Raw genomic sequence first — 115343 nt, forward strand, 5'->3', positions numbered from 1 at the left:
CCGCACCCCATCGACGGACTCGAGCTTGTTCGTTCATTCCATTACCTCTTTAATCGTTGCTTCAAAGCGGGGATATGGCTGTGCACCTTGAATGGACGAAGGCATACCGTTCGATGTAGAGTTGTCAAAAATAAACGTCGGTGTTACATTCACGCCCTGGTTCTTTCCGGCTTGTTTGTCCATAGCAACGCTTGCTGCCAAAGACTGGTTGTTTTTTTCCAAATATGACTCGACTGCGCTAGCATCAACGCCTTTCACGCCTGCTGTGATCTCGAGCAGATTTTGCTTTGTTGCCCACCCCGAGTTTGGTTTCTTTTGCGCGTCGAATATCGAGGCATGCCAGCGTTTGAATGCGTCTGGATCCTTTTCCTGTACCTGTCGCCACACACATTTCGACATTCGAGCCGCTGTCTTTGAGGCGTCTCCAATGGTTACGTATTCGAGAATGACAAGACGTACTTTTCCTGGTTTAATATACTCTTCAAGGAGTTTTGGGAAGGTATCTTGCTCGAATCGATTGCAAAATGGGCACTGATAGTCACTCCAGTAGTAGAGATCTACGGGCGCATCGGGTGAGCCCATAAGAGGGTTATCCTTCAGGTTGATCCCAAAGTCGGTTGTTTCAGTGCTCGCATACACCAACGATTGCGGTTTAGAGACGCTAGTGCTAGTTGTATCCTCTTGCGTACTGGTTTCGGTTGTCGTCTGTGTCTCAGTCGTTTCAGAGTACGTATTGGTTGTAGTCCTCGTGCTATCCGTGGTAGTGTTTCGCTTTGTTGTATTTTCCTCGTCATTACCGGTATTGGTACTCGTACAGCCTGCTAGTCCCGTGAGCAATATCCCAGCAGCCCCAAGGAATGCTCTGCGGCCATTTTCATCGGTACTGTCAGACATGATCGTTATCTCAAGCGAGACCCGGAGAGGTCATAACCTACCTGCTCATTTTCTGGGTTGGAAAACACTGGACATTCTTTAAATAACGTCCATCCCAAATCCGTGTGTGAGTGAGGACCTGAATCCAGCCGACTTGTTTAGTTTGCTGGATGATGATTACGCCCGTGCGATCCTCACCAAAACAAGTAAACAACCGATGTCAGCCCAGACTCTTAGCACTGAATGCGATGCGTCGCTCCCGACCATATACCGCCGGTTAAATGATCTTGAAAAAGAGAATTTAGTCGAAAAACGGACGCAGTTGGAGGCAGATGGTAATCATCGGGCAGTTTACGAAGCCACCGTCGAGCATGTCGAGGTTGATATCGTTGACGGTGATCTTACTGTACGCGTCACCGAGCGTGATACTGCCGACCGATTTACGCAGGTGTGGGAAGAAATGAGGGGGGATCGATAATGCGCATTGAACTGTTCGTGGGGAAGCTACTTGTAATGGCACTTGGACTCCTCATTGCCTACCAAGGCTTTCGGGGCTACCGTCGTAATCAAAGTGAGCCAATGCTCTTCGTCGCGATTGGCTTTATTTTTCTTACCGTAGGTGGGACGATGGGTTGTTCGCTAATACAGTCACTACATATTTCGCCCGCTACGTTCGGCGCTGCCCAAACTGTATTGGTCGCGGTCGGGATGGTCTGTGTACTATACTCACTATACCGATGACGGTTTTCGCACAATCAACTAAAACCTATAGTTACCCCAATTTGTGAAGTAAACAGTCCGTTGCTTAATACACAGTGCTTTTGAAGAACCAGTAAAGGATGTGCGTGTACTCAAGAACACGAACGAGAGAGGTGCTACATTACTTGTGAAGGAAAACGTGTGTTATTTTGTATAGTAAAATGTGAATTTTTGGTAGATCATGAACTGGGGAGTCGGGTACGTGTTTACCAGCCTTACACGCTTGGTAGACTCCCTGAGTTCCCCTAGTAAGCACTTCTTGGATAGGTCTTGGCCATTATACCGATTCAGTAAATAATGGCTCAGGGATCGATGGCCTGTGACACGTCCGATTGAATCCAGGCATTGGGATTCTCCGGATCCGAGATCATGGACACAGTCGTTGCTCCGAGCTGAAATTCCTCGTACAGTTCACGGATGGTGGAGGTTCTCTTTGACCACGACATCGGACTAATCGCCTCCTCCCGGTTCAACGACGGTACCGTCGACCGCGACAGTCTTATCTGAGCGGATTTCCACGTCGCGGCCATCGTAATCGAAGGACACGGAAATTTCGTCGGTCGATGACTCGAACAAAACGATGAGCGCATCGGGGTCGAGTGCGTCATACAGCGGCATTGGGAGGTCGTCCCAGTCTACACCGTATACTATCCCGAGAGCTTTCAGGACTGCATGAAACGGCCAACTCCTGTCCTGTTGTTCGCTTGTTTGATTCATACTGCCCTTAGTACCTCTGACGGCCTGGGATCATCTTCTATATACTTAGAGTACCGCGTGACAGGGCTATAACTGGATATATACGATTACGTGGGTACCTCGAACCAGCGCCGAGTGTCGAGCATTTTTTCCCGTCGCTAAGGAGTAAATATTGACTTTTGAAAACATATCCGACGGTTCTTTTACGTCGTCATAGAGAAGATATACGCTACCACCGCACATACTAGGAAGGGCGATGAGCGATTCAATACACCAATTAGTAGAAATTCCCGTGGACGGAGTCGAACTCGAGGGGGAACTCATCGTTCCGGAGGGTGCAACCGGACTCGTCGTATTCTCCCATGGGAGCGGAAGCAGCAGGAAGAGCCCACGGAACAACTACGTCGCTTCAGTCATCCGTGAACGAGGGGTAGGAACGCTACTCTTTGATTTGCTCACAGAGGAAGAGGATATGACCTACGAGACTCGATTCGACATCCCATTGCTGACTGAACGCCTGACTAAGGTGACCGAGTGGCTTGAACAGGAGAATGCAACCAAGAACCTCCAGTACGGGTACTTCGGATCGAGTACGGGTGCAGCTTCCGCACTTCGAGCGGCAGGACAAATCGGCCCGACTGCAGATGCGGTCGTCTCGCGTGGCGGGCGCGTCGACTTGGCAACAGACGTTTTAGATCAGGTAGCGGCTCCCACGCTGTTTCTCATAGGGGGACGGGATTATCAGGTACTCGATCTCAATCGCGAGGCATACGAGAGGCTTCAATGTGAGAAGAATCTCGAAATCATCGAAGGGGCAGGGCACCTATTCGCAGAACCGGGTGCGCTCGAACATGTCGCGGAATTGGCCGCCGACTGGTTCGAGATCCACCTTAGCTAACGAATTCTACAACCAATTAACTGAACACGAACATCCGGTCACTCATCGAGCCCATCGGAAGATTTTTGTGAGTGTCAAGGTGACACAACTTTCTCCAAATGCGGAGCATCCGACCTACTCTCAGTAGGGCGGCGACTCCCACTCGATGACGCCGACGAGGTTGTCCATTTCGTCGGTGAGGAGTACCATGAGATCGTCGAGTGTGACGATTCCGACGATCTCACCATCGTCATCCACGATAGGCAACCGTCGAACCCCTTTTTCGTACATCGCCGCAGTCGCTTCGAGAATTCCTTCGTCAGTTCGCACTGTCGTCGGTGTCTCAGTCATGACATCTGCAGCGGTCACTTCTGACGGGTCACGACGCGGTTCGAGAACCTCTAACACGAGATCGCGATCCGTGACGATTCCGACCGGGCGATGGTCGTCTTCAATGATGACGCTGCCAACGTCCTCTTCCTTCATGACGGTGGCGAGATTCCCCACTGACTGATTTTGATGGGACGTCATTACATCCGTTCGTGCAACATCCTGTACTGTCATTTTCTCCCCCAAGCTAGAATGAAGACGACCGAGGGGGATAATGGTATCGGAGAATGAATTTCTAACTGTTAGTTTCGGTTCACTCACCCAGCGACGAATATGGGAACATCACGGTCGTCGGTTATTTGCGACCCTTCTTTGATTATACTGGCGAACAGTGATCTCATAGCTACCATGACGAGAATCCTGCTCGACCTACAACATTCTCTCGCCAGTACGGAGGTGAATGGAAAACGATACTACCAGAAGTCGTTCTGAGAATCCCTTCGCGCCGAATTCCGGTACACAAATCGAGATTTGGAGTCGGTTCTCGAAGCGAATCTGCGTCATTCTTCACAATCGTTTATTATGGTGCCTCACTAGTTGCTGTTCGGGGGGCATAATGTCCGAAAACGAGTCTGACACTATCGAGGCACGGCTACCAGAGCAAGAGTACTACAGACCACCACCTGCATTCGTCGGTCAAGCAAACGTCAGTGACCCAGCGATCTACGAGCGATTCGGCGAGTATCCGGAGGGGTTCGAAGAATACGCACAACTCTTGGACTGGGATGACCATTGGGACACGGTGCTTGACGCGAGCGATCCACCCTTCTACCATTGGTTCAACGGCGGTCGACTTAATGCGTCTTACAACTGCGTGGATCGACACCTGGATTCGTACGCTGATAAAACAGCCCTTCTCTGGGAGGGTGAACCAGGTGAGACGCAGCGAATCGCGTACCAGGATCTTTATCGACGGGTCAACGAGTTCGCTGCGGTGCTACGGAGTGTCGGTGTGACTGAGGACGACATCGTCACGCTTCATCTCCCGATGGTACCTGAACTACCGATAGCAATGCTTGCATGCGCTCGGCTCGGTGCGCCACACAGTGAAGTGTTCGCCGGATTTACCGCACCGGCGCTCGCCGACCGGCTCGCGGATGCAAACAGCCAATACCTCGTCACGATCGATGGCTACCATCGCCGGGGGGAGTTCCTCGACCACAAACGGAAAGCTGATTCGGCACTCGAAGACGGCTCTGTCGATATCGACACAGTCCTCGTTTTTACGCGTGAAGACGAACTCCATCCCGATACAAAGATGGAAGATGGCCGAGACGTCCTTGTTGCCGACCGATTAGACGAACATCGTGGCGACCGTCTCGACCCGATCTCCCGTGACGCCGAAGACGTCCTCTTTCTCATGTATACCAGCGGAACAACTGGGAGGCCAAAAGGCGCACAACACGGTACTGGTGGCTACCTAAGCTACGTTGCGGGAACCTCGAAGTACCTCTTTGACATCCATCCGACGGACACGTACTGGTGTTTTGCCGATATCGGGTGGATTACCGGACATTCCTATATCGTGTACGGGCCATTGGCGATCGGGGCAACATCGGTTCTGTACGAAGGGGCGCCAGATCACCCACACAGAGGACGAGTCTGGGAAATCGCCGAAAAGTATAATGTCGATATCTTCCACACATCACCGACCGCTGTCCGTATGTTCATGAAGTGGGGTGAGGAACATCTCCAGCCCTACGACTTCAATTTCAAACACCTCACGACCGTCGGCGAGCCGATGCAACCGGAAGCGTGGCGCTGGTACTACGAACACGTCGGAAATGAATCTGCAGTGATTGTCGATACGTGGTGGCAGACCGAAACAGGTGGTGTAGTGATCAGCAATCTCCCGGCGCTGGCCGATATGAAACCTGGCAGCGTGGGCCAGGCGATGCCGGGGATTTCTCCGGCAATCCTTGATGGGGCGGGGAACGAGATTGAACCGGGTAGTGGAACGGCAGGCTATCTCGTGCTTGAACGACCATGGCCCGGGATACTTCAGACGCTCTACGAAGACGATGACCGATATTTGAGCGAGTACTGGAAGAAGTTTTCCGACACGGACAGTGACGACTGGCGGGATTGGGTATACAGGGCAAGTGATAGTGCGGTTCAGGCCGCAGACGGCTATTACCGCGTTCTCGGGCGGATCGACGACGTGATGAACGTCGCTGGACACCGCTTAGGAAGTATGGAACTCGAGAGCGCCATCGTCGAAGTTCCAGAGGTGGCCGAGGCGGCCGTCGCCCCACGCGACCATCCTGAAAAAGGACAGGTGCCGGACGCGTATGTCGTCCTGAAGGAAGGGGTTGAGTCGAGTGAGGAGATTCGCAGTGAGGTAATCGACGTTGTCAGTGAGGATATCGGGAAGTTCGCACGTCCAGGTAACGTCGAATTCGTCACCGTTCTCCCCTACACCCGAAGTGGAAAGATAATGCGTCGACTCCTCGAAGAGATCAGCAACGACCGGGAACTCAGCGACACGACTACACTCGAAGACTCGAGCGTCCCCGAAGAGATTCGGAAACAGGTTCAGGGGAGCTGAGATACCACACCGAATTTCCACGATACGAATATCGATTGTTCGTTTTTCGCACGTCGATACTCGATCGAGAGTTCGAAAGCGTTTGTGAAGTTCGTCTACAAGTAGGACGACAGATCCTACAACTAGGGCCACCAGTACTCCAGCAGCCGGCGGCAGTGCCTGCCGAAAAATGCTTGTAAGCGGCTCAAAATTGCAACCTAAAAATATCTACTCAATTTTCTCCTGCAAATATTGGTGAGTGTACGTGGAAGTTTGAAATCGGGGACGTTCGTACCAGCAATTATGCAGACAATCGGACGGCCATCGAGCAGGAGTCGGCGTGTGACGTCCTCTCAAAACATGGAGACATCCAAAATTTGGTATCGTTTGATAAACGTTGCTGTCGATAGGTAGGTGATGGAGGGACTACTCTGGTCCACGCTGATTGCCATCGTCGCCACCGCCGTCATCTGGAAAGGGAGCGGGTGGCTCGAGGACGCAAGCGAACAGTTAGCCGCGTACTACGGTTTACCCGCCATCGTACAGGGGGCAATCATCACCGCCGTCGGTTCGAGTTTCCCGGAGCTATCGAGTACCGTTCTTTCGACGCTACTACACGGAGAGTTCGATCTCGGAGTCGGTGCCATCGTCGGATCAGCAATATTCAACATTCTCGTAATACCGGGGGTGAGCGGATTGGTTACCGACCGGTACACCTCGAGCCGAGATGTCGTCTACAAGGAGGCGCTATTTTACATGCTCGCCGTGGCGGCGCTCCTCCTGACCTTCGCGCTGGCGGTTATCTACAATCCACTCGGTGGTGCCGACCTTACTGGAGAAGTGACACGACTACTCGTTCTTCCGTTGGTCGGTCTCTACGGGCTCTACGTCTTCATCCAGTATCTCGATTCTCGAGAGTACGGCATTCCCCAGGTGACGAGCATCCGGGTGGGTCGAGAGTGGATCCGTCTCATCACGAGTCTCGTCGTCATTGTCGTCGCCGTGGAGGGGCTCGTCCGGGCCGCACTCACCTTTGGCGAGGCGTTTGGAACACCACCGTTCCTGTGGGGATTGACGATACTCGCCGCGGCGACGAGTCTCCCGGACGCATTCGTCAGCGTACAGGCCGCCCGTAGGGACGAGGACGTCACCAGCCTCGCGAATGTGCTCGGTAGCAATACATTCGACCTGCTGGTGGCAATTCCGGCAGGTGTGCTTATCGCCGGGGCAGCACCGGTCGATTTCGCGCTCGCCGTTCCGATGATGGGGGTGCTGGTCGTCGCGACCGTACTACTGTTTTCGTTCCTCCGAACGGAGATGGAATTGACCACGTCAGAGGCGTACAGCTTGGTCGTCGGCTACGCCCTCTTTCTCTGCTGGATGATACTCGAAACCACCGGCGTCGTTCGGACGCTCCCCGGGGGCTAACCGCTCGACACTCCGTCGTGATAGAAGACGATAGCGGTGGGTTAGATCCAGTCGTTGAATTACATCGGAGCTCCCCGTAGAAGAATAGGATCGTAAGTAGGTAAGAATATGCTTTGCTGAGCCGCCCTCTGCCGTGCGCTGCCACGCATCGTTCCCATTGGGACTACCGTGGGCGTTCCACTTCCGCTTATAATTTCAGGCGACAGTAAATTTGACCGACTAACTCATGAAGAGTGAATTGGCTAGAATCCAGCTGTCTCATTGTCCCATGTTGCACTAAGCAGATGTGGACACATCCAACCTCGAGTGAACGACGCATGAATGCTGGCGACCGGTGATGCAGACAGCGATAAACCGTAGCGAAAACTTCGAAAGTCGCCCGTTTGAACCTTGATCTGCTCGTAGACCAGCGAGTAGACGATCTGCATTAACAACAGTTATACAGGAAAAAGAGACTTTCTGTGAGATCCACTACCGCTTAAAATACAGTAGCAGTGCAAACAATCACGGCTCACGCTATCGATTTGTTAAGGATGGGGTGCCAGGCGGTTCGAAATAGTGATTCCACCTTTTGAATGGTTCAGGGTGTGCGTTTTACAACGGATATTGTTAACATAATTGATAATTTTTATCAGCGGCCGGCATCAACACAGAGTTGATGAGCTATCGAACAGAGAAATTAAAGACAGCACTAGGATTGCTCGGGGCGAATACCGCTACAGCTGGGCGATCAAATCAAACAGAAACTCGATTCGGCACCGCATCCAACGAACGATGAGCGATGACTCTCGACGTGCTCGCTTTGCCGATTCAATTATTTTTGTGATTCTTGGGACAGTGTTTGCAACGTGGGCAGTCCGTATTCCCGCAGTGAGTTCTACGTATGGGCTTTCTTCCGGTGATATTGGCATCGCGTTGTTGGGATTAGCCGGTGGAAGTATCATTGGTCTCATGACCAGTGGGGGACTTGTCTCACGCTATGGGGGACAGCACGTCATCCGGGCAGGGTTGTTTGTCTACTGTCTCACACTCCCGTTGATCACGTTCGGTGACGGGTTCACGACCCTGATTGCCATTCTTGTCGTTTTCGGGTTCGGCAAGGGATTGATTGACGTCGCAGCAAATGCACAGGGTGTCCGCATTGAGCGCAAATATTCGGGCCAGATCATGGGCAGCTTCCATGGCCTCTTCAGCGGTGGTGGACTGCTTGGTGCAGGAGTGGGCGCCATCGCAACTGGTCTCGGGCTTTCGATCCGAACACACTTCATGCTCGTCGGCATTTCGCTGCTAATCGTCGGCATTGTAATTAGCTTGGGGCTGCTCGCTGGCACCAGTAGTTCGGCATCGGGACCGGCCTTTGCACTCCCATCTCGGAACCTTCTGGGATTCTGTGCAATTGGGTTTTGTGCACTCTTCATCGAGGGTGTCGGCAACGACTGGAGCGCAGTGTTCCTTGAGAATGCTGCTGGCGCTAGCCCGACGGTTGCAGCCCTCGGCTTTGCGGTCTTCTCTCTCATGATGATGATCGGTCGCTTCTTCTCCGACCGGATTGTCGGTCGCCTCGGAGCACGACAGTTTATCCGTGTGGTTGCAGGAATCGCGATTGCTGGGATTGTCCTGACGCTCGTCGGCGAAACAATCATCTCGCTCATTGGCTTTGGCCTACTTGGAATTGGCCTCGCAGGGATCATGCCGGTTACACTGAGTTTAGTTGGAAATCATGATTCGACAACCTCAACCGAGACAGCGGTCGCTTCCGTCTCAACGGCCGGTTATGGTGTATTTGCTGTTGGACCAGTGGCGATTGGGCTGATTACCGAGGCAACATCACTACGCGTAGCGTTTGTTCCGGCATTGATGCTTGCTGTTTTCATCATGCTGCTCACCGTTACACTCCCAACAATTACACGCACTGCCCACGAGGAAGCAGCAGCATAAACATTGTCTGTACTTTCCAAATAGGCTATGAATCAGTTGAGTCAGCGATCTGCTCAATGATGAACCGCTTGGCAGCAATGTCTTCCTTGGTCGCTCCGCGTCCGCCAATTGCGTAGCTGCGATCATCGGTTGCAAACCAAATACGCGCTTCCGCAGCGAGTTCGATGAGTGATGCGGGACTTTCATCTTCTCGGGATCCGGTATACTCAACGTCGACGAATTGCCCCGTGAGATCACATTCTTGACCGGTATGAATGAACGTTCCTTTCACTCGACCGGTAATCGATGCCCCTCGATCGAGTGCCGGCTCTACCTCGCGAATACAATCCGTGATCTCGACAAATGAGTAGGGCGGCTCCTCACTCCGATCGTCATAGATCACTTCGTAGACTTCCCAGAGGCGAGTGAGGTAGTACCAGTGAAATACGTATGCAGTCGTATAATCATCGACGATAACACCGTACTCATTGGAGAGCGTGTTTTGAGTAGCGTAGCAAGCGCGCTGACGATCGATCAAGAGAACAAACGGGTCTGGAAGATCGCGTCGGCGCACTTCGGTGCAGACGTTCGCAAACTTGGAATGATCGAACGGCAACGCCTCATCGGGAGGGACATGAAGTGAAAGCTGGATACAGACACCACGTTTGTGAGCATCCTCTAATTCCGTTCGAAGTCTCTGGAATTGCTTGGGTGTGGCCGCCAGTTGGATGTGATCTTCGGCCATCTCGATATTCTCACGGGCATGTTTAAACACCGTTCTGAATTGTCGCACGAGGCTTACACTCCCCTCTTCGATCTCTGGTGCTTGATATCTCGTTTCGATCTCGTCAATTGCTGTTTCGTATTGTTGGACGGTCTCTCTCAGTCCCGAGAGTGCTTGTGCTGGATCGTTTACCCGGGCATAGAGGCGATCGCGGTCATAGGTAGTCACGTACCCCTCATCATCCAGTGCTCAGAGCACGTCATAGATGCGCGGTTGGGGGACACCACTGGTACTCGCGATTTCACTCGCAGGTGCCGAGCCGAGTTCAAGTAGTGTTGTATAGGCGTCGGCTTGATATGGTGAGAATCCAGCATCTTCAAGGATAGTATGAAATTCGTTGGGATCCATCTGTACCGGAGTATTTGGGACTCCTCAACTTATATATCGGCCATCGAGACACCATGCTGGAGCAAATTTTCTCTAACTAATTTACATATGCCGATAACGTACCACTACCTGTACATAGGCTTAATTAGGAACCCTGGGATTGTTCCACTTCTGCTTATACTGCCCACAGGAAGTCAACCACCCAAAATCACCGATTTTGGAAAATCGACCTTACCGCTGTCGCACGTTCTACTTCGGTTATCAAATCAATCACTCATCTTGAAACAGGGCGAAGTTCTAGAAATCAGACTGACTTGTATCCAATTGTTCGCCAGTGTCGAACAGAACGACAGTTTCACCGACGTTTAGCGCCCTGACTTGAACAGATATTCTGGATCGAACACCCACCGATAGCGCGGATGAACCACGTCTGCCACGGCGACCCAAATGCGAGCGGCGGAACCACAGCGGTGAGAATCGCCAATGCGACTACTACAGGCGTGTAGTAGCCCGCGAACCGACCGACGAACTGCTCTTTTTCGGTCTTCTTCTCTTGGGCGCCCTGAACCATCTCGATGATTCGCGACAGCGTTGAGTCACCTGCAGCGGAGACGACGTCTATCTCCAGATATCCCTCCTCGTTGATACTCCCGGCATACACCTCATCTCCCATCGTTTTATCGACAGGGACACTCTCACCAGTGATCGGAGATTCATCAACAGCACTTTCACCGTCGATGACTTCGCCGTCAAGTGGAATCTTCTCTCCGGGACGGACAATAACAGTCTCGCCGACCTCTACATCGTCGGCTGGTACGGTCACCTCTTCGCCATCCCGGCGGACAGTCGCCTCGTCCGGCGAGAGTTCCATCAACTCGCGAAGCGAGTTCCGTGCCCGATCCATCGAATAGTCTTCAAGCAGCTCAGCAATGCTGAAGAGAACAGCCAGCGTCGCGGCTTCAACGAAGTAGCCGATGCCCGTCGCAGCGAGAATCGCCGTCCCCATCAGAAGATCGATATCGAGACTCCGATTCCGTGCCGAGTAATACCCACCGCGCATGACCGGATAGCCGCTGACTGCGATTGCTACAAGGAATGCCCCATCAGCGAGCGTAAGTGGGTAATTAAGGACGCTTGCAATGGGGAGATTCTGGCTCGTGAGGACGAATTCGAAGAGAAGCCCAAATGTGACGAACACTGCACCAATCCACGTTTTGATCGCCCGTGAACTCGTCCAGATCTCTGATGGAGGCGCGATCGCCATCTCGCCGCCAGTCGCTTCCGTGGAGTCACCCTGGTCGTCAACAACCTCGTAGCCTGCGTTCTCGATGGCCGCAACGACGTCAGCTTTCGCGACATAGTCAGGGTCGTAGGTGACCGTGGCCGTCCCTGTGGTCGGTTGTAAGGTGGTCTCGATGATGCCCTCCACACGCTGGAGACTATTGTCGACCTTCTGTGCACAGGACGGACAGTCCATTTCCGGGACCTTGAGACGGACAGAAAGCTCTCGTGATTGCCCGTTACCTATCTGCTCAGTCGTCGCGTTATCTGTCATTACATAGAGATAGGGCAGTCAGTTCGATAAGCCTTAGTTGGAATATTCCAAACGCAAAGAAACGGTGTCAAACCGGAGTCGACGGCCCATCTGCCATCTGTTCACGAGAAACGTGCTGTTTTGCTAAATGTTCCTCTGCACGTCGAAGCCGGTAGGTAAGCGTCGATCGTGGCACATCAAGATGCTCCGCGAGTTCGCCGACGTCGATGGCCCGTGGTGATTGGTAGTAGCCATGCTCAACGGCAGCTCGAAGTGCAGCCTCTTGTTCTGGCGAGAGTTCGCTCGCCTCGTCGTCTGCACCGTGTGTCGAGACAGAGGTGTCCGCCGTCCGAAGCATTTCCATGTGTGCACAGTCGCCGACAGCATCATCAAGCTCAGCGAAGAACGTAGCGACGTCTCCGTCCCCCGAATGGATGATGCGCCATGTATAATGACGGCTCTCGTGGCGTGTATCGAACAACAAGCCGTCTCCAAGGTGTTCACGTGCGATATGGGGAACGGATGAGCAGTCAGGAGTGCGTTCCCAATACGAGTAAAGGACGAGTGTATCATCGGTGTGATCGAGAACCTGTGTAGATTGAGTAGCACCGTAATATTCGGTTGCAAGACAATCCGCATAGTAGTCAGCGGTGAGAAATGCGTCCTCGATGTCAGTGAGGGCGTCTGGCGTTCCAGTGGCATAGTCAACTCGCCAGAGGCGCTCCGTCGTAGCGTGTAACGAGAGTGAGCGAATCCGAGCGTCGTGGTGGGTAGCGAGCGTATCTGCTACTTTGTTGCACCCAGGCTCATACTCAAGGGCGAAGACGAGTTCACGCATACTGGTAATGTAGGGATCGTCGAAGTATAACAGGTGGGTTCCACTACTCTTGGTGCCGTTAATGTAGTCAGATGCTGTCGTCAGGATCGTGAGCGTCCTTCATCCGTTGAGCTTCGGCAGCATATTGTTCCCGCAAGTCAGGGTCATCAACACTGCCGAGATTGTCGGAGTTGGCATCAACAGCTGCCGTCGTATCACGGGTATCGGTGAAGGAGGTAAGGGCTCGTTCCTTTCGGAAATACTGTGTACCGTCTGTTGTGGCGTAGGTGAGGATGATAAGATTCTGCTCGTCGTCTGAGTACGTTCGTTCCACTAACCAGACACGGATACTGTCGGCCATCTCATTTGACATGGTTCAGTGTTCTTGGTGGTAGACGTTAAACACTGGCGGCTCTCAACAATACGACGTTAGCGCGAACAATCTCGTCGCGTGTTCCACGACCACTGCGAACCAGTACCTCTACGACGGTCGGGAGTTGTTCGGACAGTTCTGCGAGACGACCGACGAAATTGCCCGCCTACAGTCGAAACTCCGAGAAGGGCGCTACAGTTCCAATCGGATTCGACGGCTGTACCAACAGCGGACGAAGCGCCGTGACCACGCACAGAACGCGCTGGTGTGTGACCTCGTTGAACGGTTGTACGACGAGGACGTGGCGACGGTGTACGTGGGCGATTTGACCGACGTGTTGGAAACGCACTGGTCGATCAGGGTGAACGAGAAGACGCACAACTTCTGGGCGTTCAAGAAGTTTATCCACCGTCCCGCGTGTGTCTGTGAGGAGTACGGTATCTCTCTCAAAGCCGAGTCAGAAGCGTGGACGAGTAGACGTGTCCCGAGTGTGGTGACCACGAGGAGACGGTTCGCCACGAGGATACGCTGACGTGTCCGTGTGGAATTGAGGGTCACGCCGACCTCACAGCGTCAGAGACGTTCCTTCGAGAAAACATCGATTGCAAGCGGTAGTTTTCTTAGTTCACGTATCTCTCTTCGTGAGGATGAAGCGGTATGGTTGGGGTTAGTATAATATACTAATCAACTGCTGTTCACTTCGTTACACCTCTCTGGCCGACTACTTGTGTCGAAATTTCTCGCTAGCGCCACTACGTGCTCCAAGCGGTTCGTAGATGAGGACGGTATTGTTACTCCGGACGGTGACGAGATAGCCCTTGACCGTGAATCGCACCTCAACGTCGCTCTGTTTCGATGCACTTGCTTCGATGATGTCTTCGAGCGCATCTGGATTTACGTATTCGTACAGCGAGAGCGTGGTCTGGCCGGCTGCTGGCTCGATCACGTCAATGAGTGCCCTAACGAGACCAGTAACAAGCCCGAACTCGATGATTCGAGATCGATCGTCTCAGAGGCGATCAATGCATATTGTGGTGGTGGACTCGGTTCAGAGTGATCTGGGGTGGAACCGAACCAGCTGGTCGTTTGCGTCGTCAGTGATTCAATGTTCACACTTTCCTTTAGTTCTTCAAATAGTTGAGTAACGGCCCCTTACCCCAGAATTTACTGGATTGAAAGAAAACAGCACCAGAAATCGAGTGTGATGAACGCAGTCCGGTTATTTGACCAAGCTATATAATAAAATCAATCTATGTCTGACGAACTTATTTCATCTTTCGGCTCATTGGTGAAGATAGGCTCTCACGGCAACCCACACGACGCCATACTCTGATGCCATCACCTGACAGTATCGCCGTGGGTGACCGTGAGAGCTGACGTTCCCTCCCAAGATTCCTTTCCGACGGATTGAGTAGATTCTGGCACCGAGCGATCGTTGATGCCGACGTTTCACCGGAGATGAGCGCGAATGGGGCGTACTAACGCGACGTATCGTGATTTGCTCCAAGCGATGGAGTCTCGATGGCAGGAGTATTGGCAGGCACTCCGCCACGCTGACCAAGCTGTGTTTGATCAGCTGTTCGAGTATGCTCGTGCCCATGCTGACGCGAGACCGGACGCATTAGAGTGAGTGTCTTACTACCGCTTTCGAGCGCGGAACTAATAAGGCTCTGCCGTGCAGTGAACGTACCCAAGACGGCGGGTGTATCCGTGCTACTCGCTCCCGTCGGTCGCTCCTTGAGAAAGGGGGCTTACCCGCCTGCAGTTCAGATAATTTATATGATATTTTTCAATCTTTTTGCCAAAATCCTTTAGCCACCCTGTGTTATTGCTATTGGTGAGTGCTAGGTAGTTTGGTTTTGACCAGAACAATGGTCGATATCATATCGTAGGACACCGAGCTACCGTGCACTCTTGAGAAAGAGAGATAGCGAACTGATAACTCTCCACATTTCTCTCTTTCACTCCTTCGTTGGTTAGCTCGGCATCTCTTCTCCATCGATGCTGGTCAGTTTCGTTTCGACAGCGGTACGCAGAACCAGGCCTCAAGCTTCGACTTTCTGGGCGCAAGAGTGGCAAGGCAGTCCTCTCACGATCCGTCTTTAGTGACTGGATATCTGCTGTACCATGATTTTCTCCCTGGCTGCTGAACAGTGACTGCTGAGATATGCTGTTTGTTTAATACTATCTATGGCAACAAGAGCTAAATTCACCCACGACGTAAGTTAGCAATTACCATGATTGATAGAGTCGAGAACGAAGTTGAGATGGTAACGCGACACCTCCGAATCATGCAGATGGTCATCGAAGACGAGCCAATTGGTATCGTAAAAGTCTCAGATGAAACTGAGTATCCTCGTCATAAAGTGCGCTACTCATTCCGAACGCTTGAAAATGCCAATTTAATCGAGCCAACCAAACAGGGGGCCATCACTACTGCTCAGACCCCCGATTTCGTTGATGATCTCGAAGACAGAGTTGACGATATTGAAGACACCTTAGACGGCATGGTGATCAAGGTATGAGAAAATAAACTGGACTATTATTCACTCCACAGTAGCCGTACAACCATTCCCACTATGCGTCACCGGCGATCCAATATGAATATCGTGTGGTAGTACCGCTGATGGATGCTTTCCAGCACACGTTTTAGCATCAATGATTTCCTCTAACCTTCTTTGGGATCGGTATCGTATGCGATTGAGACCAATGAACCCAGTGCTAATCGGGTATGGTGAAACGAGCGTCGGAGAGTCACTCGACTGCAGATACGAAGAGCTGAACATGTGGGCGACACGCGAAGCATTGCGTGACGTCGATCTCGAACCAGACGATATTGACGGACTTATTGCGACTGCACCCTTTCGAACGGAACGGTTTCCACTCCCTCGACTGATCGAGTATCTTGGAATCGCTCCACTCAATTTTGCAGAACTCACCGGCGTAGGTGGTGCATCCCACGTGAACTCGATTCACCGAGCGACTAATGCGATTGAAAATGGACAGGCTGAAACGATCCTCGTTGTCGCCGCAGACGCTCTTCATTCTGATATCGGACCACGAACTGTTATCGAAGAACTATCAGACAGTGTCAGCGAGTTCGAGGAACCCGCAAATATTGTCCCGTCGCTCTACGCCCATGTTGCAAACTGGCACCTCGATACGTTTGGGACAACCCGGAAACAGCTCGCCGAAATCGCAGCCATCGCTCACGAGCACGCGTCGCTGCAGCCTGCGGAACGTGCACACCGACAGGAAGCGAAATCAGCTGATGAGATTCTCGACGCTCCGATGGTTGCAACTCCGTTGACTGCAGATCAGTGCGCTCTAATCTCCGATGGCGGAGCGGCATTCATCGTAACCACTGAAGAAAATGCCGCCGAGCTCGATCAAGTACCAGTTCAATTGACAGGGTTCGGCGCACGACATACCCACGACCACATCTCTCAGATGCCATCGTTCGAAGAGACGGGAGCGGTAGAAGCAGGACAGCGAGCAATGGCCGAAGCAGCCGTCGATCATGCTGATATCGACGTCCTTCAAATATACGACTGCTTTACGATTACCGTCCTTCGGATCCTCGAGGATCTTGGGTTCTGTGAACGTGGAGACGGTGGCGACCTCGTTGACAGTGGTGCTCTTCGATTAACTGGAAAGTGGCCACTCAACACTCACGGCGGGGCGCTCGCCCAAGCACATCCAGGAATGCCCTGTGGGATTTTTCATATTACCGAAGCAATCCGTCAGCTACAAGGCCGAGCCGAAGCGACGCAAGTCGAAGACGCATCGACGGCGCTCGTCCATGGAAACGGGGGAATCTTCTCAACGCAAGCAGTAGCGATCCTCGAACGAGGTGAGTGTCATGCCGACTAACAAGCCGATTCCGACATCGACGACCGAATACGAACACCAATACTGGCAGCGCGTGGCTAACGGTGATGTCTGCATTGCCCACTGTCAGGCATGCGACCACGTCTATCATCCTCCACGCCGATACTGTCCAGACTGTTACTCCGACGAGTGGGAGTTCGAGTCAATTGCAGGCACTGGAACGGTGTACGGTTATACTAGTATTCACCGTCCAACGCAGCGATTCGCATCAGACGCTCCGATCGTGTCGGCTATCATTACGTTAGACGAGGGTCCACGACTCATGGGACGTGTTGCGTGTGATTCTGAAGCAATTGCGGCCGGACGCCGGGTTCGTCTTGATACGTCGAGACTCTCCTCGGACAATGTTCGTCTCACCTTCAAACTACTACCGAAGTAAGCAACTCAGCAAATCAATTTCTGCAAAGTGGATCAGTGAGTCTGAATCCGCGATCGCAATAACGGCTTTTCGAGAGTTCGTGGATCGCGGCCATCGTCTGGCGAGCGAGTTCTTGCTCACGTCAGGAACCCGTTCGGCCATCTCCTCCATCACCCGATAGCCGTCGTTCATGTACGCACAGCCATAGTGCGTTGCAACCTCTCGATAACCCAATCGTGCGACCATCACGTCATTTGTCTTGGCAACATTCTTCGCGTGTTCGAGGACGTTGAGGTACTTGTCCTCGACTTGTTGGCTCTCTGCTCGCTTTTCCCGGAAGTTCACGAGTTCGGTGTTTTATTCTGAGCGCTGGACTGTCTCGAAGAGCTGACGGCCTGCATTTGCTGCTTCTGCAACGCAATTCAGAGAACTACCGTTCTCGGCGAAGTTGTCAGGCCGAAAAGGGTACAGTAGTTCACTCTGAGTAGTCGCGACCAGCTTCTTCAACACGGCGGCGCTGTTCAGCGTCAATGTCCGACTGTCGGGCAGATTCAAGCTGCGAATTGATTAGACGGTTCTGTTGTTCTCCCCAGTCGTCCGGCGAATGTGTGTGTGGATGTATTCTACCCAGCGTTTGATGCTGGTGACGCGCTGCTCCCGGTTGCGTTCGTGTTTCGCATTGAGTGTATCACGCGCGTTTGAGTTGCTCATGTTAGATTACGTACTCATTGTTTTTCTCGCACAACCTCCTGACACCGTCGTCAGAACCACTTCACGCTTTACGTTAAGATGAAGCAAACGCTGGTGCTTACCGGTTCGATAACATCGTCTATGAATCGTCGGTGATCTCTTCCGGTGAGCGCGCTCCTGCTTCAATGAGCTCTTTGTCGAACGAGACTAATGCCGTGTCTTGACTCTCGGCACACGCCAAAATAAGACAATCCATGGGATAGATCAACGTCTCTTGATGGCGTTTGTTGGCAGCAAGCATATCGGATGCATCCGGGACGACAATTTCAACTTGAGAGGTAACTCGCCGCTCTAATTCGGCCACACGCCCATGTTTGAGTTGCTTCTTTTTGCCAAGAACACTCCGCAACTCCATTACATTCAGGAGCGAGGTGTAGAAGTTTGCCTCGAGGTTCAAGAAGTCGACTGCAACATCTCCCCGGTTCGGTTCGTCTGTGAGTGCTGCAATAAAAATATTCGTATCGATAAAATACCTCATTCGCGTTCCCGGAGCTCCCGAACCGCAGCAACAGAATCTACGTCCAGCTCGCTTGCCTCGCCAGCAAGCGCGTCACCCAATCGCTCTTTTTCATCGGTGGTCTTCGTCAGATCCGTGAAGTCGCTCGCTAAGATACTCATTACATAGCCATTTGTGTGCCAGGCTAAGAAACCTTCCCCCGTATTTGCGAACCCGACGTGGCTCTCAAACAGTCACGGGGCCTCGGTGTCCCGCTCCGACCACAAACGCGGTGGCCGGTACAACCTCTCCCCCTCCCGCTGGCTTGTAGCCGATAGATGCCGAAACAACTGCCGTACTTACAAGTGGCCGTACGGCGTCAGTCCCGAACTGTGTCAATTCGGGGCGTCCACAACCGCGTTTGTGTTGGCGTTCGTGTTAGATGTGTGTCCCTCTCGGGCGTGATGTGGTCCCGACCACGCTACTCTCCGGCAACCCCGTCTGTGGCCGGACTATCGTCTGTGTCTTTGTTTGTCACCTCACCAGGGAGCTCGATATCGGTTTTCAGGACGAGACGCGTCTCTTGGTAGCTCAATCCGTCCTTGAATCGCTGGCGCTTGATCTTCCCGAGCCGGCCATTCGAGAGTTCGTGCATCGCGTCCATCGTCCGGGGAGCAAGTTCCTGGCTGTACTTCTTGCTCACGCCGGACTCTTTCAGCCGAATCTACTCGGCGGGGTCTGAGGCATCTAAGTAGGAATGTATCTCGCCACTCCCTTTTGATCAGAGTGAGTAGCGACCGGCCTCATCACGCTCACACCACGCTTTCCCCGCGAATTCGTCGGGTTTGCGATTCGGTACCGACGCGAGCATTTCATCGTCATAGCGAGCAAGTCGAGACTCCGCCGAAAGTTCTGAGCGCCTAATATCACTCCTCGAAAATCCTTGGTTAGTATTCAATACTAACACTGACGAGCTTCAAGTGGAGATTCGGCTCGAACACGAAACGCAGTATGACTGGATATCGTTTGTGTCGTTACATTATTTGGATGCTGGTGCCTTGATGAAGTACTTCGGGAGAGTCGCTGGTGAAGACGAGTACAAGTATGGGGCATCGAGTGTCGCCAGTGAATTTCACCGTCGTATATCGACGATGCGCAGAAAGCGTTGATTCGAGCGGTGGATGAGTACCGTGATCACGGAGGCAGTTTGTGAGGAATTACGGTCGTGGGTTTATCGCCTCGAACGTGGGGCGGTTGATCCGAACGAATTGGTGACTACGATTGGCAGCCCAAAATGCTGTCAACGATCTCGGCAATCTTTCCCTTAATACGTTCACATAATATCTTGGGTCTCATCCGGGAATGTATGAGCGACGATCCTACTGATAGTTCATTCGCTACTGACTCACTACACGCCGGTCAAGATCCCGATCCTGTGACTGGGGCACGAGCGCCACCGCTCTATCAAACCACTTCATACGTCTTTGAGGATGCTGAAGATGCAGCAACCCAGTTTGGGCTCGAGAAGCCTGGCTATATTTATTCTCGGTTGATGAACCCGACTCTTGAAACACTCCAAGACCGACTTGCCGCTCTTGAAGGAGGAGTAGGTGGCGTTGCCACCGCATCTGGGATGGCTGCTCTGAATCTCGCAACGTTCCTACTGGCAGAGGCTGGCGATAATATCGTCACGGCCTCCTCATTATATGGAGGCACCTACACGTACTTCACCCATTCAATCGAACGCCGAGGTGTCACAGCCAAATTCGTTGACACACTCGACTATCAGGAATACGACGAAGCCATCGACGACAATACTGCCTACGTCCATCTTGAGACGATCGGGAATCCAGCCCTCGATACACCCGATATCCAGCAAATTTCCGACATCGCTCACGACCACGGCGTTCCCTTACTCGTCGATAATACCTTTGCGACACCCTACCTCTGTCGTCCACTCGAACATGGCGCGGATCTCGTCTGGAACTCGACCACAAAATGGCTTCACGGCTCCGGTACCACCATTGGTGGCGTGATTGTTGATGGTGGCTCGTTCCCTTGGAGCGATTATCCAGAAAAATATAGTGAGATTGCTCAAGATAATCCCGCCTATCACGGTGTCAACTTCGCAGAAACATTCGGCGACGAGGCGTTCACATACGCTGCGATCGCCCGTGGACTTCGTGATCTTGGAAACCAGCAAGCGCCCTTCGACGCTTGGCAAACCCTACAGGGGCTCGAAACACTCCCCCTTCGGATGGACCGTCACTGCGAGAACGCAATGGCAGTCGCCGAATATCTCCAGAACCATGAGGATGTTGCGTGGGTGAACTATCCCGGCCTATCCTCCCACGAAACCCATGATACGGCCACCGAATACCTCGAAGGTGGCTATGGCGGCATGATCACTTTTGGCCTCGCCGACGGATATGATGCTGCGCGAAAAACCGTTGAATCGACAGAGTTGGCGAGTTTGCTCGCTAATGTTGGTGATGCAAAGACACTCATCATTCATCCAGCTAGTACAACCCATCAACAGCTTACAGACGCTGAACAGGCTGCTTCCGGCGTCACTGATGATCTTGTTCGCCTTTCTGTGGGTATTGAAGATCCTGGCCAGATCATTGCTGATCTCGAGAACGCTATTGACGCCGCCACATAGACGGCTCTTGTCGTTCCGATACCGAGCCGATAATCAGAAAGAATCGACAAGTGGTTTAATATCGATGATACACAGAAAGCGTTGATTCAAGCGGTGGATGAGTATCGAGATCCAGCGGCGGTTTGTGAGGAATTGCGGTCGTGGGGCGATCGATCCGAGCGAGTTGGTAATCACGAATCGTGTTTCGAAGCAACGGAGGACTACACGCAATCGACGCGGAGTGTGGCGGCACTCGAGCGAGCGGCTGAGTTGGGGTTGGCGCGGTCGCCTGGTCAGAGTGTGTCGTATGTGGTGGTGGATGATGCGAAGAAATCGCGAGAGCGGGTGCTGTTGGCGAGTGAGGAGTTAGACGAGTATGATGTCGGGTTCTATCGGGAGTTATTGGTTCGTGCCGCGGCGAGTGTGCTGTCGCCACTTGGGTGGCGTGAGAAACGCATTGAGCAATTCCTATCGAGTCATGACGAAATAAGCCTCAAATCGTTCCTCTAACGATTGCAAGCTGAACCGCATCGAGGTCACGCTCGAGGCACCCGGCCTGTAGAGGCTGTATCTGTCGCATACCTTCTCTTCCATGGAAACTCTCAATCGTTTATCGATTTCGGCGGTTGTGCTGATCGTAGAACACGAATCAAGCCAGCCCCGAGCGTAAACAGATGATGGGTAGGTTGTTCAGTGCACATACAACAGATCTCAGATCAGAACTGAGCAGGTGGCCAACCAGTTCTCACCGCTATTATGTCTGGAATTTATGTTATTTTAGAGACATTACTTTGTAGGAGTCTATCGTATGGAGTGCGAGTCGAGTGAGGCAGTACTGTTGGGCACCGCACTAGAGAAGGGAGGACATGAGCCATGGACAAAGACACACACAACAAAACGACTGAAACGGAATTCGAACCGTTGCAGGCAACACGTCGAACCGCGCTTCGCGGGGCGGGTCTCGCCGGCTTACTCGCGATGGGCATCGGCAGCGACAGCGCTCACCAAGACACGCCGAGCCAGACCACGAACAGACCCAGCAACAGACGACGGACAATACCAATGCAGTCCCAGTGACATGGGCGAACTATCCACGCGCCAACTGTCATGCTTCATTTCAGTCAACCGTCGACGATGGCGGGTTCGGACAATTCAATCATATCCGGAGTCTCACCCCCATCGAGGATCAGTTTACCATCGCAACGAATCGTGACACGCTCTACTCATTGGGGGTTTTCGACCTGACCGAGCCAGTCACCATCACGAAATCGGACACCGGTGACCGATACCAGTCGATGAACGTCCAGAATGAGGATCAATATGGGAAGATGTGCGTGTACGATCCAGGCGAGTACACGATAACACAAGATCTCATAGAGACTCGCTATGCTGGCGCCCTGATCCGCACGTTTGTTGACCCTGACGACCCGGCCGATGTAAAGCAAGCCCGAAAATTCCAAGATGGGATCGGCGTAGAGCAAGCATCGACTGGCTCGTTCGAGATTCCCAACTGGGATCAGCAATCATTCAAACAACTCGACGACGCGCTCAACAGGGTCGTGCTCACGATGAACAACCACTCGGGCGCGTATGGTGACGTCGGCCAGGTCGACCCTGTGAAATTTTTCATCGCCAGTCCATCAGGGTGGACCGGCGTTCCGGAGCCGTCAGAAGCATTATTCTTCTTAAAAGTTCCCGCCCAGAATGACGGCGAAACGCCATACAAACTCACCGTTAAGGACGTCCCCGTCGACGGGCTCTGGTCGATCAGCGTCTACAACCGCGAGGGGTACTTCGAGGAGAACAAGTATGATGCCTATTCTATCAACAACGTGACCGCAGAGCGGAACGCTAACGGCAGTGTCACGATCCATATCGATGGTGACCCCGACCAGAAGAACTTCCTCTATACCCCAGAGGGATGGTTCTATTATGTCCGGCTCTACCAACCGCGTAAGCCAATCATCAACGGGAGCTATCAGTTCCCCGAGGACGAACCGGTCGAGTGAGGTAAACGGGCGGATTTCAGCCGTGATTACCGCTGGCAATTGTTTGTTGCACTGTCGACTTGTTTTCCGTCTCATACTGGCGGTCGTGCTAATTACAGAGCGCGTATCCATTACCAATCTTAACATCGATGACCTTCAACCGATCGTCGTATTTTCGATTCGTCTTCGTCGGAAAACACCATGATAGCATATGACCCGGCACCGATAACCGCTCACCGCTCTTAATGAATAATGGTGACTGATATGGCACATGCATCAGATAAACACACCGCAGACTCTGGGGGGACTAAGGCGGACCTGACGAGGATTCGATTTGACGACCTCGAACTCGTTGAGATGACACAGGCAGACACGGACATGCAGGTCGGTGCGAACTTTCCGTTCTCACCAGCGTTTCCGGCATCAACCGGGCTGGAACTGAAAGGCGGACACACTGTCGTCTACTTCGAAATTCCTCCAGGCAAGGAACTGGGAACGCACAAGGATAGCCCCGAGGAACTCGTTATCTGCCTTGACGGTGACGGAATCGAGGCCTGGGTTGGCGACGCGACTGGCACGCTTACGGCGGGCGAGATGGCTGTGATCCCGGCCATGGAACCGCATGGCTTCCGCAATACGGGCGAGGAGACGGCTCGGTTCGTTGGACTCTTCTCCGATAGCACCACGGTACATGAGTTTGAGGAGGATCTGGAACCGCTCGGTGAACGGATTCTCAAGACCTAGTCGGGACCGAGCTCCAAACAAAATATATCTATCTTCCGGTGAAAAATAGTTTGTATCCTCTATTTATCACACCATTCCTACCAGATGATTGGAAGGTGACATCCAAATGTTGATTCGTCGGCACGGAACAAGCCAGCATGTTCTCGACTCTCGTTAGCGGGAGCTGTCGATTACACCGTTGTAATAGAGGGGGGTCGCTCTCGCGATCCCCCTCCATTTCGCAGAAAATGACGCAGAAAAAGACGCACTCCACCGTACCCAACCGATTACTACCACCATGTGTCACCGGCAGTGCGGTGTGAATCTCTTATAGTGGCTTAGTTCGAGCGGGGGTTTTACGAACCCCCGTGATTACAACACTATACTCAGCGCCCTCCGTTCCCTCCCGCGTTAGCTTCGTGTGCTCGCATCCATCCCGCCAGATCAGGATGGGCGAACGTGATCTCGATGTGATGCCCACCGACGCCCATCGCGTCATCGACCGACAACGTTCGTGACTCCTTGTAGGTCACGCCAGGAACGCGCTCGGCCATCTCCTCCATCACCCGATACCCATCGCTCTTGTACGCACAGCCGTAATGCGTCGCAACCTCCCGATAGCCCAATTGTGCGACCATCACGTCATTTGTTTTGGCAACGTTCTTCGCGTGCTCGAGGACATTCAGGTACTTATCCTCGACTTGTTGGCTCTCTGCTCGCTTTTCGCGGAAGTTGACAAGTTCGGTGTTCTGTTCCGAGCGCTGGACTGTCTCGAAGAGCTGCCGTCCTGCATTGGCCGCTTCCGCGGCGAGGTTTGGCGAATCATCGTCGACACTCTCTTCAGTCTCGTAATCCCGTACGAGGTTGATCAGCCGAGACACCGACGCTCTCACACGGGCGTTCTTCTTCTCTGCGTCGGTGAGCTCGTTGATGTCTGACTGTACAGCCTCGGTCGTGTCTTCGAGACTACTAAGCTTCTGTCGGTCCTGGGAACGCTCTTTCGCCGCCTCGGTGCGATAGTCTTCGAGTTCATCGACAACTGCGAGATCGGAACCAGGTCACCAGAGGAACCCAGTGTCTAACTGACCCTGTTGTAATTTCGTTTCCGTTCCATGAGTGATTCTCGATGAGCCGATTCGATTCACCCCAAGACGCCCGACGTTGGCTGAAGGAGAATCAGGATACGCTGGTGAGTATCCTCCGCCACTGCGATGACGAGTTCGCACGGGCCTGTGCCCTCACGGTACTCATGCACTGTGGGATCGATCTCGATATCGAACAAGCCAAACGCGAACTGGAACTCGCCCAGGAGATGATGGGCTGAATTCATCTCCTCCTCGCTATAAGGTTCAACTGACACGACTTGAGCGTCCGGCACTTATTGCAAACTATCACGGCCTCGAAACCGTGACGAATGCGTCAATGACAGCGACGATTGACCACTGGGGTATGATTCATCAGTATCAACTCACCTATACTGGTCAAACGAACAACCAGACTGTGTCCGGAAGCAGAACCGCTCGCTTTGCTAAGACAGGTAGTACTCAAGTCCCGCAACCAGCGTGGACTCAAAACGTTACAACGAATCAAACGGCCACGGGAGAAGACAACCGGTGATCCTTGCTCCAGAACGGGAGTATCGCTGAGTTAGATTCGTACGTGAAGATTGCCCGCAGCCCTTGAACCTGCCGAGACGGCACAGAAACGCACACAGGCCGACCAATTTGCCGTCGACGTCGAGGGCCCCGGACTCACGAAGTCACCAACGAGAGCCACGAGAACCCCGCTTAACACCAATACGTCGTTACACTGGACAACGTGACCGAGGAACTGATGGCCTGCACGTGTCCGCACCACGTCCACCGCGATGCCTTCTGCAAACACATGGCCGCCGTCGAGAACGCGACCGACAGATGGCGATTGGGGGTGGGATAGTGAGTGTGAGCGGATGCATCGCTCCAACTATTCCAGGCCATTCGAACGGGAAGGCTGTTCCAACGCCGTTCACGAACGACGCATACAAAGCGAGCTACGTCCCAGACGGTCGCTGGGTAGTTGAAGGCCATGACGGGGGACGAACCAGAGATGCTGAGTCGGCACTCCCCCGCGGAGATGTTGGCGTCGCGTGGCTTCGCCGTCCAGGCACGGACCCTCATGGAGCGACGCCACCAATTGTCGGTCCGAATCGTGTCTATATCGGCTATACTGAATCATCAACAGACGCTGACAATCCAGACGCCTACCTTGCTGGGTTCGATGCGAAAACTGGCGACCAGCAACTTGCAAAACATCTCGACACTGGTCGAACTGTGGGGCTCGCAGTGGCTGGTGATAGACTGCTCGCTGTAACCCGAAGCCCAGACTACGACCAGACAACCCTGAGGGCTCTCACGCGGAATGGTGTGGTCCAATGGACCGACACGCTTCCGGACGTGACTGGCTCGCCAGCAGTTGTGGACCGAACGTGTTACTTGGCGACGCGAGACGAGGATAACGCGGTGTATGCCTACACGGTGGATGGCACCCAACAGTGGCGAACATCCATCGATGGGAAGTGCTCCACGGCGACCTGTGCGGATCGCGACGGCGTCTACGTCGGGGTATCGGACGGCCGTATTGCGGCACTTGATACGACCACTGGTGAGCGACGGTGGAGCAAACAGATCGCCACACCAGTTGAGTGTTGTCCGGACATTCAGGCCACCCCCGCGGTAGCCGACGGTCACCTGTACGTCCCGGGCATCGCCGAGGAACTCATCGCAGCCGATACTGCCGATGGAACCGTTCTGTGGCGAACAACTGTTGTTGATGAGAACTACGGCAACGCGATCCCCTCGCCAGCAGTCACGGCGGACACTGCGTACGTAAATACGTATCACGGAGGGCTCGTTGCAATCGATATTGCAGACGGGTCGATTCGCTGGCGATCAGCTGAGAATGGGTACAATCAACCCCCCGCTGCCGGTGACGGTGGTGTGGTCGTTCCGCGGGATGATGCCGTTGTTGCCTACGAGACGAGTGACAACCATACGTGGACGATTGAGATCACAGTCTCCAACATCGGGATGGCGGCCTACATCATGGACACAGAAGTCGCGTTGGCACATGGGATGTGCTACATCGGGGTCGCTGATGGCCGGCTCTACGCAATCGGGAGTCGCGAATAATACAAAACGCGAGTGAAACGAGCGGAATCTCGGAAGACGAACGAAGTGAGTCTTCCCGAGCGAACGGGGCCCGCAAGACTGCGTCTCGCGGGGCAGCAGGATGCCGAACGGCCGAGGGCTTTCTGTGAATCTCACTCATAGGTTTGTCTGTGGTGTTGTCGATTGTGTCTGAACTTGCGATGGAAACCACGCTCTGGGGCTTTGCTTTCAGGCGTATCAGTATCGTCCGGTGCTAAGCTGCTGTACTCGCATAATTCACCCGACGACGGTCCCACTGCCTATTCGTCCCACAGTGTTGTAATCCGCTGTTCGATCTCGTCGAGAACGAACGCCAGAACATCGCGATGATCGATGGGCCACGACGCATCCTCGCCAAGCGTTGGAGCAGTGGGTGGTGGATGGAAATGATCTCGCGAATTGTGCGGGTTCCGATGCCGATCCCAGCGACACTCCCAGGCGCTATCGGCGTGTACTTCTCGATAGTGGATTTTGAAGTCGTCGTTCGTGTACCACCGGACAGCAAGCGTCGCCTTATCCACTAACACTGGATAATTCGGCTCGACGAATGTAACACGAAGCTCAAGATGGCCGTTGGCATCCGTGATGACCGCCTGTTCAACTTGCTGTGTGGCGGTGAGCCTGGTCTGTAGAAACTCAAGGATTGGTCGGTCGATGGGCGCAGGACTGCCCCCATCGCCAGTTGGCGGTACCATCGCTATCCTGAAGCTTGTTCGTGGTCGGCGGTACCAGCACGTTGCTGGCGTGCTCGTTCATAGCGTGTTCTCTCTTGGCGAGCACTCGCCCAGTCGCCGAGATCACTGTACACGTCATCAATCGACCGATCGACGGTTGTCTCGACAACGGCAAGTGCATCAACGTCTGCCGGGGTCGCGACATCATACTCGTCTTCGTAACTTTTGATTGTTGTCGTCAATGTACGCACGTGCTGCTGGAGTTCCTCAAGTGAATGACGTGCTGCGAGCTGATTGATGCGTCGCCACTCGAAATAGGCATCATTGCGCTCGTAGGTGGCTGGATGCCCATCATGCTGAGTGACGATCCTGAGATCCGCGAACCAGTTTAGGTATTTCCGAGCAGTTTTCGGATCACAGTTGATTTGATCTGCGATTGCACTCGCCGCAACCGGCTCGCGCGTCTGGAGGATGGTTCCATATATTTGCTGTTCAACGTCGTCGCCGCTGAACGCGTCCTCGAAGGGAGGTGGCCCATCGGTGAGATCTGAATTGGCCATACTAGATGTTCGAGCTAGCAAGATATAGTTCTTACTTCGAGGAACTATTTCCCTTCTACTCGAGATTGCAATTCTTCACGGGTATGCCATAGCAGCATTCCAAACAGCAACTCGTGATGGTGAGAGACCGGTCACTTCGCATGCCACTCGATCTTCATTCGCGCCCTGTATTCAGCACGCCCGTTTAAATCGATCACTGCCAGAGGGTTTCAACAGAGCCACTATTTCTGTAATTGAAGATGATTGAATATCGTGGGTGGGATACGCACTGTGTGTTATTGCCCAGAAAGCGTCTACCCATCTATTAGTTGTCAGAAGCGGTCATTTTGAGACAGCCGAATTCGGCCGCCTTAAGCCTGAAAGCACGATTCGCTCGATAGTTGAACGAGCGCCTGCAGCGCCCATCGAAACCCAAAACATTGTTCTTCGTGGTCTCAACGCTCGACGACGCTTCGTTACTCTTCTCACGGGATCCAATTTCGTTCAACGGATGAATGCTCCGTAATGGACAGTTGTTACGATCATGTTCGGGGAGTTCCTGACGACATGAATCGAAGTATGACACCATACGCTTCGATGGCTGTCCAGATTACAGTAAGTACTCCTGCCATCAGCATAAGACCGTATTCTAGCTGTCCGATACCGGGAGGGAGAACCCATTGACTCGTGGTGTACGCCGAGTCATACACATCACTGACTACCGCTGCGACGCGAGAGAGACTCAAATCCTGTTTCTCTGCATGTGCATTCATACTTGGGTTCCCAATCTCACGCATTGTCAGATCTGCTGGCTCGTCGCCATAGACCGGGCGCTCAATATCGTATGGCTCAAAGAGAATGTGGACAGACCAGACGGTCGTCCCCTCAGGTGTTACGACGAGTGCTCGTTGGTTGTTACTATCGACGATCATCGTGTTTCCGTTCGGTAGTCTATCGGCATCACGAGGCCAGCTCAGGTTAGTGTAGGCCCAGTCCTGTTTCCAGCCATCATTCGTCCGGCGGTATTCAATGACGCGGTCATTTTCGCTATCGGCGACGAGGAGTGTGAGTGGGTTCTGTGAAAGAATGACTGGATTGTGCTGTTCGTTGAGAATACTGTAGTTGTCTTCCTCGCCGAGCGTCCACCTGATCTTCTTCGTCGCTCGATCAACCAGCATCACTCGGTCAAAATTTCGCGGGCTCAGGAGAAACGCAGACCCGTTGTCGACCACATCGATATCATTGAGGTGAGTATACCCACCTATTCCCCCTCCTGCACTTTTGGGGAAGTGTTTACGGAAGTGATATTCCCAGACGATCTTCTTTTCCGAGGTATTGTACACGTAAGCGCGACTGTGCTTGAGGTCTGCAACCGCATAGTCATCTCCGTGGAGATAGTCGACGTCGTGTGTCGCCGGTGGGACGGGAAATCGACGAATCGTCTCGCCAGTTCGCCAATTTATTATGACTGCAAAGTACGACACCTTCTTGGAGAAGATAGGGAGATCTTCGCCACCGCTTCGTGCGACGACCAGGAGTCGGTTCTCACCGAGTGGATCGACGCCGAGATACCGATCGTATTTTTTGTGGACCCATACTGGTTCCTTAGTTTTCGTATTAAAGGCGACGAGCTGGGCCTGTGTTGAGGAGAACTCCTTGCCCTGTGCAGTTACGAACGTGATGTCCTCTGCAGGTATCCTGTCCGGGACTCCTTGGGCACTGGAGACATCCACTACTGGTTTATACGTTACAGTACTCACGATAGCCGGAAACAGTAATAGAAAGATTACAAGAACTACTAGTAGTCTATTTTTTCTTGTTGGCATATCTTCGATGACTGGGATCAGGCCTGTTCGACCACGAATTGTTCTATCTATAGACTATTGAAACTGTCTTAATTGTTGTTGTCTGTTCGATACATTCGGTGTTCAACAGTTTGATAATAAAATCGAGCACCGATTGTTAGTATAGTATACTAACCAGCGTCCGCCGCTGTTTTATCTGAATTACAGACGCTAAAATCCCGTCGTAAACAGTGGTTCCGAATATAGGGTTGATCGTGTACCAAACCACAACAAATCCGCCTCCAGAGGCCGATTATCGACGATATCACGACATCCTTTCCAGCTAACTCAAAAGAGAGATGAGCACCCGCTCGAATCTTTTGCCTCCATCACAATCCCCATGCTATTCAATACCATGTTCGAGAACGTCGGGTTAGGTTGTTTGTCACCATGTTCGTCATACCCGGCAAAACGTGGGTTGCTCGTGGCGCCAACCATCTGACCCCACGTTTCATAATCATGTCGTCACCCACCGAATAACAAGTGTCAACAGTGGTCAGAGTACTCTCGATCTGGTATCTTGCCATTAGCGCCGCCAGCTATCTCTTCCGCGGCAGCACGGCATACCGTCGCTACTAGGGGCGATACGTCGCGCCACTTCCCCCGAGCCGCGCCCGGCGACCACTCGCTGCTCTCCATATGGTTGTGATTACTCTTGCGCTGGCTCCAGTGCTCTCATCGAACGTGATAGTGCCGCTCGCCACGGTCGCGATGATTCCTTCGTTACTCGGGTTTATTCGAGACTGGCTCGTGGTCTCCGGACGAACGTCAGGAAATCTAGAAAGTGAGTCTTGGACGTCGGGGAGGAAGATAACACGAAAAGAGAAGGGTAGACAGTGAAAAGGCGGCGATCCCAAGTATATGCTTGACGTGTCTACTCTCTGGGCACCACATTGTTACACACTCACGTTTTCCGTACGAGTGGACTCCAACTCGAACGGCGCAGTCAGTAGATGGGAGGTTTTATCATCTTTGGTACCATTTTCATCTCCTGTGATTATCGATATCACACTTTTGGAATAGGCCCTCAGACTTTTTTGGTTATACAGAAAGAATGTAATACACCACCAGATGAGACTCATCCGCAAACTCAGACGGATATTCACTACTGAGAGTGATGCTCGGTTCAAATGCCAGCTATGTGGCAAAGCTTCCGACACCGGTGAAGGGGGTCTGCCGCGAGTGCGGTGGCCAAGTCACAGACCAAGAACAGCTGTCATCCGACAAGCGACTAGGTCGTCGATGACACGTGTGTCTGCTGATGGCAGGCAGCTACATGCCAGCCAGTATAAGACAGTGAGAGCGTTACTCTCACCTGCTGTCGGCCAGTTAGTGTACAACTTCGGAAACCAGATTTGAGCCCCCGGATTTATACCAATTTCAGCCAAACGGTGTCGAACAACTCGAATAGACTGCCATTGTCTTCACTCTTATAACTGATTCTGCACCCTTACCCACGACTGTTATTAGCAGGTTGTGTACTGTGATTGGCAGATCCGGAGATCGTCGCCACAGGCCAGACACATGCCCATTTGACTTCACGAATCAGAATCGCTACGGCGCACCGACTGATTGGTGGAAGCTGACTCCCGCGAATCCAGCAGCCATCGGACGAATGTGATCAAAGCCAGTCTATGTTGCGTGTTTCGGTTTCCGCTCCCTACAAGACCCCTTCACGACAATGAGAGACTATGGTAGATTTGATTTCCGTGGGAGGATTACTCCTCGCGTTTTTCCTTGTTGTTATGAATGGAGTGTTCGTGGCCGCAGAATTCGCATTTGTCAAAGTCAGGCCAACCCAAGTGAATACGCTTGTCGAACGGGGCAAGCCTGGAGCGAGTCTAGTACAAGATGTCATTGAGAACTTAGATGATTATCTCGCAGTGAGCCAACTTGGGATTACGCTTTCATCTCTCGGTCTCGGGTGGATCGGCGAACCGGCTGTCGCAGCTCTTATCGAACCCGTTCTCGGGACGTTCGTGCCTGCTGGGACGCTCCACTTGATCGCGTTCGCACTCGGGTTTGGATTCATCACCTTTCTTCACGTGGTGTTCGGTGAACTCGCGCCCAAAACGTTCGCCATCCAAGAGGCCGCACGTATCTCGCTGCTCGTCGCTCCGCTGATGAAATTTTTCTACTATGCATTTCTGCCTGGTCTCATCGTTTTCAACGGCACTGCCAACTACTTTACCCGCCTCGTCGGTGTCTCTCCGGCATCCGAAAGCGAGGAAACCCATTCTGAGGAAGAAATCTTGATGATTCTCACTCGGTCTGAGGAGATGGGTCATATTGATCTTGATGAAGTTGAGATGATCGAGAGCGTCTTCGACCTGGGGGACACGATCGCCCGCGAGGTCATGGTTCCGCGCCCCGACGTGGAAACTGTGGTCGCCTCAATGCCCCTCTCGGAGCTCCGGTCAGTTGCTGCCAATGGCATCTATACGCGGTACCTCGTGCTTGACGAAGATGGGGAGCAACCCGTTGGATTCGTCCACGCTAAAGACATCCTCCGGGCAATCGAAACGGAAGCGGATCGCGACGACTCACTCACTGCTCGTGAACTTGCACGAGAGGCTCTTGTGGTTCCGGAAACGCGACAGATCGATGAAATCCTTGCCGAGTTTCAGACGCACGGGGGCGGTCAGATGGCTGTTGTGATCGACGAATGGGGGGTCTTCGAAGGAATCGTGACCATCGAAGATATACTCGAAGAGATCGTCGGAGATATCCGAGATGAATTCGACACGGCAGCCCAAGAACTGTCAATCGAAACGCAGGAGGATGGAACATATATCGTCGACGGTGGCGTTCCAATACAAGAAGTGAACGACCGGTTGAATGCTCGATTTGAGAGTGAATCCGTCGAGACAATTGGTGGATTCGTCTTCAGCAACTTGGGGCAAGCGCCCGAGGTCGGTGACCAGATCGAACGGGATGGATATATTCTCAGTGTGGCCGCGATTGACGACGCCCGCATCACACGTCTCGAAATCCAGCAGGGTCAGCCGGACCGGAAGACGGACGAAGAGTAGGATGCACAAATCAGTGCCACGGAGTTGAATCTACCCAATAGAACTTCCAGAACGTCTTAAATCATCAGTCAAATTTGATGTGGCAGCCACGTCCTGTCTGTATATTGGTGTAGGATTTATTGGAACGTTTCGGCTCTACTACGAGCACTCTCTGTTTCTCAAATTTGGCTCTGTTCTGACTCTTCATTCATTACTTACGTCTTAGTCCAGTGAATCGTGTTGTTAAAAACGCCGTTTGTACAATACTATTGATGAACGAACTGTCTATTTTACACCTGCTTGTCACTCAGTCCTCGGAGAGGGAGAGAAACACAATGAAACAGAAGAAAGACGACCAGAGTGCCGACAGACAGTCAAAGTCAACTACAGCAAATCACAAACTCACACCGATCTCACGACGTCGGCTGTTGCAGAGAACCGCTCAATTGGGTGTTGGCGGCGTTGCAGCGAGTTCGCTTCTGACCGCGAGTCGTATCGCAAATGCACAAAACGAAACCAGAACTCAGGGTGAGGGGCCACAGACAGGGGCGGTAAGGTTTCGCGTCCGCATTGAGAATGTTTCGTCAGAGACGACCTTACAGCCATCAGAAGGGCAACCGCAGCCAGTTCCACTCTCACCTGGTGGATATGCAGTGTTCATGGGATCGAATCCACTGTTCACACCTGGTGAGCAGGATCGGGATCAAGGAGTAGAGGGAATCGCAGAGGATGGCGATCCAGCCCAACTCGGCGAGTCACTGCCTAACCAAGACGGTGTGACAACTAGCGGTGTCTTCGATACTCCCGTTGACGGGAACGAACCAAGTCCGATTGGCCCGGGACAGGCGTACCAGTTCACCATCCAGGCAATGCCTGGTGAACGCTTCACATTCGCAACGATGTTTGTGCCATCGAATGATCTCTTTTTCAGTCCCGACAAATCGGGAATTGCTCTCTTTGATGGCACAGGCCATCCAATTCAAGGAAATGTTACGACGCAGATCTTACTCTGGGACGCAGGAACGGAGCAAAACCAGGCGCCAGGTGTCGGGCCTGATCAGGTCGAACGACAATCATCGCCCAACACGGGGCCAGAGGAAACCCAACCAGTTCAATTAGTGAGTGCAACGAATGATGGCTATCAGTATCCAGCCGTGAGTCAAGTTATTAATGTGACTGTCGTTCCGCAGACGGCAATGAATCAGGATGGACAGATGGCTAATGGACAGGGAAACGAGACGGGGATGGGAAACCAGTCGGGAATGGAGACCGAAACGCCAGGCGGTGGCGGTAGCAATTGATCCAGTGCCTGAACTGACCTACGACTTCGGCTACGACTCTATCGAGGGATTTGTCGCCGTCGGGATGGCATTCGAAAATACGGGTGTTGCGGCGTATGCGGGCGTGGCGCCCACGATTTCGAGTGATGAACTACTGGCGGCAGCGTTGAGCATTCATAGTGTTGAGGCACGCCACGCAGCGTATCTCAATTTAACAAATCGAAAAATCCAATTCCCAGATGCATTCGACCCAGCGTTGTCAATGGATGATGTCTTAGAGATTGCCGGACAGTTCATCGTCTCGAACGAATAGGTTCTCGACCCATCGTTTTGTTCGGAGAAGAGTGTAGTGGATTGTAGAGATGGGGGTACTTAGTGTGGGTAAACAGCTATTCGTGATGATCCCATCTGATTTGATATGACGGCTGTACAAGAGTCGACACCACCACTCCCTCAACGACGCCCATTCGCGACAGCTACCGGCGTTGTGGTTGCCTGTGTCCTCCTTGGCGCAGCCGGTGGGCTCATTACTGCGCCGCAAATAGAAGCGTGGTATTTGACGATCGAAAAGCCGGCGTTTACACCACCAAATTGGGTATTCGGGCCAGTCTGGACACTGCTCTATGCCTTACAAGGAGTTGCAGCCTGGTTGCTCTGGCGAGCGGGAGTAGACAATCGCACAGTTCGACGTGCGCTCGGATTGTTTGTGATCCAGTTTATTCTCAACCTAGCATGGTCACCTGCTTTCTTCGGCCTCGAGTCACCACTCTTGGGACTTATCGTTATCATCCCACTCTGGTTTGCCATCGTGGGAACGATAGCTATCTCATGGCGGGTTGACCGACGTGCGAGTCTCCTGTTGAGTCCGTACCTTGCCTGGGTCAGTTTCGCCACGGCGCTTAATTACACGATTTGGATGCTCAACTAACGCTATTATAGAAAAAATTCACACGGCTGCTGTATTCCGATGGTGGGCATTATCTAGCTAAGCCAGTTTGAGAAGCGAGCAGTTCGTTGGTTTCGGTGATTCTGCTTCCAACTCACAAACCGTGCAACGTAGTAAATAGCTTTCAATCATTGAGTGAGATCAAGACGGTTTGTTCGGATATGATTTCTATATCATAGCCAGCATACTCAAAATGAACCACTGGTGACCCGCGCGTACAGAGCGCGGTGAATGCATCGGAATCGATTGTCTCATAGAGTGGTGGATTATCGTGGGGGTCACAGCTTTTTGTCACCATCACCTGGTCAACAATTGTCGCAACTAGTAGAAAATATTATATTGAATATATTTCTTATTGATGCGTAAAAACAGGGGCCACCTACTTCCGGCGTAGGTGAATCATATCTAAGGGAATCTCGGTCATTACCTGAAGTGTGCCCTATGCTGATGGGCGCGAAGCGTACTCTAGGTTCGAGGGGATGCGTGGCGGTGCCGGAAGCTCTGGCGGTGGGCTGGCCTCCCCCCCGCAGTGTCACCAACCTTCCCACGAAAGTTCTCATTCGATGCGTCCTGTGGACCCCTACGCTTCTCAATAATTCTTTCACAGTTCACAACTCACTCGTTCAATTCACTCATGGTTCGGCAGTTGTTTCGAGCAGTTGAGTGAGTTCCTGCATCACGTTTCGTCAGTCCTCGCCCAAATTCCGAACCGTAAGCACAGGTTTTGTCGTCCGTCGAACAACTTTCTCGGCGACACTCCCCATCACGAATCGGTCGATGCCCGTCCGGCCGTGTGTTCCCATCACGATAAGGTCGATATCGTGGTTGTCCGTGTACACGAGGAGTTGCTCCGCAGGTCGACCGCGAAGCGTTTCGATGCGAGACATGGCACCCGCATTCGTTACCCGCGAGACGGCGTCGTTGCACGCCTGTTCGCTCTCCCGTTGCATAACATCCATCAACGCTCCTGACCGGGCGATTCGGGAATCGATGACGTAGACGACGTGGACAGTGGCATTGTATTGGGCGGCGAGTTTTCCACATTCGTCGATTGCACGCCGTGACCCCAGTGTCCCGTCTGTCGGAAGGAGGATATTCCTGTATTCTTCCGTTGGCGTCGTCGTCATCGCACGAACCGTCAGCACGGGAACGCGAGAGAGACGATTTATTTTGCGTACCGTGCTTCCTACAAAGTATGATTCGACGCGCCCACGACCGCTGGTACCCATTGCGACGAGGTCGATGGCGTAGGTTTCTGAGTAGTCGAGTATCCTGCGAAACGGGATACCGGTCTCCACCGCTTCTATCACCTGCACACCGTGTTCGCGTGCCCTATCGGTAATGTCTTCTGTCGCTCGCCTCCCTTCTTCCTCAAATATCTTCACCAGCGATGCGAGATTCCGCTCCGCGTCCGAACTTCGAAGTTGTGGAAGGTCGATGATGTACAACGCATGGATCGTCGCACCCGTCTCTGCGGCGATTCGAATACCATGTTCGATAGCTGGCACCGTTCCTTCCTTACCGTCCGTCGGAATGAGAATCGAGTCGTACATTATCTCCCAGAGGGATTTCGGCCGCTACGAACTTCAATCGATTACTCAATTGAGCGTGGATTGGAAAAATATGACAATCCATTCTAAAATAGATTTTGTCAATATCTCTCGAAGTATTGAGGTAGTCATTTGTCAATCGCCACGAATCTACTATGGGGTGGCACGCAAGCCATACGGTATCCTACTGTGGGGGGATAAATGCTCATTCTAGTTCAAACAGGTATCCGGATTCCACCGATAACGAACAGTATGCTCGTCGTATTGGGTATTGTCATCCTTGCTCTCGCTCTCTTCGTGACCGAACTGTTTCCCGTCGACGTGACGGCCATCATCATTCTCGTCCTCCTCATGGTGCTCGCCCCGTGGACGAAGGTTTCGCCGACCGACGGCCTCTCAGGATTCTCGAACGAGGCGACAGTAACAGTTCTTGCCATGCTCATCCTAAGCGAAAGCATCCGACGGACGGGGGCGGTTCAATTACTCACACAGCGAGCAACAGCGTTTGTCGGCAACAGTGAACTCAAACAGATGATGGCGACGGTTGGCATCGCGGGATCGCTATCCGGATTCATTAACGATACGCCGGTGGTCGCATTGCTTGTCCCGTTTGCCTCCGAACTCGCTCATCGCGGCAACACGTCGCCGTCTAAACTGATGATACCACTTTCCTACGCGGCCATGCTCGGTGGAACACTGACGCTCATTGGTACCTCGACAAACCTGCTGGCGAGTGGCCTCGCACAGCAACTGCTCGGCCGTTCACTCAACATCTTCCAGTTCACGCCGGTCGGCGTGGTCGTCCTCGCCATCGGCGCGCTGTATCTCATCTTCGTCGCCCCGCGATTGCTCCCCGAACGTGTCCGGCCGCGCGAAACGCTTCTCGAAGAATACGAAGCGGACGACTACCTTGCAGAACTTGTCGCCACCGAGGCGTCGCCGCTCGTCGGGACGTCCATCACCGACGTGCCCGCCGAAGCGGAATTCGGTGGCGAAGTGATAGAAGTACTTCGCGAAGACGCTGTGTTCCCGCTGTCCTCCGACGAACTGATTCGAACCGGAGATGTGTTTCTCATCAGCGCCAGTCATGCAGACCTCACCACGCTCATCGAAAACTGGGAGTTGAGCCCGCTTCACACAGTGGGACAGAAATCAACGCTTATGGGGGTATCGAAGGAAGAGACAGTGCTCATCGAAGTCATTGTCCCGTCCGACTCGAGCCTCATCGGCGAAACCATTACAACCGACACGGTACTCCAACGCTACGACGCGATCCTCGTCGCGCTCCGACGTGGGAACGTTCGACTCCCTCGAGTACGTGAAGCCGAGTTCACGGTCGGCGACCTGTTGCTGCTTCAACTCCCAGCGGACGAGCTCGAACGAATGGCGGAGACACGGGACTTCATCGTCGCCCGTGAAATTTCGCGTGAGGATTACCGCTACGGGAAGATACCGGTCGCCATCGTCATCCTCGCGGGTGTCGTCGGACTCGCAGCGCTTGGCATCCTCGAAATTCAGGTTGCTGCTCTGTTGGGCGTCGTGGCGATGGTTCTTTCCGGAACGCTTGCACCGAACGAACTCTACGATGGAGTAGATTGGACGGTGATTTTCGTGCTCGCAGGCGTCATTCCACTTGGAATTGCGATGGAGAACACGGGAACCGCCGCGTATCTCGGTGCGGTCGTCGCCACCACGTCACAGTTCCTCCCGACAGTGGGCGTACTCGGATTGTTCTATGTTGCGACAGTTGCTCTGACAAATATCATCAGCAATAATGCGAGCGTGGCGCTCATGGTCCCCGTCGCCATCGACGCTGCACAACAAATCGGGACGAATCCACTGGCCTTCTTGTTGGCCGTGATGTTCGCCGCGAGCGCAGGGTTCATGAGTCCAGTGGGCTATCAGACCAACCTGTTCGTCTATGGCCCAGGTGGCTATCGGTTCACGGACTACTTCCGCGTCGGCGCGCCCCTCCAATTGCTCCTCGCAATCGTCACCCCACTCGCCATCGCAATCTTTTTCGGACTGTGACTCGCTTCGACCAATTCCCACGAGTCAGACGGATGACGCCATCTCATTGGATCTAAAACAGATGGTAAAGGGAACTTCAGTGTCGTCTCTTCTGTCGGCATTGGTCAGATACGAAAAAGCGAGCGCCCACAGGTTACTTCGCACATCGACTGCAGAGACCAGAAAATATGCTCATCATTCCAATGAGTTATTTGTCATCTGTACCGTTTCCGAGTTTATTCGCACACTCTACACACAGTGGCTTTTAGCGAACACCCATCGGTTAGTCTCAATTTTTACGGAGGAAACTGTTGAACGGTGCTGACACGCTCGGTGTGTCCATGAACTCCGTCGGGTGCAACGACGCAATTTGTAGTGGGGGATGACAGGCCTTGACCGAGCGTGTTTGTGGTTCCGTTCGCCACAACTCACCATCTTTCACGACAAGTATAATCATTGGTGTTCGAATAAAATTTGCCCAAGAAATAAGAGAATATGGTGTGGCGCCTGCCGTCCTACCCTTCGACATCTCCTTTTTGGAGCGTGTTACTCAACAGGTATTGGTATTCTTATCAAGTCGAGAATGATACATCAGGCAACTCCAATATGCCACAAGCAATTTGCAATATCAGCTATAATACATAATTTGATACTAATGTACGACCTGACTGGTTTCCAACGTGACCTACTGTACGTCGTTAACGGGTTAGACGAACCACACGGACTCACGATGAAAGAAGAGCTTGAGACTACTACGACAAAGAAATCCACCACGGGCGACTGTATCCAAACCTGGATACTCTTGTCGACAAAGGACTGATCGAGAAAGGCGAAAAAGATCGCCGGACGAACATCTACACTATCACTCGACGTGGCAAGCGAGAAATCGAAGCGCGGAGAGAATGGGAACAAGAGTATCTCGAGTAAGACTCTCTACCAGCCTATTGAATACGCACTATAGTCGTCTATTAGAGTATATCATAGAATAGCTCACGTACCACTGTGATATCTGAAGAACGGCAAACACAGAAAAAGAATCGAACTCCTGCACCAACATCCTCGAAACAAGCATGCTGGGAGCGTACTCACTCAGAGAAATTGATTCACAATCGATATATGATCATCGACGTGAATCAAGCCGGATAACTACCGAATCGTAAGTACGAATCATCGATGAACGATATGGACAACCGACCCTCCACGCTCAGCTGTGACAGAACGGCTAGGAATACCTTCAGCTCCCTTGTTCCACTTCGATGTGTATTCACAGCCTATTACCGCACAAGCTAGTTCATTGCCAAGTAATGGACATTTGTTTTATACCCTCTGTTTACGGTGGATTCTGGATCTCAGCAGATAATCAATCAGGTGCTGCCCCATAATGTCAAATAAATTCATAAACGGTGATTCAAAGCCGAAAAGTCGTAGAATCACTTGATTGTCGAAATTGCCACGGACGAAACAAAGATATGAGAAAAATACACATGCCTGGACATGAAGTCAGAAGTCGTAACAGACTTCGAGTCATCGTTAACTCGACTCGATGTCGATCGGACAAAAACGACTACCGACGACGTATCTGATGTTTTGTCCGACCTGATCGGACAACCAGCCGTCGGAGTCCCGCTCTCTTTCGACGGCGTCTCGTTGCCGAGCGAAGTCATAGTCTCACCGACCCCTACCGAACTGAGTGCTGCCACGACAGGCATCACACCGGCGAGTTTTGCCATTGCATCGTACGGAAGCATTGTTATCAAAGCGACGCCAGAAGGTGCTGAGCCGGTAAGCCTTTTCCCAGACAGTCACGTCGCCGTAGTTTGCGAAAGCGATATTTTGCCCGGAATGTCCGAGGCGTTTGAACGCCTTGTCGCTACTATACAAACCGGACAGGAAAGCGCTATTATCGCCACTGGTCCGAGCGCGACCGCAGATATGGGTGCGCTGGTTCGAGGTGTTCATGGACCGGAAGACGTCCACATTGTTATTCTCACCGACCAATGAGTTCGAACTCACGCGAAGCGAAAGCCGAGAAGATTCGTCACCTGCTGGCGTCGGAAGGCGATGCTGTTGGTGAGAATACCCGCGGATTCAATCGGGGACGCTATGAATCGGTCGCTCGTCTCGACGACTATCAAGCACTAAAAGACGAGGCACGTGCTATCAAAAAAAATGCTATCGAGCACCTACCGGATCTCATCGAGGAATTGCGTGAAACGGTCGAAGCAAACGGTGGAACGGTATACCTCGCAGACGATGCTGCAGACGTGAACCGGTACATCGCCACCATCGCTCGCGAGCAGGAAGCCAACCGCGTGGTCAAGAGCAAATCAATGACCTCAGAAGAACTCGAGGTCAACCACCACCTCCAAGACGAAGGTGTCGAAGTTGTTGAAACGGATCTCGGTGAATGGGTGCTTCAGGTCGCCGACGAAGCACCTTCGCATCTTGTCGCACCCGCCATTCACAAGTCCCGCGAGAGTATCGCGAAACTGTTCAATACACAGTTCGACCCAGACGAACGATTAGAGACGGCGGCGGAACTGACGGCATTCGCCCGTGACCGACTCGGTGATCTCATCGAGGACGCCGATATCGGAATGACCGGCGCAAACTTCGTAACCGCGGATACTGGCACCATCGCCTTGGTTACCAGCGAAAGCAACGCCCGCAAGTCCGCTGTGGTTCCGGATACCCACGTTGCCGTCGCAGGCGTTGAGAAAATAGTACCCAGCGTGGAAGACCTCCAACCTTTCGTCGAACTCATCGGCCGGTCGGGAACAGGCCAACATATAACCTCCTACATTTCTTTGCTGACGCCGCCAGTTAAGTCCCCAACCATCGATTTCGACACCCCGGACGGATCGGGGTTCGGTCACGGTAACGACGGAGAAATCGACCGTGAGTTTCACCTCGTCCTCTTCGACAACGGTCGAATGGCCATGCGTGAGGATGACCAGTTGCGAGAGACACTTTACTGTATCCGCTGTTCAGCGTGCGCTAACTCCTGTGCAAATTTCCAGTCGGTTGGCGGCCACGCCTTCGGTGGCGAGACATACACTGGCGGCATCGCAACCGGATGGGAGGCCGGTGTCGAAGGACTCGATAGCGCCGCCGAGTTCAACGACCTCTGTACCGGCTGTACGCGGTGTGTGAACGCCTGCCCGGTCGGTATCGACATTCCATGGATCAACACCGTCGTCCGGAACCGAATCAACCGTGGCGAGAACGGCGAACTTGATTGGTTAGTCGAAGGACTGACTCCCGACGCCGAACAGGGTGGAATCGACCTCCAGAAACGTCTTTTCGGTAATTTCGAGACACTGGCGAAACTCGGGAGCGCGTCCGCACCGGTTTCGAACTGGCTGTCCGATACCCGGATAGCACGCACCGTGCTAGAGCGTACGGTCGGAATCGATCGGAAACGCGACCTGCCCCAATTCAAGCGTGAGACGCTTATTGATTGGTTTGCGGATCGAGACTCTCACGTCCGGAATCCCAAACGTGAGGCAGTCCTTTATCCTGATATCTACACGAACCACGTACAAGTAGAGCGGGGGAAAGCCGCCGTTCGGGTGCTCGAAGCGCTCGATGTTCGCGTTCAGATTCCATCGGTACGCTCCAGCGGCCGCGCTCCGCTCTCGCAAGGGATGATTGCGACTGCCGAGGAACACGCTCACGACGTGTACGGTTCCCTTGCGGAACACATCGACGCAAACCGCGATATCGTCGTCATCGAACCGAGTGACCTCGCGATGTTCGACCGAGAGTACGAAAAGTTTCTGCCAGAGCAGTCCTACGAACGGCTCGCGGGCAACAGCTATGAAATCATGGAGTACGTTTTCGGCTTGCTCGAAAAGTGTGACGACCGCAATATACTCCCATCGGGTGATGACAAGGAAGTCGCCTATCACAGCCATTGTCAGCAACGGACGATGGGGCTCTACGCCCACACCACTGCCGTTCTCGAGAACTTCGGATACAATGTACTCCTCTCTGAAGTGGAGTGTTGCGGGATGGCCGGTAGTTTCGGCTACAAACAAGAATATTACGAGCTAAGCATGGACGTCGGTGACCACCTTCGCAACCAGTTCACCACGCCCGAAGCCCGTGGGCGAATCGTGGTCGCCAGCGGAACATCCTGTCTCGAACAGCTCAACGATCTTCTCCGTCGACCGATACGGCATCCGGTCGAACTCATCGCCCCCAAGTAATCACGGAGTGTTGGACTGGCGATCAGCGTCCGACCGAAAAACGGGCAATGCTCATTCGGGGATTGAACCCCATACCAGTCTGGATTTCGACTGACTCTCCCAGCACGGGCGATAGTGCGTCTGCTAATGCTGGAATATCGATTGGCGCGTGTATCCGGTACGCATAGGGTGGTTCATCGCCGGTGTGAACCGCTATTTTCTCGCGGGCGATACGACCGCCGTCATACAGTTCGATACGGTCGACGTCGTCATATTCGATTCGATGAACCTCATCGGCCGCCACGAGAACGCCATCGATGCCATCCTCCTCGTATCGGCGGCGCATCGCCGCTGCCGACCGTTTCGGTGTGCCTCTTGCGAGACCGAAGAGGGGCGTTATCCGTCCATACACTGCGATGACTAAGCAGTCCCTCGTGAACACCAGATCCGCCATCCGTAAGGGGATGGTTCCAGTCATCCCGAAATTGACATACGCGTATGCGTTATTCACATTCATGGCTTTACCCTCCCCGACCGGTGAAGGATAAAGAACGCACCTGCGAGAAACAGCAATCCAGCGACCGGCTGTATGCCCTCAACGAGCAGGTAGATTCCTGGTGGAATACCTGCGACACCCGTAACAATCATATATCGCTGGCGTGGCACGTAGTCGACGTTCGGCGTGCCACAGCGCGAAGTATCGTCGGCCCCTCGTGTCCGCACACCGTCGAAGTGGAGTTCCATCCCGTAGGTGAGACCCATCACGATAAGGGTCACGACGACAGTTGTCGACGATATGATGTCAGCTACCCCCATCCCGAACCCTTCGAGTAGCGAAAACAAACCGATGGTTACCAGCCCCCCGATATACACAAACAGTCGGTTATCGACGAGTGTTCGACTGGCGTGCGTAAACGAGAGCATCCCGCGGAAAAGACTGCTACACGACATTAGCTCTACCGGTCAAGACGATTGTTTTGACGCTTCTCCGGTGTCCATCGCGTCGGCCATTCGGAACTTCGATCGCGCCGTCGTGGCCATTGTATACGCCTGAACGACGGCCAGCAATGCCCAGAGAAGGTAGCCACCGAGGGCACTGTCAACGACGTAGTAGCTCGTCTGAAATGCTGACAGTCCAAAATCACGAGTCAGCGTCGTGCTGGCCAAGACAACGGTAAAGTAACCAAAGAAGGCGGCGACGAGCCACATAGCGACGACCCGTGGCCAACCGGGGATGGTGTGCTTTGACATCCGTTTTACATTAATTATCTGAATCAACACCGTGTATGGCCACATCATGATACCCGACATTGCGCCCGCCAGTACGAGGAGGCCGAACGGTTTCTGCGGTGCTATCGGCAATGAGAGAATCAGAATTCCCCATGCGGTAAAGATGGTCAACAGCCCCCAGAATATCTGTGGTAGACTCCAGCCAGCGGCACGTCCGTACGATTCGTAAACGATGTCTGCACTGTTACGGACGAACGATTCTACGATTGCGTATTCGGTGGTAAACAGCGACAGAAATAGTACGAAATAGACGAGAACGCCACCGGTGGTGCCGAGCGACGGAACGATGTCGACGAGCCACATTGCAACCGCGTTGGCTTTCGTTCCGGCAGCGTATTCCGCTGCAATGCTCATCATAATCGTTGCAACGACGAACAAGCCGACGACGAACGTGAGGAAGTGTTCGAGTCGAGCGACAGCCCACCATCGTTTCCAGCGTTCGATATTCTCCTCAGTTGGACGAAATGCAAATCCGTCGCGCTGAACGTGCTCTGGATCGTCACCGATAAGTGGGTTCTTTATCCGACCCTGATACCGGCCCATCCCGTATCCCTTCTCGCGCACCCAGAGACTCTGTGAGAGATTGAGATAGCCACCTGCACCAGCGTACGCTAATCCACCGAGGAACACGGCGACCTCACTGCCCGGGGGGAGCGTCCCGATGCTCGCTGCTCCAGCCGGAACGTTCGCGAGCTGGTCGACGGATCCGACGACTACGAACAGAGCAATTGCCGACACTGTCGAAAGGGAGACAAGCACGAGTTGAAATCGTTCCACAATGTTGTACATCAGTGGTGTCAATTGGTAGGTGACCCAGATGAGTACCATTAGCAGAATGCCGAAGGCTCGCCAGTCCATGACTGGATGGTCACTGAGTCCGAGGCCCGCTGCACCGACTCTGGCGGCACTCGCCGCCCATCCTGGCCAGCCAAGGCTTACGAATCCGGCAAACAGAAAGAACCACGGCCAAAAGCGATTGACCCGTCCAAATGATCGGAATATACTCTCGCCGGTCGCAAGGGTCCATCGCTGAATCTCGGTGTTCAAAACGAATTGCGCGAGGATTCCTATCCAGAACGCCCAGTAGAGATTCCACCCATTCTCGGCGATGAGGAGTGGCCAGAACAGAGTCTCTCCGCTTCCCAGCGACGCCCCGAGCATGATTGCGCTGGGGCCGACGATGTGGCTGAGTTTCGGTACTCGAGGCATATCGAGGATACGATAGCGACCACCAGTGCCAGTGTCTGGGTACTCGTCCGTTTTGGGCGCGGTATCAAGATTGTCATAAGCAACCGGCACATACGCGGAGCTACCGTACTGCTCACCTTCCTCTGGTGAGGCGAAGACGTCTAATTCAGTCTCCGGACTGCTTGCATCGTGGTCGTCGTTCGTGTTTTTGCTCATTCGAAATTTCTTTGTTCACGTTCCGTCATCACCACGTCTCGAGGTGGGATGCCATGTCGACTGTCATCCTCTTTTGCCTTCTCCACTGCCGTTAGAGTTCATACGCATTCAGATGGTGCAATTGATGTAAAAGTACCGTCGACTTACCCCCCAAGAAAGTGCCAAATGTGTCCACGCTCCTCCGGTGGATCGACGCCGGGCAGGTCTTTGAGTGCTGGCTGTATCGCATTCCACCACCCATCGGCCGTCTCATATCCGGCCGGATGCTCTGGAAAGACGTCTTGAAGGAAATCAGATTTCTTTGCACTTGGATGTTTGATGAGGTAGTCGTAGGCTGCTCGGAGTGCATCTTGACGCGATTCCAGAGTTGGGCCGGTGCCGGGAAGGTCAATCTCCTCGATAACTCCTTGGTCAACGAAAGATTCGTCCTCTGCGTTGACCTGGGATTCGGTCTGTTCTATCGGTACCCACCAGACCCTACCGCGTGCGCCAACTTTCCGGGTTGCGAGCATCTCACGCTCGACGAGTTCGTTGAGTTTGTTATGCGCCGTTCGTCGCGAGCAATCCAGTGCTTCCATCACGTCGTTTGCGGTTAGCGGACGTCCACGGTCGGTGCGTTTCTCGAAGACGTCGAGTGCCGTCTTCGCAGGAAGGCGGTCGGAGTACTGACCGTGCTCATTTCGTTGGCGCTCGGAGGGTTCCTCCGTTGGCATGTCTTCAACCAGTTCACACAACTGTATAAGCCTTTGCACACAACTGAAAAATCGATATACACAACTAAACAGGCCAATGCAGTCAACTGTACAGTGGATACGTCTATCTAATGACCATCTTGTAGAAGTAACAATATGCGTCTCATATCGGCCGAATGCGGCAAATTAACGGGTCGAGCAAATGAGGTTGCCCTGGTGAATTCGGATGAAAACCGATTGTCGTTTTAGGATAGTAGCACCCTGTAAGAGGGGGTGAACGTCAATTCTCGGTCACAGCTTTGAGGCAGAGTGCGATTTTCACAAAAACCGGAATAAACGGTCTGAATCGTGCGTTATTCAGTTATTAGGCCCCGATATAATTGCCCCATTCATTAATTATAAATACTATCCACTATACTCTCGATCCATGCCAGATGATCCCAACCATCGTGAAATGGCGGAGAAACGACGCAGTTTGAAGCTAGACGATATCTCTCCAACCAGACGAAGAGAATGTCTTGATGAGATTCAAATGACAGCATTCGCCTCCAATGGAGAAGAGTGGTGATCTACTATGGTTAGTACCCTCAAAATAATACTCGCGGTACTGCCGTTGGCAGTTATCGCCTATCTCATGATCGGACGATATTGGCCAGCAACGCGAGCAATGCCGCTTGCGTGGCTATCTGCCGTCGTCGTCGGATTTACCAGTTGGCAGATGACGCCAGAGTGGATCGCAGCTGCAACCATCAACGGGTTCATAACAGCGACCAACATCCTCTGGATCGTTTTCGGTGCGATTCTCCTCCTGTATACGCTGAAACAGACAGGCGCCTTCGACACCATCAACGCCGGATTTACATCCATCAGTGAGGATCGACGCGTACAGGTCGTCTTGCTCGTTTTTCTGATGGGATCGTTCATAGAGGCTGCCGCTGGATTCGGCACTCCTGCGGCGGTTGTCGGTCCGCTCCTAGTTGGTCTCGGGTTTCCACCACTTGCGGCGGTCGTTGTCGCACTCACTGGAAACCTGATGGCCATCACCTTCGGTGCGGTCGGCACTCCACTCATTATCGGTTTGCAAGATGTGTTCAAAACGGCTGACGTGGCGACGCCTGCGGGCGCTTCGGTGCCTGCATGGGTTGCCCAGATCGGTGTTTGGGCAGCAACGTTCCACGTCGTCGTTGGGATGGTGTTACCGTTTATCGGCGTCGCGATGATGACGCGGTTTTTCGGAGAAGAACGCTCCATCAAGCCCGCGCTTGAAGTGCTACCACTAACCTTGTTCGCGTGGTTCACTTTCGCGGTTCCGTACTGGCTGACCGCGTATTTCCTCGGGCCAACATTCCCCGGTCTCATCGGCGCGATGAGCGGCATGGTGTTCACTGTCGGTGCACTGAAAGCCGGCTTTTTCCACCCCGACGACGAATGGGATTTCGCACCCCAAGAGCACTGGCCAGATCACTGGATCGGTGACATCGAACCCGGCGAAACGTCCCAGCGTGAGGGTACGGTTGCCGCTGACGGTGGCGTCGTAATGAAACAGATGCCCCTCTGGAAAGCATGGACACCGTACGCGCTGTTAGCGGCACTGCTCGTGCTGACCCGCGTCTGGACTCCCCTGACGGAGTTCTTGACCAGCACACTTATCCTCGAGTGGACAAACATCCTTGGCACCGGCCTCAGCGGCGACTTCGCGCTACTGTACCTCCCTGGTGCAGTATTTGTTTTTGTCCACTTGGTAACAATCCCGCTACACGGCATGAACGGACGAGAAATAAAGGATTCATGGGTCGAAACGGCCGAAAAAGTCACACCTGCAGTCATTGCGTTGCTGTTTGCGGTCGCAACGGTGCAGATCATGATTCAGTCCGGAGAAGCAGCAGGCATCGACAGCATGTTGGTCATCCTTTCGGATGCAACGGCAAACGTCGCCGGCGGCGTCTATCCATTCTTCGCAGCACTCGTTGGTGCGTTTGGCGCGTTCCTTGCCGGGTCGAACACCGTGAGTGATATCCTGTTCGGTACGTTCCAGTATAACGTCGCCGAGAATCTCGGGGTTTCGCGCACAATTCTCGTCGGTGCACAGGCCGTCGGCGGAGCAATTGGTAACCTCATTGCAGTTCACAACGTTGTCGCAGCGCTCGCCGTTGTCGGCCTTGTCGGTCAAGAAGGACGAGTCATTCGACTCGAACTCATTCCATTGGCGTACTATGCGAGCATGACTGGACTACTGACGATGTTGTTCGTCTACGTGATTTTCCCGGGAGTCTTCTGAAGACACCGGGATATCGGTTCGAGAATCACAATAAAAGTCGACGGAAACGTAGACCGGCTATTCAAACAATCTTTACAATACCTCTCATGACAATCAATGATGGACACACGGTGAATAAAAACCTCACCAACGATCCGAAAACAAAATACGACTATCAAAGTAACGACGTTGCGCGACCCGGGCTGGCAAACGACTTGGATTCGTTAATAGCAGGAGCAGTTCGGTTCGACAGCTACTCGCGACAATTGTACGCAACGGATGCGAGTATCTACGAAGTAACGCCCGTGGGAGTAGTCTTACCGAAATCGACCGACGACGTGGCAAGGGTAATGGAGTACTGTGCAAAACGGGAAATTCCAGCCCTTCCACGGGGTGGCGGAACGAGCCTCGCCGGACAATCCGTTAACGAAGCTGTTGTGCTCGATTTCACTCGTCACATGGATGCAGTACTCGATTTTGATACCGCAAGCCGAACTGCCCGTGCTCAACCGGGAATCACACTCGGTGCACTGAACGCGGCGCTCACCGATGACGGTTTGAAGTTCCCCCCTGACCCAGCGTGGGGTGACAAAAGCGTCCTCGGGGGTGCAATCGGCAACAATTCGACAGGCGCACATTCGCTGAAATACGGTAAAACCGACGCCTACCTCGAAGAATGTGAGGTCGTTCTCGCTGATGGCACCGTGACAACGTTTGGTGAAGTGAGTATGGAGGAACTCGGTGCACGGGCGGATCCTACTGGTGACCTCGAAGCACGAATCTACGCTGAAGTTCAGCGTATTCTCGTGGACGAGAGCGATGCAATCGCGGACGCCTACCCAGACCTGAAGCGCAACGTTTCGGGGTATAACCTCGATTGGGTAGTCGAACACGCAGGAGAAACCGTTAACCTGGCACCCCTACTGGCGGGGAGCGAGGGGACGTTAGCAATAGTTACCGAGGCTACTGTCTCACTCGAACCCGTTCCAGAGACAAAGGCGATGGGGCTGCTTGCATACGATGACCTGCTCGACGCGATGGCAGATGTCCCGACATTGCTGGAACATGATCCGGCGGCGGTTGAAATACTGGATGACGTGATGATCGACCTGGCTCGTAACACCGCCGAATTCGCCGACGTCGCAGCGATGTTGCCTGACGAAACCGAGTCTGTGCTTATAGTCGAATTCTACGCCCAAGACGACGCTGAGGGGCGGGCAAAAGTAGCCAACCTCATAGCAGATAGAACAATCGACGTTACAACCGTGGGATCACCGACGACCAATCGTGTGAGCACCGACGCTCCAATTCGTGCCTTCGACGCACTCGAAGCACACGACGACGCCGAGCGGGCGAACATCTGGAAGCTCAGAAAATCGGGGCTCCCAATTTTGCTCTCACGGACGACTAACGAGAAGCACATCGCCTTCATCGAAGATACCGCGATTCCACCGGAGAATCTACCGGAATACGTTTCTGACTTTCAAGCTGTCCTCGACGAGCATGAAACGTACGCGAGTTTCTATGCTCATGCCGGGCCTGGTGTACTTCATATCCGTCCCCTGATCAATACGAAAACAGAAGTCGGAGTCGAAACGATGGAAGCGATCGCGGACGCCGTCTCCGATCTCGTTGTGGAGTACGAAGGAAGCATATCGGGTGAGCATGGCGACGGACGTGCGCGAACCCAGTGGAATCGGAAACTGTACGGCGATCATATTTGGGGCATCTTTCGCGACTTGAAGACGGCGTTCGACCCGAACTGGTTGCTCAACCCCGGACAGGTTTGTGGCGACGTGGATATGATGGAAAACCTTCGATTCGACCCCGAATATGAGTTCGACGCCGGGTTTAACCCTGAACTGAGCTGGGAGAACGACAACGGGTTCGAGGGGATGGTCGAACTCTGTCACGGCTGTGGTGGCTGTCGTGGCGGGCAGAATACTACGGGTGGTGTCATGTGTCCAACTTATCGCGCTGCAGATGAGGAAGTAACGAGCACGCGCGGCCGAGCTAACATGCTTAGACAGGCAATGAGTGGTTCACTCTCCGCTGAAGAGCAGTTCGATGTGGAATTTATGCATGAGGTAATGGATCTCTGTATCGGCTGTAAAGGCTGTGCACATGATTGTCCCTCAGAAGTAGATATGGCGAAGCTCAAGGCCGAAATCGAACACGAGTATCATCAGCGACATGGAACGAATCTTCGGGATCGCCTCTTCGCCAATATAGAGAGCCTTTCGAAAGTGGGGAGTGCGTTTGCACCCGTTTCGAACTGGGCTTCTAAGCTACCCGGTGTCCGGGCCACGATGGAAAAGACTCTCGGTATCGCGAAGGAGCGCTCGCTACCAACATTCCACCGCGAAAGCTTCTACGACTGGTTCGACGCCCGCGGCCCACAGGTGCGTGAAGCGGACGCCAAGCGTCGGGCGTTGGTTCTTCCCGATATATACACTAATTACAATCATCCTGCAGCCGGGAAAGCAGCGGTTAGAGTGCTGGAAGCGGCCAATATCCACGTCAGAGTTCCCGACGGACTCACCGATAGTGGCCGGCCAGCCTATTCGAAAGGGTTGCTCGACGTCGCACAGGATCGTGCGCATCGAAATGTTGAGCACCTTACACCGATGGTCGAAGAAGGCTGGGACGTGGTCGCCATCGAGCCATCCGACGCGGTAATGTATCAATCCGATTATTTAGACCTCTTCCCGGTGAATGGGGCCTCAAGTAAGTACGACGAACCACACTCCGACAAGCCCAATTCGGCCGATATCCGAACCAACGCCGAACGCCTCGCTGAGAACACTTACGGCGTCTGTGAGTATCTCAACGTGTTCCGTCTAGATGAGAATGTCGAATTCGCTACATCTGCTGAATCGCTGACCTACCACGGTCACTGCCACCAGAAAGCAACGAAAAAAGACCATCATGCAGTCGGTGTCCTTCGTCGGGCGGGCTACGATGTTAACCCACTGGACTCTGGCTGCTGTGGCATGGCCGGTAGTTTTGGCTACGAGGCCGAACACTTCTCGATGAGTCAGGCCATCGGTGAAATTCTGTCCGAACAAATCGAATCGAGTAACGGTGAGGAGGTGGTCGCACCGGGCGCATCTTGCCGGACACAGTTAGGTGACAGACGAAAAAACGCGGCCAAACCACTACACCCTATTGAAAAGGTCGCGGAGGTAATGAGACACCCACCCGACGATGCCTAATCAGTAACTAATGCTGTAGTGTTTAGATATTCCAAGGTGATTTTACTTCCGCTTCTGAAGTCAGGTGACAGTAAATTTGGTTTACTTCTACATGAAGGAGCGAACAACATGTAATAATGGTAATGCGTGGCATATGTCCGCGTGCACAGCTTCACGCGGTTGCACGGATGTCCTTGTCACACGAGGTATGGAGGAATGAATGCATGTCAAACACCCCATTCCAACGATCCCGATGACGGTGTACCGCCCTCGAAGCCAACAACGACCACTCGACCAACAACGTCTTTCTCCGTTGAACCACTGTAAAAGCTCCATGCAGAGACACGGGTACGAACCCTCCTGTGAACGTTTGAACACTCAAGCGATTCCACGCTTGACCAGTCGACGGTGGTCGACGGACTCGTTTCGAAGTCGCCAGACGCTCGTGAGGACATACACCTTCAGTTGCGTCAGATCCTCCTGCCATAACTCACCGCCAGTGGCATTTTCGTGTACGAGGCAGAGATTTCTCGGATACACTATTGTCCACATTCGCGAGTGACGGCCCTCATAAATCATGCACGCGAAGATCTGAGGTCAGTTCAAGACATTTTTCCGACCCCGCGGGAGTGGGCAAACCGCTCATACGATATCGATCGATGGATCGAAACCGACCACGGTGGTCATTTTTCACTGCGCAAACCTGATCATAACTAAGCAAATAGCGAGAGTCTCCTACTCGTACCCGTCACAGTACGAGAGAACCACCATGACGACAACCCAAGACAACGAGGCCGTCGCCCGACGGATATTCGAAGATTTTTGGCCTCATTCAAATCTGAGACGTAGAGGGGGCCAATACCGGGATTCGAACGGTGCTGGCTCATTGTTCAAACGAAATCTGTTTCCCCGAGGGCGTCGACTCGTCCAATTCCACTTCTGCTTATAATTTTAGGCGGCAGAAGCTCGGCTTCATGCTGGATAGAGACTGACTCTTTCCTATTCAGATGATTTAGGGAGTAAGCAGATATTCGGTTATTTCGGAGGCGATCTATTCAACCATCGCCGACGTGAGCGTTCCCTGATACCGATCATGATTGAGATCGTCGTGATCAGGTGAGGCAATGCCCCAGGGAACGACCGCACTCTCACGGGGCATCCCGCCATGTTCCCAGTTGTCGTCAGTAAGGGAGATCGTGTGGTCATGCCAGGACTTCGTTGTGAGTGTCACCGCGATGTACTGCTCCCCATAGAACGGATGAGTCTCGTCGGAGACAACCAACCACGGGCGAGGAGCCTCACGGTCATTGAATGGATCGTCACCGAAGATGACGTCGCCTGGGTCATATTTCATTTGTCGTTCTCACGCTTCTCGGTGGGATAGTCGTCCGCTGCGTGGGTTTCCCATTCTTCGGGGTCTTCCTCTCCGAGTTGGTCGTTGAGCGTCTTGGTCGACTGGCGGAACGTTGTGAATGTATTGAGGCGTTCCTGGTCATCGGTGATCGCCCAGTACGTGCCTTTGTGTCGGACGAGGTTGCGATCCTTGAGGCGACTGAGAACAGTGCCAATGGTGTTCTTCTTCACGGTAGTTTGCTCGGCGATCTCAGCAGGCTTGAACGCTCGGTCGTCGTTCTCGGCGAGAAATCGGAGGACACGCTCGCCGTTAGTCATTTTCTCGAGTTCCTCGCTGCTCTTTTCTTCGAAGTTTTCAATATCGATTGACATAGATGGGAGTAATGACTGTACTGGTATAGATGTTACTCTGTTAGGAGTGTCACTGCTGTCAGCAGCATTAGTGAGTGGTGAGCAGTTCGACGAGAGTATCAGGATAATCATCGTCTGTGCAGTCGTCAATATCTAGATTTGGGAGGCTCAGTTGTTGACGTCGAATGCTGAGGGAAGAACACTAAGATGGCAATCGTTGTCAGAATTCTAGTTAGTATTGTGTTGGCAGAGGAGATGTGAGCAATCGGTCTGCAATACGAATTGCGCATAGATTGATTTGGGGATCTCGGGGTACATCCACTTCCGCTTAGGGCGAACACCGGAAGTGACCCTACTACGCGAAAATTTGATATAGCAGTATGACCTTTATAAGGTGAGTAAATCCTCATTTTCGTGGTGTTGATGCCTTGTAACGTCAGATTCTGTTTGCGATGGCGATATTCGTTCCACTTCTCCATTCGCGACTAAGCGGAAGTGGAATCACCCCGGGACCCCCATTTCGATCTATGCGCAGATCCTGGTCTTCGGAGGAGCAAGATTAGAAAGCGGTAATGAACGGTCTTTGTCGAAATGAGGAGCTGTGATTACGAGAGGAAGTGCCTCGACTGCCACTGACACCGTTTCCAGTGTCCCGTCGGGACAATGCACGCGGAACCAACAGATCGTCTTCTTCTTGTTCCGATGATCGTGCTGGTTCTTGGATCGGTGAGCGTTATAGTTCCAAGGTTTGCAGTCAATGTCCCAATCACGGCCCCCTCTCTTGTTGTCGTTCGATACGTTTGCAGCCGAGAGGACGATAATAATACTTAGAGTAGACCGTACTCTCGGTAGCTTCGACGGTTCCTTGAACTGTACGGTCGTATTTGCCACCACTGTGTCTGGGGTTGCTTGCCCAGGTAACAGCGAACGGATAGTCGGAGGCGACCGGAACCTTTCATTGATTTCGTTCAACCGTGAATTTTCTGATAGGTGCTTCGTCAAGCTGACCCTCCTCATACCGAGATTATGGTGAAAGTATTTCTAATGCGAGTTCAGCAGGTGCTTTTCTTGATTGAGCAGTTTTAGGAAAAGGCCGCCAACCACGGATCGGTGCTGAAACCTATTCCGTTCGGCTGTGTCCGTGTTATACCAGTCCGCAAATGGTACTCGGTCGTGTGTCTCATCCAAAAACCGCCACAGGGGTTCGATCAACTGCTTAAAGTCCAACTCGTCATCAGCAAGTGTTGCTGCCCATAGAAGCCAGTCGGCTTTCGTGTATGTTTTCCGGTTGTCCAAGGGTGTTCCGTACTCGTTCCGTTCTTCGAGATATTTTACTACCTCCCGTTGTGCAACATTGTTATCGAACAAACTCAGGTCGAACAAGTCGTTCCAGACTAAATTATATTTGAGACTCCACGTCCCTGGCCTGTCGAATGTCAATCGGAAGTGATCACCATCATCGGCATATTGAGTCCACTCCTCGGCCATCTGATTTGCGATGGTCAGATACTTCACCTGACAGTCTTCATCGCCACGAAGTTCGCATAGTATGCTGTAGCTCGCAATACCAAAAATGGCTTTTAAAGAGAGATTTACGTTGTGTGCGAGATGTCCCGCGAAGTCATCCGTACAGAGTTGTTCACCCGGGTCAAAGCCGTTCTCAACGAGATACTCCGCCCACTGTGTGAGTAACTTCCAGTTCTCGTCTGCAAACGCCGAACATCCTTCTCGGAGACAGACTGCTGCAGTTGTGATGAGTATGTTCCCACATTCTTCGATCGGCATCTGGTTCTCAAGCACCAGTTCATCATTCACGGTACGATACGTTTGGCCGTTCGCTTTTGGATACGTACCGACGTCGTGTGGTGCGAATTCATATGGCCAGTCATCGGTTTGGGCATAGCGGAATATTGGCCGAAGCATTCCTTTGACCAGGTCGGGAGCATACAACAAGAAGAGTGGAATAGAGGGATATGTCACATCAACTGTCGCAATGCAGCCGTTGCTGAAACATTCCTTTGAAAAGAAAAGCGGTTTATCGTCGTATTCAACGGGCGTATGTGCAGCTATTGCTTGGCGATATGCGAGAGCTGTGATATCTGCGTACGACTCTCCACCCGCGGATCGACACCGTTGTCTCAATCCTGCGTCGAACTCTGTACATCGTTCGCGGAGAGTAGGATAGTCAGCAACAGCGCTGGTCAGCATCTCTGTCACTGTTTTTTCGTTGCGTCGCCAGTAAGGCTGGAGGTTTTCTTCGAAATATTCGATAGCTTCCCGTTCGTCATAGGCGATGGTAAGGAACGTCTCCTGTTCAGACGTTGTTTCGACGTCCATATCAAATACACAAGCCAGTACTGGTGGTGTATGGCCAACTTCGGTAGTTCCGGTAAGCGAGTCTGACTGGGACAGCTGGCCAGTCGAAATAAACGCATCGCGCATATCTGTTGTTGAGACAATCATATCAGATGCCAAGTCGGTCGGAGGGAGAAGATACAGATACCCCCAGTCAATGCGTCTGTCATCGCCGCAATGACCGAGTATCTCCTGGGTCGTTGTACCAATTTGGAGTGCCTGGCCGACATCCGGGATGGAGATACGATTTGATTCAACGGTTTGTTTTCTATCATCGACACACCACTCACCAGTCACATCAAAATATATGGCACTGTCTAGATAAGGAAAACCAAGCGACAGCGGTACGATTGACGGTGTTTTATGCACTGTTCGTAAGTAACTGATTCTTGAAAGTAAGATCGGCTGCACCATGAGAAGACTAAATTCGATTGCTTCACCGAAAACCTAGTCATGATGAGACGAGGAGATTCGTTAGCCACTCACGGTAGAGACGTTGAAACGCCACTCTACAACAGAATCGCTTAACTAGACAGTGCCAAATATATCGAGATGTCGTGGGAACGACTATCTATTGAACGAGTACAGAATGAGACATATGTCGCCGGCCGAGCGAGGATCTCGAATTCCTCGAGCAGGAGTGGTGAGATGAATTCAACTTCGAGTCTCGTTGACGGCGTGAACTGCGTCTTCAGCGTTTTCACGAATCAAGTCATAGGAATGACGCGCAATGCCAAGACCGGAATATGTTGGTCGAGTGTCATGTATTGTCGTTCCCTCACTCTTCCTTGTCGCCTTGGCTTCGAACCATGTAGCAAGTGAATCGCCGATTCCCGAGATGAACCAGCGAGTCGGTGCGCGTGCGATGACATTCGTATCAACAACTATGAATGATGGATGGAAGTCGTGACGGTGGGCTCTCTCGAATGTTCCCTCTTCCTTGTATATGATCGAGAGACTACTGGTTGGGGCATCTGTCGAAGCGATCGTCGGGACTGATCCAACTACTCCCCCAGTACGCGCGCAGACAGCTTTTGCCGTATCAATGGCTTTCCCACCGCCAATCCCAATGATGACATCTGCACTTATCTTACTTGCAACATCAGTGAGTCGGTCGATTTCGGTAGTAGAACATTCTCCAGTGAAATCCGATCTTTCCAGGCCAGTATCCACGTCATTAAAAGTTTCCTCTACCAAATCACCAACGACCCGCCACACGTCCGAGTCGGAGATGAGTAGCGCTGATTCGCCGTGTTGGAGTGCCAGCGGACCGACTCTTTCTAAAGCTCCAGGCCCCTGTATGTAGCGAGCTGGTGAAGCGAATACGCGATGCATAGGTTCAGATTCGACTACAATGGTAAATACTCTTTCAACTAGGATTATAGATGAGATGCTGGTGAAGAATTTACAATTAGTATCGTTTTCTACCGAGAAACCGTACTTTTCAGATCGTATACACCGATTCTACTCACCGGCGATTTGATTTGTTACTGTGCTATTTGTTGGCTTCGGATAGTGGAATAATTACAGTACTGTAACTGTAAGGCAGGTGAACATCATTAGAATTGTAAGACGGCTTCGATAGCCGTTCCACTATGCCATTACAAAACTGTATTTGTGATCATGAGTCCGTATCTATAAAAGTGCATACTTTAATAAAAATAATATAGTATTGAATTAATTAATGTACGGATGAGATTATTGTGATTGTATGCTACAGCGTGTGTTTATCGAATATTGTTTATTTAGTGTCTGTCGAACCGCCTTTCAACGAAAATCTCGGATATGCTCGAAACATTCTTTTGAGTGAGCCCGACACGAGTTTCGACCGTAATATGAATAGACGAATCATCATCATCATTGACAGTAATAGGTTAGAGGTTCGCTATGCGCTGGTATTCTTCGTCAAGCGCAGCTGCATCTTCGAGCAGGGGTGCCGCGACGAGACAGCCCGCGTATTCGTTGAAATAGTCGGCGAACGTCGCGATCCGATCAGTATAGAGCGCTTCGAGCGAGTCCAACAGAATGAACAGGACTTTCTCGTAATGTCGTGGACGAGATAGCCAGCAAGCGCGAACACGAGATCGGCGACTTCCCGTTCACTAATGTGGTCGCTCGTATCTTAGTAGAAGGTGCCCGACTCAGCACTGCGAATCTTATGCAGATTGAGCATGCTTTTTGTGACTTTCCGTCGCCTTCTTGGACGTCCTGCTACGTGCGCTCGATCCAGATCCGTTTAAGCTTCGCATAGTCGAGCAGATTGGATGTTAGAATCGCAATTCCGTCGAATCCCCTTACGCTTTTGTAATGTAACCGTCGAAACGTCAGACCCACTAGTCGACTGCTCGGACCACGGTGTCAGTCGGCTCTGGCGACTGGGCCATTGTCTACGAGCGACTGCTTCGTCGAGAAGATTCGATCCGAAGCCTGTTTTACCCCTCTCGTCAGGCGCATCTCTCGCATTCAATCTCGGTCTTCCATTACACCGCTATGTCTGTAATGGAAATCGAACGAATCTACCACTGTTGAGGCCGTCTCCCTGGAAGAAGTATAATGAATAATATGGTTGTGCGAATTTTGAGATCCGCGAAATAGTCATATTCTGTATGATTCTATATTCAGGCTGCCACGATATGCCTCAAAATCATTGAAATCGGATGTTTGAGCCTCTTGATCCATTATATTTAAAATATATATATAGGGCCCTTTTACAAATGATATTATGTGTCTATATTATGTCAACTATCGGCATATGCGGTATGGAGATTACCGACAGACTTTCCCCGAAACAGCCGAATTACGGTTTATGAACGTCGAAGAGCTCCGAAGGGCACTGGAAAACGCGGATCTCACGAAGTACGAGGCTGAGGCGTATTTGACGCTCATTAAATACGGTCAGTTACCTGCTGTCGATATCTCGAGCAAGTCTTCGATACCGACGTCACAGGTGTACGAAACCCTCCGTTCGCTCGAAGAACAGGGATTTGTCGAGACAATAGAGGGAGACCGCCTCCACGCCGAGCCCAACGAACCAGACGAGATCCTCGACGAATTGCGATCATTGGGGTCGTTGTTGACGCAAGCGGCCGAAGAACTCGAAGAACGCTGGGAGGAACCCGAGGTCGACGAACACAGGGTCGGCGTCGTGAAGCGACCAGAGACGGTGTACGAGCACGTTCGGACGCGGCTCGAAGAGGCAGATGTCACTGCCGAACTGTCGATGGCGTTCGACCAGTTTGAATTACTGCTTCCCGAACTCGAAGCCGCCGCTGATCGGGGCGTATTCGTCCGTATCCACCTCTACGACGAACCGAACCTTCGCGAGAAGGCTGCGTCGCTCGGACTCGCGAACTCGAATCTCAATATCCGGGTTGGCACGATTCCCGGCCCGTTCCTCGCGATTATCGACCGCAACCGGACGTTCTTCACACCGAACACGCGTGCTGACGAGGATTATGGCATCCTGATCAACGACTACATACTCTCGTTCATCACACACTGGTATTTTGTCAGCTGTCAGTGGCACATGTGGGAGCCGCTGTTCGAGTCGTGTTCGGACTGGACGGAGTACGACTCCCTCGAGGAATTTATGCGCGACGTTGTTCCTCTGTTCGACGACGGCGCGGAGATCCATATCGCCGTTCGAGGTAACTACATCCGATCGCGTGAAGACTGCATCAAGCGAGGCCGACTTGCTGAAGCGTTCTACCCGACTCGATACACCAGCAGAGACGCTGGCCTCTCGTTAGAAGATCTCTCAGGTTACTCAATTATCTTCCTCGATACCGGAAACGAAGTCCTGTCTGTCGGCTCGTGGGGTGCGATTTACGAGGATATCGAAGCCCACCGAATCACGATCGAGGCTATCAATTTCCCCTACAATACCGAAGCAAACAGATCGTCGACGAACGATCTGACTCAGTTGTAGTTCGACTCGACTGTCAACGTTGCTCGTTGATCCGCGATTTCGAGGGTATAGTTGCCTGGTTCGGCGGATCGACTGCCGTCTTCCTGAGCGAGGCCCAGGGAGTTTGCCTCGATTCGGATCGTCGCTATCCCCGACTCACCGCCTTCGAGGGTCACGCGACCGAACCCACGGAGTTCCTTTACCGGCGTCACTCTCGAACTGACGTCGTCACTGACATAGGCTTGCACCACGGCCGTTCCCTCTCGTTCACTCGTGTTCTCGATCGGAACGGAAACTGCCGTCGATCCGTGGGGGCCGATCGTCGTCTCACTCAACTCGATATCGCCGTATTCGAACTCGGCGTAGCTCTCGCCGTGTCCGAACGCGAACAGGGGATCGTACGAATCCGGATGTTGGTCGGAGCCGATCGGTGTCGGGTGCCGGAGGTAGTTGAACCGGGTTGGAAGACGGCCTTCCGACCGCGGGATCGAGATCGGCAGACGACCGCTTGGCTCGTTCTCGCCGAACAGGGTCTCGGCGACTGCCTGCCCGCCCATAGTCCCGGGGTAGTAGGCCATCAAAAGGCCAGCGGCGTGTTCGGCCAGCCAGTTCACGGCGAGCGGTCGTCCAGTAACAAGGACACCGACGATCGGCGTGCCCGTCTCGTGGATCGCATTCAAGAGGTCACACTGTGCATCTGGCAACTGGAGTTGGGACCTGTTGGGGAACTCGTTGTTGTCCCCGCCGGTGAGTGCGGTCGGTCCGAACTCATGGAGGTACCAGTTCTCGCCGACTGCCACGACGGCGACGTCGGCGTTTTCTGCCGCTTGTGCGGCAGCTTCGACGTCGTCTGTCTCGGCGATTCCCGACCCACGCTCGTAGGTGACAGTTCCCGACGACAGCGACTCGATCCCGTCCCGGATCGTGACGACGTCTGTTCCTTCCGGGTCTGGCACGCTCCATCCACCGAGCTGGTGGATCGGGTCGTCCGCATTCGGGCCCGTGACCAGGATGTCGGCGTCGGCGTCCAGCGGGAGGCTGCCGTCGTTCGAGAGCAACGTCATCGATTCGTTGGCGGCCTCAAGTGCCTGCGCTCTATGTTCGTCGGCGCCGACGACGTCCGTCGCTTTCGAGGTGTCGACGTACGGATCTTCGAAGAGACCGAGTCTGAATTTCTGCGTGAGTACTCTTCGGACACTCTCCTCGACGACGGATTCTGCGAGTTTCCCCTCTTCGACAAGCGACTGTAGGTGTTCGGCGTGTTCGACGGCATCGACGGAGGCGATGTCTAGACCAGCGTCCCGCGTCAGCTGCACCGAATCGCGGTGATCGGCTGCGATTTGGTGGTTGTCGTGGAGCATCTGGACGCCGTTCCAGTCGGAGACAATAGTTCCGTCGAAATCCAGGTCGCCACGGAGGGACTCACGGAGGAACCGTCGCGACCCGTGGGCAGGCTCACCATTGATCACGTTGTAACAGGGCATCACCGATTCGACCCCCTCCTGGATCGCGTCGACGAACGATGGGAGGAAGACGTTTCGAAGCATGTACTCGGATGTTTCGACCGGTGAGGCGTCCTCACCACGGACTGGTTCGCTGTACGCCGGGAAGTGTTTGGCCGTGGCAATCACTGACGATGGGTTCTCGATGCCATCGTCCTGGTAACCTCGGACTTGCGCTGCGGCGAGCTTGCCACAGAGGAAGGGACTCTCACCGAAGGTCTCGAAAGTTCTGCCCCAGCGCGCGTCCCGGGCGACGTCACACGTCGGCGAGTAGTTCTGATGGCCCCCGCTCGTGCGAACCTCAGTCGCCGTAACTTCGGCGCTGGACTCGACGAGCGATTCGTCCCAGGTCGCAGCCATCCCGAGGCTGTTCGGGAATGCGGTTGCTTCGGCCACGTAGGCGTGCCCGTGGACGGCGTCGACGTTGAACAAGAGTGGGATATCGAGTCTCGTCTCCGATTGGGCAATCTCCTGGAGATAGTTCACCGTCTCGACGACGTCGTCGAGACGCAGATCCCGTGCCCCTGCCCAGCCGAATGTCGCTACAGCGCCGACACCGTACTCTGTGATCTCGGCTTCGACATCGTCAAGTCCTTTTGTCGTGTCGAGCTCGCCGGCCCATGTGCCGACGAGTTGGCCAACTTTCTCTTCAAGAGTCATTCGGTCGAGAAGGTCGTCTACTCGCTGATTGATCTGAAGCGCCTCATCCCTGTAGGGTAGGCGCTCGTCTACATTCGCCATGTCTGAACCCTCGTTCACAACAGTATATAAGATTTCGGGAGAGTGATAGTCTGTTCCTACTCTCCCCCGCTGTCGAACTTGTGGACGACGTCGATATTTGCCTTCGTGAGTCGAATCCGCTGGTCCGTCCTCACATTTTCGAACATTACTTCGGTCCCGTCGGGCCACTCGACGTGAACTGCGACCGTCTCTGCACTCCCGACACCGACGTGTTCGACACGTGTATCCTATGAGAGGTAATTGGTGTTGCTCAACTGGTGGACGATCCACTCAGCATCTGCTGCCGTCTTGGTGAGGGCGCGGAACTGGAGGGTGGAAATCAGGTCACGATCCCTGTCGTTGTCGAAATCTGCCGCGACCGCAGCCCATCTCCATCCCGCCGTGGCGAACGCCAAGTTCGTCGGCTCGATTGGTGAGTTCTCCACTCGACTGACCGACGAGGAGGGTATTTTCCTCGGTCTGACTGGAGTGAATGACGTGTTCGAGGAGTCGATTGAGGCATTCGTACCGCTCATTGATACGTTGTTCTTGAGATCGGGGGGACCAGAAGGTCGTGACGAAGACGTCCTGTTTTCCGTGGTCGGTCAGGTCGGCTGTCTCGGAGGCCGTCCCGGGCGAGTCGGCCGCGGCCGTGTCTTCGTCGACGGCAGCCAACAGATCGGGCTGAGGGCTCAGCGTCTCGGGGACGTCGCTGACGGAGTCAAAGGAGCGTGGACTGTAGGCCAACGTGAACAGCAACCCACGACTGAACAAGGCCCGGGCGTCGCCGCCGAACCCCACTGGAAGGTTGCTTCGAGCGTTCCCAACACGGAGTCGATCTGGCCTCGCGCGTTCGTCGTTGGCGTCGTCGACCCTTCGGAACTGAGATCGAGAACGACCAGTTGTTGCGGTGGCATCGTGTTGCGGTGAGTGTCACGGATGAGGAATTCGCCCCAGCGGTGCTGTTCTGACGGTCGTTCGCTCGGATTCCAGCGGGCGACGGTATTTCTCTGGATGCTATGTCTGTCTGTAGTTTCGAGCGCTCACGACCGAGAGACGCTGTCAGTGCGCTCGTCCACCGATTGCGACGGCTGTCTTGACGAAGTCTCTTCTTTATACTCGTCGAGGGTCGGCTGCGGACATTGGCTCTAATACCGTCTTCTCGCTGTAAATTGTTTCCCAGAATTCGACGTTGAGGCAGGATTTCAGGGTCGAGATCGTGCGGGATCTGCCACTGGAGGTTACGACACTCCATTCTCGGCTGTTCTGGCCTGGGATACGTTCTAATATATATGCTCCACTAACCCACCGAATGATTTATTACATATGGGTAAGCCTGTTTGGACGAACCATGTTAAGCGATAGCAGTTATGGTGACCTAGTCAATCGTCGACATTTCATGCGAGCAGCAGGCGTTTCCGGTATGGCTGCGCTCGCTGGCTGTAGTGGCGGAGACAATGGCAACGGAAATGAGAACGGAACCGGCAACACGACCTCAAGTGGGAAGGTCTACGACACCAAATTCGTCGCCGCGACTAACAACGGTGTTCCGGCGAACTTGCATCTCAATCCGGATGCGACACAGAACTACGACCCCATCGCGGGAGCTCACGTATTCGAGCGGTTCGTCTCCTACAACTACCGTACTCAGAAGTTCGAGATGGCCGGGTTGGAAGACTGGTCCGTGGACGGCAAGACATTCACGCTCACTATTCGAGAGGACTTCAACTGGGACAACGGTGATGCAGTCACGGCCCAGGACCTGATGACGCAGTTCAGATTACAGAAGAAGACGGACGGGGCGATTTGGGACTTCGTCGAGAACGTCGAGCAGGGCGAGAACGAAAAGACCGTCGTGTTAAATCTCAAAAAGGAGACAAACCCGCTTCTGCTCAAACACGCTATCGGGTCGCAGGGTGACCGGATCTACGCGCACCATCCGACGTTCAAACAGTTCCTCGACAAGGATGCCTCTGCTCTCCAGCAGTTCAAGTACGAGAAGGACGTCGTCGCCAACGGTTCGTTCAGCTTCGAATCCAAGGACAAGCAGTCCTGGGAGCTCACGCGGAACGAGGAATACTTCAACGCGGACAAGGTAAATTTCACTCGGATCCAGCTCCTGAACCGTGGAGACAACACGGCACTCCAGCAGGGGCTGATGGGTGGCGAACTCGATGGCGTCTACAGCATGTTCGCGCCGCCGAACATCGCTAAGAGCATGCCTGGCCACGTCCAAGAGGTAAACACGCCTGCGAAGTGGGGCTACGGTATCGTCTTCAATCACAGCCACGAACACTTCGGCAAGGTCGCCGTTCGCAAAGCTATCGCCCACGTGATAAACCGAGAGGCGGTCGCCGGAAACGCTGGTCCGCGCACGAAGGCCACGCCCAAGGTCGCCACCGCGATCGCAGTCGACGACCAGGAATCCTGGCTCGGCGACGACATGGGTGAATTCGAGACCTACGGCCAGTCCGCCTCACAGACCGACAAGGCCGCTTCCCTGCTCCGTGACGCTGGCTACAGCAAGAGCGGCGGCAAGTGGGAAGACAGCAACGGCAACAAGATCAGTGCCCAGTATGTCACGCCGGCAGGCTGGACCGACTGGACGACCGCGACCAACACGGTCGTCGATCAGCTCAACTCCTTCGGGTTCGACCTCGAGATATCTTCGAAGCCGATGGGTGACTACTTCGATGGGTACATCAACAACAACTTTGCACTGGGTGCGTTTTACTGGCTCCCTGGTGGCGCACGGTCGTCGTTCCCGTTCTACCCGCTGCGGTGGGAGATGAAGTGTCCCGATATCAATGGCGGGCACCAGTTCCCGACTGGCGAGAAAACCATCCCCGGGATTGATGGCGGCGAGATGACGATCAGCCCGCTCGAAGAGATCAAGAAGGTCGCGACAATGACCTCCGAGGAAGAGGTGACGAACGTCGTCCGCCGCGTCGCCTGGCACCACAACCAGACGCTTCCCTTCTTAGGTGTCACCGAGAAGCAAGAACAGACGTGGATCAGCAGCAAGAACTTCGACACCCCTTCGAAAGACGATGCGCTGGGTATCAAGTGGGCCACGCAGTGGCTACCGCGCGTCGACAAGCTGAGTGTACAGGGTAACTAGAGCAGACGTTCGGCACACAGGCAACCAATCTCCGACTCCGATACAATCATATAACACGATCAAAGAACTAAGATCATGGGTAACTATTACATACGCCGAACCGCTCGAGTGTTCGCGACCATCTTCCTGGTCGCTAGCCTGACATTCGGCCTGATTCGGCTCCTTCCAGGCGGACCGTTCACAATGCTCCGAGCGAGGTTGCTTAAGAGTGGTGTGCCCGCCTCGGAAGTCGATGCACGCATCGCCAACTTACAGAACATTCAACCGGACGCGCCGATATGGGAGCAGTACATAAACTACATGCTCTCGGCCATGCGGGGTGACTTCGGGCGATCTATCAAGCTCGGCGAACCTGTTTCACAGATTATTGCCGAGGCCGTTCCGTGGACCGTCTTCGTCGTCCTCGTCTCCACAGTCCTCATCTTCGTCTTCGGGATCTTACTTGGTGCGATCCAGGCCTACTGGGAAGGATCCAGATTCGACCAGTTGGTCTCGGGACTCTCGATCAGCCTCATGTCGATCCCATTCTACGTGGTCGCTGTCCTGTCACTGTTCATCGTCGCCTATCAGCTTCAGTGGCTTCCGACTGCTGGAACGGTCGGAACCGACGTCGAGACTGGACTGACACTGGAGTTCTTCGTGAGTGCACTCAGACACGCCGCGCTGCCGATATTCTCGTACACAATTGGCGGCATCGGGGGACAGGCACTCGCGATGCGTGGCAACAGCATCCAGGTGTTGGGGAACGATTACGTGGAGGTCGCCAGGCTTCGTGGGCTGTCCGACAGACGGATTGCCACGTGGTACGTTGCCCGAAACGCGATTCTCCCGATGTACACCGGGTTCCTGCTGTTGTTGGGTTTCCGACTCGGCGGGACGATCATCCTCGAACGGATCTTCTCCTATCCCGGCCTCGGATGGTATCTGTGGTCTGCGCTCAAGGCTAACGACTATCCCCTGATGATGGGGACCTTCCTCGTCATCACTGTTGCACTCGTCATTGGTGTCTACATTGCTGACCTGACCTACAGCAAGATCGATCCGCGCATCAGTCGGGGTGAATCCGATGCCTACTGAGTCCAAACAACAGGAGAACACCGCCTGGCGATCAGAATATACGGAATCGCCGGACGTAACGCTTCGAGACAAGGTCGCCGAGTACTTCGAGGAACGAATCCACAAACCGGCGATGGTCGCCTGGGCTGACGGCCGAACGCGGCTTGGACTTCTCATCATGGGCGTCTACGTCGGGATGGCGATCATCGCGATCTTTGACCTCTATCGCGCCCCCTCGACCAATCAGGCACCGCGGCTGGTGGGAGCGTTCCAGAGCTGGGATCATCCCCTCGGGACGACGATGTCCGGAGTGGACTTGCTGTCGCTTGTCATTCACTCTACGCCAGAAATCCTCCTGATGGTCGCTGCTGGCGGTCTCTGGGCGACGGCGACGGCGATCGTCGTTGGGACACTTGCGGGGTACAAAGGAGGGACGGTCGATCGGGTGCTTATGTCGTTCTCAGACGTCATGATGGCCATCCCGGGCCTCCCGCTGGTCGTCATTCTCGCAGTGACGCTCAACCCGAAAAATCCGATCATCCTCGGGATCCTCATCAATATCAACTACTGGGCTGGCCTGGGACGGTCACTCCGGTCACAGGTCTTGACTATCCGTGAGGACAACTACGTTGAGGCGTCCCGAACGATGGGTGTCAGTACGCCACGGATCCTGCTCAAAGACATCATCCCGAATCTGATGCCGTACGTGACGGTGAACTTCGTCTTCGCAGCCCGGTACGTCGTGTTCGCGTCCATCGGGTTGTTCTTCCTGGGTGTATTGCCTTTCTCGACGCAGAATTGGGGAGTCACGCTGAACTACGCCTACAACGGTGGCGCGCTGTTCACCTGGCAGGCAGCCCACTGGCTCATCTTCCCGATGATCGCCATCATGGGGCTGTCACTCGCGCTGATCCTATTGGGTCAGGGGATGGACAGGGTGTTCAACCCCCGCGTCCGGACCCGTATGGCAGGTGAATCCGAATCGACCGTGAAGGACGACGACGCAGGCATGACGGAGGTGCTCTGAATGGCTATCGAAAGCGAACAACTGACCGAACCGGACGAACTCGAAGACCCGATACTGGAGATCAAAAACGCGAGTGTCACCTACGATGGCGGCGAGACGTACGTCCTAAACGATGTCACCTTCGACGTCGAACGCAACGAGATCGTCGGTGTGGTCGGCGAGAGTGGTAGCGGCAAGTCGATGCTCGCCTCCGCGATGCTCGACGCAATTCCCGCACCCGGAAAAATCTCCGGTGAGATCCTCTATCACCCCGACGAGGACACGACTGTCGACGTGTTGAACCTGAGTGACGACGATCTCAGATCGTACCGCTGGGCCGACGTCTCGATGGTGTTCCAGGGCGCGATGAGTTCGTTCAACCCGACAATGCAAGTCGGGAGTCATTTCAAGGACACACTCCGGGCACACGATCAAAACATCGCCGAGGGGATGGACTTCGCGCGTGAGCTCCTCTCGGACCTCTACCTCGACCCGGAGCGAGTGCTCGAATCGTATCCCCACGAACTCAGCGGTGGGATGCAACAACGTGCGCTCATTGCCTTGAGCCTCCTCCTGGAGCCGGAGGTGCTCGTCATGGACGAGCCGACGGCTGCGCTGGATCTGTTGATGCAGCGGTCGATCCTGATGTTGCTCGAGGATCTCAAGGAAAAGTACGATGTGACGATGGTGTTCATCACACACGACCTGCCGCTGGTCGCGTCGCTGGCCGACCGTATGGCCGTGATGTACGCCTTCGAACTCGTCGAGGCCGGGCCGCGAAACCAAATCGTCGGCGACGCCGGCCATCCGTACACACGTGCACTACTCAACTCGACACCGAACATCGACGCCCCACTCGAAGAAATGAAACCGATTCCAGGAAAAAGTCCCGCACCAGTGAATGTCCCGGCCGGCTGTTCGTACGCCGATCGGTGCCCTCTCGCGACTGAAGAGTGTATCGTATCCGATCCGCAGTTCGAGTTGGTCGAGAACGAATATTCCGTCGCCTGTCACCACTGGGAACGAGCCAAAGACGAGATCAAGCTCAACTTCGCGGGGACTGAGACGATACGGACGGATGGCAGTACTGGCAACACGGACTTCTTCGAGGGAGGTGAGCAGCGATGAGCAGTCCGGACGCGACTGAGCGAGTCGGCAGCGGCGTCGACAGTGGTAACGATCCGTTGATCTCCTTGGACAACGTCGAAGTTCACTTCGAGAAAGAACAGGGACTGCTCGACTTCTTCGAGGAGCCGGACACCGTCAAAGCAGTCGACGGTGTCTCACTCGACATCCAGGAGAACGATGTGCTCGCGCTCGTCGGAGAGAGCGGCTGTGGTAAGACCACACTCGGGAAGACGACCATTGGACTTCAGCGTCCGACAGGTGGATCCGTGAAGTACCGCGGTCGGGACATCTGGGAGACGAAAGCCGGGAACACCGATCTATCGTTCTCCGACATTCGCTCGTCACTGCAGATCATCCACCAGGATCCCGGTAGTTCTCTCAATCCGAACCGGCGCATCGTCGAGATCCTCTCCGAACCGATCAAATTGATGCACCCAGGCGTGGGTGCCAGTGAGCGACGGGAGCGAATCCATTCGCTTCTGGAACGAGTCGGAATGACGCCCGCCCCCGACTTCGCTGGCCGCTACCCGCACCAGCTCAGCGGGGGTGAAAAGCAGCGTGTCGCGCTCGCTCGTGCGCTGCTCATGAACCCTGACGTCATCCTGGCCGACGAGGCAATCAGCGCCCTTGACGTCTCCTTGCGCGTCGAGATGATGGACCTGATGCTCAACCTCCAGAACGACTTCGACACCTCGTTCGTCTTCGTCTCACACGACCTCTCGAACGCGCGCTACTTCGCCGAACACGGCGGCGGTCGCGTCGGTGTGATGTACCTAGGTAACCTGGTCGAAGTCGGCCCAGCAGAACAGATTATCGAGAACCCAGAACATCCCTATACCAAGGTACTCCGGTGGGCAACGCCGAACCTCTCGTTGGACGCGAAAGAAGCAGGGGAACCGCCCATGCGAAAGATCGACATTCCCGATCCGATCAACCCGCCCAGCGGATGTCGGTTCCACACCCGGTGCCTGAAGGCCAGAGAGGCCTGTAAGAAGCAACAACCAGAACTGGACCAGCGAGGTGACTCCCACCGCGTTGCGTGTTTCCGGTCCAACGAGGATCACGAGTACTGGAACAGCCCCAAACTCGAAGATTGAACTGCCCGGTCGCCTGGTCAGTACGATCGGGACGTTCATTATATCCTTCCGAGAATACGAGAACATGACACTACGTGACGCGGCACTCGATGCGATCTGCAGTCAGCGAGATCAGATTCCAATACTCCTGGCTGTTGTCATCGTCATGGGGCTGTTGCTGGTCTTCCCGTTGTTCCTGTTGAATAGCGGCTCACAGGGGTACGTTATCGCCGTTATCGACGCGATACTCATCGTTCTCTGTCTGTTCGTCTTCGGATCGACTTACTGGTACTGTACGAAACGCGCGATGGAGTGACGACGGACTATTCGTCTGCGAGAAACGCTGTCGTCTCAGTGGCAAGTTCGCTAACGTCTACGTCCTCGTTTTCAGCGGTGACGTCTCTGAGCACAGGTACTGCCGCCTCGATTCAGAAGATCTCCGATGATGCGTACGATCAGAAAGATCGGTTGGCCCAAATATCCCAAACGATGGATCAGACTTTGAACGACCTCGCCAAGTTCGCCGAGGAACACGACGTTGAGTTCGACGAATTGTTCGAGTGCATCGAGACTATTGCTACATCGCTCTCTGCGATCGTCGAACCCGGCGAGGAGACGATAGCTGCTGCAAAGGACGTGGCTGACGCTGCCGAAGAACAGATAGCCGAAATCAACCAGGAGACCCAGCGGCCAGAGGATCTCACCCGTTATTGCTGTTCCGCTCAAGGAGGTGCTCAGTCGGTTCGAGACCCAATCTAACACGAGTTCTACCTCCCATAGGGCCCGAAAGTGAGACGCGGACCGTCGATGGCACAGATTCACAGGACTGGGAGGCCGCATCTGGAGTCTTGATCCATACGAATCTGTCCTAAGTAGGTATCTTTTCGGCTCTTCACTCGTCGCCAGCGGCGTTGTTACAGCACTGATTGACCGGTGTTCTTTCGGAGCGCCAGCTTGGGTTTTACTGAACCGCTAGCGAGTCTCCACTCGATCGTACCACTGGGAAACGACGGGGAAAGTGGCGAAAAAGTATGAAGCGATCAGGAGCCGTGCGAGACCGACCTCAGGCTGACGCGGTCTTCGTCTGTGTTGTCGTGTTGCCAGCGGCGTCGGTTACAGTCAGTACCACGTCGTAGCTGCCGGACCCCTTCCTGTCGCGGATGTTCGTATTATCGGACGCGCTCGATCCACTGACACCGATCGTCTTACTGGTTTGCACACCGTTCTGGCGGAGTTCGACGACGACCGACGAGAGATCGCCGTCGGCGTCCGAAACAGTCCAGTTTACGTTGAAGCTCGCCCAGCCACCGTTCGAGACATTCGTGACGCTGAAGCTGTCGATGGTTGGGGCAGTTGATCCGGTCGATCCGGAGTCAGTCGTCACCGAGATCGTGTTCAAGGCGTTTGACTCGTTGCCCGCGCTGTCGACCGCCGTGACATAAATGTCATAGGTGGTACTCAGACCCCCCCACCGTCGGCCCACGAGTGTCCCTCGTAGGGACTGAAGTGGCGTAAGAACGGGAACATCGAATTCGACCGATCGGGGTTCGCGAAGTCCCGAATCAGGAGATTGACCATGCCACCCCAGTTCGAATCTTGGGCCCACGTCGGATCCTTTCGGGCGACTTCTGCGGCCCCACGGACGTAGTAGCCGTAGTGGAAGTGGTGGTCGTTGATGTTTGCGTCAGAGCAATTGTTATCATCTGACATAGGTGTATTGTAACTAGCGTACCAGCGTCGCTATCTAGATAGCACTGCGAACCGCGCTAGCGCTGATACGGTTGCCCACTATCAAATCGAACAAATATACAATAAATTAATCGGTAGTAATAGTCGTGTTTAGTCAAGGATGAAGCATGAGACATGGTGAATTGATGCTGGTCTATGGCAAAAATCACACGCTTCAGCAGGTATAGCAACTGGATCGAATTAGAGTTTGTAGAGCGCGAGCGGACACCGCGTGAACTGATGCAGCTTGGTATTCGCCTCTATCTGCCAAATTTATATATTTTATATACTATATGTAAAAATGGAAGTTCGATGTCCTACACTCGCGGGAAGCAGTTCATGACTGGGTGCAAAAAGCTGATCTACAGTTGGCTACCGACGCGAGTCCGGATCACGTTACCTTGAGGGGATCGTGATCCGAATCAACGGTTAGCAATTCTGGCTGTATTCAGCCGTCGACCCCGAAACAAATGAATTCCTGTAGCTGAGGTTGTTTACAACGACTACGACGGCATTAGTTGAGCAGTTTTTGCGAGAGCCTCAGGAGAAACACGCCATCTCCGACACCATGTTTCTTGTCGACCGCGTTCATCATCTCAAAGCAGCACTACAACGATTCGGGCCCCATATCAAAATATTGATATGGGAACCAATTTCTCGTTAGAAATGTCTTTAGATGAACAAAACACCACACCTAATAATTTAGTGATAGTTTCAGACACCTCGATCCAGCCACCGCCGAAACATGGTCGCAAGCCTTCGCGGTCTGGTAGAAATCGCTTACCTATACACGATGCATTATTCTGACCGTGATTATTTATATCATGTTCAATTTTTCGCGCCAGAAAATCTCCTCATCCCAATGACCAGCCTGCTGGAGGTCATTACGGATTTTCACGCTCGTGCCGATGGTTGGTCGATCCGTCGTTTATATCGTTATCGCTGCAATCCTCGCACTGAAAGCGATTCAACGAAATCCAACCGCACTCTGGTACCCGCTCGTGTTCTCCCCATTTATTGAACTGGCATATGACAGTATCGTCAGAACCAACATCCGTCCGCGCTTCTCGGGGAAGATGTTCCACCTCTCGCTCGTCATGTTCGCCTATCTGCTCGAACCCATCCTGTTCGGGTGGTACGGCATCTTCCTCGGCCCACTGGTAATGGTCGTCGTCCAATTCCTCCAAGTCGTCGTTCCGCAACTTCGCGGCGAAGCGACCGAAGACGGCCAGTGATCACGGAGCATTTGGTTGTTGTTCTCTCTGGATAGAGTGTTTTGAATCCGTCACTGTGGTATCGGTTCTACTACCTGCTAAATCAATAAGCGGCAGTCGGTTCCTGGGGTACTCATCGAAACTATGCGCGAACGTTACTCGACGAAAAACCAGGCCGTCAGTACTGCCTCCTATGCGGCGCAGGATCGTCAATCGAGACCTCGAACTCACTTCCCACGTTACTGGTTCCAGAAAGCTTATTCCAAACATGTGTGAGTGAAGAGGTATGGTAAAAACAGTCGCTATAGCTATCAAAACAGTGCTGGCAGGTGTTGGCTTGCTCTTTGTGTTGGCGATCCTGTTTGGAGGTAACATAGACGAAGATGCTGGCGTGTTACAGATTTCTGAATAATCGGCTGATCTATACGAGTTTACTCTGCAGCGCTCGGCTTCAGGAACGTCTGCACAGCCTGCACAGAGCATCCGTTTGTCTTTCAGCGGAGAACGTGCGAGAGATTGCGGTGCACACCGGTACTCAACTGTACTCACCATGTTATTACACCCAGGACGTCGATTTTTTGCCGATTAAAATCCTAAGCGAAAGTGGATCATCCCAGGGCCCTAAACCAATACTATGCGCTGTGTTTCCCCCAGCCAGAACAATTTTGAACGGCTGGGATCACAGCACTAGAGTACAATATCACACCCTGCTTGTATCCAACGTATGCAAAGAAAATCACGTGCGACAAGCGAATGGAAGCGCGGATACCGACCAGGGACGTTCTCTATCGCGGCCTACGATGCGAAAGCGGAAGCGCTAGGTGTTGCTGTGGCGACCGGCATCGTCGCTGTAGGAGCGACATGCCCATACGTGAGCGATACGGCCGCGGTTGTCACGCAATCGTTCACGAAAACGACTCACGGCTCGGATGTACTTTCGCGGGTGGCCGACGGTGAAGGTATCGAATCGGCGTGCGAATCGGTGTTAGCGCGGGACGAACATTCGAGCTATCGGCAGTTACACGGTGTTGAACGTGATGATGGGCAATATACGTTCACTGGTGACAACTGTGTCGATTGGTGTGGCTCGACGACCGGGCCAAAACACTCGGTTGCGGGAAATATGCTCGATGGTTCTGCTGTCGTCGATGCAGTAAGGGATGCGTTCACTACATCCACCGGTTCGCTTCCCGACCGTTTACTCAGCGGTCTCGAGGCAGGACAGGAAGCGGGTGGCGATAAACGAGGAAAGGTAAGTTCGGCTTTACTCGTCCACGCACCTGAGCCAAAGCTGTATCACAATCTTCGCATTGACGCTGCCGAACATCCGATTCGGAAGCTTCGGGAACTCTATGAAAGGGCGTATGAGACCCAACAAAACTTACAGGACGAGACCAGCCGGCAGTTAGGTTCGTATCCCGATGAGATCCTCGAATTCGGCGTGAAATACTGATCCTGTGGCAGTGGCTCAATCACTAGATTTCGATTCAACTGGCTCGATGAACGGTCGACGTTCGCTCATTTCATCGACAGAGAGAAGACACGATATTTGATGGCCGGCACCGGCCTCCGTCTCCTTCAGATTCGGTTCAGTTTTCTCACAGACTTCTCCGATTTTCTTCGGACAACGGGTCTGGAACGGACACCCAGACGGTGGATTCAGCGGGCTTGGAACGCTCCCCTCGAGCAGGATTCGGTCGGTTTTCTTCGACGGATTGGCGTGTGGAACCGCCGACAACAGGCTCTCCGTGTAGGGGTGGAACGGCGGCGAAAATATCTGTTCGACCGTGCCGAACTCGGCTATTTTCCCAAGGTACATCACCGCTATTCGGTCGCAGATGTGCTGAACGACGCCGATGTTGTGCGAGATGAACAGGTACGAGAGCCCGTATTCTGCCTGAATCTCGTTAAGGAGGTTCAGTATTTGGGCCTGCACCGAAACGTCGAGCGCCGAGACCGGCTCGTCGCAAACGATGAGCTTCGGTTCCACGGCGAGCGCGTGTGCGATCGCGATGCGCTGTTGTTGACCGCCGGAGAACTGATGCGGATACTTGTTGATCATGTCCGGCGAGAGGCCGACGCGCCTCAGCAACTCGCGCGTGCGACGTCTTTTCTCATCACCGGTGGCGATGCCGTGTCGTTCCATCGCTCGCCCGATTACCTGCCCGACTGTCTTCCGTGGGTTGAGCGAGCTCTGCGGATCCTGAAATATTATCTGCATCTCACGACGGAGACTCCGAACCTCCGTACTGCTCATCTCGTGAATGGGCTGTCCCTCGAAGTACACTTCGCATTCGGTCGGTTCGAGGAGTTTCAGCGCGGTCCGAGCGACGGTCGATTTTCCACAGCCACTTTCACCAACGAGACCCATCGTCTCTCCCTCGTAAATGTCGAAATCAATGCCATCAACCGCCTTTACCGCTCGTCGTTCGAATTTCGGTAAGCCACCGTCGGAACGCGTGAGCGAGAGGCCGCCTAGGAATCCGTCTCCAGCTGCGAAATGCTTCTTCAAATTCTTCACCGCGAACAGCGGTTCACCACTCCGATCGAGATCTTTCTGTTCGCTTCTCGAAACTGCGGGCACATACCCCTGACTAAGGTCAAGTTCGTCCGTTCGGATACACGCCGCACGAGACGTCGTCCCCGCTATTGAGGTGAGGTCGGGATTCCCACCGGTGTGACAGTCATCGGTCGCGTGTGCACACCGTGGAGCGAAGTTACACCCCTGCGGCAGATCGGTGAGATCCGGCATTGCTCCGTCCAGCGTTGGAAGTTCGTCGTACTGCATATCCGGCTGGGGAATCGAATCGATCAACCCCCGTGTGTACGGATGTCGTGGGTTTCGAAACAGCTCATCGAGTTTTGCAGTCTCCACGAGATTCCCCGCGTACATCACCCCGACATGATCACACGTCTGGGCAACGACGCCGAGATTGTGCGTGATCATCAGGATGGCCATCCCCTTTTCGTCCTGTAGTCCGTTCAATAAATCAAGTATCTTTGCCTGTGTCGTCACGTCGAGCGCGGTCGTCGGTTCGTCCGCGATGATCAGATCTGGCTTGCAGGAGAGACCAATGGCGATGAGGACGCGTTGGCGCATGCCTCCGGAGAATTCGTGCGGGTAATCATCGAAACGCTCGGCCGCATCCGGAATCTCGACATCGCGCATCACTTCGATGGCTTGCTCGCGCGCCGTCGATCGGTCACTGTCCTGATGGTGCATGATCGTCTCGACGATCTGCTCGCCGACCGTGAGTACCGGATTGAGAGACGACATCGGATCCTGTGGGATGAGCGCGATCTTGTTTCCACGGATCGTTCGCATCCCCTTCTCGGAGAACTCCAGTAAGTCCTCTCCGTCGAAGATGACCTCGCCGCCAGTGATTTCTCCGGGGGGGTCGATGAGCTGTAGTAGCGAACGCGCAGTGACGCTCTTTCCGGCACCGGACTCACCGACGATTCCCATTGTTTCTCCCGTATCGAGGGAGAACGATACATCATTGGCGGCGACGACTTTTCCGTCCTCCGTCAGAAACTCCGTCCGGAGGTTTCGAACTTGGAGGAGCGGTGACCGTCCACCGTCCGTATTTTTGCGCTTCATTCTATCGAATCCACCTTGGGGTCGAGAACGTCTCTGAGGCCATCACCGAGCAGATTGAATCCGATGACGGTAATCGCGATTGCGATACCTGGGAAGATGATTATCCACGGTGCGGACTGCATAAATCCGCGACCGGTGTTAATCATGAGTCCCCATGACGGCGTCGGGGGTTGTGCACCAAGGCCGAGAAACGACAGGCTTGCCTCCGCGAGCATCGCGAATGCGATGTTCAACGAACCCTGTACAAGTAACGGAGCAGAACAGTTCGGTAACACCTCGCGGAAGATAATGTGCGGATTATTTTCCCCCCGGGCAACGGCTGATTCTACATACGCCTCGTTTCGCTCGGACAAGGTCGCACTTCGGGCGACACGAGCGATGTACGGAGTGTACACGAAGGCCAACGCGATAACGACGTTGTTGAGTTCCGGTCCGAGGACGACCATCAATGTCAATGCGAGAAGGATGGGTGGAAACGACATCGCAGCGTCCATCAGCCGCATCAACGATTCGTCGACAAGACCTCCGTAATAGCCGGATACGAGCCCGATTATCGTCCCGATCAGGAGTGCACCGGTGATTGCGCCGAAGCCGACATACAGCGATATCCGACTGCCCAACACGACGCGGCTGAAGATGTCTCGGCCGAGGTCGTCGGTTCCGAACGGATGGTCGATCGACGGCGGTTGTGTTCTATCCGAGACGGACGTCTTGTCGAATGCGTAGGGTGCGATGGCTGGTGCGAAGATCGCGACGACGATGAGCACCAACACAATGGTAAGCCCGATCATCGCCTTGGTGTTGTTCCTGAACTGCCGAGCAAACCGTTCGAGACGTTCTTTCTGTGCGGACGTGACCGTTAATGTCGAGGTTGCCATTATTCCTCGCCTCCGTAGCGGATTCGTGGGTCGAAGTACCCATAGAGGATGTCTGCTGCAAGATTCGAGAGCATGTACATCAATGCGACGACGATGATACAGCCCTGCAACAACGGGATATCCCGGCTTTGAATGGCAGTCAGCGTCAACCTGCCGATGCCGGGCCAGAAGAACACTTCTTCGAGAACGACGACCCCGCCGAACGCGTAGCTAAACTGAAACGCGATAACCGTGATAACGGGGATGATGGCGTTCCGAAGCGCGTGTTTGAGGACGATGATTCGCTGGGTCATTCCCTTGGAACGAGCCAGTTTGATGTACTCCTCGGACATGACCTCGAGCATCGACGACCGGGTCATTCGCATGATGTAGGCGGTGAGGGCGAATCCCATTGCCGACGCCGGGAGGATGAGATGGGTCAGCGTTCCCACTGGGTCGTCACTCGGCGAGACGTAGCCACCTGTCGGGAAGATATTCAACCACACGGCGAAGACGAGGATGAACACGAGTCCCCACAGGAAGATTGGGATGGAAACACCGATGAATCCGAACATCGACGCGAAGAGGTCGGGTGCCTCGTTCTGCTTTACCGCAGCGATGACCCCGAGCGGCAGTGCTAGGAAAACCGCAATCAACGTCGCCGCACCGGCGAGCATGAGCGACTTCGGTAGTTTTTCCGCGATGAGCGTTACGACTGGGTCATCGAACCGGAGTGATGTTCCCATATCACCCTGAAGGAGACCGATGACCCAGTCGATATACTGGAGGTACAGCGGCTTGTCGAGACCCATTTGCGCTTGCAGCGCTTGAATGGACTCTTCGGTCGCGTTCGGTCCAAGGATGAGGAGCGCAACGTCTCCAGGCAGGATCGTCGTCACAATAAACGTGATCAACGATACAAACAGGAGGGTCAACGTCATGAACCCCAACCGTCTGAGCAGATAGTTGGACATTGACATGAGTGGCCACCTCGTTATCCGTCGAGCCAGTTGTCTTGGAATCGTAGCGTCGAACCGTCGGGAGCGCCGATTTTACCACCGTACTTCGTCGAACCGGCGTACAGGTTCGCCTGCCACCAGAGGAAGAGGTGGCCCGCGCGCTCCTCGTGGAGAATCTCGGTGGCCTTGTGATACAGCTTCGCGCGCTCATTCTCGTCGTACATGTGTCGGGCCTTCTCGACGAGTTTGTTATACACGTCGTTCTTCCATCCGGTGAAGAAGAACGCACCATCCGGATGGAGGAATTTATAGAACGACACGTCCGGGTAGTAGAGTGCGAGGTACGAACTTGTCGTCGCCTCGAAATTCTGCTTGCTGTAAACATCCGAGAGCCACGTGTTCCACGTTATTTTCTGGATGTTGAGGTTGATACCGGCCTCCGATGCCTGGTCAGCTATGACCTTCGCCCCTTGCACTTGCGTCGGGTAGGATTGCGGTATCTTGAATGAAACGGAGAACCCGTCTGCCATTCCTGCCTTCTTTAGATGTTCTTTTGCCTTCTTCAGGTTTCGTGGTCGAGGTTTGACATCGGTGTTTTCCCACGGGCTGTCGGGTGCTGCGGGTGTCGCGGTCGTTTTACCGGTTCCATACAGCGCTGCCTCGCTGATCTGTTCCTTATCGAGTGCGTAGTCGAGCGCGAGGCGGGCGTGTTTGTTGTTGAACGGCTTCTTATTGCAGTTCAGTCCGAGATAGACGAGTGCTTTCGGGAACTGCTTTTCGAAGCGCAGGGACGAATCGTTTTTGAGCGATTCGACGTCTTTTGGCGGGACACCGTTGATAAAATCGTACTCGCCAGCCCGGAACGACTGGAGGCGCACACTCGGATCCGATATCTCGCTTTTGACGATTTTGTCGAGGAAGGGACCGTTTTCCTCGCTGGCGTTCCAGTAGTCCTCGAACTTCGCCATCGTGAACGTGGTCTCTAACTCGTGACTCTCAAACTTGTACGGTCCCGTCCCGATTGGTTCTTTAATTTTCTTTTTCTTCGCCTGTCCTTTTGGGACTATATGCATCTCTCCAGTCGCCATTCGGGAGATGAACGGGGCGAATGGCTCTGTCAACTGTACGATGAAGGTTTGATTGTCCGGATTTTCCATCGAATCGACGAACTCAAAGAAACCGCTAGCGAGATATTCGCCATTGGCAATCCTCTCGTAGCTTGCGAGCACGTCGTCGGAGGTCATCTCCTTCCCGTTGTGGAATTTCACACCTTTCTGAAGCGTGAATTCTAGTTTCGTATTGTCCTTCGAAGTCGTCCAATCTTTTGCGAGATGCGGTTTGAGAGAGTAATCGAAATCCAGTTGGATTAGAGGCTCGGTAATGTTTTCGAGCACTCGATTGGTTGCTGCGGCACTCTCGAGATGCGGATCCAGCCCTTGAACGGGAACCGCCCCGCCCCATTGGAGCGTTCCGCCTGACTTTGGCGTTCCGCCGCTTCCGCTACCGCCACCGCCTGAATCGTCGGAACCGCCTCCGCCGAGACAGCCAGTAAGTGCGACCGGAACGCCGGTGGCCGTTGCAGCGAGGAATGCCCGGCGGGCGAGCCTCCCGTTTCCGGCCGTATCGCTATTGTTTTCAAATTCGCGTCTATTGCTATCGCTTGGCATAGAGAAACGGACTCAATCATGCATCATAAAGATTATAAAGTACTCGATTGTCGAGTTATCCTATTGTAATAATCACGTTCGGTACAGCAACATCATTCGGTTCACACAGTCCGGACTGACTGGGGGGACTGTGCTGTATCGACACGAGTGCCCGCCGGTGCATTGAAACAGCTTACTCGTGGGTGCCAGCTGTCGTTAATGAACGAGCAAACCAATACTCCTCGTTACGACGCTGAAAGTCCGGATATCATCATCTGTTACTGTATTCGAGGGCGCGAGTTCGGAACCTCCACAAACCTCTTTCCTAGCTTTTTGAGGTCTCACCTTCCTAATTTTGGGAGAATATTGTTCCTCTGATGGCTGAGATTCGGATTGCACCTATGGAAAACAGCACGCAAAAGTATATCTAGCGTCTTACCGACTCTACCTTCTGATTAATAGGGCTTGAGATTCTCGAATGGTTTCATTCAAAAACAAAGCCTGCATAGGGTAACCACGCGGAATTACGTTGCACGCATTTTGAACGATAGGATTGAAAGTCATTCGTTCTATCCGCTCGAAACCGACGAATAGAAGCATTCTTTGACGCCATGTTACGCTGTCCAATTTTCTGGAACAACTTATGGTCGATGCAGTCTGTCGATTTTGGATATTGAACGGGTGTGCACCAAATACAAACACTTTTACACCCATATTCGGTACCAATTAACATGGGGAAACGAACAGAATCCGGCTCATCGCGCACGTTGAAAACAGTTTCTCGATCCTTCGACGTGATTCGTGCGCTGGAGGAACTCGACGGAGCGCGTGTTACCGAACTCGCCGACCATCTCGGTATGTCAAAAAGTGCGGTGTACAATCATCTCACGACGCTTCGTGAAAACAAATTTGTCATTCAAGAGGGAAACACGTATTTGTTATCACTTCAGTTCCTCCTCTTCGGAGAGTACGTTCGTAATCAAAACAAGCTATACAATATTGGCAAATCGGAAATCGAAAACTTGGCCGACGAGACGGGAGAGTACGCTCATCTCGCTACTGAACAACACGGGCTCAGCGTCAATCTCTACAAAGTTAGAGGACAGAAGGCGGTCGGAAGCGACTACCAAACTACCAAACTACAAAAGCCGGACTACCTGCACTTTTCAGCGACTGGGAAGTCGATCCTCGCGTTTCTCACAACGGATCGTGTGAACGCGATCATCGACCGCTACGGGTTGATTCGGAAGACGAAGAATACGATCACTGATCGTGAGACGCTATTCGCAGAGCTCGAGCAGATTCGAGAGCGAGGGTATGCGTACAACGACGAAGAGGAAATCGAAGGTCTCAAAGCGATCGGTGCGCCAATCATAGACAGAAATGGTCGCGTTCTCGGGTCGCTCAGTGTTTCTGGGCCGACCAACCGGATGAACGAGGCGGAGTATCACGACGTGATCGTCGAGAAGGTGACGAACGCTGCAAATGTCATCGAAGTGAATATCAATATGTCCGAGAACGAAACCGACCTTCCCAAATTCATCTAGCCATCCGATCACGGTGGTTCGACTCCGTTCAGGAAGAACCATCACTTTTAAATCGATAACACTTCTACAGTCGTAATGGATACGGCGCAACTGATGGACCGATTTGAACCGAGGATTCACAATCAGTAATACAACATGTCTCAGGACAATTCCCGAAAAAAGACCAGCAAAGTCGATCGAGTAATCCGAAAATATGAATTGGGCGACATGGGAGAAACGCTCGAAGACTACTGGACTGGTGAGGCTGAAGAGCAACATAGTCTCCGTGACCTTGCAGATTTTTTCAATCAAGCGGTTTTGGAGGCCGAATTGGATCGAATAAATACCACTCCACTGGAAGGAGAAGTCGAAAATATCTATCGGTTGCTCTCCGATGAGACAGTCAGTAGCGGGATCCGAACGGAAGCGGAAAACTCGCTCGCTCGCGATGGAATCGACGTAGAGCAACTCAAGAAAGATTTCGTGTCTCACCAGGCCGTTTATACCTATCTCACCAAGTATCGAGAAGTATCTCATGAATCGAAGATGGACGACACCCAAACGCGGGTCGAAAAGGGAGCAGAAACCATCCGACGTCTTCAGAACCGAACGGTAGCAGTGGCTGAAACGACGCTCACTAATCTTCGGAATACGGACCGAATCGAACTCGCCGACTTCGATGTAATCAACGACGTCCGAGTCGTCTGTAATGAATGCGGTCAATCAAATTCGATAGATGATCTCCTGGAAAAGGGGGGATGTGATTGTATGATGTAATCGCAGGTATACGAACTTCGGACGTACAATGAACGGGTTTCAACCGGGTTCATCATCTTCAGCAGCAATGGATCTGATGTCTCGGTCATGCATCTCCCATAGAATCAATCCCTATATAAATGGGACGATCGTAATCAATCACATAAGAAGGGAATCCTTTTATAACCACGCCATCAAAAGTGCTAGTATGGAATCGAAGCAATGGAATCGAACGTCAGTCGAGCTTTCGGCTAACAACATCGGTGGAATCAACCAGACTACTGTCACGTTTTCGCCGGGAGTCACCGTTCTCACCGGCCGAAACGCAACTAACCGAACCTCGTTTCTCCAGGCGATCATGGCAGCGCTCGGCAGTGATCGAGCGTCGCTCAAGGGTGATGCTGACGAGGGTTCAGTCGAACTGAATATCGGCAACGAAACCTATACACGGACGCTTACCCGCCAGAACGGAACGGTTGTGAAGAGCGGTAACCCATATCTCGATGATCCGGAACTTGCGGATCTCTTCGCGTTTTTGCTCGAATCGAATGAAGCCCGTCGCGCAGTCGCTCGAGGTGATGATCTCCGAGATTTGATCATGCGCCCTGTCGATATCGACGCAATCCAGGCTGATATCGAGCGACTAACGGCTGAAAAACACCGGATCGACGACGAACTGGAGGAACTCGAATCTCTCAAGCAAAAACTTCCCTCTCTCGAAGAGAAACGAACCCGGTTAGAGGGCGAGATCGAGGAGAAACGAGCAGCGCTCAAAACGAAGGAGGCTGAACTCGAAGACGCCGATTCCGATGTTAGTGAAACTCGTGCGGAGAAAAACGAACTTAATGAAAAGCTGGAGGAACTGCGAGAGACTCGGTCGCACCTCGAGGATATTAGATTCAAGATAGACACGGAAGAGGAGAGTATCGAAGCTTTACAGGACGAACTCGATGAGCTTGAGAGCGAGCAGGCAGCACTCCCTGACGTCTCCACTGATTCGACCACGGACTTCGACCAGCAGCTTCAGTCGCTACGTGAACGAAAACGACAACTCGATTCGACGGTGAGCGAACTTCAAACGATAATTCAGTTTAACGAGGAGATGCTCGAAGGTACCAGCCCGGATATTCGGACGGCACTCCAATCGACGGCCGAGACGGATTCGGATGAGTCGCTTACGAACCAACTCGTTGCTGATACGGAAACCGTTGTCTGTTGGACGTGCGGAACAGAAGTCGAGAAACAGAAAATCGAGTCAACGCTAGACCAGCTACGTTCTCTTCGGCAGGAAAAGCTCGACGAACGGAGCGAGCTGAATGCCGAGATGAGAGAACTCGAAGCAGAGAAATCCGAACTCGAAGATAAACGACAAAAACGCCAGCGTGTCGAACGGCGTATTCAGCAGCTTGAAACTGAACTCGACGATCGAAACACCAGACGCACCGATCTCCGTTATGAACGCGCCGAAATAACTGATGACATCGATACTCTCGAAGAAGAAGTCGAAGAACTCGAGCAAGAGGACTACAGCGAGGTTCTCGATTTGCACCGTGAGGCGAATCAACTCGAATTCGAACTGGAGCGACTCGAAACGGACCTCGACGATGTCGAAGCCGAAATTTCGGACATCGAGGATAAGTTGGTCGAACAAGAGCAACTCGAAGAACAGCGGGCAGACGTCCAAGACGAACTGACCGACCTCCGGACTCGAATTGACCAAATCGAGACCAACGCCGTCGAGCAATTCAACGAACACATGACGAGCGTGCTAGAGTTGCTTGACTATGCAAACCTCGATCGAATTTGGATCGAACGTTCGGAGCAGGAGGTTCGCGAGGGCCGTCGTAAAGTCACGAAAAGTGTGTTCAATTTGCATGTGATTCGCACGACCGACTCGGAGTCAACCTATGAGGATACGATCGACCATCTCAGCGAGAGCGAGCGAGAAGTTACCGGTCTCGTGTTCGCACTGGCAGGCTACCTCGTCCATGACGTCTACGACCGCGTGCCGTTTATCCTCTTGGACTCGCTCGAAGCGATCGATTCGGATCGGATTGCAGCGCTCGTTGACTACTTCAGTGAGTATGCGGGCTACCTCGTTGCTGCATTGCTGCCCGAAGATGCCGCCGCGCTTGACGATGAATACGAACGCGTCGGCGAAATCTAATCACTTTCTTCCTAAGGAATAAGTATATATTTTTATAAAAATTCGCCTATGATTTACCGACGCACGATAACAGATATCGTGTTGTAGTAATCCCGTACAACCGCCCAGTATTCGAGGAATGTCTAACTATATTCCGGTTCACTTCGATTACGTTCGCCGTACGTGTTAAGATTCGGAATGCAGAAGCAACCCAGACACCACCACTTCCGATGAAAACCCGTACGTAACCAATCTTTCCACCGAACATAGCACCGGCGACTCTCGACGAATCGACGGTCACTGATTCCCCCTCTACATTACAACCCTGTTAATGTAATCTCTTGGCGATAGCCGTCCGACTTTCACCATTACAATCCTATTTTCGTAATGGATTCCAAAGCCTCGAAGTCGAACGAGAGCACGGCACAGTCAATAATCGTGATTCCACGTATCAGTGTCTGACACTGGCGAATACGCTCGATATTGGGTTCTGGTATTATGAACGCTGATGTCGATATCTCGCTCGTTGCACCGGTCATGAGTGGACGTACTGTGCATAAATTTCGGAAATAATGGACGAGTCGGCGGTTAGTAGTATAATTCACGCCAAAGCATGAAGTGATAACACCGAAAAACGGTTTTCATATTAGCTGAACGGTAGTACGACAATGTGATTCGTCTGTTCAGTAACAGAGCAGAATACCGATGAGAAACTCGCCTCGTAGTTAGCGGGTTGCAGGGTAACGGGACAAGACGTTGACTCGGATGCTACGAGTATGTGACGTTCAGTTCGATGACGTTGACGGCTTCGAGCACCTGATTCGGAAGTTCTTCGGAGAAGCGCCGGTCACGAATTCGATTTGAAGGGCCGGAGACGCTGATCGAACCGAGGACTCGGCCGTTGTTGCTCAAAATCGGAGCGGCAACGCACCGCAGACCCGAGAGGCGCTCTTCGTCGTCGAACGCGACTCCCACCTCACGTATCTCTTCCAGTTCGGCCTTCAGTTCCGCCCTGTCGGTAATCGTCGTCGAGGTAAAGCCGGTGAGACCGTGCATTTCGATTATTTCGTCGACTCGTTCTTCGGGAAGGTGGGCAAGTATCGCCTTCCCCAAGCCGGTTCCGTGGAGCGGGACGCGCGTCCCGACGTGGGCTTCGACCTGAACTGCCCGCTCTCCGCGGGCGCGATGCAGATACGACCCGCGTCCGTGCTGTTCGACCATCAAGTTCGCTAACTCCCCCGTCGTTTCCGCCAGCGTGTCTATCTCCTTTTTCGCGATGTCGTAAATGTCCATCTGGACGCGGGCGAAGGCGCCGTACTCCAGAAATCGGATTCCGACGTGATACGTCGAGCCGTTTTTGACCACGTACTCTTCCTGAAGGAGGGTACTCAGGTAGTTGTGAATCGTGCTCTTTGGCAGTCCCAAGTGGTCGGAAAGCGTCGAAACCCCCGCACCGTTGAGTTCTTTCAGCGCATCGAGTATCTCGAAAGCGTTTTCAACCGACTTCACGGCGTGTTTTGCTTTCTTTCCCATGCTATAGCCGTTCTCATCACCGGCTATTGAAACATTTGTTCAGCAATGGAACAATTCGTTCACCATTACTGAATTCCATTCGGTCTGTCCCTGTCGCTTGTGCCGATGGCGAAATAGACCTGACGGACGGTGTCTCGCAGTCCCTCAACGATTCGTGACAGCAACGTCTTGTCAATCGACCGACTGTGGCCGGGGTTAGGGCTTCGAAGATTGAAATATGGTGACCGTTAACGATTTACAGACGGGAACGAAACGTGCACGGGATATCTGAAGGAGAGTACGACGACTGTTGGCTCCGGTACGCTGGAAATGGGAACCCGGAGTTGTATCGAACCCACTGTTCGAACGTCTATGCATCCGTCAGGGCACCGGAACTTGGTGTTGTTCGGGACGAACTGCGGCGTGGACTCCAGGGATTGCTCGGTCGTGAACCCCACTTCTGGCAACATCCACCACGGTCGGCGGACGGGTTTTTAGCGATTGGCACGCCTTCCGAGATGGAGGTAATAGTACTTCCCGGGCGTCCCGCTCTATCGTAGCCACGGCCTCGTTTCGTGGAAACGTCTCGGGCACTGCCTCACTCGCGAGAGCCAACTCGACTTCGTGGACCGCGGTCGTCAGGTGGGGTTTTCGCGCCGACACTCCGCCACCACGACGGCATGTTCTACCTCGTCACGACGCACGTCGATGGCGGCGGCCACTTCGTGGTGAGCGCCGAAGACCCCGAAAGCGAGTGGACCGACCCGATTTACATCGACGCACCGGGGTTCGACCCCGACCTGTTCTTTGACGACGGCACCGCCTACCTCACCTACGCCGCAGGCCCGACGCTCGCCGAGACGACGATCAAGCAGGCTACGCTCAACCTCGACACGGGAGCGGTCGGCGACACGCGCGAAATTTGGCGCGGAATCGAGGGGACGTTCAGCGAAGCACCTCACCTCTACAAGCGCGACGGCGTCTACTACCTGCTCACCGCGGAGGGTGGAACCCACACGAACCACACGGTCGTCGCGGCGCGGGCGGACGATCCGAACGGTCCGTTCAAGGCGTGCCCGCGGAATCCCATCCTTTCGCACCGCGGACACCCGATGGAAGCGATAGGGGCGACCGGTCACGGCGACCTCCTCCATGCACACGACGGCTCGTGGTGGCTTGTCTTCCTCGGCATCCGCCAGCAGGGCGGCTATCCCGGATGGCATCACCTCGGGCGCGAAACGTTCCTCGCACCCGTCGAATGGGAAGACGGATGGCCGGTCGTGAACGGCGGCGAGCCGGTCGGTATCGAGATGGATGTTGGCCTGCCGGGCGACACAGCCGAGCACAACCCCGCCGAACCTACCCGACAGACCCGGGCGACGTTCGACGGCGAGACGCTGGAAGAGGCGTTCGAATACCGTCGGAATCCCGACCCGGACGCGTACTCCCGAACAGACGCGGGTCGATTGACGCTCTCGGACGGCGAGCCTCGACGAGCGAGGTGCGACGTTCGTCGGTCGCCGACAGGCGAATTTCGATTGCCGAGCCGAGGTCGAATTCTCGTTCGACCCCGTGGCAGGTGAGGAGGCCGGTCTCGCGCTCGTCGCGGACGAAGACCACCACTACGAGGTCGGCGTCGGACATCGGGACGGGCGGCGAGTCGCCCTCGTCCGGCTCCGAATCGGTGACGCGACCGAGGTAGTCGCACAGCGACCGGCGTCGGGGTCGAACCACCGAGTCGAGATAATCGCCGACGAGGAGACGTACCGGTTTTGTTACGGGGGCGATCCGACGACGGAACTCGGGACGGCCGCGACCCGGTATCTGGCTACCGAGGTTACCGGGAGCTTCACGGGCGTCTACGTCGGTCCGTACGCGACCAGTGACGCCGTAAATCCGACGCCAGCCAGATTCAAGCGGTTCGTCTACGAGCGGACAGGCTGAGTCGCGGCGGAAGGGTAGTTTACAACCTTCGCATCTATGCCAAACATGAAATAGTCGGGTAGTAATGAGTAAAAACGCATGGCGAACCTTCGCAAGCTTCGCGACCCGAATGCAGAGTATACGATGCGCGACCTCTCCGCGGAAACGATGGGCCTCTCGGCAGAGCCCACTGGCCCGCGAGACGTGAAGATAACCGACGTGCAGACGACCATCGTCGACGGAAACTACCCATGGATTCTCGTCCGGGTCTACACCGACGCTGGCATCGTCGGCACGGGCGAATCCTACTGGGGCGGCGGCGACGCCGAAATCATCGACCGCATGGCACCGTTCATTATCGGCGAGAGCCCGCTCGACATCGACCGACTGTACGAACATCTCGTGCAAAAGATGTCCGGCGAAGGCTCCGTCTCGGGGAAAGTCATCTCCGCCATTTCCGGCATTGAGATTGCACTGCACGACGTGGCCGGAAAGATTCTCGACGTTCCCGCCTACCAACTCCTCGGCGGGAAATACCGCGATGAAGTCCGTATCTACTGTGACTGCCACGCTGGCGACGAGTCCGAACCCGAATCCAACGCCCGCGAAGCGGAACGGGTCGTGGACGAACTGGGATACGACGCCCTGAAATTCGACCTCGACGTTCCCTCTGGACACGAGAAAGATCGCGCGAACCGCCATCTTCGGGGGGCGGAAATACAACACAAAGTTGACATCGTCGAGGCCGTCACTGATGTGGTCGGCGACCGCGCGGACGTGGCCTTCGACTGCCACTGGTCGTTCACGGCCGGGAGCGCAAAGCGTCTGGCGGCGGCCATTGCCGACTATGACGTGTGGTGGCTCGAGGATCCCATCCCGCCGGAAAATCACGACGTCCAGCGCGAGGTCACGCAATCGGCACCTACGACGCCAATCACGGTCGGTGAGAACGTCTACCGCAAACATGGCCAGCGTCAACTCATCGAAGAACAGGCCATCGATATCATCGCACCCGACCTCCCGCGCGTCGGCGGCATGCGTGAGACGCGCAAGATTGCGGATATGGCAGATATGTACTACATCCCGGTCGCGATGCACAACGTCTCCTCGCCAATCGGCACGATGGCCTCCGCACAGGTCGCGGCGGCCATCCCGAACTCCCTCGCCGTCGAGTATCACTCCTATCAACTCGGCTGGTGGGAAGAGTTGGTCGAGGAAGACGACCTCATCCAGCAGGGACGGATGGCGGTGCCGGAGAAACCGGGTCTCGGCCTCACGCTCGACCTCGATGCGGTCGAAGAACACATGGTCGCTGGCGAGACCCTGTTCGACGAAGCCTAAGTTGAACTCCTGAGTCGCTGTGTCGTGCCGGTCGAACGTATCGTCGAGAACATCTTTCGGTAAATATAAACACCATCGCGAACTGGTACCAAACGTCTATGGCTAGTGAATCTGCTCCTCGCAGAAAACTCGACGGTGAGACTGCGGTCGTCATCGGAGGCACGACCGGAATCGGACGAGCGATTGCCCTTGCATTCGCCGATGAAGGTGCAGATGTCATCGCAACGAGCCGGTCGGAAGACGCCGTCGAGAGCGTCACAGCGGAACTTCGGGAACGGGGCGCGACGACGACGGAAGTTGCCTGTGTCGTTCGTGACCGAGCGTCAATCGAGCACCTCCATACGGTTGCCCGAGAATCCCTTGGGTCGGTCACGATCCTCGTAAACTCGGCTGGATCCGTCGCACAGGCGTCAGTGACCGAGGAACCGGGCCGCGTACTGCGCCGCCAAAAGCGGCCTCAACGGTCTCACACGCGCCGCCGCCGCAGATTTGGCTCCGGAGATTCGCGTCAATGCGGTCGCTCCTGGGTTTGTCAAGACCCCACTCGCGGGTAAAAAACTCGAAGACGGCTCCGAGTTCCGAGCGACGACTGACGAACGGATACCAATGGAACGCGTTGCGACACCCGACGAAATCGCCGGAACGGTGGTCTACTTTGCAAGCAACGAGGCGTCGTTCACGACCGGTCAGGTGTTGACCGTGGACGGCGGCTATCACATCGAAGCACAGTAGCGGAAATCGAGATGCAAATAGAAGAGGATACATATATTTATAAATTCTAAATATTTCGTTCACGTGTTGTGGTGTAGCTTTTTGACAGCCATGGTTTTGTGCAGAGAGTGTAAAAATCAGTAGTCAACCACTGACTGTTTGCCAACGAGATAGGAATACGGAAACACGTACCAGAGGGCCACAACGCCAACCTTATTCAAGAGTTCGTTCCGAGTAGTCGCGTGGGTTGCTCTCTCTCTCTCTTCGAAAGAGTGCCGGGAGGGACGACTAGCGACCAGAATTCATCATCAGAGAACGGTTCCTGAGTTAATCAAGGCCGAATCGGAACCGATAGTCGGTGCAATGATGTCTAGAACCAAAGATGGGAACTGTAAATTTATTCCATTCGACATTGTGGCACATTCGAAATATTGACTCCGAATTATTTCGGAGAACTGCTGCAATCTATATATTTTGTGGTGGGTGCGGTTTCGACGGCTGAACTAAATCCATATTTGAATGAAATTAGTATGACTATATATGTATATAAATAATGCCCTCAAGATGAGACTATAGTAGGTATAGAGGCCGTAGAATGAACGATTTAACCCGAATCTACCAGTTGCATCTATTTAAGACTGGAGTTTGAAAGCCAATTTAGAGTAATATTCTAATCGATTCATGATTTTACCGACTCTCTGCGCCAGAAATGACGTTAATCTGATTTTTATTGCGTTGAAACACCGTTCTTATCCGACGCCAGTCCATTTCAGCAGCGTGAGAACCGTGTTTGCTACTTTCGCTCGGGTTGAACGGATCCAACACTTTTCCTCAACTCGATAGAACCCTCGTAGTCAAAGAGAACGATACGGTCGAGGAATCGATACCTATTCGTCATCAGAGTGTGGAATTCTTTCTCGAAGGGATACTATGTAGGGGGCGGTATCGCTTATTCTTGGTTGGAAATAGACCTGTTCTACCTGCTGTGGAGGGGAGTGCCGACGAGCGAACGGTTTTTTGTGTTGGGAGTAATGTCATGCCTCTCAGAGGGAAAAACGAGATCCGTTTCCTTTTCGAATACTAACGTTACCGGGGTGTTTGGTGTTTCTTATGACCTTACTCCATTATTTCTGTTGACGGAATCGCTTTCGTTGTCTACGACGATATGGTAGTATGAGTTCCTCAACACCATCACCGGCCACCGTCCTCGAAGTATTCGACACGCTTGACCCACCCGGCACTCCATTGACAACCCCAGAAGTTGCCGCCGAGTTCGATTGTACTGACCGAACAATCTACAACAAGCTTGATTCACTCGCCGAGGAGGGCAACCTAGAGACGAAGAAAGTTGGCGCTCGAGGTCGGGTATGGTGGCGACCACTACAACGCATCCAGGTTGGCGATCGGATTGCTGAACCTGAACCACGGAATACTATCGTCGAAGCGAGTGTTGACAACGTGTACGAGCGTGACTTGGCAGTCGTCACATTCGACGCAGATCTTCGGTTTTCGTATCTCAACAGCCAGGCCGAGACGTGGCTTAACACCACTGAAGAAGATGTGCGAGGTAGATTTGTCTGGGATGTCTTCGAACGTGATGAGCGCGCTGATGAGGCGCTCTCCAAGGCCCTCGAATCACAGGAACCAACCCGCTACCAGGCGTATTACGAACCGGGGGATCGGTGGTTCAACAACTATGTCTACCCATCGGATTCTGGCATTTCCATCTACTTCAGTGACATAACTAAAAGAAAGAAAGCTGAATCGGAGCGCAACGCAGTAGAGGAACAATTGATGACTGAGTTGGAGGCGATGAACCGTCTGTACGAGTTGCATAGCCAGCTCGTCGAGACGATGGTGCTTTCGGACATGCTGGAAGAAGTGCTGGAGGCGACCATCGAACTCCAGAACGCGGACTTCGGGAACATTCAGCTCTATAATCCGAACACCCAGAGCCTGTCGATAACTGTCGAGCAGGGGCTCTCGCAGGAGTTTGTAGAACACTTCGCTACGGTGGACGCCGGAGACGATTCCGCGTGCGGTAGGGCCCTGCGGGAGCAAAGACGCATTATCATCGAGGACATTGAGACCGATTCTGGTTTCGAACCACACCGTTCAATCGCAGCTGATGTCGGATATCGCGCAGTACAGGCCACGCCGATATACGATAGTAGCGGCGAGCCGCTTGGCATGATTTCGACGCAATTTCAGGAGCCACATCGACCGTCTGAACGTAAACTTCGTCTGACAGATATCTACATGCGGGTTGCAGCAGAGTTGATCGAGCGTGAGCGAACCGAGGAGACGTTGCGTGAAAGTGGACGACGCTATCGAACGTTGTTCGAATCGATCAACGAGGGTTTTTGTATCATTGAAGTGGTGTTCGACGAGAACGGCGAACAGGTAGACTACCGATTCCTGGAGACCAACCCGTCGTTCGAAGAAATCACCGGGTTGACTGACGTGGACGGAACTCTCTGGAGCGATCTGGAATCGGAGTACGACCTGCACTGGCTCGACATCCATGATGAGGTAATCCAGCTGGGCGAATCGGAGCGATTCGAAGCGAGTGGACAACCGCTCACTGATGGCTGGTATGACGTCAGTGCGTTTCCATTCGGCGGATCAGACAGCGGGACAGTCGCACTACTCATCAACGACATCACGGCTCGAAAACGTCTCGAACGGGAACTCAGGACAGAAAAAGAGCAGCTCGATGTGGCGGTTGGTAATTCTCCGATCACACTGTTCCGGTTGGACACGGATCTACGGTACACCTGGGTCAAAAACGCCCACGAGGATTTCGACGTAGAAGCCGTACTGGGGAAGCGTGATGACGAACTGTTGCCACCGCCCGCTGCGGAGACGATCATGGCACCGAAGCGAACTACCTTGGAGACCGGCGAGGGTGTCCGTGAGGAATTAGCCTACGAATTGCCGAGTGGCAAGGTGAACTACGACCTCACGGTCGAACCAGTCCGCGACGAATCCGGAGAGATTACCGGTTTGACCTGTGCTTCACTCAACATCACCGAACGGAAAAAAGCCGAGGAGGAACTCCAGAAGCGAGCAGACCTGGATGCTTTCCGCGTGGCGCTCGCCGACGAACTCCGTCCAATAACCGATCCCACCGAGATCCAAAACGTGGCCGCCCACGTTATCGGAGAACAGTTGGACGTCGAACGTGCCTACTACGGCGAGGTTCTCGCGGACGGAAATACGAATTTGATTCACGCCGATTACTGCCGCGAGGACGTCCCATCTGTTGTCGGCGAGCACCACTTCGACGATTTTGGTGAGTACATCGCTGATGGATTCAAGAACGGTGATACCTTGGTGATAGATGATTTTTCGATCATTCCGAAGCTAAGTGAGGACGAGCGAATCGCGCACGAGAAGATGGATATCGGTGCGTACATCAGCGTGCCGCTGATCAAGGACGGTCAACTCACCGCGTACTTCGGAATCACCCAGTCAACACCCAGGGAGTGGACGGACGCCGAAATCGCGATGCTCGAAGAGACGGCCGAGCGCACCTGGATGGCAGTCGAGCGTGCCCGCGCCGAACAAGCCCTCCGTGAGAGCGAAGAGCAGTTGCGACGAACCAACGAATCGCTCGAACGGCTCAGCATCGCGAGTCGCGAACTGATAGATGCCGATACGGAGACGATCAGCGACCGTGTCGCCGAGCTCACGTGGCACGTAACCAACGTCGAGTATGTTGCGCTCTGGCGATACGACGGGACGGTCGGCGAACTTCGCGAGGACACCAGTCACACGACCCCCGAGAAGGAACTCGACGCTGTTCAACTGCCCGAAAGGTTGTCCGAACAAGTCTGGCAGACGTTCATCAGCGATGACACCGACGTCGACAACGACCTCGATGTTTCCGAAAATCGGCCGGGAGAGTCGCCACTGCGAAGTCGTATACTCGTCCCACTGGGAAGACACGGCGTCATCTGTGCTGGCTCGACGCGAACCGGGACATTCGACGAACAAACGGTTGACCTCGTGGAAACAGTTGCTGCGACAGTTAAATCCTCGTGGGATCGCGCCGAGGGCGAACAGGTGTTAGCACAGCAGAACGAGGAGTTGGAACATTTCGAACGACTCTATACGCTCATGTGGAAACTCAACCAAGCACTCGTACAGGCCGACACGGTCGAAGCGATTGACCAAGCAACCTGTGAGCGATTAGCGGATTCGGACCTCTACGACTTCGTCTGGATCGGTGATTACGATGCAGATAGCAAGACGGTTGAACCGAGGGCGTGGGCGGGGGTCGACAGTAACTATTTAGATGACCTCAAGAACGTGGCCGACGAATCAGGATCCAATCGGAGCCCCTTCATGTCGGCTGCACGAACCGGAAAACTGCAGGTCGTTGCCGATGTCGCAACCGATGCACGGGCGACCCCGTGGCGCGAGGCCACGCTCGATCGAGGCGTGCGCTCGTGTCTCAGCATTCCGCTCGTGTACGACGAATTCGTCTACGGCGTCCTGACTGTCTATGACGGGAGCCCGCAGCACGACGAGAGCGATACCGGCGTGCTGGCGGAACTCGGACAAACAATCGGTCACGCGATTCACGCTGTCGAGACCAGGGAAACATTCGAAACGGACAATGTTGTCGAACTCACGCTTCAATCGACGGCAGCAGAAATGCCGTTGTGTCGTCTCACTCGGGAAACCGGATGCACGATCGAGTTCGAGGGTTCAGTGTCGTTGTTGAACGGAGATATAATCAGTTTCCTCACTGCGACTGGCATCTCACCGGACGAGTTCGTGGCTGCTGGAGAGCAGTCGATCGCCATCGAGGAACTGAACTGGCTCGCCGATCGTAAAGATAGAGCCCTGTACCAAGTGCGGCTGGCCACCCCGACGCTCGCATCTCGGCTCCTCGAACTGGATGCAACGGTACAATCGCTTACCATCGATGCAGGAACCGTGACTACAGTCATCTATCTGCCCGAGACGGGTGACGTCCGAAAGTTCATTAACCGGATCCAGCTGGAGATCCCCGATATCGAACTACTTGCTCGTCGAACGCGTACCCGACCGTTCGAAACGGGACTCACCCTCATGACCACTTTCGAGGCTCGTCTCACCACTCGGCAGCAGGAGGTTCTCCAGTTGGCCTATCGGAGCGGGTTTTTCGAATCACCCCGTGTCCGGACGGGAAAAGAGCTCTCGGACGCACTCGACATCTCGCAATCAACGTTCAACTATCATCTTCGTGGAGCCGAACGCAAACTCTGTGAAATGGTGCTCGAACACTCCTAAGGAGACCTCTTCTTTGTCGTTGTAATCATCAAACTATTGGGGGTGATGACTATCTCTTTGAATAGTCGTGATTTCTATTTCACACATGATGAGGATTCAGCCGGTACACCGAACGTAGTGGCCGTTCGATGGTCTTCCGTCGAAGCGGTCGCAATAATGCGGGCAGGTTGCGGAACGTTCGCATCTCTTCGAAGTAGGCCTTTCCTCGCTGTAGCGTCGAACTCCGCGTGTGACATTCGATGGCTCGGAACGTACCGCAGAGGGCCCACGGTCAGACCAATATATCGTTTCGGATAAGACGGTGGTGCTGCCCGAGGTGCTCAGTGTTCTGAGACGGCATCGCTCCCGCCAAATATTGCTCTCCCTCCTTCGATACGGCTCACCAACCACGGTCGACGAACCCACAGCACATATCGCAGCAATGGATGCTGGTTCACTGACCACCGAGAGCCAGGAAGGAAGGGAATACGACAACGGACAGTTCGAACCATGAAAGACCAATACATTGCATCACAGCCGTCATTGGATAACCTCCTAGATGTTCTGTCGGACACGTACCGTCGCAGGCTTCTCATCGCTTTGCTGGAACACAATCCGCAAGACGACGAAGATCCTCAGATTCCTAATGATGTCAAATCCGATGACGAAGCCTTGGAATCTCTTAAACTTCAAATGAGGCATTCGCACCTTCCGAAGCTGGAAGATACAGGGTTTATCGAATGGGATCAGCATACGAATACAGTGCGGAAAGGTCCTCGTTTTGAGGAGATCCGGCCGATACTGGAACTGATGCACAACCATGCCGACGAACTTCCCAGCGATTGGCTGTAAGCCCAGAGCGGAAGGTCACACGTCCTTAGAATGGTCGGTCAGTGAAACTGGCAATGAAACACGCTAGATTGCCATTTTCAACCGGTCGAATGCCCTACAGCGTGGGTTTAGCTAGAATTGAATCGAGCCACCTCCTTTAGTGAGGGAGACGACAAAGTTCTTCAAATTGCGAGGGAGACTCGGTGGGTCGCAACTACCACGGGTCTCTTTCCGCAGTTCTAAACAGGAGCAGTATAATTTCACAAACCACCGTTCTGCCCGATTTTCTAACAACAGGCAACGCATAACAATACCTGATGCGATCCTGAGAATTATTGCGAGCGTCGCAGGAGGACTTGCCTGGTGGCTCCCTCTGCGATGCTCAATGACAGTCAACCAGCGCCGCGTCGAACGTCATACTCACGCCAGCGTGGTCGTGCCCAATTTCCGGGCATGATCATGTGCGCTCCTCTGGGGGGTTTCCGGGACGAGAACGGGTTGCTTGCTGGTAAAAGCACCATCAACCGTGCGGTTGATGGCGGCTCCTCCGTGGCCGCGGTGGTTCGATTCCACCCCCGTTCGTTTCTACAGGTACTGCGTTTCACCATCTTTTCCGTGTTTCTTAATTATGCTCGAATTATCAAATTATCACAGTGATAGCCATCTCTTTGGATAGTCCTGATTTCTGTTTTCGCTATCCTGTGAGGATTCAACCGGATATCGAACGAACGTGGTGGCTGCTCGTGATGAACTTCCGTCGAAGCGTCGCAATAATGCGGGTCAATCGGAAGCGCACTCGCATTCTTTCGAAGTAGACCTTTCCTCGCTGTAGGGCCAAATTTCAATTGAGAAGGTGGTAGGCATGCCAACGATCACGTACATCACATTGCCGGGAGAGTCATTCGCATTCGGGCGACTACTCATGGAAAACCCAAATATGTATATCGAGATTGAGCGGCTCGTCCCCCTCGGTGACCGTGTCCTCCCATTTTTCTGGATCACGGATGGGTCACCGGAGGATATCGAGGACGCCCTTGAATCCCAATCTATCGTCGAATCCGTGACGCAACTCACGAAGGTGGACGACCGGTATCTCTACCAGGTAACCTGGTCTTCTGAGGTCGATGGGGTTGTCGACGCGCTATTCGAGACCAATGGTGTTATTCTCGAAGGGCAGGGGATCGCCGGCCGGTGGGAGCTTCGACTGCGCTTTCCCGAACACGGCGATCTTCGCCGCTTCAACGATATCTGTCTTGAAGAGGAGATTCAGGTCGAGGTCAACGGCATCTACAATCCACATGCACCATCGGTGGAAGATCAACTGACCCCGGCACAGTGGCAAACGCTCGCCACCGCATTCGCAATCGGCTATTACGATGTGCCACGTAAAGCGACCCTCTCCGACCTGGCGAAGAATTTCAACGTCACTGAGCAGGCTATCTCGCAGCGGTTACGTCGTGCTATGAAAGCTGTCGTCAGTAGCAAACTATTCGAATCTGATCAGACCATTTGAGGAGCATAAAGGGGTGGTGTAATGATCTATTTACTTATGTTGGGGTCATGTCCCGAACATTAACTAAATTTTGTAAAAATCCAACGACCGACGCATAGCGTCTCCTCCGAAGAGGGGTAGTAACCGCCATCCTAAATAATGAATATCCAATATGTACAATAGTTATCGAAATCCGTTATGTAATCCTGTAACTACCTATAGCATGAACCAGGGTGGGGAAAATCATGGCTATCGAGCTACAAGTCCGAGGTCTCGCTTCGGACGACAGTGGACGAGGGATTGCCCGTCTCAGTCAATCGAGCATGGACGAACTAACCGTCGAATCAGGTGACTTCGTTCAGCTGACAGGTCGGCGGCGGACGGTCGCGAAAGTTCTGCCTGCCTACGAAGGTGATCCGGAAAATATCGTTCGAATCGATGGGAACGTCCGTTCGAACGCGGATCTGAAAATCGATGACTTCGCCGAAGTAACCGGAGCGGAACCGGAACACGCTGATTCGGTTACCGTCGCACTTCCGGAACGCGTCATTTTACAAGGTGCAGATCAGTATCTCAAACGACACCTTCACACTCGCGCAGTGGTTCGCGGGGACGCAATCTATCTCCGGCTTCTCGGACAGCCGTTCGTGTTTCTCGTGACGGAAACCATCCCGGCAGGACCAGTCGTCGTCACCGACGACACGGAGCTTTCGATACGTGACGAACCGATTACCGAGGAAGACCTCCGGGGCGAGCGTGCGGATCTTCCCGAGGTGACGTATGAGGATATCGGTGGGCTCGAGCGCGAACTCGAATTGGTCAGAGAGATGATTGAACTTCCGATGCGACATCCGGAACTGTTCAGACGCCTTGGTGTCTCACCACCGAAAGGCGTGTTGCTCTACGGGCCACCTGGAACGGGAAAGACGCTCATCGCGAAGGCTGTTGCCAACGAGGTAGACGCGAGCTTTTTCTCGCTGTCGGGTCCGGAGATTATGTCGCGATATTACGGCGAGTCCGAAGAGCGGCTGCGGGAAATATTCGACGAAGCCCAGGAGAACGCGCCTGCAATCATCTTTATCGACGAGCTCGACTCGATCGCTCCCGGGAGAGAGGATGTGACCGGGGAGGCAGAACAGCGAATCGTCGCACAACTCCTCTCGTTGATGGACGGACTCGAATCTCGCGGTGACGTCGTCGTCATCGGTGCGACGAACCGTGTGGATGCAATCGACCCCGCCCTCAGACGCGGTGGACGATTCGACCGGGAGATCGAGATCGGTGTTCCCGACCGAGATGGCCGCCTCGAAGTGCTCCAGATTCACACCCGGGAAATGCCGCTCGACGAGGACATCGAGTTAGATGTGTTCGCCGACCGAACGCACGGCTTCGTGGGGGCCGACCTCGAATCCATGGCGAAGGAATCAGCGATGGCCGCCCTTCGACGGGTTCGCGATGATATCGATATGGAGGCCGATACCATTCCAATCGACGTGCTCGATGAAATCGAGATTACGGAAGCCGACGTCGAGGACGCCATGCAGAACGTCGAACCCAGCGCGATGCGCGAGGTGTTCGTCGAAGTTCCGGACGTGACGTACGAGGACGTGGGCGGACTCGACTCGGTGAAACACGAACTCGTCCGCTCGGTCGAGTGGCCGCTCTCGTACCCCGAAATGTTCGATAAGCTCGACACCGAGGTTCCGAAAGGAGTCCTCCTCTATGGCCCGCCGGGAACGGGTAAAACGCTCCTTGCACGCGCCGCTGCAAACGCGAGCGACGTGAACTTCATCTCGGTCAAAGGACCCGAACTGCTGAACAAATTTGTCGGCGAGTCCGAAAAGGGGGTTCGAGACGTGTTCCATCGCGCACGACAAAACGCCCCGACCATCATCTTCTTTGACGAAATCGACGCAATTGCGCCCGAGCGAGGCGAATCGTTCGACTCGCAGGTTACCGAACGAGTCGTCTCGCAACTGCTTACCGAACTCGATGGAGTCGAGGAGTTACGTGGGGTCTACGTTTTGGGAGCGACCAATCGGCCGGACATCATCGACAATGCACTTCTCCGTCCTGGCAGACTCGAAAAAAATCTTCACGTTCCGGTTCCGGATCTCGACGCCAGACGCGAGATTTTCCGTGTGCATACACGAAACATGCCTCTCGCTGATGATGTCGATCTCGACGACCTCGCCGAATCAACGGAGATGTACACGGGCGGAGATATCGAGGGCATCGTTCGCGAGGCAAGCATGCTCGCCCTAGACGAAGCGATCGCGACAGTCGAACGAGAGGGGTTGGAGTCGCCTGAGGAACTCGACGAAGCCACGGAGGAACTCGTCGTCACGCGTGACGACTTCGAGAACGCCCTCGACAAAGTTACGCCGACGGTTACCGAGGATATGCAGGAGTTTTATGATCGGATGGTCGCCGAACTCGGGGGTGATACGAGGGAGAGCGTCACGGACGGAGACACTGAAGCCGGGCTCCAGTAGTTGTGCGACGTGATTTCGGTGCCGAGAACGTCGGGGCGCGATTTCGGTTACTCCCCTTCGCGGGCGTTCCGTACATCGGTGGGCGGAGTAGAGGATCCCCTCGATATTGACCTCTCTGTGCCGAAAAAGTGGAGTGATTTACAAGGGATACGCTAACGAATGGAAATCGTAATTCCTCTTGTTTGACGCATTGACGGTGACAAATGGAAGACCCCACACCGAAGTAGATTCGTCGATTAGCGGCCAGAACTGTTTCTTTCAATCGCGGATCGAAGTGCACGCACTTCCACGAGGATTGCCTCCCACTGGTCGAGACTCCCCGGAATCGAATCTCCCGTTGCATGCAGGTCTACCATCGCGCGAACGTCTCGGGGATTCTCGATATCGTTGAATCGAATATAGCCACCGCCCGCCGCTTCGATTTCGACGGTGCCGTAGCCGAACAGCGACCCTCGTATTCCCTGCCGAAAACTGCTGTTCTGAATCCGGTCGACCGAGAGACGCTGAACGCTTCGGGAGAGAACGCCCGTTTTTCGGTAGAGTGCGCGGTCGGTCACGACGAATTGAGTGTTCGAGACGACGAGATACGAGAACACGGGAATTGCGATTCCAACCGGAACGAGCAGGAGGGCCAATGGCTCACCTTCGACGGTCGTGACGGCGATTGCGCCGACGACGAGAACGAGTCCGACGACCATCGCGGGGAGAACGGTCATCAGGCGTGGGTGGCCCTGCCAAGCCGTCTCTTCGCTGTCGCCGACGACGAGCCAGTCGTCCCCGCTCATCGCTTGTCGTTTACCGTTCCGCTTCCCGTCATATTCGTCTCGGCTAGCTCATTTTCCTTCTCGACGGTTTCCCGAATCGCGCGCAGTTCCGTCAAAATCTCGTCCAAGACCGCGGCTTTGTCGCTTCCGGCGGAAGTCGGTTCGTCCCGCTTCTTGCTTCGCTCGTTGATGAGCGACTGCAAATCCTGTGGGTCGTCGATGTTCTCGAAACTCATTTCGACGCCACTGCCCCCAGCGGTGCTGATATCGACGGTACCGTACCCGAACTGCGCGCCGAAAAAGCTCTGGCGGTAGGAGGTGTCCTGTACCTTGTCGAACTCGATTCGCTGGACGTTCCGCGACAGGACGCCCGTTTTCTTGTACAGGGCGGCGTTCGTCACCACGTAGTTGGTGTTCTGGTACGAGAGATACGCAGAAACGATGATGATGAGTCCAAGGACGACGATGGAAAGCGGAATTCCGACGACGAACGCCGGAACGAGGCTGTAGGGATGCGGGGTGTCTGCCCAAATCACTTCTTCCCCTTCGTCCGCCGAAAACCAGTCGAACGGTTCGTTCATACTCTGCTGTCGAAGCGACACCGGATAATAGTTCGGAGCGTCGAGATCGAGTTCGAAACCCGACCGTCAGCGTAGTTCGACGGTTTCAGCGCTGACGACGACGGTGTATCCACAATAGTCGAAATGAACTGTGGTATCGTCGTGGAGTCGGTCTCGATGGGGATGAAAGAGGCTGTCCAGTGCGTCAGGGTCGATGTGATCGTACAGTGGGTTTTCCCAGTGTAAGTCACGGTCGTCTGCCGACGAGACTGCCCGGATGACTGCCTCGCTCGCTCGTTCGTTGGGTCGTATCGTGTAGCGTTGTGGTGATTCTCTTGAACCCATGGTCGGTGTCTTCGAAATCGTTGATTGGCTTGGTGTCAAACGTAATTCACCCACGTTGGTGTGCAATCATCCGCAACGACCTTATATTTAAAACCCCGTCAGACGCTCTCGATCGGGTGATTAATTCGATATTTCCAGTTTGAGTTACTACTCTGGTCGTGCTGCAATTATTTATTGACACCTCATGTGGCTAGCTATTTAGCATACGTTTATATTGAATAAAGTTGCGCAATAGGTATGGTATCCGGGCTTACCGACGACGATTTAAGACAAATTAAAAAGTTCGCGCAGACGCCGCGCCATCAACGAACACCGGAACTCCTCTGTTCGAACGATGGTCGGGAAAACGAGGCTGTAACTGATTCGACTCAGTCCAGTTCGGGAAAGAACCGTCCGTGAAAGTCGAACGGAATCGCGTGCGGAATACGCGCTCTTGCGCGCTCCGCGAGCGATTCGCCATCCAACACGACGAGCCACGAATGCTCGGCTGAAACGTCGAGCATGACGGTGAGAACGACGCCTCCGTCTTCTCCCTCCCCGTTTGGACTCGGAACGAAAATCGGTTCGCTGAAATTGTTCTCCCCATCGCTGAACCTCGTAACGTTACCCGTTTCCGTGTCGATTTTCAGGATCTCCTGCGGCCACTCGGTCATTGGTTGATCGGTTCCTTGTGTATACACGTATCGATATTTCCGACCCCATTTTTCCGGGGAGACGGTCGGTAGTGCAGTTCCGTCACGGAGCAGTTCGCGTTCGATGTATGGCTCCCCGGGTGAATCCGGGGTCAGGCGAAACCGTTCCAGCCGCCCCGCAAATACGCCGAGTTCTCCTGCCCGAAGTCGGTATAGATAGAGCGTGTCGATAGCATCCGCGTCGGGAACCGTTTCGAGGTCGATAACGAGTTCGTCACCTGATTCGTACGCGTTGGCGTGGTGAAATCCGAAAAACGCTTCCGTCCGCGGTTGGGCGACGACCGTTCCACGGCCGCGGTCGATGACGAAAAAACGAGTGCCACGGTCGGGTTTCCACTCGAAATTTTCAATAAACGGCCCCTGTTTTCCCGGTCGAAGAAGGTCGAGCGGGTTCACGACGAACGGAAACTCGGTCAGCACGACGTAGTTCGGCGTCAGCGCGAAACTGTGCATGTACGCCGGTTCGGAGACGGGTATCGAGCAGATATGGTTTCGCTCGGTCGGTGACGTCATCGAGTAGATGTGGTAGTTGCTCGTTCGGCCAAATTCGGTTTCGAAGTTCACTATTCCCCCTGTGTTCGGGTCGCGTCTCAAATGGGCACAGGCGAGGTTTCCCGCCGGTTCGGAACCCCCGTATTGGACGTGGTCTTTCACCGTCAGCGAATCCGGGTCGAATTCGACCCATCGAGGGGTTTCGGTCAACGCGAGATACCGCCCGCCGAGACGCTCGGCGATAATGTTCGTGTTATCGTACGGGGCGTCGATAAGGAACGATTTCAGTCGTTCGAACAGCGTCGTCGTTCCCGTCGCAAAGCCGCTCTCGAATGCGCCGTTTCGTGCGCTTTCATACGCGTCAGTGCGAAGGAACCGGTTTCGATAGCGGACACCTCCGTCGCCGAACGTGAACTTGTGAAGCATCGCCAGTCCGTCGAACCAGTGTTCGACGCCAACGTCTCCGATTTCGAACGCACCGGGGCCGTTGCGGATGAGGCTTCCGGAGAGCCACGGTGGGAGCGTACCTTCGACGTGGAGGTTTCGCGTCACTTCGTCCGTAAGCGAATGGAATCCAAGCGCTGCTTTCGACCCCATTTTTCGATACTACGACTCGATGACACCTAACCCTTCGGCTCACCGCTCACACCGGATGACTTTCCGCCTCTCGGGTCTCCGGCAAACGAACGTTTAGGTTGGTGTCTATTCTGCTATCGATATGAACCACGTCTTCGTCATCGGTGGCACTCGATTCATCGGTCGTCACACCGTTATCGAATTTTTGAACCACGATTACCGCGTCACGCTGTACAACCGCGATATTCACGCGAATCCGTTCGCCGCGAACGACGCCGTGTCTCACATCGAAGGTGATCGAACGGACGAGGATGCGCTCCGAAACGCGGCGCAAATCGCCGACCCGGACATCGTCGTGGACTGCATCGCGTACCAGCCTCAATCGGTCGCCGTCGCCACCGACATCTTCGAAGCCGTCGACGCCTACGTCTACGTTTCGAGTGGGTCTGCGTATGCCGAACCGGCGATTCCACAGCGCGAGGGCGAAACGGCACTCGCACCGTGTTCCGACGAACAAGCGACGGACGAATCAATGGCATCCTACGGCGCTCGAAAAGGCGAAGGCGACCGCGAGGTGTTTGCAGCAACGGAGCGCGGCGTCAACGCGATGGCTATTCGTCCGTTTCTCGTCTACGGCTCACACGATTACACCGAACGAACCGACTACTGGATAGACCGCGTCATGAATGGGGACAATCGAGTTCTCGTGCCGGGCGACGGCGACAGTCTTCTCCACAGAGCCTACGTCGAAGACGTTGCGAGCGCGATTCGAATCATCGCCGAATTGGGGACGCCGGGCGAGGCGTACAACGTCGGCGACCGACAGTTGTTGACACTCGAATCGTCGCTTTCTTGGATGGCCGAGGCGCTGGATACGGAACTCGAAATCGTTCACGCGAGCGCGCGCGAACTCGGCGAGTTCGACCTCGAACCCACTGATTTCCCGCTCTACACGCCAGTTCCGTTCGTCGGGAGTACGGACAAACTGGCCGCCTTGGGGTGGGAATCGACGCCGATATCGGAGACGATTCGGCGAACGGTTGCAGACCACCTCGACAGCGACCGCACTGGTCGCGAAATCGGTCCCGATCCCGGAAAGATAGAACGTTTCCTTCAGGCCGTCGCGTGACATCGCGTTTGCGTGCTACTCGTTCAGCGGCTCCGAGCGTTCTCGATACACGTTGTAGACGCGCTCTGCCCACTCGCGAGCGATGGCCGTCTCAGAATCCACGAACACCTGCATCGTTCCGTTCTGTTCGTCGTAGCCGCCGATTCCGACCCGGTCGTCGAAGATAGCGAGTCCGTACGGGAGTGCTTCCCGCGTCCGGAGTTTGAGGTGGCCGCGTTCGAGCGCGGCAGACGCGCGCTCCGGATACGTTTCGACGAGTTTCTCGACCGCATCGGGCAGGTAGATGATTTCTGTGTCCGTGTTCTCGAACAATTGTTCGTGAAACGCACCGAGCGAAAGCGGCACCATGTGCGTCGTATTGAACCCACGGAGCGTTTCCGATTCGCCGAGGAGCGTGAGAAACCGCTGGACTGGTCGGTACGGGTCTGCTGGCGACGCGGCCGTCACGGTCGCGTCGCCGAACGGTTCGATGACGAATTCCTTGTGGCTCTCGCAGATGGTATCGAGCAGCGGCGAGAGTCGGTCTGCCGTCGCGAGGTTTCGTTCGAATCGTAGCACTTCCTCGGCGACCACTTGGCCGTAGCCCGTCAACTCGAATCGCCCGTCAACCTTCTTGGCGAGTTCTTGTTCTCCGAGCCATCGGATGAACCGATGGCTCGTTGCTCGCGAGACGCCCAACTCGGCCTCGATTTCGCGCCGGTCGAGCGGCCCGTAAAAGAGGGCTTCCAGCACCGGCCCGTGTCGGACGAAATCGACCAACTGGTCGGTGTCGATTCGTTGCCTCGTCTCCCCTTCGTCATCGCCGGTTTGTAGTTCGAGGTACGTCTGAACCAATTCGTCGAAGATACTGGCTTGGTTGTTCCCCCCTGTCCCCTGACCATCCTGTTTCGTGTCCCGATTTCGGGATTCCGCTCCGTGCTCGACCATACATGAACTTTGTTACCCTGTGACATAGTGGTGTCGTGTCTCACACGATGAGACAGGTTGCAGCCCGTGAACAGCTAGTTCAGACGCTGAAACCGGTTTTGATGGATGATGCTAACCCCTGTCCCCTCGTCTCTTCTACTGAGGAAGAACACCAAACAGAGGTTCGAAACAGCATGACTTCCACTACCACCGATTCCGACACAGCAGCATCGAACTCGACCTCACCGTGGCGCTCGCCGACGATACAAATCGTGCTCGCAACGACGCTTCTCGCGCCGCTCGGTGTGCCGCTAATCAGTCCGACGCTCCCGGCGTTCAGGGATGCGTTCGGTATCACCGACGCGCAGGCGAGTTTGCTCATCAGCACGTACTTCCTCGTAGGAATCGTGCTGTCGCCGTTCATCGGTATGCTTGCCGACCGCATCGGGCGACGGACGGTTCTCATCGCCTCTCTCGTTGTCTTCAGCCTCTCGGGTGGAGCGATCGCGTTCGTGCCGAGTTACGAGGTCGTTCTCGCGCTTCGTCTTATCGGCGGTACCGCCGCGGCAGGTATCTTCATCACGACCGTGACGCTCATCGGCGATTCCTTCGAAGGAACTCAGCGAAACAGAGTTCTCGGGATGAACAACGCCGTCCTCTCGGCAGGTGCGGCGCTCTTCCCCATCGTCGGCGGGGCACTCGCGACCGTCTCGTGGAACGTCCCGTACTTCGTCTACTTGGCAGGACTTCCACTGAGTCTCTACGCCGTTCGACACCTCGAAGAGCCGAAACACGTGCGGGATTCACAAGGAATTGCCTACCTTCGCCGCGCGGTTCGAGTGCTGAGCGGGACTGACGCGCTCGTCCTCTACGGCGCAGCCTGCATGACCGAACTCCTGTTGTTCGGTGCGGTCGTTACGATACTGCCGTTCCTGCTGGCGGGCGATTTCGGCATGTCCGCCCTCTCGATCGGTATCGTCCTCGCGTTCTCGGAAGTGGCATCGGTCGTCGTCTCCGCCAAAAACGGTTGGTTTGCCCGCTACCTATCCAATTACGGACTCATCGCCGTCGGGTTCGCGTGCTACGCAATCGGCCTGTTCGGGGCGTGGCTGGCACCGACTCCGGCCACCATTACCCTGGCGATGGTCGTGTTCGGCGTTGGACTGGGGCTTTCGATGCCCGCGGTCGATGCCGCAATCAGCGACCTCGTTTCGGCAGGCCTCCGCGGCGGCGCGCTCAGTCTCCGAAACAGCACGACGTTCCTCGGTCGGGCCGCTGGACCGGTGCTGTTCGCCAGCATCGCCGCAACGACGGGCTACTACCCGCTGTTCGTCGCCAGTGCCGTTGTCGCCTCCGCCGTCGCGCTATTCGTGCTTTCGATGGGGCTGTTCGGAACGCACAGGGTCACGCATACAGAAGAAGCAGACGTGAACGTTCGATAGCAACAACTCTCTTTTCATTCCTCGTCGTTGGTCACCTATGGCAACTGTACTAGGAGCAATCTGTCTCGAGGGGGCCGTTCTCGCCGCTGACCGGCGAGAGACCGACGGCGATACGGTCACCTCTGACGCGGTACAGCGGTTGTTTGACTACGATTTCGCCGGGTGTGCGGCCGTGGGCGACCCCGGCTCGGTCGAGGAGTTCGACCGCCGACTTGATGCCGAACTCAGAACGTACCGAACCGACCACGACGAACAGATGTCCACAACCCGCCTCGCTCGAACTGCAAGCGAAATCGCGGAAGAAACCGGTGTCGATGCACTCGTCGCGGTTCGGGACGGGGATGGGTCGGTTTCCCTCCACGAAGTCGGGAGCGATGGGCGCACGTTGGAAACCGAGACTGCCGCCCTCGGAAGTGGCGCGCCGGTCGCCTTCGGACTGCTCGACGAGGCGGAGACGGATGATGATTTGGATGCCGTCGAAACCCTCGTTCGAGACACCTTTCACGCTGTCGCCGAACGAACGACGGATACCGGAACTGGCATCGACGTGTTTCGTCTCGAACGAACCGGCTGATTCTGAAGGAGGAATGACTCAGGGGGTTCGATTATGCCTCTCGGTGTCGTTGCTCCGCCATGGATATCGACCTCCACGAAACGCTCACTGGGCAGGTCGCACTCGTTACGGGCGCGAACCGAGGTATCGGCGCGGAAATCACGAATCGACTGGCGGAACACGGCGCGACGGTGTACGCTGGCGCGCGCGACCCGGACGACGTGACAGTTAGCAAACCAGCAATCATTCCGATTCGACTCGATGTCACCGACGAATCGTCGATTCGAACTACCATCGAGACGATTGCGGACGAACAGGACGGACTCGACATCCTCGTCAACAACGCCGGAGTGTACGGGTCGACCGGCAAACTCGGGATGCTTTCGATTGCCGATATCTACGGAACGCTTCGGACGAACCTCCACGGCCCAATCGTTTTGACCAGGCACGCGTTACCCCTGCTTACCGAGCAAACAGGTGCGCGAATCGTCAACGTTTCCAGTGGCTCCGGGCAGTTCAGTGGCGGCGGTATCGACGCAGGCCACCTCCCCTATGGCGTGTCGAAGGCAGGATTGAACGCCTTCACCGACGCCCTCGCGTCACAATATCCCGGTCTTCTCGCAAACGCGGTCTGTCCGGGGTGGGTTCGAACCGAGATGGGTGGTTCAGGGGCTCCACGGAGCGTCGAGAAGGGAGCCGAAACGCCGGTTTGGCTGGCTCGATTCGAGCAGAGTAGTCCGAGTGGTCGGCTCTGGCGGGATAAATCGGTCGTCGAGTGGTAAGTCGGGTACCGAGTTCGAACAGATCATCCGAACGAGTGGTCACCTTTTATTACCGCTTGATAACACGTTTGTAGTAGGGTTCCCGATAGCTCCCGGCGAACTGCCCTCTCTGCCGCCTGTTTCGGTGTTCTCGCCCTCACCGGTACCAGAAACACTGGGTGGAACTCCTCGCCGAAATCGGAGAACGACTCGAAACGCTCGAAGCGGTCAAGGCATTGACCGGTGACGAATACGCATGCGAACCGGAGTTCGCACAGTCTAGCAGGGGCGGAGTGAGACGACGGTGATATGGGGTTTCTTTCTCACTTGTCCCACAGATGACTGAGACAATCACCGGTTATGCCGATGCATCGACAGTAGCCTCTACTGTTCGCTCCGGCGATGGACTGTCATCGGGATGGCTTTTTTAGGTCGGGCGGTGACCGTCGCCATCAGGTCGAGTTCCGTTTCCGGTGTGAGTTCGAGGTGGTACTGCTGGTAGATAGTCGCGAGCAGGAGTCGCGCCTCCAGCATGGCGAATCGGTCGCCGATACAGCGTCGTGGTCCCGCTGCAAACGGGAAATAGGCCAACTTCGGAAGCGACCCTTCGAACTCCTCGGTCCAGCGTTCCGGCTGGAACGCGAGGGGGTCGTCATACCATCGCGGGTCGCGATGGACGACCCACTGGTTCATCTGCACCGTCGCACCAGCAGGGATTTCGTATCCCCCGATGATGTCGGGTTTGACGGGTTCGCGGATGATTCCTGGCACCGGTGGGTAGAGACGCATCGACTCCTTGACCACCTGTTCGGTGTAGGTCAACTCCGAAAGATCCGCCATCGTCGGCGGCTGCCCGTCGAGAACCTCGTCGAGTTCGGCGAGGAGCTTCGCCTCGACTTTCGGGTGCTCGCCGAGCGCGTACATTGTCAGCGTTAGCGAGAGCGCAGTCGTTTCGTGTCCGGCGAGGAGGAGCGTCACGACTTCGTCCCGAACCTGCTCGTCCGTCATGCGATGGCCGTCGTCGTCGGTCACATCGAGAAGCGTCGAAAGAACGTCCTGTTCGCCCGGGTCGGCACGCCGTTCCTCGATAAGTTTGTACACGACCGTATCGAGCTTTTTCCGTGCTTCTTGGATTCGCAACCGCGACGGGGTCGGAATACTTGGCGGGAGGACGAAGTTCGACAGGCTCTCCGTCGCTTCCATGAACTCCTCGAGCGACTCGGCGATGGGTTCGACGTGCGCGTCGATATCAACACCGAACAGCGCGCGCGCAACGATTTTCAGCGTCACCGTCATCATGTCCTGGTGAATCAATCGCGTCTCGCCGTCCTCCCACGTGTCGAGTAGTTCTTCGGTAAGGTTCGTCATCATCTCGGCGTACCCTTCGATACGACCTGGGTGAAAAGCAGGTTGGATGAGATGGCGATTTCGCCGCCAGACGGCACCCTCGCTGTTCAAAATTCCGTCGCCAGTCATCGGTCCCAACGTCCCCTGAAAGATGTCCCCTTTGACGTAATTCTGGTTGTTCTGCACGAGAACGTGTTCGATGTGTTCGGGATGGGCAAGCTGGTAGATGGCTCCGTGCGGTTCCTCGAAGTAGGCGATATCGCCGTACTCGCGCGCTGTTCGCGTCATAAATCCGAACGGGTCTCGAAGAAACGCCAATCGAGTGCCGACTATCGGGAGTCCGTCGGGACCTGGCGGCGTCTCTTCCGTAACCGGGGGTGTGTCGCTACTCAATGTTGTTCTCATATGGTCGTCCGTTCCCTCTATGTCTATATCCGAGCATCCTAGGTGGATTTATATACCGAACGTCTTGACGTTCGAGCATGAGATCTGCGACGGTCGTGCTGACGTGGGACGACGTGCAGGTTCATCCCATCGAGGAACAGTTCGCGCGGAACGAGGCCGTAACCGTCGAGGCGATTCATTATCTGAGCCCGGTTCACGACGGAATGTACGTAGAACTGCTCGAACTGCGCGGCGATTTGGATCGCGCCAGAGCGTTGTTGGCGGAATCATCGGACGCATTCGAGTTCGACGTTGTCGGAGGTGACGGCCGTGGCGTCGCCTACCTCCAGTGTCGAACCGCCGGCGTCGTCGACGAACTGCTCTCGCTCCTCCACGAACACGAAATCGTGCTCGACTGGCCAATGCGATATATCGATATCGACGGTTCGCGGGGTCTCCAACTAACGGTTCTCGGGACAAATCCGGCGATTCGACGGGCCACGAGCCAACTTCCCGACGGGATTCGCCTCCGACTGGAACGACTTGGGGAGTACGAACCGAGTACAGGGCAACTGTCGTCCATCTTGACCGAGCGACAACTGGAGTTGTTCGAACTCGCCGTCCGCGAAGGATACTACGAGGTACCACGCGAGACGACCCATCGGGAACTGGCGGGGCAACTCGACCGTTCGACCGGAACCGTGAGCGAACATCTGCAACGAATCGAGTCGAAGTTGGTCGCTAGCTATTTCGATTAGAACCATTTCTCTCACGAAGGGCAATTTATTTACCTTCCGTCTGTGGCAATTTCTGGTATGAATCGAGCAGTTGCAGTCGTCGAGGCGTCCGAATCCGCAAAAGAACTGGTTCGAGAGGCGGGCGAACTCGCTGAGGGCGTTGGGGCTAGCCTCGTCTTGCTCCACGTTACGAGCGACGAAGAGTACGAGGACACACGAAAATCGCTCGAAAATATTCCGAATCTCGAAACGTCGTACACTGCCGGTCAAGCGCTCGAAGGCACCCGTCAGTTTGCCGAGGACATCGGACGTGAAGTTCTCGACGGTATCGATGTCGACTACGAGGCCGTGGGACGAGTCGGTGACGAACGCGACCAGATCCTTGGTGCCGCGGAGGAGTTCGACTGTGACCACGTTTTCCTCGCTGGCCGGAAACGTTCGCCGACTGGCAAAGCTATCTTCGGCGACCGAACGCAGGCAGTCATCCTCGATTTCGACGGAGCAGTTACTGTCGTCACCGAATAGCGACGGTTCGAATCGGAACTGGTAAGTTGATGCTCCGATGACATGACAATTGAATGTTGGGGCGATTACTCGGCAGCAAGCCGATTTCAGAGCCGGTAGCCCTGTCCAAGGACGAACTGTTCAACCTCTGTCGGGTCGAACGCCGTCGCCACGCGATTTCTATCATGGCCGAAATAGACAACCCGATACTGATGCGAACGTTGGTCGACGAAGTGACTGCCCAGGAGTTCGGCCCGAACGCCACGAGCAACCAGCGTACCACCGTCTATACGACGTTTTATCAACAGCATATCTCGGTGCTGGAGGAGGCTGGCGTACTCTCGGCACCCGACGGCCCGAGCAAAACATTGTACCCGGGCGAGAACGCGAAGCCTATCGCGGAATTCCTTTCTTTGGTGGACGATTTCTCTACGTGACTTCTCGCTGTCAGGGGTTTATTGACCACTACCACTCGTCGCCGAGTTTTCTGCGCGCGACCAAATACCCCGCGTGGGTTCGCCACTGTTTCCCGCTCTCGACGTGCTCGACGTGATAGCGCGACCCGCAGGAACCACATCGTCTCCGTGACGGACGTTTGACAGCCTTCGAGGCGCGATACCGGCGTGTTTCCCAATCGCAGGCCGAACAGCGCAGTCGGAGCCGAGCGTCCGAAAACGACCGACAGTGTCGCGGTGCATCCAGCTCGTTCGCTTTCTCGGTAAACCGTGCGCCGTGCCCCGACTCGCCGAACTGCTGGAACTCCCACGCATGAACTAGTTCGTGGCGAATCGTACCCGTGAACTCCTCCCAGCCGAACGCGCGGTAGGCGCTCCATGTCAGTCGAATCGTGACGTGTCCTGTCCGACGGTCATAGATGCACGCTCCTGCACGGCGAACCGCACGCTCCGAACACTCCCAGTCGATGTCCGAGAGGGAAACCCCGATCGGAACCGTTTCGGCGTAGCTCTCGGCGGCGGTGAGCAGTTCGTCGCGCGTCGCCGGTTCCTCGCTCGTTGCCGGTTCCATTCGTCGTGGCGTTCTCATCTGCGCCACATAACTTTCCCTCTTGTGAGATTTGATCCCGGTCGAACACTGTGGGACACGACGAACCGAAACGGCCGTGATGGCTACGTTCCTTCGTGATCATTCGTACCCAACAAGTAGAAACGGTTCAGGAACCCCACAGAGGTTTTTAACCGTTCAGCGAACCAACTGTATAGTGGAGAACCAGCATGAGCGCGTTTACCGACGAGGAGAACGCCTACTTGGACGACCAACGCTTGGGTCGGCTTGCGACTGTTGCGGGTACCAAACCGCACGTCGTTCCGGTTGGCTTCCACCACGAAATCGACGACGGTACGATTCACATCGGCGGGCGCAATTTTGGTGCGTCCAAGAAATTCCGCGATGCCGAACGGAATCCCCACGTCGCCTTCGTCGTTGATGACTTGGCCAGCACCGACCCATGGCGACCGCGAGGCATCGAAATACGTGGCCATGCCGAGACATTTACCGAAGACGGCGAGCACCTCGGCCCGGGCTTCGATGCGGCGTGGATGCGGATAACGCCCGAACGAATCGTCTCCTGGGGGATCGACTGAACCCCTGCCGTTCGTTTATCCGCAGAAAACGCATTTTTCCCGCCACCACCTCGAAGAGATGGATTTTCGACGTTTGCCGTCAGCATGGTCGATTTTTCTTCCCTGCTGGCGTAGTCGTCCTATGGGTGCGATAGGGAACCGACCGACTCGACACGAAAATTCGTCCGAAACGACCCGAGAACGACTGATGCAGACATTCTGGGAACGGCATTCGAACCCGAAAAGCGGCTGGACGCGGGTGCTATCCTACCCGGTGTTGATGATTGCGCTTTACCGCCAAGATTGGCGAGCGCTGGGAATGACGATACTGTTCATCATCGTCAATCCGATTCTGTTCCCGAAACCCGACCCGGAAGAGGCGGCCGATAGCTGGATGTACAAAGGAGTCCGTGGCGAGCAACTTTGGATAGCACACGGCGATAAATCGGGCTACCCCAACGTGCTGAACACACTCAACGTTCCGATTTTCGTCTACGGGCTGTATTCAGCATATCGACGGAAACCTCGTGAAACAGCGGTTTGTACCGCCCTCTCTGCCGGATTGAAATTCTGGTTTGTCGGCGAGATGGTGCGATATTACGAGACACACAGCGAGACGTTCGATTGACTCGGAGCCGTCTCGTTCAGTCGAGTCGTTCCATCTCGTCCGAGGAGAGGTCGATGGAAGCCGATGCGACGTTCGCACGAAGGTGTTCGACGCTCGACGTGCCGGGAATCGGGAGCGTAACCGGCGAGTGATGGAGAAGCCATGCTAACGCAACCTGTCGCTGTGAAGCATCGTGAGCGTTCGCGATGTCCCGCAGTGGGTCTGCCTTGTCACCGAGGTCGCCCGCGCCGAGCGGGAACCACGGTATGAACCCGATTCCGGCGTCTTCGCAGGCCGAAAGGACATCCTCGTGTTCGCGGTCGGCGACGTTGTAGCGGTTCTGTACCGTCGCGATTTCCACGATGTCACGGGCAGTATCGAGTTGGTCAACGTCCACGTTGCTCAACCCGACGTGTTCGATTTTTCCCTCGTCTTTGAGTTCCGCGAGGGTGTGTACCGAGTCTGCAAAATCCACGTCCGGGTCTGGACGATGCAGTTGATACAGGTCGATACTGTCGGTTCCGAGGCGGTCAAGACTGCCCAGAATCGCGTTTCTGAGGTAATCGGGGTCACCGTTCGGTAGCCAATCTCCATCGTCGTTTCGCAGGAGACCCCCTTTCGTCGCAACCATCAAGTTGTCGGGATATGGATGCAGTGCCTCCCCGATAAGCCGCTCGCTGACGCACGGCCCGTAGGAGTCTGCCGTGTCGATGAAATTCACGCCGAGCGAAATCGCCTCGTGGAGGACTCGGTGTGCCTCTTCTTCGCTCTCCGGTCTCCCGATGATGTCCTCTCCCGTGAGTCGCATCGCGCCGAAACCCAGTCGATGGACGGTCATCTCGCCGCCGATATCGAACGTGTCGCTCTCGTTTTCGAGTGCCATGCAGGGAGATTGCGAGGCAGTGGGTAACGTCTTTTGGCGAACTGTGTGGGACGAAACACCGCGCCTTCCGACCGACGGAAGGGCAATACTTATAAATCATTTCCACTCATGACAGTTAGTATGTCACAGGAAGTCGCGGGATTCGACGACGAATCCGGTCTCCCACCCGCCGTTCAGCAGGCGATTCAGACCGTCAAGGCGGGTATCCTGAGCACCGGCTTGATGTTGTTTATCTTCGCCATCGCCGAAGCGGAAACCCGATTCGCGCTCGGGGTTCCCGCCGCAGTTGCGAAGTTCGTCGGGATGCCCAGCCAGTTGTATCTCGGATTCGCGGTGTTCGTCTTCGCGGGCGTCGTCGTTTGGCCCCTGTTGTTCGCGGCCGTAGACGACAATCTCAGGGCGATTCCGGGCGGCGAGGACGTCGGCATCCGCGGCATCGTTTTCGCGCTGATTCTTTGGGTCGCGTTCCTCCTGTTGGGGTCGGCGGGCCTCCAACTCGCGGGGCCGTTTTTCGTGCTCTATCTCGTCTTCACCCTGCTCGCGCATCTTGCCTACGGCTACTCGCTCGGGATTCTGTACGCACGATTCACGCAGCAACCGACGACGCACTGAGTGTCACTTCTTGACTAACGGTCATCCTACCGACCATCGCACCTGATAACGGCCATGAATGTGTCGGCATGGCTTCCATTAGAGAAAACTTATACGAGTAGAATCGTCAAAATACGGAGAGATGCCGCCGTCTACTCCATTCGTTGATCGCAGAACTGAAACGATAGACACAACTCAGGTTCTCATGGAAGTCGTCCCGCTCGCCAAACTCATCGGCGTATTCGTTGCGATGGCACTCGTCCCATTCACAGTGGTGTTTTTGCTGAGCGGACACTCGGTGATTGGAGTACTATTCACGTTAGTGGGGCAGTTCATCCTCGCAGTCGGCTCCGGAATCGTTCTCATGTACATCATCGCTCGTGCACTGCAACTCTCCGGCGAGTGATAGACGTCCCTCGGATTTCGTACCGATTCCAGCACTAGTCGCTTATTGTTTGCTGAAAATATCATCCGACCGCCCTCCGGCGCTGACTACTTCAGTCGTTCCTCGAACCACTGCCATTCGCCCGAGAAGAACCCGTGTTCTTTCAGGTTCCACACGTCGGCGTCGGTGACAACCGGCCCTTTTCGGTAGGACTGAAGCATGTTCCACATCCAGACGAGCGTTCCGAGCGTGATAATGACCGCGCCCACCGTGGCGAGTTGCTGAAGGGGTTCGAACCGCGGGAAATACTCCGCGTATCTACGCGGCAGTCCGAGCATCCCGAGGACGACGAGGACGTTGAACGTAATCGTCACG

At 54.3% G+C, this 115343-nt stretch carries 108 protein-coding genes and 7 pseudogenes (2 of these 115 running past the window's edge); 64 read left to right on the top strand and 51 right to left on the bottom strand.

The features are described 5' to 3' along the window. Both ACN2TU_RS18675 and ACN2TU_RS18680 read right to left on the bottom strand, forming a co-directional pair. Positions 1-37 carry the 5' end (the start) of a hypothetical protein gene (locus ACN2TU_RS18675; protein WP_435157469.1) on the bottom strand. The gene continues 500 nt to the left of window position 1, outside the view, so only the first 37 of its 537 coding nucleotides appear in the window; its start codon is at positions 35-37; the stop codon falls past the left edge of the window. Further along, positions 34-894 (bottom strand): DsbA family protein, encoded by an 861-nt coding sequence (locus tag ACN2TU_RS18680; RefSeq protein ID WP_435157471.1) that lies wholly within the window; start codon positions 892-894, stop codon positions 34-36. The genes ACN2TU_RS18675 and ACN2TU_RS18680 overlap by 4 nt, the downstream gene beginning before the upstream one ends. Positions 895-1000: 106 nt before the next feature. On the opposite strand from ACN2TU_RS18680, the gene ACN2TU_RS18685 reads away from it, so the two are divergent. Then, the gene (locus ACN2TU_RS18685) at positions 1001-1351 is read left to right on the top strand and encodes an ArsR/SmtB family transcription factor (protein ID WP_435157473.1); all 351 of its coding nucleotides are present in this window, start codon (positions 1001-1003) and stop codon (positions 1349-1351) included. Positions 1352-1386: 35 nt separating this feature from the next. Further along, positions 1387-1614: a DUF7521 family protein gene (locus ACN2TU_RS18690; RefSeq protein ID WP_435157830.1), complete on the top strand. Its 228-nt coding sequence runs from the start codon at positions 1387-1389 to the stop codon at positions 1612-1614. Between the two features lie 468 nt (positions 1615-2082). On the opposite strand, the gene ACN2TU_RS18695 is transcribed toward ACN2TU_RS18690, so the two are convergent. Then, complete coding sequence (locus ACN2TU_RS18695) at positions 2083-2349, bottom strand: HalOD1 output domain-containing protein (RefSeq protein WP_435157475.1); 267 nt, start codon at positions 2347-2349, stop codon at positions 2083-2085. Positions 2350-2584: 235 nt separating this feature from the next. Between ACN2TU_RS18695 and ACN2TU_RS18700 the strand changes: the two genes are divergently transcribed. Continuing rightward, positions 2585-3226, top strand: coding sequence for a dienelactone hydrolase family protein (locus tag ACN2TU_RS18700; RefSeq protein ID WP_435157477.1), 642 nt, complete (start codon positions 2585-2587; stop codon positions 3224-3226). 120 nt (positions 3227-3346) lie between these two features. On the opposite strand, the gene ACN2TU_RS18705 is transcribed toward ACN2TU_RS18700, so the two are convergent. Next, on the bottom strand, positions 3347-3769 hold the full coding sequence (locus ACN2TU_RS18705; RefSeq protein WP_435157479.1) for a CBS domain-containing protein: 423 nt from the start codon (positions 3767-3769) through the stop codon (positions 3347-3349). A gap of 382 nt (positions 3770-4151) precedes the next feature. Between ACN2TU_RS18705 and acs the strand changes: the two genes are divergently transcribed. The 3 genes from acs (at position 4152) to ACN2TU_RS18720 (ending at position 9488) form a co-directional block, all read left to right on the top strand. After that, positions 4152-6143: an acetate--CoA ligase gene (acs, locus tag ACN2TU_RS18710; RefSeq protein ID WP_435157481.1), complete on the top strand. Its 1992-nt coding sequence runs from the start codon at positions 4152-4154 to the stop codon at positions 6141-6143. Between the two features lie 396 nt (positions 6144-6539). Continuing rightward, complete coding sequence (locus ACN2TU_RS18715; RefSeq protein WP_435157482.1) at positions 6540-7550, top strand: sodium:calcium antiporter; 1011 nt, start codon at positions 6540-6542, stop codon at positions 7548-7550. 774 nt (positions 7551-8324) lie between these two features. Beyond that, complete coding sequence (locus tag ACN2TU_RS18720) at positions 8325-9488, top strand: MFS transporter (RefSeq protein WP_435157483.1); 1164 nt, start codon at positions 8325-8327, stop codon at positions 9486-9488. Positions 9489-9513: 25 nt separating this feature from the next. Here the strand turns inward: ACN2TU_RS18720 and ACN2TU_RS18725 are convergent, their stop codons facing one another. The 5 genes and pseudogenes from ACN2TU_RS18725 to ACN2TU_RS18745 form a co-directional block, all read right to left on the bottom strand. Next, positions 9514-10419, bottom strand: a complete 906-nt coding sequence (locus ACN2TU_RS18725; RefSeq protein WP_435157484.1) for a TrmB family transcriptional regulator sugar-binding domain-containing protein — start codon at positions 10417-10419, stop codon at positions 9514-9516. A gap of 21 nt (positions 10420-10440) precedes the next feature. Further along, positions 10441-10599, bottom strand: coding sequence for a helix-turn-helix domain-containing protein (locus ACN2TU_RS18730; RefSeq protein ID WP_435157485.1), 159 nt, complete (start codon positions 10597-10599; stop codon positions 10441-10443). 388 nt (positions 10600-10987) lie between these two features. Further along, positions 10988-12133: pseudogene (locus tag ACN2TU_RS18735) on the bottom strand (heavy metal translocating P-type ATPase); the annotation flags it as partial. Positions 12134-12200: 67 nt separating this feature from the next. Beyond that, entirely contained in the window at positions 12201-12950 is a 750-nt protein-coding gene (locus tag ACN2TU_RS18740; protein ID WP_435157486.1) for a helix-turn-helix domain-containing protein, read from the bottom strand. Positions 12951-13017: 67 nt separating this feature from the next. Then, the gene (locus ACN2TU_RS18745; protein ID WP_435157487.1) at positions 13018-13302 is read right to left on the bottom strand and encodes a DUF7967 family protein; all 285 of its coding nucleotides are present in this window, start codon (positions 13300-13302) and stop codon (positions 13018-13020) included. Between the two features lie 52 nt (positions 13303-13354). Here ACN2TU_RS18745 and ACN2TU_RS18750 point away from each other — a divergent pair. Further along, a pseudogene (locus ACN2TU_RS18750) lies at positions 13355-13905 on the top strand (transposase); the annotation flags it as partial. 118 nt (positions 13906-14023) lie between these two features. On the opposite strand, the gene ACN2TU_RS18755 reads toward ACN2TU_RS18750, so the two are convergent. Continuing rightward, the gene (locus tag ACN2TU_RS18755) at positions 14024-14248 is read right to left on the bottom strand and encodes a HalOD1 output domain-containing protein (protein WP_435157488.1); all 225 of its coding nucleotides are present in this window, start codon (positions 14246-14248) and stop codon (positions 14024-14026) included. A 522-nt stretch (positions 14249-14770) separates the two neighbouring features. Between ACN2TU_RS18755 and ACN2TU_RS18760 the strand changes: the two genes are divergently transcribed. From ACN2TU_RS18760 to ACN2TU_RS18775, 4 genes are all read left to right on the top strand, one after another. After that, complete coding sequence (locus ACN2TU_RS18760; protein ID WP_435157489.1) at positions 14771-14932, top strand: DUF8156 family protein; 162 nt, start codon at positions 14771-14773, stop codon at positions 14930-14932. 607 nt (positions 14933-15539) lie between these two features. Beyond that, a complete protein-coding gene (locus ACN2TU_RS18765) occupies positions 15540-15827 on the top strand; it encodes a hypothetical protein (protein WP_435157490.1) in 288 nt (95 codons plus the stop codon). A 184-nt stretch (positions 15828-16011) separates the two neighbouring features. Continuing rightward, entirely contained in the window at positions 16012-17175 is a 1164-nt protein-coding gene (locus ACN2TU_RS18770) for a thiolase family protein (RefSeq protein WP_435157491.1), read from the top strand. Beyond that, positions 17165-17572, top strand: a complete 408-nt coding sequence (locus ACN2TU_RS18775) for a Zn-ribbon domain-containing OB-fold protein (protein WP_435157492.1) — start codon at positions 17165-17167, stop codon at positions 17570-17572. The genes ACN2TU_RS18770 and ACN2TU_RS18775 overlap by 11 nt, the downstream gene beginning before the upstream one ends. Here the strand turns inward: ACN2TU_RS18775 and ACN2TU_RS18780 are convergent. The 6 genes from ACN2TU_RS18780 to ACN2TU_RS18800 form a co-directional block, all read right to left on the bottom strand. Further along, positions 17561-17896: a hypothetical protein gene (locus ACN2TU_RS18780; RefSeq protein WP_435157493.1), complete on the bottom strand. Its 336-nt coding sequence runs from the start codon at positions 17894-17896 to the stop codon at positions 17561-17563. The two genes, ACN2TU_RS18775 and ACN2TU_RS18780, sit on opposite strands and share 12 nt — an antisense overlap. A 130-nt stretch (positions 17897-18026) precedes the next feature. Beyond that, a complete protein-coding gene (locus ACN2TU_RS26975; RefSeq protein ID WP_472850213.1) occupies positions 18027-18182 on the bottom strand; it encodes a DUF8150 family protein in 156 nt (51 codons plus the stop codon). Continuing rightward, the gene (locus tag ACN2TU_RS18785) at positions 18119-18262 is read right to left on the bottom strand and encodes a DUF8150 family protein (RefSeq protein ID WP_435157494.1); all 144 of its coding nucleotides are present in this window, start codon (positions 18260-18262) and stop codon (positions 18119-18121) included. The genes ACN2TU_RS26975 and ACN2TU_RS18785 overlap by 64 nt, the downstream gene beginning before the upstream one ends. A 118-nt stretch (positions 18263-18380) precedes the next feature. Then, positions 18381-18779, bottom strand: coding sequence for a type II toxin-antitoxin system VapC family toxin (locus tag ACN2TU_RS18790; protein WP_435157495.1), 399 nt, complete (start codon positions 18777-18779; stop codon positions 18381-18383). Further along, a complete protein-coding gene (locus ACN2TU_RS18795) occupies positions 18776-18919 on the bottom strand; it encodes a hypothetical protein (RefSeq protein ID WP_175609756.1) in 144 nt (47 codons plus the stop codon). The genes ACN2TU_RS18790 and ACN2TU_RS18795 overlap by 4 nt, the downstream gene beginning before the upstream one ends. 299 nt (positions 18920-19218) lie before the next feature. After that, entirely contained in the window at positions 19219-19461 is a 243-nt protein-coding gene (locus tag ACN2TU_RS18800) for a DUF8008 family protein (RefSeq protein WP_472850214.1), read from the bottom strand. 642 nt (positions 19462-20103) lie between these two features. Between ACN2TU_RS18800 and ACN2TU_RS18805 the strand changes: the two genes are divergently transcribed. From ACN2TU_RS18805 to ACN2TU_RS18825, 5 genes are all read left to right on the top strand, one after another. After that, positions 20104-21399 (top strand): O-acetylhomoserine aminocarboxypropyltransferase/cysteine synthase family protein, encoded by a 1296-nt coding sequence (locus ACN2TU_RS18805; RefSeq protein WP_435157498.1) that lies wholly within the window; start codon positions 20104-20106, stop codon positions 21397-21399. Positions 21400-21492: 93 nt separating this feature from the next. Next, complete coding sequence (locus ACN2TU_RS18810) at positions 21493-21888, top strand: hypothetical protein (protein WP_435157499.1); 396 nt, start codon at positions 21493-21495, stop codon at positions 21886-21888. A 363-nt stretch (positions 21889-22251) separates the two neighbouring features. Further along, a complete protein-coding gene (locus ACN2TU_RS18815) occupies positions 22252-22455 on the top strand; it encodes a hypothetical protein (protein ID WP_435157500.1) in 204 nt (67 codons plus the stop codon). Then, positions 22452-23387 carry a DUF1214 domain-containing protein gene (locus ACN2TU_RS18820; protein WP_435157501.1) on the top strand — a complete coding sequence of 312 codons (936 nt, stop codon included), beginning with the start codon at positions 22452-22454 and terminating at the stop codon, positions 23385-23387. The genes ACN2TU_RS18815 and ACN2TU_RS18820 overlap by 4 nt, the downstream gene beginning before the upstream one ends. A gap of 243 nt (positions 23388-23630) precedes the next feature. Further along, complete coding sequence (locus ACN2TU_RS18825; protein ID WP_435157503.1) at positions 23631-24110, top strand: cupin domain-containing protein; 480 nt, start codon at positions 23631-23633, stop codon at positions 24108-24110. A 365-nt stretch (positions 24111-24475) separates the two neighbouring features. Here the strand turns inward: ACN2TU_RS18825 and ACN2TU_RS18830 are convergent, their stop codons facing one another. Continuing rightward, positions 24476-24970 carry a hypothetical protein gene (locus ACN2TU_RS18830; RefSeq protein ID WP_435157505.1) on the bottom strand — a complete coding sequence of 165 codons (495 nt, stop codon included), beginning with the start codon at positions 24968-24970 and terminating at the stop codon, positions 24476-24478. A gap of 245 nt (positions 24971-25215) precedes the next feature. Here ACN2TU_RS18830 and ACN2TU_RS18835 point away from each other — a divergent pair, with 245 nt between their 5' ends. Further along, a complete protein-coding gene (locus ACN2TU_RS18835) occupies positions 25216-25413 on the top strand; it encodes a hypothetical protein (protein ID WP_435157506.1) in 198 nt (65 codons plus the stop codon). 616 nt (positions 25414-26029) lie between these two features. Then, positions 26030-27256 (top strand): PQQ-binding-like beta-propeller repeat protein, encoded by a 1227-nt coding sequence (locus ACN2TU_RS18840; protein ID WP_435157507.1) that lies wholly within the window; start codon positions 26030-26032, stop codon positions 27254-27256. A gap of 278 nt (positions 27257-27534) precedes the next feature. Here ACN2TU_RS18840 and ACN2TU_RS18845 read toward each other — a convergent pair whose 3' ends face one another. From ACN2TU_RS18845 to ACN2TU_RS18855, 3 genes are all read right to left on the bottom strand, one after another. Continuing rightward, positions 27535-27969, bottom strand: a complete 435-nt coding sequence (locus ACN2TU_RS18845) for a toxin-antitoxin system TumE family protein (RefSeq protein WP_435157509.1) — start codon at positions 27967-27969, stop codon at positions 27535-27537. A gap of 2 nt (positions 27970-27971) precedes the next feature. Then, a complete protein-coding gene (locus tag ACN2TU_RS18850; RefSeq protein WP_435157510.1) occupies positions 27972-28508 on the bottom strand; it encodes a DUF7342 family protein in 537 nt (178 codons plus the stop codon). Between the two features lie 521 nt (positions 28509-29029). Further along, positions 29030-30220: an aryl-sulfate sulfotransferase gene (locus tag ACN2TU_RS18855; RefSeq protein ID WP_435157511.1), complete on the bottom strand. Its 1191-nt coding sequence runs from the start codon at positions 30218-30220 to the stop codon at positions 29030-29032. A gap of 1802 nt (positions 30221-32022) precedes the next feature. Here ACN2TU_RS18855 and ACN2TU_RS18860 point away from each other — a divergent pair. The 4 genes from ACN2TU_RS18860 to ACN2TU_RS18875 all read left to right on the top strand — a co-directional run bounded on the left by ACN2TU_RS18860 (position 32023) and on the right by ACN2TU_RS18875 (position 35550). Next, positions 32023-33363 carry a hemolysin family protein gene (locus tag ACN2TU_RS18860; protein ID WP_435157513.1) on the top strand — a complete coding sequence of 447 codons (1341 nt, stop codon included), beginning with the start codon at positions 32023-32025 and terminating at the stop codon, positions 33361-33363. A gap of 314 nt (positions 33364-33677) precedes the next feature. Then, positions 33678-34643, top strand: coding sequence for a spondin domain-containing protein (locus ACN2TU_RS18865; protein WP_435157514.1), 966 nt, complete (start codon positions 33678-33680; stop codon positions 34641-34643). After that, positions 34627-34935, top strand: coding sequence for a ferritin-like domain-containing protein (locus ACN2TU_RS18870; protein ID WP_435157515.1), 309 nt, complete (start codon positions 34627-34629; stop codon positions 34933-34935). The genes ACN2TU_RS18865 and ACN2TU_RS18870 overlap by 17 nt, the downstream gene beginning before the upstream one ends. A gap of 105 nt (positions 34936-35040) precedes the next feature. After that, positions 35041-35550, top strand: coding sequence for a TspO/MBR family protein (locus ACN2TU_RS18875; protein WP_435157517.1), 510 nt, complete (start codon positions 35041-35043; stop codon positions 35548-35550). A gap of 142 nt (positions 35551-35692) precedes the next feature. Here ACN2TU_RS18875 and ACN2TU_RS18880 read toward each other — a convergent pair whose 3' ends face one another. Together ACN2TU_RS18880 and ACN2TU_RS18885 are read right to left on the bottom strand one after the other, a co-directional pair. Then, a complete protein-coding gene (locus ACN2TU_RS18880; RefSeq protein ID WP_435157831.1) occupies positions 35693-35881 on the bottom strand; it encodes a HalOD1 output domain-containing protein in 189 nt (62 codons plus the stop codon). Positions 35882-36254: 373 nt separating this feature from the next. Then, positions 36255-37121 (bottom strand): universal stress protein, encoded by an 867-nt coding sequence (locus tag ACN2TU_RS18885; RefSeq protein ID WP_435157519.1) that lies wholly within the window; start codon positions 37119-37121, stop codon positions 36255-36257. Between the two features lie 249 nt (positions 37122-37370). Here ACN2TU_RS18885 and ACN2TU_RS18890 point away from each other — a divergent pair, with 249 nt between their 5' ends. From ACN2TU_RS18890 to ACN2TU_RS18905, 4 genes and pseudogenes are all read left to right on the top strand, one after another. Beyond that, complete coding sequence (locus tag ACN2TU_RS18890; protein ID WP_435157521.1) at positions 37371-39149, top strand: SLC13 family permease; 1779 nt, start codon at positions 37371-37373, stop codon at positions 39147-39149. Positions 39150-39783: 634 nt separating this feature from the next. Continuing rightward, positions 39784-40055: pseudogene (locus ACN2TU_RS18895) on the top strand (PadR family transcriptional regulator). A gap of 567 nt (positions 40056-40622) precedes the next feature. Then, positions 40623-41129, top strand: coding sequence for an LUD domain-containing protein (locus tag ACN2TU_RS18900; protein WP_435157523.1), 507 nt, complete (start codon positions 40623-40625; stop codon positions 41127-41129). After that, complete coding sequence (locus tag ACN2TU_RS18905) at positions 41126-43339, top strand: LUD domain-containing protein (RefSeq protein ID WP_435157524.1); 2214 nt, start codon at positions 41126-41128, stop codon at positions 43337-43339. The genes ACN2TU_RS18900 and ACN2TU_RS18905 overlap by 4 nt, the downstream gene beginning before the upstream one ends. 22 nt (positions 43340-43361) lie before the next feature. On the opposite strand, the gene ACN2TU_RS18910 is transcribed toward ACN2TU_RS18905, so the two are convergent. The 4 genes from ACN2TU_RS18910 to ACN2TU_RS18925 all read right to left on the bottom strand — a co-directional run bounded on the left by ACN2TU_RS18910 (position 43362) and on the right by ACN2TU_RS18925 (position 46725). Next, positions 43362-43835: a hypothetical protein gene (locus ACN2TU_RS18910; protein ID WP_435157526.1), complete on the bottom strand. Its 474-nt coding sequence runs from the start codon at positions 43833-43835 to the stop codon at positions 43362-43364. Further along, a complete protein-coding gene (locus tag ACN2TU_RS18915; RefSeq protein WP_435157528.1) occupies positions 43832-44269 on the bottom strand; it encodes a hypothetical protein in 438 nt (145 codons plus the stop codon). Before ACN2TU_RS18915 ends, ACN2TU_RS18910 begins: the two co-directional genes overlap by 4 nt. A gap of 12 nt (positions 44270-44281) precedes the next feature. Continuing rightward, entirely contained in the window at positions 44282-46012 is a 1731-nt protein-coding gene (locus ACN2TU_RS18920) for an Nramp family divalent metal transporter (protein WP_435157530.1), read from the bottom strand. Positions 46013-46155: 143 nt separating this feature from the next. Next, entirely contained in the window at positions 46156-46725 is a 570-nt protein-coding gene (locus ACN2TU_RS18925; RefSeq protein ID WP_435157531.1) for a Fic family protein, read from the bottom strand. A 553-nt stretch (positions 46726-47278) separates the two neighbouring features. On the opposite strand from ACN2TU_RS18925, the gene ACN2TU_RS18930 reads away from it, so the two are divergent. Both ACN2TU_RS18930 and ACN2TU_RS18935 read left to right on the top strand, forming a co-directional pair. After that, positions 47279-48982, top strand: a complete 1704-nt coding sequence (locus ACN2TU_RS18930; RefSeq protein ID WP_435157532.1) for an L-lactate permease — start codon at positions 47279-47281, stop codon at positions 48980-48982. 86 nt (positions 48983-49068) lie between these two features. Then, on the top strand, positions 49069-52176 hold the full coding sequence (locus tag ACN2TU_RS18935; RefSeq protein ID WP_435157533.1) for an FAD-binding and (Fe-S)-binding domain-containing protein: 3108 nt from the start codon (positions 49069-49071) through the stop codon (positions 52174-52176). 1030 nt (positions 52177-53206) lie between these two features. Here ACN2TU_RS18935 and ACN2TU_RS18940 read toward each other — a convergent pair. From ACN2TU_RS18940 to ACN2TU_RS18965, 6 genes are all read right to left on the bottom strand, one after another. Beyond that, entirely contained in the window at positions 53207-53509 is a 303-nt protein-coding gene (locus ACN2TU_RS18940; RefSeq protein ID WP_435157534.1) for a type II toxin-antitoxin system PemK/MazF family toxin, read from the bottom strand. Next, the gene (locus ACN2TU_RS18945) at positions 53506-53880 is read right to left on the bottom strand and encodes a TrmB family transcriptional regulator (protein WP_435157535.1); all 375 of its coding nucleotides are present in this window, start codon (positions 53878-53880) and stop codon (positions 53506-53508) included. Before ACN2TU_RS18945 ends, ACN2TU_RS18940 begins: the two co-directional genes overlap by 4 nt. 1020 nt (positions 53881-54900) lie before the next feature. Continuing rightward, positions 54901-56628, bottom strand: coding sequence for a glutaminase domain-containing protein (locus ACN2TU_RS18950; protein WP_435157536.1), 1728 nt, complete (start codon positions 56626-56628; stop codon positions 54901-54903). Between the two features lie 110 nt (positions 56629-56738). Next, positions 56739-56918, bottom strand: coding sequence for a DUF5127 domain-containing protein (locus tag ACN2TU_RS18955; protein ID WP_435157537.1), 180 nt, complete (start codon positions 56916-56918; stop codon positions 56739-56741). Next, a complete protein-coding gene (locus tag ACN2TU_RS18960; RefSeq protein ID WP_435157538.1) occupies positions 56869-57549 on the bottom strand; it encodes an iron-containing alcohol dehydrogenase in 681 nt (226 codons plus the stop codon). Before ACN2TU_RS18960 ends, ACN2TU_RS18955 begins: the two co-directional genes overlap by 50 nt. Before the next feature lie 539 nt (positions 57550-58088). Beyond that, on the bottom strand, positions 58089-58235 hold the full coding sequence (locus tag ACN2TU_RS18965) for a hypothetical protein (protein ID WP_435157539.1): 147 nt from the start codon (positions 58233-58235) through the stop codon (positions 58089-58091). A gap of 785 nt (positions 58236-59020) precedes the next feature. Between ACN2TU_RS18965 and ACN2TU_RS18970 the strand changes: the two genes are divergently transcribed. Then, entirely contained in the window at positions 59021-60142 is a 1122-nt protein-coding gene (locus tag ACN2TU_RS18970; protein WP_435157541.1) for a TrmB family transcriptional regulator, read from the top strand. On the opposite strand, the gene ACN2TU_RS18975 is transcribed toward ACN2TU_RS18970, so the two are convergent. The 3 genes and pseudogenes from ACN2TU_RS18975 to ACN2TU_RS18985 form a co-directional block, all read right to left on the bottom strand. Beyond that, positions 60133-62364 carry a glycoside hydrolase family 3 N-terminal domain-containing protein gene (locus tag ACN2TU_RS18975; RefSeq protein ID WP_435157542.1) on the bottom strand — a complete coding sequence of 744 codons (2232 nt, stop codon included), beginning with the start codon at positions 62362-62364 and terminating at the stop codon, positions 60133-60135. The two genes, ACN2TU_RS18970 and ACN2TU_RS18975, sit on opposite strands and share 10 nt — an antisense overlap. A gap of 56 nt (positions 62365-62420) precedes the next feature. Further along, a pseudogene (locus tag ACN2TU_RS18980) lies at positions 62421-62567 on the bottom strand (hypothetical protein); the annotation flags it as partial. A 121-nt stretch (positions 62568-62688) separates the two neighbouring features. Further along, positions 62689-63144 (bottom strand): hypothetical protein, encoded by a 456-nt coding sequence (locus ACN2TU_RS18985; RefSeq protein WP_435157544.1) that lies wholly within the window; start codon positions 63142-63144, stop codon positions 62689-62691. Positions 63145-63742: 598 nt separating this feature from the next. Here ACN2TU_RS18985 and ACN2TU_RS18990 point away from each other — a divergent pair. From ACN2TU_RS18990 to ACN2TU_RS19020, 7 genes are all read left to right on the top strand, one after another. Further along, on the top strand, positions 63743-65464 hold the full coding sequence (locus tag ACN2TU_RS18990) for an ABC transporter substrate-binding protein (protein ID WP_435157546.1): 1722 nt from the start codon (positions 63743-63745) through the stop codon (positions 65462-65464). 75 nt (positions 65465-65539) lie between these two features. Further along, positions 65540-66541, top strand: coding sequence for an ABC transporter permease (locus ACN2TU_RS18995; protein ID WP_435157547.1), 1002 nt, complete (start codon positions 65540-65542; stop codon positions 66539-66541). Beyond that, a complete protein-coding gene (locus ACN2TU_RS19000) occupies positions 66531-67547 on the top strand; it encodes an ABC transporter permease (protein WP_435157548.1) in 1017 nt (338 codons plus the stop codon). The genes ACN2TU_RS18995 and ACN2TU_RS19000 overlap by 11 nt, the downstream gene beginning before the upstream one ends. Beyond that, positions 67548-68654 (top strand): ABC transporter ATP-binding protein, encoded by a 1107-nt coding sequence (locus ACN2TU_RS19005; RefSeq protein ID WP_435157550.1) that lies wholly within the window; start codon positions 67548-67550, stop codon positions 68652-68654. Then, positions 68651-69751, top strand: a complete 1101-nt coding sequence (locus ACN2TU_RS19010) for an oligopeptide/dipeptide ABC transporter ATP-binding protein (protein ID WP_435157552.1) — start codon at positions 68651-68653, stop codon at positions 69749-69751. The genes ACN2TU_RS19005 and ACN2TU_RS19010 overlap by 4 nt, the downstream gene beginning before the upstream one ends. A gap of 64 nt (positions 69752-69815) precedes the next feature. After that, on the top strand, positions 69816-70046 hold the full coding sequence (locus tag ACN2TU_RS19015) for a hypothetical protein (protein WP_435157554.1): 231 nt from the start codon (positions 69816-69818) through the stop codon (positions 70044-70046). A gap of 173 nt (positions 70047-70219) precedes the next feature. Next, on the top strand, positions 70220-70489 hold the full coding sequence (locus ACN2TU_RS19020; protein WP_435157556.1) for a hypothetical protein: 270 nt from the start codon (positions 70220-70222) through the stop codon (positions 70487-70489). A 304-nt stretch (positions 70490-70793) separates the two neighbouring features. Here the strand turns inward: ACN2TU_RS19020 and ACN2TU_RS19025 are convergent, their stop codons facing one another. Both ACN2TU_RS19025 and ACN2TU_RS19030 read right to left on the bottom strand, forming a co-directional pair. Next, positions 70794-71213 (bottom strand): hypothetical protein, encoded by a 420-nt coding sequence (locus ACN2TU_RS19025; RefSeq protein ID WP_435157558.1) that lies wholly within the window; start codon positions 71211-71213, stop codon positions 70794-70796. Continuing rightward, complete coding sequence (locus tag ACN2TU_RS19030) at positions 71189-71440, bottom strand: glycosyl hydrolase (protein WP_435157560.1); 252 nt, start codon at positions 71438-71440, stop codon at positions 71189-71191. Before ACN2TU_RS19030 ends, ACN2TU_RS19025 begins: the two co-directional genes overlap by 25 nt. Positions 71441-71614: 174 nt before the next feature. Between ACN2TU_RS19030 and ACN2TU_RS19035 the strand changes: the two are divergent. From ACN2TU_RS19035 to ACN2TU_RS19050, 4 genes and pseudogenes are all read left to right on the top strand, one after another. After that, positions 71615-72231, top strand: a pseudogene (locus tag ACN2TU_RS19035) (IS6 family transposase). Positions 72232-72366: 135 nt separating this feature from the next. Next, complete coding sequence (locus ACN2TU_RS19040) at positions 72367-72693, top strand: hypothetical protein (protein ID WP_435157561.1); 327 nt, start codon at positions 72367-72369, stop codon at positions 72691-72693. 265 nt (positions 72694-72958) lie between these two features. Beyond that, the gene (locus ACN2TU_RS19045; protein ID WP_435157563.1) at positions 72959-73084 is read left to right on the top strand and encodes a hypothetical protein; all 126 of its coding nucleotides are present in this window, start codon (positions 72959-72961) and stop codon (positions 73082-73084) included. A 312-nt stretch (positions 73085-73396) separates the two neighbouring features. Further along, on the top strand, positions 73397-74125 hold the full coding sequence (locus tag ACN2TU_RS19050) for a DUF1028 domain-containing protein (RefSeq protein WP_435157564.1): 729 nt from the start codon (positions 73397-73399) through the stop codon (positions 74123-74125). Positions 74126-74140: 15 nt separating this feature from the next. On the opposite strand, the gene ACN2TU_RS19055 is transcribed toward ACN2TU_RS19050, so the two are convergent. Genes ACN2TU_RS19055 through ACN2TU_RS19070 form a run of 4 tightly spaced genes read right to left on the bottom strand, consistent with a single transcriptional unit; the run spans position 74141 to position 79756 of the window. Beyond that, positions 74141-76273, bottom strand: coding sequence for a dipeptide ABC transporter ATP-binding protein (locus ACN2TU_RS19055; RefSeq protein ID WP_435157565.1), 2133 nt, complete (start codon positions 76271-76273; stop codon positions 74141-74143). Then, positions 76270-77151, bottom strand: a complete 882-nt coding sequence (locus ACN2TU_RS19060) for an ABC transporter permease (protein ID WP_435157567.1) — start codon at positions 77149-77151, stop codon at positions 76270-76272. Before ACN2TU_RS19060 ends, ACN2TU_RS19055 begins: the two co-directional genes overlap by 4 nt. Then, positions 77151-78110 carry an ABC transporter permease gene (locus ACN2TU_RS19065; RefSeq protein WP_435157568.1) on the bottom strand — a complete coding sequence of 320 codons (960 nt, stop codon included), beginning with the start codon at positions 78108-78110 and terminating at the stop codon, positions 77151-77153. The genes ACN2TU_RS19060 and ACN2TU_RS19065 overlap by 1 nt, the downstream gene beginning before the upstream one ends. 14 nt (positions 78111-78124) lie before the next feature. Then, on the bottom strand, positions 78125-79756 hold the full coding sequence (locus ACN2TU_RS19070) for an ABC transporter substrate-binding protein (RefSeq protein WP_435157569.1): 1632 nt from the start codon (positions 79754-79756) through the stop codon (positions 78125-78127). A gap of 710 nt (positions 79757-80466) precedes the next feature. Here ACN2TU_RS19070 and ACN2TU_RS19075 point away from each other — a divergent pair. From ACN2TU_RS19075 to ACN2TU_RS19085, 3 genes are all read left to right on the top strand, one after another. Next, positions 80467-81282, top strand: a complete 816-nt coding sequence (locus ACN2TU_RS19075) for an IclR family transcriptional regulator (protein ID WP_435157570.1) — start codon at positions 80467-80469, stop codon at positions 81280-81282. 135 nt (positions 81283-81417) lie between these two features. Continuing rightward, positions 81418-82038 carry a rod-determining factor RdfA gene (gene rdfA / locus ACN2TU_RS19080; protein WP_435157571.1) on the top strand — a complete coding sequence of 207 codons (621 nt, stop codon included), beginning with the start codon at positions 81418-81420 and terminating at the stop codon, positions 82036-82038. Positions 82039-82225: 187 nt separating this feature from the next. Beyond that, the gene (locus tag ACN2TU_RS19085) at positions 82226-84184 is read left to right on the top strand and encodes an archaea-specific SMC-related protein (RefSeq protein WP_435157573.1); all 1959 of its coding nucleotides are present in this window, start codon (positions 82226-82228) and stop codon (positions 84182-84184) included. Positions 84185-84931: 747 nt separating this feature from the next. Here the strand turns inward: ACN2TU_RS19085 and ACN2TU_RS19090 are convergent. Then, positions 84932-85696, bottom strand: a complete 765-nt coding sequence (locus ACN2TU_RS19090; RefSeq protein ID WP_435157575.1) for an IclR family transcriptional regulator — start codon at positions 85694-85696, stop codon at positions 84932-84934. A 254-nt stretch (positions 85697-85950) separates the two neighbouring features. Between ACN2TU_RS19090 and ACN2TU_RS19095 the strand changes: the two genes are divergently transcribed. The 9 genes and pseudogenes from ACN2TU_RS19095 to ACN2TU_RS19135 all read left to right on the top strand — a co-directional run bounded on the left by ACN2TU_RS19095 (position 85951) and on the right by ACN2TU_RS19135 (position 99730). Next, positions 85951-86235, top strand: coding sequence for an alpha-glucuronidase family glycosyl hydrolase (locus ACN2TU_RS19095; RefSeq protein WP_435157576.1), 285 nt, complete (start codon positions 85951-85953; stop codon positions 86233-86235). 120 nt (positions 86236-86355) lie between these two features. Continuing rightward, positions 86356-87258 (top strand): family 43 glycosylhydrolase, encoded by a 903-nt coding sequence (locus ACN2TU_RS19100; protein ID WP_435157577.1) that lies wholly within the window; start codon positions 86356-86358, stop codon positions 87256-87258. After that, a pseudogene (locus tag ACN2TU_RS19105) lies at positions 87236-87619 on the top strand (beta-xylosidase family glycoside hydrolase); the annotation flags it as partial. The gene ACN2TU_RS19100 and the pseudogene ACN2TU_RS19105, both read left to right, overlap by 23 nt. A gap of 78 nt (positions 87620-87697) precedes the next feature. Continuing rightward, the gene (locus ACN2TU_RS19110; protein WP_435157578.1) at positions 87698-88939 is read left to right on the top strand and encodes a mandelate racemase/muconate lactonizing enzyme family protein; all 1242 of its coding nucleotides are present in this window, start codon (positions 87698-87700) and stop codon (positions 88937-88939) included. 98 nt (positions 88940-89037) lie between these two features. After that, positions 89038-89671, top strand: a pseudogene (locus ACN2TU_RS19115) (SDR family NAD(P)-dependent oxidoreductase). Positions 89672-90823: 1152 nt separating this feature from the next. Further along, complete coding sequence (locus ACN2TU_RS19120; protein ID WP_435157579.1) at positions 90824-94933, top strand: GAF domain-containing protein; 4110 nt, start codon at positions 90824-90826, stop codon at positions 94931-94933. Between the two features lie 489 nt (positions 94934-95422). Continuing rightward, positions 95423-95764, top strand: coding sequence for a DUF7344 domain-containing protein (locus ACN2TU_RS19125; protein ID WP_435157581.1), 342 nt, complete (start codon positions 95423-95425; stop codon positions 95762-95764). An 841-nt stretch (positions 95765-96605) separates the two neighbouring features. Beyond that, a complete protein-coding gene (locus ACN2TU_RS19130; protein ID WP_435157582.1) occupies positions 96606-97256 on the top strand; it encodes a helix-turn-helix domain-containing protein in 651 nt (216 codons plus the stop codon). Positions 97257-97486: 230 nt separating this feature from the next. Then, positions 97487-99730 carry a CDC48 family AAA ATPase gene (locus ACN2TU_RS19135; protein WP_435157832.1) on the top strand — a complete coding sequence of 748 codons (2244 nt, stop codon included), beginning with the start codon at positions 97487-97489 and terminating at the stop codon, positions 99728-99730. A gap of 236 nt (positions 99731-99966) precedes the next feature. On the opposite strand, the gene ACN2TU_RS19140 is transcribed toward ACN2TU_RS19135, so the two are convergent. The 4 genes from ACN2TU_RS19140 to ACN2TU_RS19155 all read right to left on the bottom strand — a co-directional run bounded on the left by ACN2TU_RS19140 (position 99967) and on the right by ACN2TU_RS19155 (position 103180). After that, positions 99967-100515: a PH domain-containing protein gene (locus ACN2TU_RS19140; protein ID WP_435157583.1), complete on the bottom strand. Its 549-nt coding sequence runs from the start codon at positions 100513-100515 to the stop codon at positions 99967-99969. Then, positions 100512-101075, bottom strand: coding sequence for a PH domain-containing protein (locus ACN2TU_RS19145; protein WP_435157584.1), 564 nt, complete (start codon positions 101073-101075; stop codon positions 100512-100514). The genes ACN2TU_RS19140 and ACN2TU_RS19145 overlap by 4 nt, the downstream gene beginning before the upstream one ends. A gap of 66 nt (positions 101076-101141) precedes the next feature. Next, positions 101142-101399, bottom strand: coding sequence for a HalOD1 output domain-containing protein (locus ACN2TU_RS19150; protein ID WP_435157585.1), 258 nt, complete (start codon positions 101397-101399; stop codon positions 101142-101144). Between the two features lie 368 nt (positions 101400-101767). Then, a complete protein-coding gene (locus tag ACN2TU_RS19155; protein WP_435157587.1) occupies positions 101768-103180 on the bottom strand; it encodes a carotenoid oxygenase family protein in 1413 nt (470 codons plus the stop codon). A 121-nt stretch (positions 103181-103301) separates the two neighbouring features. On the opposite strand from ACN2TU_RS19155, the gene ACN2TU_RS19160 reads away from it, so the two are divergent. Then, on the top strand, positions 103302-104288 hold the full coding sequence (locus ACN2TU_RS19160; RefSeq protein WP_435157588.1) for an NAD-dependent epimerase/dehydratase family protein: 987 nt from the start codon (positions 103302-103304) through the stop codon (positions 104286-104288). A gap of 15 nt (positions 104289-104303) precedes the next feature. On the opposite strand, the gene ACN2TU_RS19165 is transcribed toward ACN2TU_RS19160, so the two are convergent. Beyond that, a complete protein-coding gene (locus ACN2TU_RS19165; protein ID WP_435157589.1) occupies positions 104304-105215 on the bottom strand; it encodes a helix-turn-helix transcriptional regulator in 912 nt (303 codons plus the stop codon). Positions 105216-105262: 47 nt separating this feature from the next. Here ACN2TU_RS19165 and ACN2TU_RS19170 point away from each other — a divergent pair, with 47 nt between their 5' ends. The 4 genes from ACN2TU_RS19170 (at position 105263) to ACN2TU_RS19185 (ending at position 108258) form a co-directional block, all read left to right on the top strand. Beyond that, positions 105263-106636, top strand: coding sequence for an MFS transporter (locus ACN2TU_RS19170; RefSeq protein ID WP_435157590.1), 1374 nt, complete (start codon positions 105263-105265; stop codon positions 106634-106636). Between the two features lie 37 nt (positions 106637-106673). Further along, the gene (locus ACN2TU_RS19175) at positions 106674-107210 is read left to right on the top strand and encodes a 20S proteasome subunit A/B (RefSeq protein ID WP_435157591.1); all 537 of its coding nucleotides are present in this window, start codon (positions 106674-106676) and stop codon (positions 107208-107210) included. Positions 107211-107269: 59 nt separating this feature from the next. Beyond that, complete coding sequence (locus ACN2TU_RS19180) at positions 107270-107971, top strand: SDR family NAD(P)-dependent oxidoreductase (RefSeq protein WP_435157593.1); 702 nt, start codon at positions 107270-107272, stop codon at positions 107969-107971. 158 nt (positions 107972-108129) lie between these two features. Further along, positions 108130-108258, top strand: coding sequence for a hypothetical protein (locus tag ACN2TU_RS19185; RefSeq protein ID WP_435157594.1), 129 nt, complete (start codon positions 108130-108132; stop codon positions 108256-108258). Positions 108259-108334: 76 nt separating this feature from the next. Here ACN2TU_RS19185 and ACN2TU_RS19190 read toward each other — a convergent pair whose 3' ends face one another. Continuing rightward, positions 108335-109690 carry a cytochrome P450 gene (locus ACN2TU_RS19190; protein ID WP_435157833.1) on the bottom strand — a complete coding sequence of 452 codons (1356 nt, stop codon included), beginning with the start codon at positions 109688-109690 and terminating at the stop codon, positions 108335-108337. 89 nt (positions 109691-109779) lie between these two features. Here ACN2TU_RS19190 and ACN2TU_RS19195 point away from each other — a divergent pair, with 89 nt between their 5' ends. Genes ACN2TU_RS19195 through ACN2TU_RS19205 form a run of 3 tightly spaced genes read left to right on the top strand, consistent with a single transcriptional unit; the run spans position 109780 to position 111359 of the window. Further along, positions 109780-110439 (top strand): helix-turn-helix domain-containing protein, encoded by a 660-nt coding sequence (locus ACN2TU_RS19195; RefSeq protein WP_435157595.1) that lies wholly within the window; start codon positions 109780-109782, stop codon positions 110437-110439. A 57-nt stretch (positions 110440-110496) separates the two neighbouring features. Next, positions 110497-110943 carry a universal stress protein gene (locus tag ACN2TU_RS19200; protein WP_435157597.1) on the top strand — a complete coding sequence of 149 codons (447 nt, stop codon included), beginning with the start codon at positions 110497-110499 and terminating at the stop codon, positions 110941-110943. A gap of 53 nt (positions 110944-110996) precedes the next feature. Further along, positions 110997-111359, top strand: coding sequence for a DUF7344 domain-containing protein (locus ACN2TU_RS19205; protein WP_435157599.1), 363 nt, complete (start codon positions 110997-110999; stop codon positions 111357-111359). 28 nt (positions 111360-111387) lie between these two features. Here ACN2TU_RS19205 and ACN2TU_RS19210 read toward each other — a convergent pair whose 3' ends face one another. Next, a complete protein-coding gene (locus ACN2TU_RS19210) occupies positions 111388-111948 on the bottom strand; it encodes a SprT-like domain-containing protein (protein ID WP_435157601.1) in 561 nt (186 codons plus the stop codon). Between the two features lie 206 nt (positions 111949-112154). Here ACN2TU_RS19210 and ACN2TU_RS19215 point away from each other — a divergent pair, with 206 nt between their 5' ends. Both ACN2TU_RS19215 and ACN2TU_RS19220 read left to right on the top strand, forming a co-directional pair. After that, positions 112155-112523, top strand: a complete 369-nt coding sequence (locus ACN2TU_RS19215) for a PPOX class F420-dependent oxidoreductase (protein WP_435157603.1) — start codon at positions 112155-112157, stop codon at positions 112521-112523. A gap of 187 nt (positions 112524-112710) precedes the next feature. Next, the gene (locus tag ACN2TU_RS19220; protein ID WP_435157605.1) at positions 112711-113130 is read left to right on the top strand and encodes a DUF6653 family protein; all 420 of its coding nucleotides are present in this window, start codon (positions 112711-112713) and stop codon (positions 113128-113130) included. Positions 113131-113146: 16 nt separating this feature from the next. On the opposite strand, the gene ACN2TU_RS19225 is transcribed toward ACN2TU_RS19220, so the two are convergent. Continuing rightward, positions 113147-113992, bottom strand: a complete 846-nt coding sequence (locus ACN2TU_RS19225; protein ID WP_435157606.1) for an aldo/keto reductase — start codon at positions 113990-113992, stop codon at positions 113147-113149. Between the two features lie 120 nt (positions 113993-114112). Here ACN2TU_RS19225 and ACN2TU_RS19230 point away from each other — a divergent pair, with 120 nt between their 5' ends. Next, the gene (locus ACN2TU_RS19230; RefSeq protein ID WP_435157607.1) at positions 114113-114604 is read left to right on the top strand and encodes a DUF6789 family protein; all 492 of its coding nucleotides are present in this window, start codon (positions 114113-114115) and stop codon (positions 114602-114604) included. A 184-nt stretch (positions 114605-114788) separates the two neighbouring features. After that, entirely contained in the window at positions 114789-114989 is a 201-nt protein-coding gene (locus ACN2TU_RS19235) for a hypothetical protein (RefSeq protein ID WP_435157608.1), read from the top strand. 86 nt (positions 114990-115075) lie between these two features. Here ACN2TU_RS19235 and ACN2TU_RS19240 read toward each other — a convergent pair whose 3' ends face one another. Next, on the bottom strand, positions 115076-115343 hold the 3' end of the coding sequence (locus tag ACN2TU_RS19240; RefSeq protein ID WP_435157610.1) for a cbb3-type cytochrome c oxidase subunit I. Its footprint extends 1463 nt past the window's final position; 268 of the gene's 1731 nt are visible here — the last part of the coding sequence; the start codon falls outside the window, past its right edge — the gene reads right to left on this strand; it ends in the stop codon at positions 115076-115078.

This window comes from Haladaptatus marinus, assembly GCF_051194195.1.

Excerpts from the sequence above, each read along its gene's own strand:
- ACN2TU_RS18680 (WP_435157471.1), bottom strand. The coding sequence starts at position 894 with ATGTCTGACAGTACCGATGAAAATGGCCGCAGAGCATTCCTTGGGGCT.
- ACN2TU_RS18690 (WP_435157830.1), top strand. The coding sequence starts at position 1,387 with ATGGCACTTGGACTCCTCATTGCCTACCAAGGCTTTCGGGGCTACCGT.
- ACN2TU_RS18695 (WP_435157475.1), bottom strand. The coding sequence starts at position 2,349 with ATGAATCAAACAAGCGAACAACAGGACAGGAGTTGGCCGTTTCATGCA.
- ACN2TU_RS18700 (WP_435157477.1), top strand. The coding sequence starts at position 2,585 with ATGAGCGATTCAATACACCAATTAGTAGAAATTCCCGTGGACGGAGTC.
- ACN2TU_RS18705 (WP_435157479.1), bottom strand. The coding sequence starts at position 3,769 with ATGACAGTACAGGATGTTGCACGAACGGATGTAATGACGTCCCATCAA.
- acs (WP_435157481.1), top strand. The coding sequence starts at position 4,152 with ATGTCCGAAAACGAGTCTGACACTATCGAGGCACGGCTACCAGAGCAA.
- ACN2TU_RS18715 (WP_435157482.1), top strand. The coding sequence starts at position 6,540 with ATGGAGGGACTACTCTGGTCCACGCTGATTGCCATCGTCGCCACCGCC.
- ACN2TU_RS18720 (WP_435157483.1), top strand. The coding sequence starts at position 8,325 with ATGAGCGATGACTCTCGACGTGCTCGCTTTGCCGATTCAATTATTTTT.
- ACN2TU_RS18730 (WP_435157485.1), bottom strand. The coding sequence starts at position 10,599 with ATGGATCCCAACGAATTTCATACTATCCTTGAAGATGCTGGATTCTCA.
- ACN2TU_RS18740 (WP_435157486.1), bottom strand. The coding sequence starts at position 12,950 with ATGCGTGAACTCGTCTTCGCCCTTGAGTATGAGCCTGGGTGCAACAAA.
- ACN2TU_RS18745 (WP_435157487.1), bottom strand. The coding sequence starts at position 13,302 with ATGTCAAATGAGATGGCCGACAGTATCCGTGTCTGGTTAGTGGAACGA.
- ACN2TU_RS18760 (WP_435157489.1), top strand. The coding sequence starts at position 14,771 with ATGGGGCGTACTAACGCGACGTATCGTGATTTGCTCCAAGCGATGGAG.
- ACN2TU_RS18765 (WP_435157490.1), top strand. The coding sequence starts at position 15,540 with ATGATTGATAGAGTCGAGAACGAAGTTGAGATGGTAACGCGACACCTC.
- ACN2TU_RS18770 (WP_435157491.1), top strand. The coding sequence starts at position 16,012 with ATGAACCCAGTGCTAATCGGGTATGGTGAAACGAGCGTCGGAGAGTCA.
- ACN2TU_RS18775 (WP_435157492.1), top strand. The coding sequence starts at position 17,165 with ATGCCGACTAACAAGCCGATTCCGACATCGACGACCGAATACGAACAC.
- ACN2TU_RS18785 (WP_435157494.1), bottom strand. The coding sequence starts at position 18,262 with ATGAGCAACTCAAACGCGCGTGATACACTCAATGCGAAACACGAACGC.
- ACN2TU_RS18790 (WP_435157495.1), bottom strand. The coding sequence starts at position 18,779 with ATGAGGTATTTTATCGATACGAATATTTTTATTGCAGCACTCACAGAC.
- ACN2TU_RS18795 (WP_175609756.1), bottom strand. The coding sequence starts at position 18,919 with ATGAGTATCTTAGCGAGCGACTTCACGGATCTGACGAAGACCACCGAT.
- ACN2TU_RS18805 (WP_435157498.1), top strand. The coding sequence starts at position 20,104 with ATGAGCGACGATCCTACTGATAGTTCATTCGCTACTGACTCACTACAC.
- ACN2TU_RS18815 (WP_435157500.1), top strand. The coding sequence starts at position 22,252 with ATGGACAAAGACACACACAACAAAACGACTGAAACGGAATTCGAACCG.
- ACN2TU_RS18825 (WP_435157503.1), top strand. The coding sequence starts at position 23,631 with ATGGCACATGCATCAGATAAACACACCGCAGACTCTGGGGGGACTAAG.
- ACN2TU_RS18835 (WP_435157506.1), top strand. The coding sequence starts at position 25,216 with ATGAGCCGATTCGATTCACCCCAAGACGCCCGACGTTGGCTGAAGGAG.
- ACN2TU_RS18845 (WP_435157509.1), bottom strand. The coding sequence starts at position 27,969 with ATGGTACCGCCAACTGGCGATGGGGGCAGTCCTGCGCCCATCGACCGA.
- ACN2TU_RS18850 (WP_435157510.1), bottom strand. The coding sequence starts at position 28,508 with ATGGCCAATTCAGATCTCACCGATGGGCCACCTCCCTTCGAGGACGCG.
- ACN2TU_RS18860 (WP_435157513.1), top strand. The coding sequence starts at position 32,023 with ATGGTAGATTTGATTTCCGTGGGAGGATTACTCCTCGCGTTTTTCCTT.
- ACN2TU_RS18865 (WP_435157514.1), top strand. The coding sequence starts at position 33,678 with ATGAAACAGAAGAAAGACGACCAGAGTGCCGACAGACAGTCAAAGTCA.
- ACN2TU_RS18875 (WP_435157517.1), top strand. The coding sequence starts at position 35,041 with ATGACGGCTGTACAAGAGTCGACACCACCACTCCCTCAACGACGCCCA.
- ACN2TU_RS18885 (WP_435157519.1), bottom strand. The coding sequence starts at position 37,121 with ATGTACGACTCGATTCTCATTCCGACGGACGGTAAGGAAGGAACGGTG.
- ACN2TU_RS18890 (WP_435157521.1), top strand. The coding sequence starts at position 37,371 with ATGCTCGTCGTATTGGGTATTGTCATCCTTGCTCTCGCTCTCTTCGTG.
- ACN2TU_RS18900 (WP_435157523.1), top strand. The coding sequence starts at position 40,623 with ATGAAGTCAGAAGTCGTAACAGACTTCGAGTCATCGTTAACTCGACTC.
- ACN2TU_RS18905 (WP_435157524.1), top strand. The coding sequence starts at position 41,126 with ATGAGTTCGAACTCACGCGAAGCGAAAGCCGAGAAGATTCGTCACCTG.
- ACN2TU_RS18910 (WP_435157526.1), bottom strand. The coding sequence starts at position 43,835 with ATGAATGTGAATAACGCATACGCGTATGTCAATTTCGGGATGACTGGA.
- ACN2TU_RS18915 (WP_435157528.1), bottom strand. The coding sequence starts at position 44,269 with ATGTCGTGTAGCAGTCTTTTCCGCGGGATGCTCTCGTTTACGCACGCC.
- ACN2TU_RS18920 (WP_435157530.1), bottom strand. The coding sequence starts at position 46,012 with ATGAGCAAAAACACGAACGACGACCACGATGCAAGCAGTCCGGAGACT.
- ACN2TU_RS18925 (WP_435157531.1), bottom strand. The coding sequence starts at position 46,725 with ATGCCAACGGAGGAACCCTCCGAGCGCCAACGAAATGAGCACGGTCAG.
- ACN2TU_RS18930 (WP_435157532.1), top strand. The coding sequence starts at position 47,279 with ATGGTTAGTACCCTCAAAATAATACTCGCGGTACTGCCGTTGGCAGTT.
- ACN2TU_RS18935 (WP_435157533.1), top strand. The coding sequence starts at position 49,069 with ATGACAATCAATGATGGACACACGGTGAATAAAAACCTCACCAACGAT.
- ACN2TU_RS18940 (WP_435157534.1), bottom strand. The coding sequence starts at position 53,509 with ATGAAATATGACCCAGGCGACGTCATCTTCGGTGACGATCCATTCAAT.
- ACN2TU_RS18945 (WP_435157535.1), bottom strand. The coding sequence starts at position 53,880 with ATGTCAATCGATATTGAAAACTTCGAAGAAAAGAGCAGCGAGGAACTC.
- ACN2TU_RS18950 (WP_435157536.1), bottom strand. The coding sequence starts at position 56,628 with ATGGTGCAGCCGATCTTACTTTCAAGAATCAGTTACTTACGAACAGTG.
- ACN2TU_RS18960 (WP_435157538.1), bottom strand. The coding sequence starts at position 57,549 with ATGCATCGCGTATTCGCTTCACCAGCTCGCTACATACAGGGGCCTGGA.
- ACN2TU_RS18970 (WP_435157541.1), top strand. The coding sequence starts at position 59,021 with ATGAACGTCGAAGAGCTCCGAAGGGCACTGGAAAACGCGGATCTCACG.
- ACN2TU_RS18975 (WP_435157542.1), bottom strand. The coding sequence starts at position 62,364 with ATGGCGAATGTAGACGAGCGCCTACCCTACAGGGATGAGGCGCTTCAG.
- ACN2TU_RS18990 (WP_435157546.1), top strand. The coding sequence starts at position 63,743 with ATGCGAGCAGCAGGCGTTTCCGGTATGGCTGCGCTCGCTGGCTGTAGT.
- ACN2TU_RS18995 (WP_435157547.1), top strand. The coding sequence starts at position 65,540 with ATGGGTAACTATTACATACGCCGAACCGCTCGAGTGTTCGCGACCATC.
- ACN2TU_RS19000 (WP_435157548.1), top strand. The coding sequence starts at position 66,531 with ATGCCTACTGAGTCCAAACAACAGGAGAACACCGCCTGGCGATCAGAA.
- ACN2TU_RS19005 (WP_435157550.1), top strand. The coding sequence starts at position 67,548 with ATGGCTATCGAAAGCGAACAACTGACCGAACCGGACGAACTCGAAGAC.
- ACN2TU_RS19010 (WP_435157552.1), top strand. The coding sequence starts at position 68,651 with ATGAGCAGTCCGGACGCGACTGAGCGAGTCGGCAGCGGCGTCGACAGT.
- ACN2TU_RS19015 (WP_435157554.1), top strand. The coding sequence starts at position 69,816 with ATGACACTACGTGACGCGGCACTCGATGCGATCTGCAGTCAGCGAGAT.
- ACN2TU_RS19020 (WP_435157556.1), top strand. The coding sequence starts at position 70,220 with ATGGATCAGACTTTGAACGACCTCGCCAAGTTCGCCGAGGAACACGAC.
- ACN2TU_RS19030 (WP_435157560.1), bottom strand. The coding sequence starts at position 71,440 with ATGTCAGATGATAACAATTGCTCTGACGCAAACATCAACGACCACCAC.
- ACN2TU_RS19040 (WP_435157561.1), top strand. The coding sequence starts at position 72,367 with ATGGTTGGTCGATCCGTCGTTTATATCGTTATCGCTGCAATCCTCGCA.
- ACN2TU_RS19045 (WP_435157563.1), top strand. The coding sequence starts at position 72,959 with ATGGTAAAAACAGTCGCTATAGCTATCAAAACAGTGCTGGCAGGTGTT.
- ACN2TU_RS19050 (WP_435157564.1), top strand. The coding sequence starts at position 73,397 with ATGCAAAGAAAATCACGTGCGACAAGCGAATGGAAGCGCGGATACCGA.
- ACN2TU_RS19055 (WP_435157565.1), bottom strand. The coding sequence starts at position 76,273 with ATGAAGCGCAAAAATACGGACGGTGGACGGTCACCGCTCCTCCAAGTT.
- ACN2TU_RS19060 (WP_435157567.1), bottom strand. The coding sequence starts at position 77,151 with ATGGCAACCTCGACATTAACGGTCACGTCCGCACAGAAAGAACGTCTC.
- ACN2TU_RS19065 (WP_435157568.1), bottom strand. The coding sequence starts at position 78,110 with ATGTCAATGTCCAACTATCTGCTCAGACGGTTGGGGTTCATGACGTTG.
- ACN2TU_RS19070 (WP_435157569.1), bottom strand. The coding sequence starts at position 79,756 with ATGCCAAGCGATAGCAATAGACGCGAATTTGAAAACAATAGCGATACG.
- ACN2TU_RS19075 (WP_435157570.1), top strand. The coding sequence starts at position 80,467 with ATGGGGAAACGAACAGAATCCGGCTCATCGCGCACGTTGAAAACAGTT.
- rdfA (WP_435157571.1), top strand. The coding sequence starts at position 81,418 with ATGTCTCAGGACAATTCCCGAAAAAAGACCAGCAAAGTCGATCGAGTA.
- ACN2TU_RS19085 (WP_435157573.1), top strand. The coding sequence starts at position 82,226 with ATGGAATCGAAGCAATGGAATCGAACGTCAGTCGAGCTTTCGGCTAAC.
- ACN2TU_RS19090 (WP_435157575.1), bottom strand. The coding sequence starts at position 85,696 with ATGGGAAAGAAAGCAAAACACGCCGTGAAGTCGGTTGAAAACGCTTTC.
- ACN2TU_RS19100 (WP_435157577.1), top strand. The coding sequence starts at position 86,356 with ATGTTCTACCTCGTCACGACGCACGTCGATGGCGGCGGCCACTTCGTG.
- ACN2TU_RS19110 (WP_435157578.1), top strand. The coding sequence starts at position 87,698 with ATGGCGAACCTTCGCAAGCTTCGCGACCCGAATGCAGAGTATACGATG.
- ACN2TU_RS19120 (WP_435157579.1), top strand. The coding sequence starts at position 90,824 with ATGAGTTCCTCAACACCATCACCGGCCACCGTCCTCGAAGTATTCGAC.
- ACN2TU_RS19125 (WP_435157581.1), top strand. The coding sequence starts at position 95,423 with ATGAAAGACCAATACATTGCATCACAGCCGTCATTGGATAACCTCCTA.
- ACN2TU_RS19130 (WP_435157582.1), top strand. The coding sequence starts at position 96,606 with ATGCCAACGATCACGTACATCACATTGCCGGGAGAGTCATTCGCATTC.
- ACN2TU_RS19140 (WP_435157583.1), bottom strand. The coding sequence starts at position 100,515 with ATGAGCGGGGACGACTGGCTCGTCGTCGGCGACAGCGAAGAGACGGCT.
- ACN2TU_RS19145 (WP_435157584.1), bottom strand. The coding sequence starts at position 101,075 with ATGAACGAACCGTTCGACTGGTTTTCGGCGGACGAAGGGGAAGAAGTG.
- ACN2TU_RS19150 (WP_435157585.1), bottom strand. The coding sequence starts at position 101,399 with ATGGGTTCAAGAGAATCACCACAACGCTACACGATACGACCCAACGAA.
- ACN2TU_RS19155 (WP_435157587.1), bottom strand. The coding sequence starts at position 103,180 with ATGGGGTCGAAAGCAGCGCTTGGATTCCATTCGCTTACGGACGAAGTG.
- ACN2TU_RS19160 (WP_435157588.1), top strand. The coding sequence starts at position 103,302 with ATGAACCACGTCTTCGTCATCGGTGGCACTCGATTCATCGGTCGTCAC.
- ACN2TU_RS19165 (WP_435157589.1), bottom strand. The coding sequence starts at position 105,215 with ATGGTCGAGCACGGAGCGGAATCCCGAAATCGGGACACGAAACAGGAT.
- ACN2TU_RS19170 (WP_435157590.1), top strand. The coding sequence starts at position 105,263 with ATGAGACAGGTTGCAGCCCGTGAACAGCTAGTTCAGACGCTGAAACCG.
- ACN2TU_RS19175 (WP_435157591.1), top strand. The coding sequence starts at position 106,674 with ATGGCAACTGTACTAGGAGCAATCTGTCTCGAGGGGGCCGTTCTCGCC.
- ACN2TU_RS19180 (WP_435157593.1), top strand. The coding sequence starts at position 107,270 with ATGGATATCGACCTCCACGAAACGCTCACTGGGCAGGTCGCACTCGTT.
- ACN2TU_RS19195 (WP_435157595.1), top strand. The coding sequence starts at position 109,780 with ATGAGATCTGCGACGGTCGTGCTGACGTGGGACGACGTGCAGGTTCAT.
- ACN2TU_RS19200 (WP_435157597.1), top strand. The coding sequence starts at position 110,497 with ATGAATCGAGCAGTTGCAGTCGTCGAGGCGTCCGAATCCGCAAAAGAA.
- ACN2TU_RS19205 (WP_435157599.1), top strand. The coding sequence starts at position 110,997 with ATGTTGGGGCGATTACTCGGCAGCAAGCCGATTTCAGAGCCGGTAGCC.
- ACN2TU_RS19210 (WP_435157601.1), bottom strand. The coding sequence starts at position 111,948 with ATGGAACCGGCAACGAGCGAGGAACCGGCGACGCGCGACGAACTGCTC.
- ACN2TU_RS19215 (WP_435157603.1), top strand. The coding sequence starts at position 112,155 with ATGAGCGCGTTTACCGACGAGGAGAACGCCTACTTGGACGACCAACGC.
- ACN2TU_RS19220 (WP_435157605.1), top strand. The coding sequence starts at position 112,711 with ATGCAGACATTCTGGGAACGGCATTCGAACCCGAAAAGCGGCTGGACG.
- ACN2TU_RS19225 (WP_435157606.1), bottom strand. The coding sequence starts at position 113,992 with ATGGCACTCGAAAACGAGAGCGACACGTTCGATATCGGCGGCGAGATG.
- ACN2TU_RS19230 (WP_435157607.1), top strand. The coding sequence starts at position 114,113 with ATGTCACAGGAAGTCGCGGGATTCGACGACGAATCCGGTCTCCCACCC.
- ACN2TU_RS19235 (WP_435157608.1), top strand. The coding sequence starts at position 114,789 with ATGGAAGTCGTCCCGCTCGCCAAACTCATCGGCGTATTCGTTGCGATG.